Annotated in this window: 84 protein-coding genes and 1 tRNA gene; 46 read left to right on the forward strand and 39 right to left on the reverse strand. The window is 63.6% G+C overall.

The features are described 5' to 3' along the window. Positions 1-2,181 (reverse strand): phosphoenolpyruvate carboxylase (gene ppc / locus AB0305_RS04495; RefSeq protein ID WP_366171786.1); only part of this gene is annotated, 2,181 nt, incomplete at its 3' end. Between the two features lie 108 nt (positions 2,182-2,289). On the opposite strand from ppc, the gene hemC reads away from it, so the two are divergent. Genes hemC through AB0305_RS04510 form a run of 3 tightly spaced genes read left to right on the forward strand, consistent with a single transcriptional unit; the run spans position 2,290 to position 6,638 of the window. Further along, positions 2,290-3,306, forward strand: a complete 1,017-nt coding sequence (gene hemC / locus AB0305_RS04500) for a hydroxymethylbilane synthase (RefSeq protein ID WP_366171788.1) — start codon at positions 2,290-2,292, stop codon at positions 3,304-3,306. A 15-nt stretch (positions 3,307-3,321) separates the two neighbouring features. Further along, the gene (hemDX, locus tag AB0305_RS04505; protein WP_366171790.1) at positions 3,322-5,442 is read left to right on the forward strand and encodes a fused uroporphyrinogen-III synthase HemD/membrane protein HemX; all 2,121 of its coding nucleotides are present in this window, start codon (positions 3,322-3,324) and stop codon (positions 5,440-5,442) included. Positions 5,443-5,444: 2 nt separating this feature from the next. After that, entirely contained in the window at positions 5,445-6,638 is a 1,194-nt protein-coding gene (locus tag AB0305_RS04510; RefSeq protein WP_366171792.1) for a heme biosynthesis protein HemY, read from the forward strand. A 47-nt stretch (positions 6,639-6,685) separates the two neighbouring features. Here AB0305_RS04510 and AB0305_RS04515 read toward each other — a convergent pair whose 3' ends face one another. The 3 genes from AB0305_RS04515 to AB0305_RS04525 all read right to left on the reverse strand — a co-directional run bounded on the left by AB0305_RS04515 (position 6,686) and on the right by AB0305_RS04525 (position 10,528). Next, a complete protein-coding gene (locus AB0305_RS04515) occupies positions 6,686-8,026 on the reverse strand; it encodes an MFS transporter (RefSeq protein ID WP_366171794.1) in 1,341 nt (446 codons plus the stop codon). 123 nt (positions 8,027-8,149) lie between these two features. Then, positions 8,150-8,908 (reverse strand): SDR family oxidoreductase, encoded by a 759-nt coding sequence (locus AB0305_RS04520; RefSeq protein ID WP_366171796.1) that lies wholly within the window; start codon positions 8,906-8,908, stop codon positions 8,150-8,152. 183 nt (positions 8,909-9,091) lie between these two features. After that, entirely contained in the window at positions 9,092-10,528 is a 1,437-nt protein-coding gene (locus AB0305_RS04525; protein WP_366171798.1) for an aldehyde dehydrogenase family protein, read from the reverse strand. Positions 10,529-10,694: 166 nt separating this feature from the next. On the opposite strand from AB0305_RS04525, the gene ppa reads away from it, so the two are divergent. Then, positions 10,695-11,222: an inorganic diphosphatase gene (gene ppa, locus AB0305_RS04530; RefSeq protein ID WP_048934633.1), complete on the forward strand. Its 528-nt coding sequence runs from the start codon at positions 10,695-10,697 to the stop codon at positions 11,220-11,222. Positions 11,223-11,524: 302 nt separating this feature from the next. Beyond that, complete coding sequence (locus AB0305_RS04535; protein WP_366171800.1) at positions 11,525-11,716, forward strand: hypothetical protein; 192 nt, start codon at positions 11,525-11,527, stop codon at positions 11,714-11,716. 64 nt (positions 11,717-11,780) lie between these two features. Here the strand turns inward: AB0305_RS04535 and AB0305_RS04540 are convergent, their stop codons facing one another. Continuing rightward, positions 11,781-13,022, reverse strand: coding sequence for a GNAT family N-acetyltransferase (locus AB0305_RS04540; protein ID WP_366171802.1), 1,242 nt, complete (start codon positions 13,020-13,022; stop codon positions 11,781-11,783). Positions 13,023-13,089: 67 nt separating this feature from the next. On the opposite strand from AB0305_RS04540, the gene AB0305_RS04545 reads away from it, so the two are divergent. Genes AB0305_RS04545 through glnK form a run of 3 tightly spaced genes read left to right on the forward strand, consistent with a single transcriptional unit; the run spans position 13,090 to position 15,716 of the window. Then, complete coding sequence (locus tag AB0305_RS04545; protein WP_366171804.1) at positions 13,090-14,727, forward strand: NAD+ synthase; 1,638 nt, start codon at positions 13,090-13,092, stop codon at positions 14,725-14,727. 9 nt (positions 14,728-14,736) lie between these two features. Beyond that, positions 14,737-15,363, forward strand: coding sequence for a class I SAM-dependent methyltransferase (locus AB0305_RS04550; RefSeq protein WP_366171806.1), 627 nt, complete (start codon positions 14,737-14,739; stop codon positions 15,361-15,363). Between the two features lie 14 nt (positions 15,364-15,377). Further along, positions 15,378-15,716 carry a P-II family nitrogen regulator gene (gene glnK / locus AB0305_RS04555; RefSeq protein ID WP_039597077.1) on the forward strand — a complete coding sequence of 113 codons (339 nt, stop codon included), beginning with the start codon at positions 15,378-15,380 and terminating at the stop codon, positions 15,714-15,716. A 52-nt stretch (positions 15,717-15,768) separates the two neighbouring features. On the opposite strand, the gene AB0305_RS04560 is transcribed toward glnK, so the two are convergent. From AB0305_RS04560 to trxB, 3 genes are all read right to left on the reverse strand, one after another. Continuing rightward, positions 15,769-16,392: a trimeric intracellular cation channel family protein gene (locus AB0305_RS04560; RefSeq protein ID WP_366171809.1), complete on the reverse strand. Its 624-nt coding sequence runs from the start codon at positions 16,390-16,392 to the stop codon at positions 15,769-15,771. A 31-nt stretch (positions 16,393-16,423) separates the two neighbouring features. Then, the gene (locus AB0305_RS04565) at positions 16,424-17,089 is read right to left on the reverse strand and encodes a Smr/MutS family protein (protein WP_366171811.1); all 666 of its coding nucleotides are present in this window, start codon (positions 17,087-17,089) and stop codon (positions 16,424-16,426) included. A 124-nt stretch (positions 17,090-17,213) separates the two neighbouring features. Then, positions 17,214-18,170 carry a thioredoxin-disulfide reductase gene (gene trxB / locus AB0305_RS04570; protein ID WP_366171813.1) on the reverse strand — a complete coding sequence of 319 codons (957 nt, stop codon included), beginning with the start codon at positions 18,168-18,170 and terminating at the stop codon, positions 17,214-17,216. A 213-nt stretch (positions 18,171-18,383) separates the two neighbouring features. On the opposite strand from trxB, the gene AB0305_RS04575 reads away from it, so the two are divergent. From AB0305_RS04575 to AB0305_RS04585, 3 genes are all read left to right on the forward strand, one after another. Further along, positions 18,384-20,729, forward strand: coding sequence for a DNA translocase FtsK 4TM domain-containing protein (locus AB0305_RS04575; protein ID WP_366171815.1), 2,346 nt, complete (start codon positions 18,384-18,386; stop codon positions 20,727-20,729). Positions 20,730-20,829: 100 nt separating this feature from the next. Continuing rightward, a complete protein-coding gene (gene lolA, locus AB0305_RS04580; RefSeq protein WP_366171817.1) occupies positions 20,830-21,471 on the forward strand; it encodes an outer membrane lipoprotein chaperone LolA in 642 nt (213 codons plus the stop codon). A 35-nt stretch (positions 21,472-21,506) separates the two neighbouring features. Beyond that, complete coding sequence (locus AB0305_RS04585; protein ID WP_366171819.1) at positions 21,507-21,932, forward strand: hypothetical protein; 426 nt, start codon at positions 21,507-21,509, stop codon at positions 21,930-21,932. A 21-nt stretch (positions 21,933-21,953) separates the two neighbouring features. Here AB0305_RS04585 and AB0305_RS04590 read toward each other — a convergent pair whose 3' ends face one another. After that, on the reverse strand, positions 21,954-22,850 hold the full coding sequence (locus tag AB0305_RS04590) for a LysR family transcriptional regulator (protein ID WP_366171821.1): 897 nt from the start codon (positions 22,848-22,850) through the stop codon (positions 21,954-21,956). Positions 22,851-22,981: 131 nt separating this feature from the next. Here AB0305_RS04590 and speB point away from each other — a divergent pair, with 131 nt between their 5' ends. The 12 genes from speB to AB0305_RS04650 all read left to right on the forward strand — a co-directional run bounded on the left by speB (position 22,982) and on the right by AB0305_RS04650 (position 37,239). Then, on the forward strand, positions 22,982-23,941 hold the full coding sequence (speB, locus tag AB0305_RS04595; RefSeq protein ID WP_366171823.1) for an agmatinase: 960 nt from the start codon (positions 22,982-22,984) through the stop codon (positions 23,939-23,941). A 197-nt stretch (positions 23,942-24,138) separates the two neighbouring features. Beyond that, positions 24,139-25,647, forward strand: a complete 1,509-nt coding sequence (locus AB0305_RS04600; RefSeq protein WP_366171825.1) for a cytosine permease — start codon at positions 24,139-24,141, stop codon at positions 25,645-25,647. Then, complete coding sequence (locus tag AB0305_RS04605; RefSeq protein WP_366171827.1) at positions 25,644-26,483, forward strand: carbon-nitrogen hydrolase family protein; 840 nt, start codon at positions 25,644-25,646, stop codon at positions 26,481-26,483. The genes AB0305_RS04600 and AB0305_RS04605 overlap by 4 nt, the downstream gene beginning before the upstream one ends. Beyond that, positions 26,480-27,388 (forward strand): carbon-nitrogen hydrolase family protein, encoded by a 909-nt coding sequence (locus AB0305_RS04610; protein ID WP_366171829.1) that lies wholly within the window; start codon positions 26,480-26,482, stop codon positions 27,386-27,388. Before AB0305_RS04605 ends, AB0305_RS04610 begins: the two co-directional genes overlap by 4 nt. A gap of 169 nt (positions 27,389-27,557) precedes the next feature. Beyond that, complete coding sequence (locus AB0305_RS04615) at positions 27,558-29,012, forward strand: biotin carboxylase (RefSeq protein WP_366171831.1); 1,455 nt, start codon at positions 27,558-27,560, stop codon at positions 29,010-29,012. Positions 29,013-29,106: 94 nt separating this feature from the next. Beyond that, positions 29,107-30,186 carry a C45 family peptidase gene (locus tag AB0305_RS04620; RefSeq protein ID WP_366171833.1) on the forward strand — a complete coding sequence of 360 codons (1,080 nt, stop codon included), beginning with the start codon at positions 29,107-29,109 and terminating at the stop codon, positions 30,184-30,186. A 101-nt stretch (positions 30,187-30,287) separates the two neighbouring features. Then, a complete protein-coding gene (locus tag AB0305_RS04625; protein ID WP_366171835.1) occupies positions 30,288-31,433 on the forward strand; it encodes a porin in 1,146 nt (381 codons plus the stop codon). Between the two features lie 241 nt (positions 31,434-31,674). Continuing rightward, positions 31,675-33,582: an NAD(P)/FAD-dependent oxidoreductase gene (locus AB0305_RS04630; RefSeq protein WP_366171837.1), complete on the forward strand. Its 1,908-nt coding sequence runs from the start codon at positions 31,675-31,677 to the stop codon at positions 33,580-33,582. Positions 33,583-33,691: 109 nt separating this feature from the next. Further along, complete coding sequence (locus AB0305_RS04635) at positions 33,692-35,041, forward strand: replication-associated recombination protein A (protein WP_366171839.1); 1,350 nt, start codon at positions 33,692-33,694, stop codon at positions 35,039-35,041. Between the two features lie 67 nt (positions 35,042-35,108). Beyond that, positions 35,109-36,425: a serine--tRNA ligase gene (gene serS, locus AB0305_RS04640; protein ID WP_366171841.1), complete on the forward strand. Its 1,317-nt coding sequence runs from the start codon at positions 35,109-35,111 to the stop codon at positions 36,423-36,425. Between the two features lie 81 nt (positions 36,426-36,506). After that, a tRNA-Ser gene (locus AB0305_RS04645) sits at positions 36,507-36,596 on the forward strand. A 52-nt stretch (positions 36,597-36,648) separates the two neighbouring features. Further along, positions 36,649-37,239: a recombinase family protein gene (locus tag AB0305_RS04650; protein ID WP_366171843.1), complete on the forward strand. Its 591-nt coding sequence runs from the start codon at positions 36,649-36,651 to the stop codon at positions 37,237-37,239. Between the two features lie 251 nt (positions 37,240-37,490). Here AB0305_RS04650 and AB0305_RS04655 read toward each other — a convergent pair whose 3' ends face one another. From AB0305_RS04655 to AB0305_RS04680, 6 genes are all read right to left on the reverse strand, one after another. Beyond that, positions 37,491-38,420 carry a hypothetical protein gene (locus AB0305_RS04655; protein ID WP_366171845.1) on the reverse strand — a complete coding sequence of 310 codons (930 nt, stop codon included), beginning with the start codon at positions 38,418-38,420 and terminating at the stop codon, positions 37,491-37,493. A gap of 479 nt (positions 38,421-38,899) precedes the next feature. After that, on the reverse strand, positions 38,900-39,598 hold the full coding sequence (locus tag AB0305_RS04660; RefSeq protein WP_366171847.1) for a DNA adenine methylase: 699 nt from the start codon (positions 39,596-39,598) through the stop codon (positions 38,900-38,902). A 137-nt stretch (positions 39,599-39,735) separates the two neighbouring features. Then, positions 39,736-40,566 carry a zonular occludens toxin domain-containing protein gene (locus tag AB0305_RS04665; RefSeq protein ID WP_366171849.1) on the reverse strand — a complete coding sequence of 277 codons (831 nt, stop codon included), beginning with the start codon at positions 40,564-40,566 and terminating at the stop codon, positions 39,736-39,738. Position 40,567: 1 nt separating this feature from the next. After that, complete coding sequence (locus AB0305_RS04670; RefSeq protein ID WP_366171851.1) at positions 40,568-40,897, reverse strand: DUF5455 family protein; 330 nt, start codon at positions 40,895-40,897, stop codon at positions 40,568-40,570. A gap of 12 nt (positions 40,898-40,909) precedes the next feature. After that, complete coding sequence (locus AB0305_RS04675; RefSeq protein ID WP_366171853.1) at positions 40,910-42,496, reverse strand: hypothetical protein; 1,587 nt, start codon at positions 42,494-42,496, stop codon at positions 40,910-40,912. Positions 42,497-42,580: 84 nt separating this feature from the next. Further along, positions 42,581-42,832 (reverse strand): hypothetical protein, encoded by a 252-nt coding sequence (locus AB0305_RS04680; protein WP_366171855.1) that lies wholly within the window; start codon positions 42,830-42,832, stop codon positions 42,581-42,583. On the opposite strand from AB0305_RS04680, the gene AB0305_RS04685 reads away from it, so the two are divergent. Beyond that, on the forward strand, positions 42,831-43,028 hold the full coding sequence (locus AB0305_RS04685; protein ID WP_366171857.1) for a hypothetical protein: 198 nt from the start codon (positions 42,831-42,833) through the stop codon (positions 43,026-43,028). The two genes, AB0305_RS04680 and AB0305_RS04685, sit on opposite strands and share 2 nt — an antisense overlap. Positions 43,029-43,326: 298 nt before the next feature. On the opposite strand, the gene AB0305_RS04690 is transcribed toward AB0305_RS04685, so the two are convergent. From AB0305_RS04690 to AB0305_RS04705, 4 genes are all read right to left on the reverse strand, one after another. Beyond that, positions 43,327-43,401 (reverse strand): hypothetical protein, encoded by a 75-nt coding sequence (locus AB0305_RS04690; RefSeq protein WP_366171943.1) that lies wholly within the window; start codon positions 43,399-43,401, stop codon positions 43,327-43,329. A 217-nt stretch (positions 43,402-43,618) separates the two neighbouring features. After that, a complete protein-coding gene (locus AB0305_RS04695; protein WP_366171859.1) occupies positions 43,619-43,765 on the reverse strand; it encodes a hypothetical protein in 147 nt (48 codons plus the stop codon). A gap of 88 nt (positions 43,766-43,853) precedes the next feature. Next, positions 43,854-44,024, reverse strand: a complete 171-nt coding sequence (locus AB0305_RS04700; protein ID WP_366171861.1) for a hypothetical protein — start codon at positions 44,022-44,024, stop codon at positions 43,854-43,856. A 420-nt stretch (positions 44,025-44,444) separates the two neighbouring features. Continuing rightward, entirely contained in the window at positions 44,445-44,774 is a 330-nt protein-coding gene (locus tag AB0305_RS04705; RefSeq protein WP_366171863.1) for a hypothetical protein, read from the reverse strand. 109 nt (positions 44,775-44,883) lie between these two features. Between AB0305_RS04705 and AB0305_RS04710 the strand changes: the two genes are divergently transcribed. Continuing rightward, positions 44,884-45,183 carry a hypothetical protein gene (locus AB0305_RS04710; protein WP_141515473.1) on the forward strand — a complete coding sequence of 100 codons (300 nt, stop codon included), beginning with the start codon at positions 44,884-44,886 and terminating at the stop codon, positions 45,181-45,183. Between the two features lie 291 nt (positions 45,184-45,474). Then, complete coding sequence (locus tag AB0305_RS04715; protein WP_366171865.1) at positions 45,475-46,527, forward strand: AI-2E family transporter; 1,053 nt, start codon at positions 45,475-45,477, stop codon at positions 46,525-46,527. 29 nt (positions 46,528-46,556) lie between these two features. Here the strand turns inward: AB0305_RS04715 and AB0305_RS04720 are convergent, their stop codons facing one another. The 5 genes from AB0305_RS04720 to AB0305_RS04740 form a co-directional block, all read right to left on the reverse strand. After that, positions 46,557-47,639 (reverse strand): VOC family protein, encoded by a 1,083-nt coding sequence (locus AB0305_RS04720; RefSeq protein WP_366171867.1) that lies wholly within the window; start codon positions 47,637-47,639, stop codon positions 46,557-46,559. 100 nt (positions 47,640-47,739) lie between these two features. Next, positions 47,740-48,909 (reverse strand): MFS transporter, encoded by a 1,170-nt coding sequence (locus tag AB0305_RS04725; protein WP_366171869.1) that lies wholly within the window; start codon positions 48,907-48,909, stop codon positions 47,740-47,742. A 24-nt stretch (positions 48,910-48,933) separates the two neighbouring features. Then, positions 48,934-49,767 carry a ThiF family adenylyltransferase gene (locus AB0305_RS04730; RefSeq protein WP_366171871.1) on the reverse strand — a complete coding sequence of 278 codons (834 nt, stop codon included), beginning with the start codon at positions 49,765-49,767 and terminating at the stop codon, positions 48,934-48,936. Positions 49,768-49,786: 19 nt separating this feature from the next. Continuing rightward, entirely contained in the window at positions 49,787-51,169 is a 1,383-nt protein-coding gene (locus tag AB0305_RS04735) for an MFS transporter (protein WP_366171873.1), read from the reverse strand. 247 nt (positions 51,170-51,416) lie between these two features. Further along, a complete protein-coding gene (locus AB0305_RS04740) occupies positions 51,417-52,184 on the reverse strand; it encodes an IclR family transcriptional regulator C-terminal domain-containing protein (RefSeq protein ID WP_366171875.1) in 768 nt (255 codons plus the stop codon). A 139-nt stretch (positions 52,185-52,323) separates the two neighbouring features. Between AB0305_RS04740 and AB0305_RS04745 the strand changes: the two genes are divergently transcribed. Both AB0305_RS04745 and AB0305_RS04750 read left to right on the forward strand, forming a co-directional pair. Then, the gene (locus tag AB0305_RS04745; RefSeq protein WP_366171877.1) at positions 52,324-54,219 is read left to right on the forward strand and encodes a TIM barrel protein; all 1,896 of its coding nucleotides are present in this window, start codon (positions 52,324-52,326) and stop codon (positions 54,217-54,219) included. A 117-nt stretch (positions 54,220-54,336) separates the two neighbouring features. Then, a complete protein-coding gene (locus AB0305_RS04750; RefSeq protein WP_366171879.1) occupies positions 54,337-55,404 on the forward strand; it encodes a porin in 1,068 nt (355 codons plus the stop codon). A 69-nt stretch (positions 55,405-55,473) separates the two neighbouring features. On the opposite strand, the gene AB0305_RS04755 is transcribed toward AB0305_RS04750, so the two are convergent. The 4 genes from AB0305_RS04755 to AB0305_RS04770 all read right to left on the reverse strand — a co-directional run bounded on the left by AB0305_RS04755 (position 55,474) and on the right by AB0305_RS04770 (position 59,597). Beyond that, a complete protein-coding gene (locus AB0305_RS04755) occupies positions 55,474-56,598 on the reverse strand; it encodes a porin (RefSeq protein WP_366171881.1) in 1,125 nt (374 codons plus the stop codon). A 284-nt stretch (positions 56,599-56,882) separates the two neighbouring features. Continuing rightward, on the reverse strand, positions 56,883-57,851 hold the full coding sequence (locus AB0305_RS04760) for an MBL fold metallo-hydrolase (protein WP_366171883.1): 969 nt from the start codon (positions 57,849-57,851) through the stop codon (positions 56,883-56,885). 1 nt (position 57,852) lies between these two features. Next, positions 57,853-58,791, reverse strand: a complete 939-nt coding sequence (locus AB0305_RS04765; protein WP_366171885.1) for a quinoprotein relay system zinc metallohydrolase 1 — start codon at positions 58,789-58,791, stop codon at positions 57,853-57,855. Further along, the gene (locus AB0305_RS04770) at positions 58,788-59,597 is read right to left on the reverse strand and encodes a quinoprotein dehydrogenase-associated SoxYZ-like carrier (RefSeq protein WP_366171887.1); all 810 of its coding nucleotides are present in this window, start codon (positions 59,595-59,597) and stop codon (positions 58,788-58,790) included. The genes AB0305_RS04765 and AB0305_RS04770 overlap by 4 nt, the downstream gene beginning before the upstream one ends. Positions 59,598-59,881: 284 nt before the next feature. Here AB0305_RS04770 and AB0305_RS04775 point away from each other — a divergent pair, with 284 nt between their 5' ends. The 4 genes from AB0305_RS04775 (at position 59,882) to AB0305_RS04790 (ending at position 66,171) form a co-directional block, all read left to right on the forward strand. Further along, positions 59,882-61,402 (forward strand): aldehyde dehydrogenase family protein, encoded by a 1,521-nt coding sequence (locus AB0305_RS04775; RefSeq protein ID WP_366171889.1) that lies wholly within the window; start codon positions 59,882-59,884, stop codon positions 61,400-61,402. Between the two features lie 114 nt (positions 61,403-61,516). Further along, positions 61,517-63,808 (forward strand): TonB-dependent receptor, encoded by a 2,292-nt coding sequence (locus tag AB0305_RS04780; RefSeq protein ID WP_366171891.1) that lies wholly within the window; start codon positions 61,517-61,519, stop codon positions 63,806-63,808. A 207-nt stretch (positions 63,809-64,015) separates the two neighbouring features. After that, a complete protein-coding gene (locus tag AB0305_RS04785) occupies positions 64,016-65,770 on the forward strand; it encodes a PQQ-dependent methanol/ethanol family dehydrogenase (protein ID WP_366171893.1) in 1,755 nt (584 codons plus the stop codon). An 83-nt stretch (positions 65,771-65,853) separates the two neighbouring features. Beyond that, complete coding sequence (locus AB0305_RS04790) at positions 65,854-66,171, forward strand: c-type cytochrome (protein ID WP_366171895.1); 318 nt, start codon at positions 65,854-65,856, stop codon at positions 66,169-66,171. Positions 66,172-66,232: 61 nt separating this feature from the next. Here the strand turns inward: AB0305_RS04790 and pqqE are convergent, their stop codons facing one another. From pqqE to pqqA, 5 genes are all read right to left on the reverse strand, one after another. Continuing rightward, positions 66,233-67,435, reverse strand: a complete 1,203-nt coding sequence (gene pqqE, locus AB0305_RS04795) for a pyrroloquinoline quinone biosynthesis protein PqqE (RefSeq protein ID WP_366171897.1) — start codon at positions 67,433-67,435, stop codon at positions 66,233-66,235. Further along, the gene (pqqD, locus tag AB0305_RS04800; protein ID WP_366171899.1) at positions 67,407-67,679 is read right to left on the reverse strand and encodes a pyrroloquinoline quinone biosynthesis peptide chaperone PqqD; all 273 of its coding nucleotides are present in this window, start codon (positions 67,677-67,679) and stop codon (positions 67,407-67,409) included. Before pqqD ends, pqqE begins: the two co-directional genes overlap by 29 nt. Next, on the reverse strand, positions 67,660-68,370 hold the full coding sequence (pqqC, locus tag AB0305_RS04805; RefSeq protein WP_366171901.1) for a pyrroloquinoline-quinone synthase PqqC: 711 nt from the start codon (positions 68,368-68,370) through the stop codon (positions 67,660-67,662). Before pqqC ends, pqqD begins: the two co-directional genes overlap by 20 nt. Further along, the gene (gene pqqB, locus AB0305_RS04810; RefSeq protein ID WP_366171903.1) at positions 68,367-69,284 is read right to left on the reverse strand and encodes a pyrroloquinoline quinone biosynthesis protein PqqB; all 918 of its coding nucleotides are present in this window, start codon (positions 69,282-69,284) and stop codon (positions 68,367-68,369) included. The genes pqqC and pqqB overlap by 4 nt, the downstream gene beginning before the upstream one ends. A 133-nt stretch (positions 69,285-69,417) precedes the next feature. Further along, a complete protein-coding gene (pqqA, locus tag AB0305_RS04815) occupies positions 69,418-69,492 on the reverse strand; it encodes a pyrroloquinoline quinone precursor peptide PqqA (RefSeq protein ID WP_012355514.1) in 75 nt (24 codons plus the stop codon). Between the two features lie 142 nt (positions 69,493-69,634). Here pqqA and AB0305_RS04820 point away from each other — a divergent pair, with 142 nt between their 5' ends. Beyond that, positions 69,635-70,543 (forward strand): alpha/beta fold hydrolase, encoded by a 909-nt coding sequence (locus tag AB0305_RS04820; protein ID WP_366171946.1) that lies wholly within the window; start codon positions 69,635-69,637, stop codon positions 70,541-70,543. Here AB0305_RS04820 and AB0305_RS04825 read toward each other — a convergent pair. Continuing rightward, on the reverse strand, positions 70,526-72,544 hold the full coding sequence (locus tag AB0305_RS04825; RefSeq protein ID WP_366171905.1) for a sigma-54-dependent Fis family transcriptional regulator: 2,019 nt from the start codon (positions 72,542-72,544) through the stop codon (positions 70,526-70,528). The two genes, AB0305_RS04820 and AB0305_RS04825, sit on opposite strands and share 18 nt — an antisense overlap. Positions 72,545-72,821: 277 nt before the next feature. On the opposite strand from AB0305_RS04825, the gene pedF reads away from it, so the two are divergent. Beyond that, a complete protein-coding gene (gene pedF, locus AB0305_RS04830; protein ID WP_366171907.1) occupies positions 72,822-73,310 on the forward strand; it encodes a cytochrome c-550 PedF in 489 nt (162 codons plus the stop codon). A 68-nt stretch (positions 73,311-73,378) separates the two neighbouring features. Beyond that, positions 73,379-74,278 carry a transporter substrate-binding domain-containing protein gene (locus tag AB0305_RS04835; protein WP_366171909.1) on the forward strand — a complete coding sequence of 300 codons (900 nt, stop codon included), beginning with the start codon at positions 73,379-73,381 and terminating at the stop codon, positions 74,276-74,278. Positions 74,279-74,293: 15 nt separating this feature from the next. Here AB0305_RS04835 and AB0305_RS04840 read toward each other — a convergent pair whose 3' ends face one another. The 4 genes from AB0305_RS04840 to AB0305_RS04855 all read right to left on the reverse strand — a co-directional run bounded on the left by AB0305_RS04840 (position 74,294) and on the right by AB0305_RS04855 (position 76,673). After that, the gene (locus tag AB0305_RS04840; protein ID WP_366171911.1) at positions 74,294-74,863 is read right to left on the reverse strand and encodes a hypothetical protein; all 570 of its coding nucleotides are present in this window, start codon (positions 74,861-74,863) and stop codon (positions 74,294-74,296) included. 241 nt (positions 74,864-75,104) lie between these two features. Beyond that, a complete protein-coding gene (locus AB0305_RS04845) occupies positions 75,105-75,296 on the reverse strand; it encodes a hypothetical protein (RefSeq protein WP_366171913.1) in 192 nt (63 codons plus the stop codon). 72 nt (positions 75,297-75,368) lie between these two features. Continuing rightward, positions 75,369-76,151 (reverse strand): MipA/OmpV family protein, encoded by a 783-nt coding sequence (locus AB0305_RS04850; protein ID WP_366171915.1) that lies wholly within the window; start codon positions 76,149-76,151, stop codon positions 75,369-75,371. A gap of 246 nt (positions 76,152-76,397) precedes the next feature. After that, positions 76,398-76,673: a hypothetical protein gene (locus AB0305_RS04855; RefSeq protein ID WP_366171917.1), complete on the reverse strand. Its 276-nt coding sequence runs from the start codon at positions 76,671-76,673 to the stop codon at positions 76,398-76,400. Between the two features lie 327 nt (positions 76,674-77,000). Between AB0305_RS04855 and AB0305_RS04860 the strand changes: the two genes are divergently transcribed. From AB0305_RS04860 to AB0305_RS04870, 3 genes are all read left to right on the forward strand, one after another. Continuing rightward, positions 77,001-77,219 (forward strand): hypothetical protein, encoded by a 219-nt coding sequence (locus AB0305_RS04860; RefSeq protein WP_366171919.1) that lies wholly within the window; start codon positions 77,001-77,003, stop codon positions 77,217-77,219. 141 nt (positions 77,220-77,360) lie between these two features. After that, positions 77,361-77,888: a MerR family transcriptional regulator gene (locus AB0305_RS04865; protein WP_366171921.1), complete on the forward strand. Its 528-nt coding sequence runs from the start codon at positions 77,361-77,363 to the stop codon at positions 77,886-77,888. Then, positions 77,821-78,306 (forward strand): carboxymuconolactone decarboxylase family protein, encoded by a 486-nt coding sequence (locus AB0305_RS04870; RefSeq protein WP_366171923.1) that lies wholly within the window; start codon positions 77,821-77,823, stop codon positions 78,304-78,306. Before AB0305_RS04865 ends, AB0305_RS04870 begins: the two co-directional genes overlap by 68 nt. Here the strand turns inward: AB0305_RS04870 and AB0305_RS04875 are convergent. Further along, the gene (locus AB0305_RS04875) at positions 78,246-79,562 is read right to left on the reverse strand and encodes a hemolysin family protein (RefSeq protein WP_366171925.1); all 1,317 of its coding nucleotides are present in this window, start codon (positions 79,560-79,562) and stop codon (positions 78,246-78,248) included. The genes AB0305_RS04870 and AB0305_RS04875 overlap by 61 nt on opposite strands. A gap of 495 nt (positions 79,563-80,057) precedes the next feature. Here AB0305_RS04875 and AB0305_RS04880 point away from each other — a divergent pair, with 495 nt between their 5' ends. From AB0305_RS04880 to AB0305_RS04915, 8 genes are all read left to right on the forward strand, one after another. Continuing rightward, positions 80,058-82,877, forward strand: coding sequence for a bifunctional glycoside hydrolase 114/ polysaccharide deacetylase family protein (locus AB0305_RS04880; protein ID WP_366171927.1), 2,820 nt, complete (start codon positions 80,058-80,060; stop codon positions 82,875-82,877). Next, the gene (locus tag AB0305_RS04885) at positions 82,864-86,877 is read left to right on the forward strand and encodes a tetratricopeptide repeat protein (RefSeq protein WP_366171929.1); all 4,014 of its coding nucleotides are present in this window, start codon (positions 82,864-82,866) and stop codon (positions 86,875-86,877) included. Before AB0305_RS04880 ends, AB0305_RS04885 begins: the two co-directional genes overlap by 14 nt. A 68-nt stretch (positions 86,878-86,945) precedes the next feature. Beyond that, complete coding sequence (locus AB0305_RS04890) at positions 86,946-87,542, forward strand: hypothetical protein (protein WP_366171931.1); 597 nt, start codon at positions 86,946-86,948, stop codon at positions 87,540-87,542. Then, on the forward strand, positions 87,542-88,999 hold the full coding sequence (locus AB0305_RS04895) for a PelD GGDEF domain-containing protein (RefSeq protein ID WP_366171933.1): 1,458 nt from the start codon (positions 87,542-87,544) through the stop codon (positions 88,997-88,999). Before AB0305_RS04890 ends, AB0305_RS04895 begins: the two co-directional genes overlap by 1 nt. Positions 89,000-89,019: 20 nt before the next feature. Continuing rightward, positions 89,020-90,006, forward strand: coding sequence for a hypothetical protein (locus AB0305_RS04900; RefSeq protein ID WP_366171935.1), 987 nt, complete (start codon positions 89,020-89,022; stop codon positions 90,004-90,006). A 5-nt stretch (positions 90,007-90,011) separates the two neighbouring features. After that, positions 90,012-91,637, forward strand: coding sequence for a GT4 family glycosyltransferase PelF (gene pelF / locus AB0305_RS04905; RefSeq protein WP_366171937.1), 1,626 nt, complete (start codon positions 90,012-90,014; stop codon positions 91,635-91,637). Beyond that, positions 91,637-93,007 (forward strand): exopolysaccharide Pel transporter PelG, encoded by a 1,371-nt coding sequence (pelG, locus tag AB0305_RS04910; protein WP_366171939.1) that lies wholly within the window; start codon positions 91,637-91,639, stop codon positions 93,005-93,007. The genes pelF and pelG overlap by 1 nt, the downstream gene beginning before the upstream one ends. Before the next feature lie 666 nt (positions 93,008-93,673). After that, the coding region (locus tag AB0305_RS04915; RefSeq protein ID WP_366171941.1) for an FAD-dependent oxidoreductase at positions 93,674-94,575 on the forward strand (902 nt) is incomplete at its 3' end.

Raw genomic sequence — 94,575 nt, forward strand, 5'->3', positions numbered from 1 at the left:
CTCGGGGTTGGCGAACTTGCTGGAGATGATTTCGCCCTGCTCGGTCAGGCGGATCTGCCCGTTCACCGTGCCCGGCGGCTGCGACAGGATGGCCTGGTAGGTCGGGCCGCCGCCGCGCCCCACCGTGCCGCCGCGGCCGTGGAACAGGCGCAGGCGCACGCCCTTGCGCTCGAACAGTTCCACCAGTGCCAACTCGGCCTTGTACAGCTCCCAATTGGAGGTGAGGAAGCCGCCGTCCTTGTTGGAATCCGAATAGCCGAGCATGACTTCCTGCTCATTGCCCTGCGCGGCCAGCACGGCATCAAAGCCAGGCAGCGCGAGCAGGTCGCCCATGATCTGCGAGGCGTTGCGCAAGTCTTCGATGGTCTCGAACAGCGGGATCACCATCACGTCGAGCCCCACACCCGCCCCATTGGCGTTTGCGCGGAACATGCCGGCTTCTTTCTGCAGCAGCATCACTTCGAGCAGGTCAGACAGCGTCTCGGTGTGCGAGATGATGTAGTTGCGCACGATGCGGTTGCCGTAGCGGGCACGCACCTCGCGCGCGGCGCGGAAGATGTCGATCTCTTGCGTGGTCTGCTCGCTGTACGTGTGGAACGGCAGCGTCAGCAGGCGCGGCTGTTGCAGCTCGCGCAGCAGCAGCGTGCGCTTGTCGGCTTCGGACAGCGCCGCGTAGGCGCCTTCCACACCCGACACCTTCAGCAATTCGGCGACGGTCGCTTCATGCACATCCGACACCTGCCGCAAGTCGATCGACGACAAGTGGAAGCCGAACACATCAATCGCGCGCGCCAGCGAGGCCAGGCGTGCATCGGCCAGTGCTTCGCCATGGTGTGCCGCCAGCGAATCGATGACGATCTGGATATCGGCGCGCAACTCTTCCGCGCTCGTGTAAGCCGGAGCAGGGCCGACGGCATGGCGGCCGGCATCTTCGCCAGTCAACTCGCGGCAGGTGGCGGCCAGGCGCGCGTACACGCCGATCAGCGCGCGGCGGTACGGCTCGTCAGCGCGATGCTCGGAGTGGTCAGGCGATTGCTCGGCCAGTGCCAGCAGTTCGGCACTCACATCCACCTGCGAGGTCGACATCGACAGCTCGGCGCCCAGCGCGTGAATCTCTTCCAGATACCACGCGAGGATCACGCTCGCCTGCTTCTGTGCGGCGTCGCGCAGCGTCGTTGCCGTGACGAAGGGGTTGCCGTCGCGGTCGCCGCCGATCCACGAGCCCATCTGGAAGAAGGGCGGCAGCGGTGCCGGCTCGCCGCGTGCGCCGCGGCGCGGGAACACGGCGGCGACGTCCTCTTCCAGCTCGCGGTATAGCGCGGGAATCTCGCGCAGGAAGGTGGTCCGGTAGTACGACAGTGCGTTCTCGATCTCGTCGGCCACCATCAGGCGCGTGGTGCGCAGCATGCGCGTCTGCCACAGCTTGGTCACGTGCGCGCGCAGCAGCGTCGTGTTGCGCTCACGCTCGCGGGTGGTCAGCGGCGTGTCGCGTTCGGCCAGGAGGCGGGCGATTTCTCGCTGTGCATCGAGAATGCTCTTGCGCTGCACCTCGGTCGGGTGGGCCGTGAGCACGGGCACGATCAACGCGGCATCGAAGAAGCGACGCAGCGCCTCACCCGAGACGCCCTCATCGGCCACCGACAGCAGCGCGCGCATCATGCTGCCTGGCTGCGGCGGGGAGCCTGCCAGCGCATGCACGCGGCGGCGGCGGTTGTGATGCTGGTCTTCGGCAATGTTGGCCAGATGCGAGAAGTAGCTGAACGCGCGCACCACGGAGTTGGTCTGCTCGCGCGACAGGGCTTTCAGCAAGCGGTCGAGTTCCTGCTCGGCCTGGCGGTCGCCGTCACGGCGGAAACGCACGGCGGTCTGGCGGATCGTCTCGACGGTTTCGAAGGCGGCGCCGCCTTCCTGTTCACGCAGCACGTCGCCCAGCAAGCGGCCCAGAAAGCGGATGTCCTCCTTCAGCGGCTGATCTTTGGCGGCTGCGCTGCCCGATGAGCGGCGAGCGAGGGTGCCAAATGCGGGGCCAAGTGATGCGCCGTTGGCCTCATCCGCGCCATTCGCTTTGGCAGCCGATTTTGTGGCGGCCTTGGGCGTCTTGCTGGTGTTGGCGGGGGCGGCGGATGCCTTGCGGGCGGGGGTCGCGCGCGAGGAAGCGCGGCGCGCGGCGGGCTGCGTCATGGTGTCTCCTAGGTTGGATCGGTAAGGTGCCTGAAGGGCCCTTCTTTCTGCATCACTTCAACGTGATAGCCCGGCTGTGGCGAAAAAGCTGCGTGCTACCATTGCCGCATGTCTTCTCATGCCCGCCCGACTTCCGTCGAATCCCAGCTTGCAACGACTCCTGCAGCCCAGGCGCCGACCAAGCTGGTCATCGCCTCGCGCGAAAGCCGGCTTGCACTTTGGCAAGCCGAACACGTGCGTGCTGCATTGCAAAAATACTATCCCGCGTGCGACGTGTCCATCCTGGGAATGACCACGCGCGGCGACCAGATTCTCGACCGCTCGCTCGCCAAGGTGGGGGGCAAAGGTTTGTTCGTGAAGGAACTGGAAGTTGCGCTGGCCGAAGGGCGGGCCGATCTGGCCGTCCATTCGCTCAAGGACGTGCCGATGGAGCTGCCCGAAGGTTTCGCGCTGGCAGCCCTGCTGGAGCGCGAGGACCCGCGCGATGCGTTCGTGTCCAACGACTACGCTGATCTGGCGTCGTTGCCGGCGGGCGCGGTGGTCGGTACCTCCAGCCTGCGCCGCGAGGCCTCGCTGCGTGCACGCTTTCCGCATCTGGTCATTCAGCCGTTGCGCGGCAACTTGGATACGCGCCTCGGCAAGCTGGATCGCGGTGACTACGCGGCCATCATCCTCGCTGCTGCGGGGCTCAAGCGCTTGGGGCTGACCCATCGCATCCGCTCGACCATTGCACCGGAAGAGTCGCTGCCGGCAGCCGGGCAGGGCGCGCTGGGTATCGAGATCCGCGCCGACCGTGCTGATGTACAGGCTGCGCTCGCGCCGCTGCATGACACACGGACCGCGCTGGCCGTGACGGCAGAACGCGCTGTCTCGCGCATGTTGGGCGGCTCGTGCCAAGTGCCGCTGGCAGCGTTCGCGCAATGGTCGGATGCGGGTACGTTGCGCCTGCGCGCGTTTGTGGCCTCGCAAGACGGCACGCGCAAGCTGGCTGCAGACGGTGAAGCCGTGCCCACTACGCTGGCCGAAGCCGACGCACTGGGCGCACGCGTCGCCCAACAGATGCTGGACGGCGGCGCGCGAGACATTCTCGCCATGCTCGTCGCCGACACCCCGCCCGCAACCTGATTTCAACGGCACGCCATGGACGATCGCTTGCCACCCTCATCCAGCGCGCCCTCCGCCGCTAAACCAGCCGACCCACCTGTGGTGGTGGTGACGCGCCCGCGCGCGCAGGCACCTATGCTGGTCGCTGCGTTGGAGCGTCACAGGCTGCGGACGCACCAGTTTCCGCTGCTCGACATCGCGCCGACGCCGAATCTCGAGGATCTGCGCGCCGCGCTAAGCGACCCGTCGCGCTATGCGCTGGTCGTGTTTGTCAGCCCCAATGCCGTGCAGCAGGCGTTTGCCGCCATGCCGGAAGGGTTCCGCTGGCCGCAGGAAGTGCCGGTGGCCGTGGTGGGCCCCGCCAGCGCGCAGGCCCTCGCCACCCACGGCGTTGCGCCGCCCGCGCATCGCGTGATTCGGCCCGACACGCATGCCGACGACGCGCGGCAGGATTCCGAAGCGCTGTATGCCCAACTCGACGTGGCATCGCTGCGTGGCCGCGAGGCGCTCATCGTGCGCGGCAACGGCGGTCGCGAATGGCTGGCTGATCAACTGCGCGAGGCCGGTGTCTCGGTGCGCGCGGTGGAGGCCTATCGCCGTAGCGTGCCTGTGCCCGACGCGGCTGCGTGGAACGCGCTGCGGGCCGTACTGGCCGGCCGCCATGCGTGGACGCTGACCAGCTCCGAGGCCGTCCGCAATCTCGATGACCTGGCGCGCGCCAATCTGTCGCCCGCTGATCTTGAAACCCTGCACGGCGCGCCTTGCTTTGCATCGCACGCACGCATCGTTGAGCAAGCCCAGTCGCTGGGCTTTCGCGATGTCACCCTCACGGGCGCCGGTGATGACCGTCTGCTCGCCAGCGTGCTCGCATGGGCGGGGCCGGTGCCGATGCCGTCCGCAGCACCGGCGCCTGTTGAATCGAATCCTCCTCTTTCTTCTTCCACTGTGACGCAGACTCCTGTTCCCTCGTCCGCTCCCGCGCCGACGCCCCAGGCCGCCACGCCGAGCCCGGCACCGACCCCCACGCCTGCATCTGCAGCTGCACCCGCTGCCTTTGCCCCCAGCATGACCGTCAACCACGCGCCGCGTCGTGGCGGCTGGTTGATCTGGACGGTGCTGGTCGTGGTGGTGGCCGCCGTGGCTGCGTTGCAGGTGCGCAATGAACGCCTAGCGCGCGACATCCGCCAGCGCGCGCAGCAGAACGAAGCTCTGGCGCAGGAAATGCGCGTGCTGTCGCGTGCGGACCAGGATGCCGTCGCCCAGTTGCAGCAAAAATTTGGCGCGCTGGAAGCCCGCACCACGGAAACCCGCGATCGTCAGTCCGCGCTCGAACAGGCCAGCCAAGACTTGCTGCGCAATCGCGACGACTGGCAGCGTGCGGAAATCGAACATTCGCTGGAAGTGGCCGCCGACCAGTTGCAGTTGACCGGCAATGTGGCCGGTGCGCTGGCTGCGCTGCAGACCATTGATGCGCGTCTGGCCACCATCGACAAGCCGCAGTTCGTCGCCATCCGTCGTGCTGTGGCGCGCGACATTGCCAAGCTCAAGGCGATGCCGTCGATTGACCTGTCGAGCGCCGCCGGGCGCTTGGATGACGCCATCAGCACGGTCGATACGCTGCCGCTGGTTTCCGCTGCGCAGCCGCTGGAGGCCGAGCAGGCCGCACAGGCGCCGCATGCTGCCTCAGCAAAACCTGCCAAGAATGCCAAGGCCCACGCAGCACCGGCTTCGGCGTCGGCCGCATCGTCAGCGGAGGCTGGCACGGGGTGGTCTGCTGGCGTGCGCGCCTGGTGGGGGCGGCTGTGGGACGACGTACGCGGCGAACTGAGCCAGATCGTGCAGGTGCGCCGCGTTGATCAGACCGAGGCGCTGCTGTTGTCGTCCGATCAGGCGTGGTTCCTGCGCGAGAACCTCAAGCTGCGTCTGATGAATGCGCGCTTGGCACTGCTCTCGCGCAACGATGCGGTGTTCCGCGCAGACCTGGGGCGTGCCGACACGCTGCTTGCGCGCTACTTCGACGTGCAATCGCCGCGCGTGACCACGGTGCAGACGCAACTGGCGCAAGTGCGCTCGGCGGTTGGCACGCTGCAGGTGCCGACGCTGGTCGATAGCCTCGCGGCCGCTCGCGGCCAGCGCGGTTCGGATAGTGGGGAGTGAGCATGCGCTGGGTATTCTGGGTCGCGCTGCTGTTTGCTGCCGCTGTCGGGCTGGCATTGTTTACGGAACTCAACCTGAGCAACGTTGTGTTGTTCTACCCGCCGTACCGGGTGGAGATGTCGCTCAATTTCGTGCTGGCCGTGCTGTTGGCGACGTTCGTGGCGCTGCATCTGGTGATGCGCTTGTTCCACCACGTGGCGGGCATGCCGGCGCGTGCGGCAGCGTATCGGGAGCGTAATCGCATCCTGAAGGCCTCGGCTGCGCTGCGTGAGGCGATGGAGAGTCTGTTCGCGGGCCGCTTCGGCCGCGCCGAGCGCCTCGCGCGCGAAGCGCAGGCGTGGGACGCGCAGCGCGAAACTGCCGCTCTGATCGGCGCCCGCGCTGCGCACCGCATGCAGGAAACCGATCGCCGCGACGCGTGGATGGCCGAGGTCAACTCGCCCGACCGCGAGCAAGCGAAGCTCGTGTCGATGGCAGAATTGCTGGTGGATGCACGCGATGCCGAAGGCGCGCTGGAGAAGATCGCGCAACTGCAATCGCAAGGGGCGCGCCAGATCCAGGCGCAGCGTATTGCCCTGCGCGCGCACCAGCATCTGAAGAACTGGAGCGAGGTGCTGCGCCTGACGCGCGCGCTGGAAAAGCGCAACGCCATTCACGCCGTGCTGGCTGCGCGCCTCAAACAGATGGCCTGCGAGACGCTGCTGACGGAGCGCCGCCACGACGCCGATGCGCTCAACAGCTTCTGGCGCGAGCTGACCACCGAAGAACGCCGCTCGCCGCGTATTGCTTCGCAGGCCGCGCTGTATTTCGCGCAGCTCGGTCGCACGGACGACGCCAAGCGCATCGTCGAAGATGGCCTGAAAGCGCATTGGGACGGCCGCCTGATCCGTCGCTATGCCGATTGCGCCGTGCCCGGCAAGGCGTTGCCGCTCATTCAACAGGCCGAGAAATGGTTGGCGCAGCATCCGGTGGATGCCGACCTGTTCTACACGCTGGGCATGTTGTGCTTCAAGGAGCAACTCTGGGGTAAGGCGCAGTCGAGCCTGGAGTCGGCGTTGAAGTATGCCGACGCCGATCACCACGGCAACCTGCGTGCGCATGCGCATTTGGCGCTGGCGCAGATGTACGAGCAGACCGAACGCCCAGAAGAGGCGCAGCGACATTACCGGCAGAGCGCGTTGCTTGCCGTCAAATGAAACAAGGCCGGGGGAACCCGGCCGTGTTCGTTGGGGGAGCTGGCTGGCTACTTGTTCACCATGCGCGCCGGCACTGACAGTGTCAGAATCGCCCCCAGCACCATCGACGCGGCCAGCATGTACATGCCCGAGTCCGTACTCTTGGTCGCATCCTTGAGCCAGCCCACGGCGTAGGGGCTCAGGAAGCCCGCCAGATTGCCCAGCGAGTTGATGAGCGCAATGCCGGCGGCCGCGCCCGTGCCCGCCAGGAAGGCGGTCGGCAGGCTCCAGAATAGCGGCAGCGTGGTCAGGATGCCCATGGTGCCGAGCGTGAGTGCGGCCATCGCCAGCGTGGTGTTGGTGTGCCACACGGCCGACAGGATCAGCCCGATGGCGCCGGCCACGGCAGGAATGGCGATATGCCAGCGGCGCTCGCGCAGACGGTCGGCACTGCGGGCCACCAGCACCATGGCGACGACCGCCGCACCATACGGAATCGCCGTCAGCAGGCCCACGGCAAACGGATCGGCCACGCCGGTCTGCTTGATCAACGTCGGCAGCCAGAAGCTCACGCCGTACAAGCCCATCACAAAGGTGAAGTAGATCAGGCTCATCAGCCACACGCGCGGGCTCGCCATGACGGTGCGGATGGGCGGATCTTCCTTCTCGGCGTCTTCGGCGGCGATGTTGCGCGTGAGCAAGGCCTTTTCTTCGTCGGTCAGCCACTTGGCGTGGCTGATGCGGTCATCCAGATAGGCCAGCACGACGAGGCCAACGATGACCGACGGAATGCCCTCGATCAGGAACATCCACTGCCAGCCGGCCAAGCCGTAGACACCGGCAAATGCCTTCATCGCCCAGCCCGAGATCGGGCCGCCGATCACGCCCGATAGCGCAATCGCGGTCATGAAGAACGTGGTGGTGCGCCCGCGTCGCGCCGCTGGATACCAATACGTGAGGTACAGGATGATGCCCGGGAAGAAGCCGGCCTCGGCCAACCCCAGCAGGAAGCGCATCACGTAGAACATGGCCGGCGTAGTCACGAACATCATGGCGGCCGAGATGAGGCCCCACGAGATCATGATCCGCGCGATCCAGATGCGCGCCCCCACGCGATGCAGGATCACGTTGCTCGGCACTTCAAAGAGGAAGTAGCCGATGAAGAAGATGCCCGCGCCCAGCCCGTAGATGGTCTCGCTGAACTTCAGATCGTTGAGCATCTGCAGCTTGGCAAAGCCAACGTTCACGCGGTCCAGATACGCAACCACGTAGCACAGCAGCAGGAAGGGAATCAGGCGCCAACTCACCTTACGGTAGGTGGCTTCTTCAAACGCACTGGCGGATTGGGGCAGGGTGCCTGCGCCGCTGGCCGGTGGAGTGGGTGAGGTGGGTGGGGTCGTTGTGGCCATCGGGTCTCCAGCGTTGTTATGAGTTCAGGCCGAGTACGACTCGTTACCTACCTCGGCCCGGAAAACCGCCACCGCATTCTGCGCCTTCTCGCGCAGCCCCGCCAAGCCGCCCAAAGGCAGGGTTTATACGCAGCGTCCGCCGTCGACTTCCAGGCACGTGCCGGTGATGAATTCGGCCTCGTCGGAGGCCAGATACAGGCACGCGTTGGCCACATCCTGCGGCGTGGAGAGCCGCCCCATCGGAATCGTCGCCAGAAAGCGCGCGCGGTTCTCGGGCGTATCGGGCATGCCCATGAACTGCTCGATGAGGCCGGTGGCGCCCATCACGGGGTTCACGCAGTTCACGCGGATCTTGTCTGGGCCGAGCTCCGCCGCCATCGCTTTGCTGGCTGTGATGACGGCGCCCTTGCTGGCGTTGTACCAAACCAGCCCCGGCCGCGGCCGGATGCCCGCGGTGGACGCCACGTTGACGAACACGCCACCACCGCGTGCTCGGAAGTGCGGCACCATGTGGCGCGCCGTCCAGTAGATGCTTTTCACGTTGACCGCTATCACGCGGTCGAACTCGTCTTCGGTGATCTCCAGGATCGGCTTGTTCTTGTGCGTGGTGCCGGCATTGTTCACGACGATGTGCAGGTCGCCATAGCGCTCAAGCGTGGCGCCCAGCAGCGCGGCCACGGAGTCGCCCTTGGACACATCCGCCTGCACACAATGCGCGTCGCCGCCCGTGATGCGGATGGCGTTGGCCACGCGCTCGCCGGCCTCGGCGTTCAGATCATTGACGATGACGCGCGCGCCTTCACGGGCGAAGGTGTGGGCGATGCCCTCGCCGAACCCCGAACCCGCGCCGGTGACGATGGCGATCTTGCCGGCAAGCCGCATGGTGTCTCCCTATCTGATTACCTACTGGTGAGGTAGTTGATGCTGTTGGTGCATCCCTTGTTTTACCCCCTGCCGGGGCTGACTCAGTTTCTTTGTCTTGCCAAAGAAAGTCAGCAAAGAAAGGCGCGCCATCTAGGGCAGGGTACGGCCAAACCGTCTGGGCGCGTGTTGGCGGTGGTGGGTTTATCCGTGGCGGATGGCGATGGTCTTCAAGGTGGTGAAGCCGTACAGCGCTTCAAAACCTTTCTCGCGCCCATGGCCCGAGTGGCCTGTGCCGCCAAACGGCAACTCCACACCGCCGCCCGCCCCGTAGTTGTTGATGAAGACCTGGCCCGCCTTCAGCTTGCGTGCCAAACGCATTTGTCGGGCGCCATCGCGCGTCCAGACACCGGCGACCAGACCGTACGGCGTGCCGTTGGCCAGCGTGAGTGCCTCGGCTTCGGTGTCGAACGGCATGGCGGCCAGCAGGGGGCCGAAGACTTCTTCCTGCGCCAGACGGTGTGTGTGCGGTACGTCGCGCAGCAGCATCGGCGCCTGGTAATAGCCGGTCTCGGGTGCATCCGGTACGACCATGCCCTGCGCCATGACCGGGATATTGGCGTGCTGCGCATCCGAGACGAAATCCCACACGCGCTGCTGTTGCTTGGGGTTGATGAGCGGGCCGCAGTCCAGATCCAGCGACGACGGGCCCACCTTGATGGCCTCGAACACCGTGGCGAGCCGGTCCAGCACGGTTTCATACACGCCGCGCTCGATCAGCACGCGGCTGCCGGCGGAACACGTCTGCCCGGCGTTCTGGATGATGCCGTTGACCACGGCGGGAATCGCCGCTTCGAGGTCCGCATCGGCAAACAGGATCTGCGGCGATTTTCCGCCCAGCTCGAGCGTCACCGGCAGGTGGTTCTCGGCCGCTGCCCGCGCGATGGCCTTGCCGGTTTCGGGCGACCCTGTAAACGACACATGGTTGACGCCCGGATGCGCCGCCAGCGCCGCACCCGCCTCGTGGCCGTAGCCGGTCACCACATTAAGCGCGCCATCGGGCAACCCGGCTTCCGCAGCCAGTTCGGCCACGCGCAGGATCGACAGGCAAGCGTCTTCCGCAGGCTTGACCACGCACGCGTTGCCGGCCGCCAGGGCAGCACCCACGCTGCGCCCGAAGATCTGCATCGGGTAGTTCCACGGGATGATGTGGGCCGTCACGCCATGCGGCTCGCGGAGCGTGAGCACGGTGGTATCCGCCGGATAGGGGATGGTTTGGCCGTGCAGCTTGTCCGCCGCGCCAGCGTAGAACTCGAAGTAGCGGGCAACGGCGCGGGCATCCGCGCGGGCTTGGCGCATGGGTTTGCCGGTGTCGCGGGCTTCGAGGCGGGCCAGTTCTTCTTCGTGATCGGCCAGGCGCAGAGCCACGCGCATGAGCAGCCGGCCGCGCTCGGCGGGGGGCAACTGGCCCCACACCCCGTCAAATGCGCGGCGCGCAGCGTGCACGGCCACGTTGATGTCGGTGGCGTTGCCGCGGGCGATTTCGGCAAAGGGCTGGCCGTCAGACGGGTCGAACACCTTGATGCGCATGCCCGAATCGGGCGACATCAAGCGGTTGGCGATGAAGTGCTGGGCATGCATGGGGGGTTCCTGCAGAAGATCGGCAACGCGTGATTTTCGCACGGGCGGGCCGGGGGTAGGGGGGAGGCTTGGCGCCAGGGGCTATAATGCCCGCCGACGGTTTTTGACCTTTTTTCAACCATTTGCGTCGCGTTTTTACGCACTTCGCGCATTCCGGAGCATTTCCATGAGCTTCAACAACGTCTCGCCGGGCAAGGACATCCCCAACGACTTCAACGTCATCATCGAGATTCCGGCGCAGAGCGATCCGGTCAAGTACGAAGCCGACAAGGAAACGGGCATGCTGCACGTGGACCGCTTCGTGGGCACCGGCATGCGCTACCCGGCCAACTACGGCTTCATCCCGCAGACGCTGTCGGGCGACGGTGACCCGGTGGACGTGCTGGTCGTCACGCCGTTCCCGCTCATTCACGGCTGCGTGGTGCGTTGCCGTGCCCTGGGCATGCTGAAGATGACGGACGAATCCGGCGTGGACGCCAAGCTCGTGGCCGTGCCGGTCAACAAGCTGAGCCCCGCCACCGCCCACATGACCGACCTGTCGGACATCGGCCAGAACCTGCTGGACCAGATCAAGCACTTCTTCGAGCACTACAAGGCGCTGGAAGCCGGCAAGTGGGTCAAGGTCGAAGGCTGGGGCGGCATCGAAGAAGCCCATAAGGAAATCGTCGACGGCGTCGCCAACTATAAGAAGTAAGCCATTTGGCGATTTTGCTGTACGGCGTGTCAGACGGATCCCGGCTTCCGGAAGGAATGCCGGGATTTTTTATTTGCGAGGCGGCCGTCACTGCCGCAGTGTGATGCCTCGCCAACCCGCATGGGATCGCCATCCCCGGCGGATCAGGCGCTAAGTATGCATTTTTTGGTGAATATTGTTATTTACGCATCATTCAACTCTGGTAATCCCGCTGTACAGAGATTTAAGAAACGCTTATTTGCCCGCCGGAAACGACGCCTCTAGACTGCCGGTCAAGTTTGACTCCCAACCTCTGTACTGCGATGTTGAACAAGACCGTTGTCGTTCCCGTGCTTTCCGCCGTGGCCATGGCCGCATTCACCGTTTGGGCGCTGCTGGTGGGCCCGCCGGATGCTGCCCATGCCGGTGAGCGCGCGGTGGCGCCGGCTGCCGTGTCCACCGATGCCAACATGACGCATTGCGTGATCGCCCAGCAAAAGCCCGTCGCGCGCTAAGCTTCGCCCCCGCGTCCGCCGTTGTGCGGACGCAGTTTTTCCCGCCTTCGCCGTTCTTCCGGCGTTAATCGGATTCCGGCCGTTGCCTGAACGGCGAGCGGTCCGTCAGTTCGTCCAGATACGCTTCCATGCCGGCCGTTTCCCTGTCGAGAAAACGCCCCACCGCATCGGCGAAGTCCGGATGCGCGAGCCAGTGCGCGGACAGCGTCGCCACTGGCTCGAAGCCGCGCGCCATCTTGTGCTCGCCCTGGGCGCCGCCTTCGAAGGTGCGGATGCCGTGCTCGATGCAGTACGACAAGGGCTGGTAATACGCCGTCTCGAAGTGCAGGCAGGGGTGGTGTTCGACCGCGCCCCAGTAGCGGCCGTACATGACGGAAGCCTCGGACCTCGCATCCACCACCAGCAGGGCACTGGCGATGTCGTTGCCGTCGCGCGAGGCGATCACCAGCAGCAGGTTCTCCGGCATCGTCTGCCCGATCTGGCGAAAGAACTCCAGATTCAGATACGGTGATGAGTGATGCTCGCGGTAAGTGGTGCGGTAGCAGCGGTGGAAGAAGCGCCAGTCGGCTTCTGTCGCGGCAGCGCCTGGCACGTGCCGGAAGGTGATACCAGCGTCGCGCACGCGGCGGCGCTCGGCGCGGATGTTCTTGCGCTTCTTCTGCTCCAGCGCGCCAAGGAAATCGTCGAAGCTGTCAAAGCCTGGGTTGCACCAGTGGAACTGCACGCCCTGCCGCAGCAGCATGCCGGCCGCACGCATCTGTTCGGCCTCGTCGGCAGTCGGGAAGAGCACGTGCAGCGACGACAATCCGCTCTGCCGCGCCACCGCCAGCAGCGTGCCGAGCAGCGCTGCCCGTGCCGCGGCATCACGTGCCAGTAGCCGTGCCCCTTGCACGGGTGTAAAGGGCACCGCAGACAGCCATTTCGGGTAGTACTCCAGCCCGTGCTGCGAATACGCGTTGGCCCACGCCCAGTCGAAGACGTACTCGCCATACGAGTGGCCCTTCACATACAGCGGCACGGCGGCGGCGAGCACCTCGTCTTCTGGGCCATCCGGGCCGTCCTCCCACAGCGTCAGGTATTGCGGGGACCAGCCGGTGTCGGGCGAGGCGCTGCCGCTCGCATGCAGGGCGTGCAGAAACTCGAGGCGCAGGAATGGCGTCGCCTCGGGCTGCAGGGCGAGCAGGGCATCCCACGCATCGCGGCCGATGTCGCGCAGATCGGTCACAAGTCGCGTGCGATAATCGGCCAATTCGTGTCGCGAAGCAGCGCGCACGTGGGGCTCGGGAACGAGAGGGCGAGAGGTCATGCGCCGATTCTAATTCCAGCCCCGGTTCGTGCGCCGTCATTCAGCGCTTGCAATCCACATTGCCCCCATGACCGTCTCTGTCGCTCTCGCTCAGATCAACTGCACCGTCGGCGATTTCGCCGGCAATGCTGCCCGCATCGCCGCCGCCGCGCGTGAGGCGCACCAGGCTGGTGCGCGCATTCTTGTTACGCCGGAACTGTCGCTCACCGGCTATCCCCCCGAAGATCTGCTGCTGCGCCCCGCGTTCATCGACGCCAGCGCGCGTGCGCTCGATGCGCTCATCGCTGAGTTGGCGGCGTTTTCTGGCCTGCATGTACTGATCGGGCACCCGCAGATCTCGCTGGAAGCGCCGGCGCCCGGCGTGCTGCCCAAGCCGACCAATAGCTGCACCGTGGCTGTCGATGGCCGCGTGGTCGGCCGCTATCACAAGCTTGAGCTGCCCAATAACGAAGTCTTCGACGAGAAGCGCTACTTCCAGCCCGGCACCGAGCCCTTCGTGTTCGAAGTGGAGGGCACGCGCTTCGGCGTCATCATCTGCGAAGACGCCTGGTACCCCACGGCTACGGCATACGCCAGGGCGGCCGGCGCGCAAGTGGTGCTGATTCCCAACGCCTCGCCGTATCACCTCGACAAGGAAGACCTGCGCGAGCAGATCATCGGCGCGCGGGTGAAGGAATCGGGCTTGCCGCATGTGTATGCGAACCTCGTCGGTGGGCAGGATGAGCTGGTGTTTGACGGCGGCTCCTTTGTGCTCGATGCGCACGGCAAGGTCGTCGTGCGGATGGGGCAGTTTGTTGAAGGCGTTGGCACCGTGCAGTTCGACGGCGCCAAGGCAGTGCCCGGCTCGATCGTGCCGGAGGCACCGCTGGAGGCGCAGGTGTACGAGGCGCTCAAGCTGGGCGTGCGCGATTACCTTGGCAAGAACGGTTTCCCCGGCGCGATCATTGGCCTGTCGGGCGGCGTGGATTCTGCGCTGGTGCTGGCGATTGCCGTCGATGCGCTGGGCGCCGATCGCGTGCGCGCCGTGATGATGCCCTCGCGCTACACGGCCGATATCTCGTGGGTGGATGCGCGCGATATGGCCGCCCGCCTGGGCGTGCAGTACGACGAAATCCCTATCGCGCCGATGTTCGACGCGTTCAGGGGCGCGCTGGCCGACGAATTCCGTAATCTGCCTGAAGACGCGACGGAAGAGAACATCCAGGCGCGCATTCGCGGCACGCTGCTGATGGCGCTGTCCAACAAGTCCGGCCGCATCGTGCTGACCACCGGCAACAAGAGCGAGATGGCGGTCGGTTACTGCACGCTGTATGGCGACATGGCGGGCGGTTTTGCCGTCATCAAGGACATCTTCAAGACGCTGGTCTACCGGCTGTGCCGCTACCGCAATACGCTGTCGGAGGTGATTCCGGAGCGCATCCTCACGCGGGCACCGTCGGCCGAGCTGCGCGAAAACCAGACCGACCAGGACAGCCTGCCCGAATACGACGCGCTCGACGCCATCGTGCAGCGCTACATGGAGCAGAACCAGCCGGTGGCCGACATCATCGCCGCCGGGTTTGCCGAGGCTGACGTTCAGAAAATCGTGCGCCTCATCAAGATCAACGAGTACAAGCGCCGCCAGGCGCCCGTGGGCATCCGCGTCACGCAGCGGGCCTTTGGGCGCGATTGGCGGTATCCGATTACGTCGCGGTTCAAGGAGTAAATCGCCGCCATGCTCGACTACTACGCCAAACGCGCCCCCGAATACGAACGCATCTATGCGAAGCCGGAGCGGCAAGGCGATTTGGCGTGGTTGAAGGCGCGGGTGCGTGATCTCACGCGTGGGGCGCGGGTACTGGACTTGGCTTGCGGCACAGGCTTCTGGACCGAAGCGATGACGGATGCGCGTAGCGTTGTCGGCGCGGATTACAACGACACCGTGCTGCGCATTGCAGACGCGAAGGGCATTGCCGGTGCGTCGTTTGTGCGGGCCGATAACAACGCGCTGCCGTTTGCACCCGATACGTTCGATGTGATGACGGCGGGCTGCTGGTGGTCGCATGTACCGCTGCAGCACCTGCGTCAGCATGTTGAAGGGCTGCACCACGTGCTCGGCCCCGGCGTGCGTGTGTTGTGGTTTGATAACCAGTATGTGCCGGGCTCCAGCACGCCGATCGCCTATCGCGACGAACATGGCAACACTTGGCAGCGTCGTCCTTTGCAGGACGGCACCGAGCACGATGTGCTGAAAAATTTTCCCGACGATCAGACCCTGCTGCAGGCGGTGGCCGGCATCGCCCAGGATGTGCGCATTAACCGGCTCCAGTATTATTGGACGCTTGAATACCTCACCAACTAGCTAGCGAGACACCCATGAAACAGATCACCGCCATCATCAAGCCCTTCAAACTGGACGAAGTGCGCGAGTCGCTCGCCGACGTGGGGGTGACCGGCCTGACCGTCACCGAGGTCAAGGGTTTCGGCCGCCAGAAGGGTCATACCGAGCTGTATCGCGGCGCCGAATACGTGGTCGACTTCCTGCCCAAGATCAAGATCGAAGTGGTGGTGGCCGACAACCAGGTTGAGCACGTCATCGACACCATCGTCAAGGCTGCCAAGACAGGCAAGATCGGCGACGGCAAGATCTTCGTGATGCCGGTGGAGCAGGTGATCCGCATCCGCACCGGCGAGAAGGACGAAGCCGCTGTTTAAGCGAGCGTTATGACCGGCGCGCCTGTGCCGGTCAGCGTCGATTCAGCGTCGATCAACGCGGCAGGGTGATGTTCCAGCGCAGCGTCACCAGCCGCCCGATCACGATCGCCAGCGTGGCGATCACCACGGCCACGCTCGGCAGCAGGTCCGTGAACGTCAGCCCGATGTAGAGGAAGCACCCGAGGAACGCGCAGGTCGCGTACGGGCGGTTGTCCCGCAGCAGCATCGGCACTTCATTGCAAACCACATCGCGCAGCAGGCCACCGAAGGCCGCTGTGATCACGCCCATCATCACCGACACGAAGATCGGCACGCCCGCATCGAGCGCCAGTTGCGTGCCCAGCACGCCAAAGAGCCCGAGGCCGATGGCATCCGTCACGATCAGCAGGCGGTCGGATACCAGTTGGCTCACCAGCCGGATCACCCAGTTGGCAAACAGGCTCATTGCGAACAGCGCGATCAGATAGTCCTGGTGCTCCACCCAATAGAACGGCCGGCGATCGAGCAGCAGGTCGCGCAAAGTGCCGCCGCCGAACGCCGTAAGGAACGCGACGATAAAGGCGCCTACGGCATCGAGCCGGCGCCGCTTGGCCTCGGCCAAGCCCGAGATGGCAAACGAGAAGACCGCAAGGATCTCCATCCAGTGCATGACCAATTGCAGGCGACCGACGTGCATGAGGTGTTCTTGTTGTTCGCGTTGGAAAACGTTATGACGTATGCGGCTGGCGCAGGAGGACCAGCACTGCGCCGGCACCACCCGCCGTGTTGCGCGGCTCGACGAAGGCGATCACTTCTTCTTTCTGCACCAGCCACGAGCGCACCTTGCCCTTGAGCACGGGCGTCTTGTCGGGGGAGCCCAGGCCCTTGCCGTGAATGACGCGCACGCAGCGGATACCGCGTTGCACCGCCCGGCGCAGAAAGGCCGCCAGTGCCTCACGTGCTTCTTCGCGGCGCAGGCCGTGCAGGTCGATCTGGTCTTGTGTGGCCCACTCGCCGCGGCGCAGCTTCTTGAGCACGTCGTCGCCGATGCCGGGGCGGCGGTAGGAGAGGGTGTCGTCGGTATCGAGCAGGTTGTCGACGTCGAATTCGTCCGACAGCGAGGCGTCCAGCACGCGCTTGTCTTCCGCGCGCGAATGCACGGGATCAGGCGCGGGCGGATTACGTGGATGCTCGACGCGTTTGTTCTGGCGCAGTGCGCTTACCTCGCCGATGCTGGCGCGGAACACGTTGGCCTCTTCGATGGCCTTGCGCTTGGCTTCTTCGGCGCGCTGGCGTTCGGCCTCACGTGCCTCGGTCTCGACCTTGAGCTGGTCGCGCAACTTGGCCAGATCGGTCAGGCTGAGTTTGGCAGAGGGAGTGGCGGCACGTTTCATGGCGAGAAGCGAATCAGGGTCGAGCGTGCGTGGATTATACGAATGCGCCGCAGGCCGAACGCTCCAACGCAAAACGGCCGATGGTTGCCCATCGGCCGCTGCCGGACCTGGGGATAGATGCGGCTTATTCCAGGCTTTCCAGGTAGCGCTGGGCGTCCAGTGCGGCCATGCAGCCCGTGCCGGCGCTGGTGATGGCCTGGCGGTAGATGTGGTCCTGCACGTCGCCGGCGGCGAACACGCCTGGGATGTTGGTGGCGGTGGCCATGCCGTCCAGGCCGCTCTTCGTGCGGATGTAGCCCGTGTCGTTCATGTCGAGCTGGCCGCGGAAGATGTCGGTGTTCGGCTTGTGGCCGATGGCGATGAACACCCCTGCCACCTTGAGCTCTTCGGTCTTGCCTTCGTTGTCGTGTGTGCCCTTCAGGCGGGCACCGGTTACGCCGGAGTCGTCACCCAGGATCTCGTCGAGCACCATGTTGGTCTTGATCTCGATCTTGCCTTTCTTCTCCTGCTCATGCAGGCGGTCGATCAGGATGGGCTCGGCGCGGAACTTGTCGCGGCGGTGGACCAGCGTGACCTTGCTGGCAATGTTGGCCAGGTACAGCGCTTCTTCCACGGCGGTATTGCCGCCGCCCACCACGGCCACTTCCTGGCCCTTGTAGAAGAAACCGTCGCAGGTGGCGCAGGCGGACACGCCGCGGCCGGCAAACTTCTCTTCCGACGGCAGGCCCAGGTACTGGGCCGAGGCGCCGGTCGAGATGATCAGCGCGTCGCAGGTGTATTCGCCCGAATCGCCCACCAGGCGGATCGGCTTTTCGTTCAGGTGCGTGGTGTGGATATGGTCGAACAGCACCTCGGTCTTGAAGCGCTCGGCGTGCTCCAGGAAGCGCTGCATCAGCTCGGGGCCTTGCAGGTGTTCCTTGTCGGCAGGCCAGTTCTCCACGTCGGTGGTAGTCATGAGCTGGCCGCCCTGGGCCAGGCCGGTGACCAGCACGGGGTTCAGGTTGGCTCGGGCAGCGTAGATGGCGGCCGTGTAACCGGCGGGGCCGGAGCCGAGAATCAGCACTTTTGCGTGTTTTGCCATGATGCGTCCGATATGTGCGCGGCGCGAGGGAGGTCGATCGCCGCCGTGCAGGGTAGGTGAGGGTAATGGGCGCCATTATAAAGTGGCCCCCCCTCGTCCGCCCGGTTGTAAATTCCAATGGCGGTGATAGGGGCGCGTTACAATCGTTGGCATCGCATTGATGCTGTCCCAAGCCGTTTGGCCCACCTGCCAAGCGGCGCACCCGTCTCCCGCATGGCTCGAGCTTCCACCACTCCGACAACCCGTACCGATCCCTCCGCACTGCCGTCCCGCATTGGGCGGCTGCTGGGGGAGGTCCGCTGGTTCCTGTTGCTGGCGGTGACCATCGCCTTCCTGATCATCCTTCTGTCATACAACCGGGCTGATCCCGGTTTCACCCACGCCAGCCAGGTCAACGAGATCCGCAACCTGGGTGGCCGCGTGGGCGCGTGGTTGGCAGATCTGCTGCTGTTCGTCTTCGGTGCCTCCGCCTACTGGTGGGCGGTGCTGCTGGTGCGCCGTGTCTGGCGCGGCTGGCGCGAGCTGATGTCGGACGAGCGCTTGCCTCGCGCTGCCATGCCGCGTGTGGACGCCAGCGTCACCTGGATCGGCTTCGCGCTCGTGCTGGCCTCCAGCATGGGCCTGGAAGCGATTCGCATGTACTCACTGCACATGAAGTTGCCGCGTGCACCCGGCGGCGTGCTGGGCGACGTGATCGGCGGGGCGATGCAGCATTCGCTGGGCTTTACCGGCGGCACGCTGGCGCTGCTGTTCACGTTCCTGGTCGGGCTGTCGCTGTTCTTCCATTTCTCGTGGTTGAACCTGGCCGAACAGATCGGCGCGGGCGTCGAGATGCTTTTCGTCGGCTTCAAGACGCGCCGCGAGAACAAGCAGGACCGCGCCATCGGCGAGGCGGCCAAGGTGGAGCGCGAAGAGGTGGTCGAAATCCGCCGCGTGCGGATCGAAGAATCGCCCCCCGTGCAGATCGTGCGCCCGACCGCCGTGGTCAAGAGCGAGCGCGTGGAGCGCGAGAAGCAGCAGCCGCTGTTCGTCGACATCCACGATTCCGACCTGCCGCCGCTGGCGTTGCTCGACCCGATCCCGCTCGTCGTGGAAACCGTGAGCGCCGAGACGCTGGAATTCACCTCGCGCCTGATCGAGAAGAAGCTCAAGGACTTCGGCGTGGAAGTGCAGGTGGTGGCGGCCTATCCGGGCCCGGTCATCACGCGCTATGAAATCGAACCGGCTACGGGCGTGAAGGGCAGCCAGATCGTCAACCTGGCGAAGGATCTTGCGCGTTCGCTGTCGCTGGTGTCCATCCGCGTGGTGGAAACGATTCCGGGCAAGAATTTCATGGGCCTGGAGCTGCCGAATCCGAAGCGTCAGGCGGTGCGCCTGTCGGAGATTCTCGGCTCGCAGGTCTACAACGAGAGCGCGTCGCAACTCACGATGGCGCTCGGCAAGGACATCGCCGGCAAGCCGGTGGTGGCGGACCTCGCCAAGATGCCGCACTGCATGGTGGCCGGTACCACGGGCTCCGGTAAGTCGGTCGGGATCAACGCGATGATCCTGTCGCTGCTGTACAAGGCCAAGGCCGATGCGGTGCGCCTGATCCTGATCGACCCGAAGATGCTGGAGTTGAGCATCTACGAAGGCATTCCGCACCTGCTGTGCCCGGTGGTGACCGACATGCGCCAGGCCGGCCACGCCCTGAACTGGGCGGTGGGCGAGATGGAGCGCCGCTACAAGCTCATGAGCAAGATGGGCGTGCGCAACCTCGCCGGCTTCAACAAGAAGATCGATGAAGCCGCCGCGCGCGAAGAGAAGATTCCCAACCCGTTCAGCCTCACGCCCGATGCGCCGGAGCCGCTCGACAAGCTGCCGATGATCGTCATCGTGATCGACGAGCTGGCTGACCTGATGATGGTGGTCGGCAAGAAGGTCGAAGAGCTGATCGCGCGGATTGCGCAGAAGGCGCGTGCCGCAGGCATTCACTTGGTGCTGGCGACGCAGCGTCCCTCGGTGGATGTGATCACCGGCTTGATCAAGGCGAACGTGCCGACGCGGATCGCATTCCAGGTCAGCAGCAAGATCGACTCGCGCACGATTCTCGACCAGCAGGGCGCCGAAGCGCTGCTGGGTATGGGTGACATGTTGTATCTGGCGCCCGGCACGGGTTTGCCGGTGCGCGTGCACGGCGCCTTTGTCTCGGATGACGAAGTCCACCGCGTGGTGGACAACCTCAAATCGCAGGGCGAGCCGAACTACATCGATGGCATTCTCGAAGGCGGCGTGGCCGATGGCGAAGGCGGCGGTGATGGCTTTGGCGGCGGCGCGGGCCTTGTCGGTGCTGGCGGCGGTGAGACTGATCCGCTGTACGACCAGGCCGTCGATGTGGTGCTCAAGAACCGACGCGCATCGATCTCGCTGGTGCAGCGTCATCTGCGCATTGGCTACAACCGTGCTGCGCGCCTGCTGGAAGACATGGAAAAGGCGGGGCTGGTGTCCGCCATGTCCGGCAACGGTAACCGCGAAATTCTGGCGCCCAACCGCAACGGCAACGTCGTCGAAGAAGAATGACGCGGTGTGGTGGTTACATCGCGTTACCGCGCGGGTGGAATGTTCCGGCGCGGCCGGCTACTAACAACAAGATCAACTGAAAACCGGGATTCCTATGTTTGTGTTGAAAGCACGTCACCTGATGGTCGCCGGACTGGTGTCGCTGGCGGCGTGGTCGACGGGTGCCTATGCGGGTGCGGTCGAACAGCTCAACGCCTTCGTGAGCAACGTCAGCACCGCACGCGGCGAGTTCGTGCAGCGCCAAGTAAAGGGTGGCACCAACGGCAACCCGCTGCGCGTGGCCGGTACGTCCAGCGGCGATTTCGTCTTCTCGCGCCCGGGGCGCTTCGTCTGGCGCTATGTGAAGCCGTATGAGCAGCAGCTCTCGGCGGACGGCCAGACGCTCTACATCTTCGACAAGGACCTGAACCAGGTGACGGAGCGCAAGCTCGATGCGTCGCTGGGCTCCAGCCCGGCTGCCATTCTGTTCGGCAGCAATGACCTGGCCAAGAACTTCACACTCAAGGAAGGCGGTACCAAGGACGGCATCGATTGGGTCGAACTCACGCCCAAGGCCAAGGACACGCAATTCGAGCGCATTGCCATCGGTTTTCGCGGTGGTGAACTGCAAGGGATGGAGCTGCGTGACGCCTTCGGGAACACGACCCTGCTGACGTTCTCGAACATCCAGAAGAATCCGCAACTGCCGGCCAACGTGTTCCGCTTCGTGCCGCCCAAGGGCGCCGACGTGATGAAGCAGTAACGCGTGCAGGCCGGCGCTCGATCAGGAGACCGACCATGCCTTTGCCGTTCACCCCATCGCTGCAACGTGCAGCCGCTGTTGCCGTTGTCGCGTCGGCGGCGGTCGTGTTTGCGGGATGCGCCTCCACGGGCGCGTCCCGTTTTGATGTCGATTCTTTCCTCACCGCGCCCGACACGGTGCTGGCCGAGGCCTTGGTCAACAAGGATTTCCTGCGTGCGACGGAGTTGTCGAGCGCCGAATGCAGCGCGTTGGTGAAGGGTCACGCAGGGCAGGTAGTGCCGATCCAGGCGCCGGCCGACCCGCGCTTGCCGGAGGTTTCGGCGCGCCAGCCGTTCGTCGTTCAGCCGCCCGCCAGCGAGAGCGTCTGGTTGCTGCTGCGTTCACCCAACGGGTCGCAGTCATGCCACGGGCCACTGCCGTCCAAGGAGTTCATGGGGCTGGTGCAGCGCGCGTCGAGTTGAGCGTGCGGATGCGGACACGCATCATGCGTGTGCCGCTTTCATGTCGGCAATGAAGGCGGTCAGCAAGTCGCTGCGCCTTGCATCGCGGCGCACCACCATGTCAAAGGGCACGTCGTAGCGCATCGCTTCCGGCGCGAGTGGGGCCAGCAGGCCCTGCGCCACATACGGCGCCGCAAAGTGCTCAGGCAGATAGCCGAGGTGCCGGCCCGAGAGCACCAGCATCGCCACCGCTTCCATGTTGTCAGCCACGGCTGTGACGGGCCGCTCGGCCGGAGACCCTGCGGCCTCGGGCAGCGGGTAACTGCGCCACGCCCAGGTATGAGTCAGCGCTTCGTCGGGGGGGATTGCCCCGCTGTGGCTAAACAGTGGGTGCCCCTTGCCTGCGTACGCAAGCTGCGTCTCGTGAAAGATCGTCGTGTAGTCCAGTGCCGGCATGCGGTGCCAGAAATAGCCGATGGCCATGTGGATCTTGCCGTCGAGAAGCAACGTTTCCAACTCGCCCGGCGGCCGGACCGACACATTGAAGTGCACGGATTCATCCCGCTGGCGAAAGCGGTCGATGGCCTGGCTGATGCGCGCATTGGCATTCACAGGCGCATGGCCGATCAGTCCCAGGTTCAACGTGCCGACCAGCGTACGCCCCATCGATCGAGCCTCCGCACTGAAGGTATCGAGTGCGCCCAGCAGCTTGCGGGCCGACTCCATGAATTGTTCGCCCCGTGCGGTGAGCCTGAAGCCACTGCGCCCGCGCTCGCATAGCCGATAGCCCAGGCGCGTTTCCAGCGTCGAAAGCTGCGTGCTGATGGTGGATTGGCCAACGTTCAACGTGGCCTGCGCGGCGGTGATGCCGCCGGCTTCCACTACGGCGAGGAAAACGCGGATCAGCCGCAAATCCAGATTGGAAGACTGCCCCAGCACGATGGTAGATGCATCGATTTATATCGATGTTTAGTTCTGAGATTTTGCATTCTACGGAGAAAAATCATCGGCAAGAATGGGTGGTCCTCACTCATTACATCGTCTTAATACGATGTAACAAACACATTGCCATGAGCCATCCTGCCGAATCCTTCCAGCCGATGTCCGGCAACGCGATGCCCCGCTTTGGCGGCATCACCACCATGATGCGGTTGCCTGCCGCTGAATCTACCGCCGGGCTGGATGCGTGCTTCGTGGGCGTGCCATTCGATCTGGGCACGTCCAACCGCAATGGCGCGCGTATGGGTCCGCGCCAGATCCGCGCGGAATCCGTACTGCTGCGTCCATACAACATGGCGACGCGCGCCGCGCCGTTCGATTCCCTGCGCGTTGCCGACATTGGCGACGTGGCGACCAACCCGTACAACCTGCATGACTCCATCGATCGAATTGAGGCGGCTTACCGTGAAATCATCGCGGGCGGCTGCCGGCCTATCGGCCTGGGCGGTGACCACACTGTCACGCTGCCCATCCTGCGTGCCATGCACGCCAAGTACGGCCGCATCGGCCTGATCCACATCGATGCGCATGCCGACGTCAACGACACCATGTTCGGCGAGAAGATCGCGCATGGCACGCCGTTCCGCCGTGCGGTGGAAGAGGGCCTGCTCGATTGCAACCGCGTGGTGCAGATCGGTTTGCGTGGCACCGGCTATGAGGCCGAAGACTTCGACTGGTGCCGCCAGCAGGGCTTCCGCGTGGTGACGGCTGAAGAATGCTGGCACCAGTCCCTCGTGCCGCTCATGGAAGAAGTGCGCGCGCGCGTGCAAGGCGGGCCGGTCTACGTCAGCTTCGACATCGATGGCATCGACCCGGCTTATGCGCCTGGCACCGGCACGCCCGAGATCGGTGGGTTGACCGTGCCGCAAGCGCTCGAAATCGTGCGCGGTGCGCGTGGGCTCGACATCGTCGGAGCCGACCTCGTTGAGGTGTCGCCGCCGTACGATCCGTTCGGCACCACTGCGCTGCTCGGCGCCAACTTGGCGTATGAGCTGCTGTGCGTGCTACCGGGCGTCGAATACCGCGCCTGACACGTCGAGGAACGTGTTCTCGTTAGGTCTACCTATGTTGTCCTAGGCGTGGCGGCGCAAGGCCGCCACCGTATGCGCGCCAACGCCTTGCCGGGGCTGGGGCGGCGCATACCCAATACAAATTCGCAAACGCGCGGATTTGTCAGCGGCAGACTGTCTTGGTCGCCGTTCCAATAAGCGTTAGAGGAGACACTTCAATGGGTAGCAACCCGCCACTTTCCGACACCGCCCGCGCAAGCGCAGACGGTCCGGCAATCGAAAGTCGTTCAATCGACTATGTGCCCGAGAACGAACGGCATGCCAAGCTCGCAAGCCAAGGCCCGTTCTGGTTTCTCGGCAATTTCCATTTCTTTACGATTTCCATCGGCTTTGTTGGCCCAGGTATGGGGTTGTCCGCGCTCTGGACAACGATTGCCGGGACGCTGGGCATCATGTTTGGCACCATCTTCATGGCATTCCACGGCTCCCAGGGGCCGGAGATGGGGTTGCCGCAGATGATTCAGTCGCGCGCGCAATTTGGGTATCGTGGCGTGATCGTTGCGTTGCTGGCCACGCTGTTCGTGTTTGTCGGCTTTAACGTCGTCAACGTGTCGCTGATGATGGACGGCGTGCATAACGTCTTCGGTCTGGATGGCACGCTCGTTGCGGTTGTGGCGATTGCGGTGGGGGCTGCACTGGCCATCTATGGCCACGATCTGATGCACCGTACGTTCACCTGGGCATTGATGGCGACACTGCCGCTCTATGCCATCGTGACGGTGGCGCTACTGTTCTCGAGCGCGCCCGTAGTGTCGGCGCCGGATGCCGTGCCGCTCGGCTTCAATTGGATTGCCTTTGCGACCCAGTTCGCTATTGGGGCGAGCTACAACATTTCCTATGCGCCGTACGTGTCCGACTACACGCGCTATCTGCCCAAGAACACGGGGCGCGCAAAGCTGATCGCGGTCATCTTCTGCGGTGCATCGTTGTCGGGCACGTGGATGATCGGCCTGGGCGCATGGCTCGCACAGAAGCTCCACGCGTCGGATGCACTGATGGCCATCAACGAGGTGGGGTCTTCCATCTTCCCGGGGCTGGGCCACCTGATCGTGATCGTTTCGCTGATCGGGTTCTTGCCGATCATCGCCCTGAACGCCTACAGCGCCATGCTGACGGTGCTGACCGGGATTGATTCGATCGTGCCGATCCGGCCAACGCGACGTTCCCGCATCTTCGCGATCCTCGTCATCTGCTGCGTGGTGCTGTTCTGCGTGCTGGCGATTCGCGGTAACGGCATCGCGCTGCTGCATACCTTCCTCACGTTGATGCTGTATTGCCTGGTGCCCTGGACGGCTGTGAACCTCGTCGACTACTTCTTTGTCCGGCGCGGCCACTATGCGATTGCGCACTTCTTCACGCCGCACGGCATCTACGGTGCGTGGCAGCTTCGCGGTATCGCGGCTTACGTCATCGGCTTGCTGGCCATGATCCCGTTTGTCTTTATCTACGATTCCGGCGCCAACAAAGAGGTGTTCGTCGGCCCGCTGGCTCGCCAGTTGAATGGCGTTGACGTGGCGTGGCTGGTGGGGCTGATCGCTTCGGGCTTGGCCTATTGGGTGCTGTCGCGCTCGCTCGATCTGCGTCGTGAGGCTCAGGCCATTGCTTCCGCACCGCTGCCTGAAGCCGTATCGCCGGATTCGCATCTGGTTTTGCAGGAGGCGCAATGACAGTACGCATCCGTCTGGTGCAGTCCACATTGCGTGACGGTGACGTCGCGGGAAATCTGGCCAAGGCGCTGGGCATCATTGCCGCCGCACGCGGCCACGCTGATCTAGTCGTGTTTTCCGAAACCTATACGTGCGGGTTTCCAACGCCGGACGATGTGGCCCAACTGGCGGAGCCGATCGACGGCCCCACGGTGACGGCGATCCGCCATGCCGCACGAGAAGCCGGTGTCGCTGTGGTGTTCGGGTTTGCCGAGCGTGATGGCGAGTCAAGCAGCGCTCGCTTCTTCAACACGGCATTGCTGATCGACGAAAACGGCGCCGTACGGATGCGCTATCGCAAGACGCATTTGTACGAGTCCGACTTTGGTGTGTTCGAGCCTGGCGATGCGTATCCGGTTTGCGAGTGGCGCGGCATCAAGGTCGGCCTGCTGATCTGCTTCGATCTGGAGTTTCCGGAAACAGCCCGCGCGCTCGCCCGGGCGGGTGCAGAATTGATCGTGATCCCCGACGGCATGATGAATCCGTACGGGGCCGTCCATGCACGGGCGATTCCCGTACGGGCGCAAGAGAACCAGGTCTACGTTGTGATGGCCAATCGTGTCGGCCCAGGAGACCGCTATACGTTCAGCGGCGGCAGCCTCGCGGCGGCGCCGGATGGCACGTGCATGGCCGTTGCGCCGGATGCGAGCGAGGCGAACCTCGACGTGACACTTGACCTGCAAGCGGTTGCGGAGGCCCGTGCTGCGTTTCGCTATCTCGATCTCGTCAACGCCAGTGCCGTGCGTGCCGCGTTGCCGGCGCAGTCTGATTCCAATCCATCAAAGGACGCTTCATGAAGCGCTTCGCCATTGCCGGCGTGCAAATGCAGGTCTCCGCATTTGGGAGCAACCTCGACAAGATGGGCAACTACATTGCCCACATCAAACAGCGGTTTCCGTGGGTCAGCATGGTGGTGTTTTCGGAGTTGGCGGGTTTAGGCCCGAACCCGATGTACGCAGAGCCGATGCCCAATGACACCGAGGCCAGGTTGTGCGAACTCGCCGCGCAGCACGGGCTTTGGCTGGTGCCCGGCTCGTTCTTCGAGAAGTGCGATGGCCTGGTCTACAACACAGCACCGGTGATCGACCCCACGGGCACCGTCATTGCGCGCTACCGCAAGATGTTCCCGTTCCGGCCCTACGAACAAGGTATCGCGGCGGGTCATGAGTTCGTCGTGTTCGATGTGCCCGACGCTGGCCGCTTTGGCTTGTCGATCTGCTACGACATGTGGTTTCCGGAAACGACCCGTACGCTTGCCGCGATGGGCGCGGAAGTCATCCTGCATCCGACCATGACGGATACGGTGGATCGCGACATCGAGCTTTCGATCGCGCGCGCATCGGCCGCCATGAATCAGGTGTACTTCATCGATGTCAATGGTGCCGGAGACGGCGGTACCGGCCGCTCGATCATCGTCGATCCGTCCGGCTACGTGCTGCATCAGGCGGGGCCCGGATCCGCAGAGATCATGCCGGTCGAGATCGATTTTGCGAAAGTCCGACGCGAGCGCGAAACAGGCTTGCGAGGCTTGGGCCAGCCGCTCAAGAGCTTCCGTGATCGTGAGGTCGACTTTGCGGTCTACCGGCGTGATAGCGGCGCCGATGCCTACCTGTACACGCTAGGCCCGCTCGTGAAACCGGGCGCCGACCCGCTGCTCGACAACCCGCTCAGCGGGCCAGGCGGCGCCGTGCCACTCGGCTAGCGCGTCCACTTTTTCCCCATTCGTTTTGCCCTACCGACCGCGCGCACGGCGCGCGGCGCGGGTGGCGTTCGTGCGCCGTTTTCGCTTGCCGCTCCGCGGTGCGAGCGAAAGCCTGTCACCAGTACCGGCGCACGTCGTCCCTCGAACTTGCCATAAGGAGACGGCATCCATGAAAAAAGTCCGCAACGTATCGGATCTGCGCCTGATGTTTCATCGGAACGAGCGTCCGATCTATTTCGTCAGCGCGACCAACTTCAACTTGCTTGGCCTCGATCAGTGGGTGAGCCGGTTCAAGTACATCAACTACATCGACTGCTTTGATGGTCGGCATCCAAACGTGTTTGTGCCGTCCGAGTTGCCGCACGAGGAGTTCCAGTCCATTGAGGACATCAACAACTACCTGCTGCAACACAAGGAGGTCGTTGACCTGATTGAGACGCGCGGTGGCCAGCCCGTGGCGACGTTCCTGATGTTCGACGAACGCACCGAGGCGATTGCGGAGGAGTTGGGGATCGACGTTTGGTTTCCGCCCGCAAAACTGCGCCAGCGGTGCGACAACAAGATGGAGACGGTGCGCATCGGTAACAAGGCCGGTGTGCCCTCGGTGCCGAACGCGCTGTCCAAGGTGAATAGCTATGCGCACCTGCTTGAGATCGCGGATCGCCATGGCCTCGGGCATGACCTGGTTGTGCAGACTGCCTATGGCGACTCGGGGCACACGACCTTCTTCATTTCGGACGAGGCCTCGTTCGCGCGCCATGCGGACGACATTACGGCGGACGATGAAGTGAAGATCATGAAGCGGATCAACTGCCGCGGCGCGACGCTGGAGGCGTGTGCGACCCAATCCGGCACGCTGGTCGGTCCGCTGTTGACCGAAGTGGTGGGCGCGCGCGAGCTGACGCCGTACAAGGGCGGCTGGTGTGGCAACGAAGTGTTTCCCGGCGCGTTTTCAGAAGCCGTCCGTGTGCGTGCGCGGGAGATGGCGGCCCGGTTCGGCAACCAGTTGCTGGAAGAGGGGTACCGAGGCTATTTCGACCTCGATTTCCTGATCGATGTCGACACCGATGAGGTTTACCTCGGGGAACTGAACCCGCGCATCTGCGGCGCAAGCCCAATGACGAATCATGCCGCGTTTGCGTACGCGGACGCGCCGCTGTTCCTGTTCCACCTGCTGGAGTTTTCCGGCATGCCGTTCGATCTGAACGTCGACGAACTGAACGCGCGCTGGGCCGAGAACGCCTTCATCGACCGCTGGTCGCAGCTCGTGCTCAAGCACACCGATGAGAACGTCGACATCGTCACGCATGCGCCGCCGTCTGGCATCTACCGCATGGCCGACGACGGCTCGGTGGGCTATCACCGCTTCGACTTCAACCGCCGCGAAATCGAAAACGAGCGCGAGGCATTTTTCTTGCGCATTACCGGCCCAGGCGACTACCGGTACGAAGGTGCCGACCTTGGCATCCTCATCACACGCGGCCGCTCGATGGACGATGACTTCCACTTGAACGAACGCGCCCATGCGTGGATTCGCGGCATCAAGCAGTACTACGCCGCCAAGCCTTTGGTTGCCGCCCACGTTGAAAACGCGCCACAACCCGGCGCTTTCAAGATCTTGTGATGGTGCATTCGGCGTGTATGCCAGATCGCACGCCCCGCCGCCCAGCCAAGGTGGATGGGGCGCTCCGAGCGACCATGACAGACCGGTGGATTCCATGACGCATCTTCTTCCTCCCATGCGCTGCACGTTCGAGGCGATTGCCGAAGATCAGCCCGGCGTGCAGTGGCAACGCAAGTTCGCGCAGTTCTGGCCCGGCTATCGGCGCTGGTTCTTGCGCGATGGCAGCCGTGGGCGCCCCGGTTATCTCGCGTGCCGCAAAGCGATGCGTACCCATATGCCTGAGCTCGTTCCAACCTGGGAGTCGCTCGTCGACTTGGCGGGCGGCGGCGATGTGGAGGCGCGGTTCTTGTCGATGTGGTCGCCGCCGCCGTATATCTCGGGCTGCGCGCAGGCGATTTTTCTGCCGCCGGTGGGCGTGCCGGGCACCACGGCTGCGCTGCTGCGTAACTATGATTTCGCCCCCGCGTTGCTTGAGGGCACGTGGCTCGCATCGCGTTGGACGGGGCCACGTGTTGTCGCCATGCTGGACTGCCTATGGGGCGCGCTCGATGGCGTCAACGAGCATGGCCTTGCAGCGTCGTTAGCGTTTGGTGGTCGACATGCCGTTGGTGATGGCTTTGGTATTCCGTTGGTGCTGCGCTACGTGCTCGAATGCGCCAGCAGCGTTGACGAAGCCGTGCAGATCCTGCAGCGGGTGCCCGTGCACATGAGTTACACGATCAGCCTGTTGGATCGCGCATGCCGGTCGGCGACGGTCTTTGTGGCGCCCGACAGGCCTACCGAAATCGTTGCCCGCCGCTCGGTCAGCAATCTGCAACATGGCGTCGAGTGGGTTGCCCATGCAAACGCAACGCGCGCTGAGCTGCGTGCAAATACGCTAGAGACTGCGCTGCGCGCCGCGGTCGATCATCGTGACGTTGTACGCGCGTTGCTCCGCCCGCCGCTCTTCCAGACCTCGTATGCGCGCGGCTATGGCACGTTGTATACGGCTGCCTACCATCCGCACGACGCATCGGTCGAATTGCTGTGGACGGAGTCCGCATGGCGCCAGTCCTGCACGTCGTTCACGCCCGGCGTACGCACCATCGAATTCCGATCGGGAAACGCCGATATGGCGCTGCGGCCAATCGAGCCCATGCAGCGATGGTCGCTGAACGACGTCGGGACGTTCTAACGTCGTCTCGGCCCTTGCGCGCGTTGCAGCGCCTTCGCCCGACGGCGCAATCAAGAAACCTTCCCGCCCATCAGGGCAACATGATCCTCCAGGAGACAAACATGAAGACGCGGTTGTATATCGCGCTGGCTGCGTGCACCTTTGCCGCACCCGCATTCGCACAAAGCTCGGTGACGTTGTATGGCGTGCTCGACGAGGGGCTCGACTACACGAACAACGTTGCAGGTCACGGGCAGGTCGCACTCGCCAGCGGTTTCCCAATCGGCAGCCAGTGGGGGATCAAGGGCGTGGAAGAGCTGGGTGGCGGCGTGAAGACGGTATTCCAGCTCGAGAACGGCTTCGATATCGACAACGGTCATGCCGGTCCGGGCGGACTTCTTTTTGGGCGGCAAGCGTTCGTGGGGGTCTCCAGCGACGCCTGGGGCGAAATCACCCTTGGACGGCAGTACGATTCTGTGGTGGATTTTCTTGCGCCGAACTCAGCGGGTGGCAGTTGGGGCGGATTTCTGTTCGGCCACCCCTACGACAATGACAACCTCGTCAATACGTTCCGGGCAAACAACACGGTGAAGTACACCAGCCCGACACTGGCCGGCGTGAAGTGGGGTGCTGCGTACAGCTTCAGCAACGACGCCAAGTTCGCAAACAACCGGTTGTACAGCGCGGGGGCGCAGTACAGCGTTGGCGGGTTGCTGCTGTCGGCCGCTTACCTGCACGCCAACAACCCGTCCGTCACCTCCTACGGCGCGATCAACAACAGCGGAGACCAGAACTTGCTGGGCAGCCGATTGCGGATCATGGGCGGCGGTGCGACGTACACCTTCGACAAGACCACCTTGGGCTTCGTCTATTCCAACGTAGCGGTGGAAGGCGCGCAAAGCTCTGCCTATGTTGGCGAGATCGCGCCGCCCGTCGGCAGGCTGTCTTCGCTGCGTTTCCAGAACTTCGAGATCAACGCCAAGTACCAGTTGGGGGCCTCCTACTGGTTGGGTGCGATGTACACCTATACCCGCGCTACCGCCGGCACACCCACTGGAACGCAGCATCCCACCTACCATTCGATTGGGCTGATGGCCGATTACGAGTTGTCGAAGCGCACAGACATCTACGTGCAGGGCGGGTATCAACGCGCGGGCGGCAGTACCACCGTCTCCGGCCTGGATATGGCGTACGTGGTGGGGGCTCAAAGCGCTTCGTCCAACCGGAGTCAGTTGTTGGTTCGCACGGGGATTCGGCACGTCTTTTAATGCCTGAGACTGGAATCCACCGGATAAAGGGGAGGGCTCTGGTGCGGGGCTCGCATACCTCGCCTAATGTCTTCGCAAGCCCCGCACGTGATGCGCGCTTGCGGTTGGCTTCCGTGTTGAATACGCTCAATCAGCGCGATTGGCCATTGCGTGTTAATACCTCGCATGAACGTTCTTGCATTCAGATCCGATTTTGTCACGCAAGTGATAGGTCATCCTTCTGTTTCCAGGAGAGTTGCGTATGCCGCATATTCCGTCACATAACATCAATACGCCAAAATCGCGGGCCCAGGATCTTGCTGCCTTGATTCCAGATTTTCCGTTTCACTATGGTGCCTTTCTGAACAAGGCAAAATCGCTCGGGGAGCCATTGTTCGACCTGCCTTCCGACGCCAAATCAAAGCGTGTGCTGGTGATCGGCGCGGGGGCGTCTGGCACCGTCGCCGCGTACGAGCTCCTGCGCATGGGGCTTCAACCCGTGCTGATCGAAGCCTCTGACCGCATTGGCGGGCGGCTTAATGCGCATGTCTGTGCCGAGGGCTCGAAAAATGCTGTCATTGCCGAGCTTGGTGCAATGCGTTTTCCGGTTTCCGGCAAGGCAGGGTTGCATTATTTTGAAAAGACCGGAATGCGTGATAATTCAGCGCCTTTTCCCAACCCCGGCAGCGAAGCGGCGGTGAGTACCGTCGTCGATTTTCAGGGGGAACCACCCGTTTACTACGAAGTGACATCACCTGGTAATGAGATTTATCCAAAACCAGAAAAATATGATGATCTTGAGAGGGAGATGTTCGGTGAGGATGGTTTTCTGAACCAGGCGCCGATGCACTATTACACTGTTCAGGATGCAATGGAGAGTAGTGGGCCGAATCTCGCAAAAATCAAGGAGATTTGGAACGATTTGCTGCTCAACCACGGCTGGGACAACATCAGCTTCCGGCATGCGCTGGTGGACGTCGCAAAATGGAGCCCCGAGAAGATCGAGCTGTTCGGCCAAATTGGTTTCGGAACGGGTGGGTGGAATACCGACTTTCCGAACGGCTTTCTTGAAGTGATGCGGGTGCTTTACACCGGGCTCGATGTTGATCACCAATTGATGTACGACGGCACGAGCACGTTGCCGCGCAAGCTTCTGGAGCTAAGTCCGGCTCAGCTTGGCGACGTATCCGACCCCAATACGCACAACTTGAGCGTGTTGGAAACGACGAGGCTAGGATTGGAGGGGGATTTTCCCAGCAACGCCAACCCTTTCAACAAGGAAGCCCGGCACTTCCAGCGGCTCGACAACGGCAAGGTGGCCGTGTGGATCTGGGACTCAGTCAGAAAAAAAGAAGTCGAGATGGAATTCGACGCCGTCATCTACACCCCGCACGTGCGCATTCTCGACAAGTTCCGGCACTACGGCGAGCGCGAGCAATACCAAACAACGACTGCGCTGTTTGACTCGCCGACTTGGGAAGCCATTCAGTACACCCACTACATGCAGTCGGCCAAAATTTTCATGGCGGCAACCGAGCCGTTCTGGAAAGAGCGGGAGGGCGGCCAACTGGGCAAGCACAAGATGAGCATCACGTTGTCGGACCGTCTGCCGCGCGGCACGTATCTGGTCGACTATAGCGAGAGCAAAGGATCCACCAAGGGTTGCGGCATCTTCCTGTCATACACATGGAATGATGATTCGCTCAAGTTCCTCGGTGATCCCAATGTGCCCGCTGAAGCGGCAACGCACGCGGACATGTGTCGTCAGGTGCTGCATTCGATCTACCCCGATCTCAACTTGGAGGACTATCTCGTGCACGAAGATGGCTCTCAGGTGGAAATCCATTGGGAGAACGAACCGTACTACCTTGGCGCGTTCAAGATGAACCTTCCTGGGGACTATGAGCGGCAGCGCCGCCTGTTCTCTCAGTTCATGAACGGCGTGGACACACCTAACGCGGATCGGTTCATTCTTGCGGGCGACGACGTGTCGTGGGTTGCAGGCTGGGTCGAAGGCGCTATCTCAACGGCGATCAATGCGGTGAACAAGGTCGCTGTCGCATTCGGCGGCGGCGACGTCGACGGCAATCCCGGCCCGATTTCCTCCTGGGAGACGTTGAAGCCGGTTGAACTGCCGACTCTCGCACCACGATTCGTCCCGCATCGATAGTGCATGGCGCCGCGCCTCGGCAACAGGTGAGGCGCGGTGCCACAGCGCGCCGTTGCGGGGGCGTGTGTTCGGGCGGGGCTCCAGCCCGGTTTCTGCGACAATCCCCCGCATGAACGCTTCCGCATCTCTCTTTCCCGACGTGCCGGCCCACATGCCGTTGGCCGAGCGTCTGCGCCCGCATTCCGTTGACGAAGTGATCGGTCAGCAGCATCTGCTGGGGCCGGGAAAGCCGCTGCGCGTGGCGTTTGCTTCCGGCGAGCCGCATTCGATGATCCTCTGGGGGCCGCCCGGCGTGGGCAAGACCACGCTGGCGCGGCTGATGGCGAATGCGTTTGACGCCGAGTTCATCGCGCTGTCCGCCGTGCTCTCGGGCGTGAAAGACATCCGCGAGGCGGTCGAGCGTGCCGAGCAGTTTCGTGCCAACGGCCGTCGCACGCTCGTGTTCGTTGACGAAGTCCACCGCTTCAACAAGAGCCAGCAAGATGCCTTCCTGCCGCACGTGGAAAGCGGTCTTTTTACCTTCATCGGCGCGACCACCGAGAACCCGTCGTTCGAGGTGAACGGCGCATTGCTCTCGCGTGCCGCCGTCTATGTTCTCAAGAGCCTGTCGGACGACGAACTCAAACAACTAGCCGAGCGCGCGCGCCAGGAGCTAGGCGGGCTGGAATGGACGCCCGCCGCACTCGACGCCATTGTCGCCTCGGCCGATGGCGATGGGCGCAAGCTGCTCAACAACGTCGAGATCGTCACCCGCGCCGCGCGCTCGCAGGCCGAAGGCGACACCGTCCCGGTGATCGACGAGGCGCTGCTTGCTTCTGCGCTGTCAGAAAACCTGCGCCGCTTCGACAAGGGCGGCGACGCGTTTTACGACCAGATCAGCGCGCTGCATAAATCGGTGCGCGGCTCCGACCCGGATGCCGCGTTGTACTGGTTCTGCCGCATGCTCGACGGTGGCGCCGACCCGCGCTACCTTGCGCGTCGTATCGTCCGCATGGCGTGGGAAGACATCGGCCTAGCCGACCCACGCGCCGGGCGTATAACGTTGGATGCCGCCGAGACGTATGAGCGCCTCGGCTCGCCGGAAGGGGAGCTGGCGCTGGCCCAGGCGCTGATCTACCTGGCCATCGCACCCAAGTCCAACGCCGGCTACAACGCCTACAACGCCGCACGCGCGTTCGTGAGCCAGGACAAGTCGCGCACCGTGCCCGTGCACCTGCGCAACGCGCCGACCAAGCTGATGAAGGAGCTCGGTTACGGCCACGCCTACCGCTACGCCCACGACGAGCCCGAGGCCTACGCCGCCGGCGAAACCTATTTCCCAGACGACTTGCCCGCGCAGAACTGGTACGTGCCGACGCCGCGCGGCCTGGAAGGCAAGATTGGCGACAAGCTGCGCCACCTGCGCGAGCTCGATGCGCAGTGGCACGCGGAGCAGGGCAAGCCATCCCGCAACAAGTAAGACCCACGGGCCGGTGCGATAAAATCGGTCCTTTCGATCGTTCGCAATCCTCGGTTCTCTCCCCACCATGCTTGATATCCAACTGCTGCGCAAAGACATCGACGCCGTTGCCGCGCGCCTCAAAGACCGCGGCTACGTGCTCGACGTGGCCGGCTTTGCCGCGCTCGAGGCCGAGCGCAAGGCCATCCAGACCCGCACCGAAGAGCTGCAAGCCCGCCGCAACAGCCTGTCCAAGCAGATCGGCATGCTCAAAGGCAAGGGCGAGGATGCGTCGGCTGTGATGGCCGAGGTATCGGGCATTGGCGACGAGTTGAAGGCTTCGGCCGCGCAGCTCGACGTGGTGCAGGCCAAGTTGCAGGACTTGATGCTGTCGATCCCGAACGTGCCGCACGAAAGCGTGCCGACCGGTCGCGACGAAACGCAGAACGTGGAAGTGCGCCGCGAAGGCACGCCGCGCGCGTTCGACTTCCCCGTCAAGGATCATGTGGACCTGGGTGCCGCGCTGGGCCTGGATTTCGATGCCGGCGCCAAGCTGTCGGGTGCGCGCTTCACGGTGCTCAAGGGCCAGGTGGCACGCCTGCATCGCGCGCTCGCGCAATTCATGCTCGACACGCACACCCTGGAGCACGGCTACACCGAAGCGTACGTGCCGTACATCGTCAACGCTGCGTCGATGCGTGGCACGGGCCAGTTGCCTAAGTTCGAGGAAGACCTGTTCCGCGTGCCGCGCAAGATGGGGCAGGGCGCTGAAGACGAGGCCGGCGAGCACGTCGAAAACTTCTACCTGATCCCGACCGCCGAGGTGCCGCTCACGAACCTCGTGCGCGACGAGATCGTCGCTGCTGATGCCTTGCCGATGATGTTTGCCGCGCATTCGCCGTGCTTCCGCTCCGAGGCCGGCTCGTACGGCAAGGACACGCGGGGCATGATCCGCCAGCACCAGTTCGACAAGGTTGAGATGGTGCAGATCGTGCAGCCCGAAACATCGTTCGCCGCGCTGGATGCCATGACGAACTGCGCGGAAAACATCCTGCGCAAGCTGGAACTGCCGTTCCGCACCGTCGTGCTGTGCACGGGCGACATGGGCTTTGGCAGCACCAAGACGTACGACATCGAGGTGTGGATTCCGGCGCAGAACACGTACCGCGAAATCAGCTCGTGCTCGAACATGGGCGATTTCCAGGCGCGCCGCATGCAGGCTCGCTTCCGCAATGCGCAGGGCAAGCCGGAGTTGGTGCATACGCTCAACGGCTCGGGCCTCGCCGTGGGTCGTACGCTGGTGGCCGTGCTCGAGAACTACCAGAACGCGGATGGCTCGGTCACGGTGCCGACCGCGCTGCGTCCTTACTTGGGCGGCCAGGAAGTGCTGAAGCCGGCAGTTTGATGCGTTGTTCCGTCTCCCTCTTGATCTCGGCGGAAAAAGTCTGTTATAGTCGCGGTTTCGCGATTCAGCGACCCAGTTACCGGAGAGGTGGCAGAGTGGTCGAATGTACCTGACTCGAAATCAGGCGTACCGGCGACGGTACCGTGGGTTCGAATCCCACCCTCTCCGCCATACCGCTAGGGCAGTCGTACAATCCCTGAAAAGAACAACTTTCAGGGGGTCTATGTTGTACGGATATGCCCGAGTCTCAACGCAGGAACAAGAGACTCATGCACAAACCGACGCTCTAGCGAAAGCTGGCGTCGGTTTTATTTTTTCCGAAAAGAGAAGTGGCGGAACAACCGCAGGTAGGCCACAGCTTGAAAAGCTTCTACGCATGCTCAAGCCGGGCGATCAGGTCATCGTCTACAAGCTGGACCGCATTGCACGGTCGCTAAAAGACCTGCTGCGCATCATCGAACGAATAGAAGAGAAGGGTGCACAGTTTCGCTCACTCACTGAGTCGCTAGACACCACCACGCCAGCGGGACGCATGCTGTTCCACATGGTGGGCGCGTTCGCAGAATTCGAGCGAGAGCTAATACGTGAGCGCACCAGAGCAGGAATGGAAGCCGCTGTAAAACGCGGCGTGAAGCTCGGCCGACACTACGCAATGAGCCCAGAAGACGAGGCAGAAGCTATACGCCTATGGCGTCAAGGCAAAATGACACGCTCGGCAATTGCACGCATGTTCGGCATTCACCTCAGCAGCCTAAAACGTGCAATTAAGCGCCACGAAACAACCGTACAACCGAGCTTATTAGACGCAGCCTAACCGCCGAGGGAATTATGGGAGTTCAAGACCGAGACTGGTGGCGACACGCTCAGAACGAGCACAACGGCGAAAACCCATCACCTACACAGCCCAGCAACCTTGAATACGTGCTGCTACGCCGAGAGCTAGAGCGACAACGAAAAATCAGCCGTTACACCGCTTACGGACAATTCATCGTAACCGCGCTCATCTGCCTGTACCTCTACAAAAGCGGCAGCAATGTTATGTCGTGCATATTCCAAAGCGTCGGCCTATAACTCGACCGGCCTAGACGCACTGGCAAAATAACTCGACCCATCCAGGGCCACGAAGCATCTGATGTCGGCGATATCGAACTCAGCGGCGAGCGTGGCCAACACATCCTTCAGCGCTTCAGAACAGTCCGCACGGCCAGTTTCCACCGCATAGACCACGGCCTCAGGCACGTTGATGCCACGGCTGGTGTAGTACTTCTTTTTGTTGAAACGCGTCTCAGCGATGTCTTTGCCGATGTACTTAGCGATATAGCTCGCAAGCGCATCCAGCTTCCATTGCTTGCCAAAGTGAGCGCCCTGCGGGTTGCGGATATGGCAATAGCCCTTGCCACGGCCGCCCACCACCTTCAGCCACGCACGACGCGCAAGATTGAGCGCTGCCCGGCCTGAGACGGCCACGTGCATGTGCCATGCACCGCGTTTCTGAGGCTCAGGAACGGCGATGTAGTGAAACTCACGGTGTCGGGCCATGATGCGCCGGAACGCGTCCCAGAGCTTCAAGAAAAGCTCCAGATCGGTAATGCATTCACGCGTGGTCAACGTGACCATGTGGGTAACACGCGCTGTCTTACAACGCAGGCGCACGTTTTGTTTGGCACGCTTGGCCGCTGACTTGACGCTAGCAACACGGGCGTCTTTATCGTCTTCGGTTACCGGCTTCGCACCGCGTGCGCGGCGGGGCAGGCTACGCAGATCGCCCAGGCGCTGAACAACCGTGCGGCGGTAGCCGCTGAACTCGACACTGCCATCATCGAACGCTCGCACCTTGGCGATCATGTCGTGACGCGCGGGGCCATCCGCCCACAACTCCGCATCCGACTCTTCGCGCTCGATCCTACGAACCTCTACGCTCGCACGATGTGCATCACTCCCCCAAATGGCCGCTTGGCCGTCTTCATAGTTTTCTGCTATCGTAGTTTCACGCATGGTAGGGTGTCCAACCGTTAGAGCTACCGTGTCGGCCCCGGAGCGTTGGCGCGCTTGCGGGGCTTTTTCTTTGGCCGGCCAGCCTGCGAACCCTTGGCGCGCTTGGCTTTCCGTCCTCTCTTTCCGTTAAGTGTTATTACTACAAGTAGGGCGGGCCTTCGGCCCGCCCTTGCCGGGGCGCTGCGCACCCAACGGCAAGGGCTCCGCCCCAACACACCCGCCCATCCTTTCCGGATCAGTCCACAAGTCACGAAAAGCAAGCTTGCAAGGGGGCGGGGCACCCCGGCATCGCCTTGCGCTCTACGACCTCGCGAAGACCCGCTACTCGGTCTCGCTGGCCGCACTAGCCGTGCGACAACCTCTCCCTTGCTGCTACCGCACCACCATCGCCGCCAAGGCAAAAGCGAGACACTCCTGACGCTAGAGGACGCTAGTACTGCACCGTCGCCCATGACGATGCGGTACCGGATCTCGCATCGTCAAATCTGACCGTGATCAAGCACAGCCAAGTCAGACGACGATACGCAGGCCTGCATCGCCATATCTGACGATGGAGAGAGGTCACGCAGCGCTTCCATAATCACCGCACGCTCTGCAGCGTCCATCCTCGAGAGCCGGGCATACCACCGATCACGCTTGCGCTTAATACGCTCACGCTCACGAAAATCACGACCGACATAACGAAGATCGAATGGCACAGCCGGGGGATCGAAATTCAGCCACAGCGACTCAGTACGAACGCCGCGGCGCGTCATCGCACGGAACTCAATACGACGCCACCCGCGCAGCATGTGCTGATAGATCGCATTCTGATAGCCAGACAGCATGCACGGCACGGGCAACGCCTGCAGCACCGACAACAGCGCAACATGCTCTTCGTCGCTCATTTCATACTGATAGAGACTGCGCACAACACGCGTCGAATGGACATAGGGCGGATCACAATAGACCAACTCGCGCCCAGTCCACTCCCGCTCACGAAGCCACTGAACGGCATCGCCATGAACAACGGTTGCTTCAGACATGACACTCCGCCAATGCGCACACACATCTTCATCGCGATCAATGACGATGCTCGATGCAGCAGGCCGCTTACGCTCAAGGACATTGCCACCGCCAACAAACGCTTCCACATAAACATCGTGCTGCGGCATCAGATTGATGATGGTCTGGTACACGCCAGCACCACCTTTACCACCCGGGTATTGCATGTAGATCTCCCACCGTCATTTTTGACGATGCCGGCCAGAACCAGGCGACATCGCTATTTACGACGATGCTGCAGCATCGTCATTCCTACCGGTACTCGATAGCGTCACCACGACGGACAACGCGAAATGAAATTCGACCACTCGCGCCACTGCTCTTGCGTGATGATCCCGGCTTCACGCAACTTCAAAATCTTGCGACGTTCGTTGAGCTTGGCCTCTATGCCGCGCACCTTTTGCGGCTGCAAGCGGCCATGTGTGTACCAGCCGGGAAGGTAGCTAAACGGCGCCTGCGACGCGTCTTCCTTAAACACCTGCCGGGTGTCATAGGCACCGTACAAATCCTCGCCCTTGTACCACCAGCGATCAGCCACCATCGCGTTGAACTCGGTCCCGTAAAGCACCTTTGCGACGTGTAGCTTCGGCAGCTTGAGCTTGACCTTGCCAAACGTGAACGTATCGATGACGCTCGACAGAAAGGGGATTTTGAGGCGATCAAAGCGGCGACACTCCACCAGATACTCAACGAGTGCGTCGCGCACCTGACGGTCCACCTGACTGATGTGCTGGCAAATGAAATACACATCCCAGCCTTTTTTTCGACTATGCACGAGCCAGTCGATCACGTCCTGTTGACGCTTGTCCTGCCAGTTACGCGCATTGAGTAGCTGCGACACCTCATCGAGAAAGATGCCGCCATTCTTCGTTTCATCGTAGCTGTCGTTCCCACGACCGAGGCTTTCCAGATGCGCCACCGTCGGCTTGTCCGGTAGCCGCACGACACGCGGTGTTTTCGCCTTCGAGCCGCACAGCTTTTCCAGATCGAGATCGAGGTTTGTGGCCACCGCACGACCTTCGGCCAACAGATCGCGAATGCGGCCCACCGTCGCAAGACTTTTTCCAGAGCCGAGCCGGCCTGTAATGATGTAGATCGGCATATCACGCGCTCGCAACCATCTTGATATTGCCCACACCCCAGCGGTACAGAAAGATCGCTGCATCAGCAGCAAACGCCGCATCCAGCGCAACGTTCAAGCTATCTGCGCCGAGCAACCACATCGCGGTATCCAGGGCCGTACCGAGCCCCGTAGGAAACGACTGCAGCAAAGCCTGCATCGCAATCCCAGACGCCGCAATCATGCCCGTGGTGAGGGTCGCAAACGCCGCCACCGCGGCCAACGCAAACGCGACCTTCTCAGCGAAAAATTTTGCAAAGAAGCCTGCGAGCGAACCAAACAGGCCAACCATCAAACTAGCGAGCAAAGGCATAACGACCTCCGATCATTGCGCGCCAGCATTAGCGCTGGCAGTACGGTTCCAGATGTAGATCGCTGCGAGCGTGTACCAGAGCCACGACAGCAACGTGCGGACATACGCCATCGAGTCGCACGGGTCCCAACTGCCACGCCACGAGCCCCACGAAAACCACTCCACCGGCTGGCATGTCCCACCCGGCAACAAGTGGGGCATATGCAAATCGAACGCACGACCCGCATTCACACTGGTGAAGTTCGTTTGAGCATCCTGACGAGCCTGCGTCAAATCCGACTGTGCAGCGGCAACAGCAGCTTTGCCATCGGCAACCGTCGGCGTGCCGCTCTCATCAATCTTGCAAGGCCCGGTATCAGCCAGACCGCAGGTCTTCAACTCTACCTTGGGAGCAGCACCACCGCCGCCAGTCACACCGCTAGCCGGACCACCACCGGTTTTCGTGCCGGTATCACCACTGTCCTGGCCGTTCGTCGTTGTGGTAGTGCCAGAGGACGGACAACTACGCGTGGTTGTTGTAGTGCCTTGATAGTTGAGCGGCGAATCGCCAGCCGTCGCACTGGTGTTAGGCCGAGCCTGCACACGAACGCCCGTCGTCGTCGTACATGTCTCGCTCGTGCCATCGGGCTTAGTCTGCGTGTCCGTACTGGTCTTCGCAGCCGGATCACTCACGGTATCGGTGCCGTTAATCTGAGGCGTCTGATTCTGCGCGTTCGACGCAGCTTGCGCCTGCTCATCGGGCGTCATGGCGTGCCAATAATCGGGCAGTCCCGTAGGGTTGGCGGCCATCTGACGATTCCAGGCAGCAGCAACATCGGGATATGCCACAGGCACCGGATCAACCTTGACGCTCGGATCAGGAACGCACTTTCCACCAGACTGCACATAACCAGAAACACATGCAGCATCCGAACTGATAACAGCACCAGAGTAACTAATCCCATCAGGCCACACCAATGGACAGTAATACGACCCATCAGCACGCGGCGTCACAGCGCCAGCAGTAAAGCCCGTCGATTTCCAGTACGAAGAAAACGCATCGACAACAGCCTGACAAGCAGATTGCGGACTATCTCCCGTAGCACGCGGCGGACCTCCAGAAAGCTGACCAGACCATCCCTGGCCGTTGAACCCAGCGTCACCCTGACTCTTATTGACCTGCCCCGGCTTACACCACCCCGACTGACTCTGCATACAACGCTGCAAACCTTCCACTGCAAGCGTACCAACCATCAACGCAATCATTGCCGGGTTGACGGAGCGCGCAGCAACAGCAGCAATATCACCGAGCCCAATAGCGGCAGTTTCCGTCATCGCAATCTGCCCGATGCGCTTGCCTGCATAGCCGATGCGCACAACGCCGTTCGCATCCATCGCGATACCAGCCGGAGAGTTCAGCGCACGAATGGTCTGATTCATCATCCGTTCGTAGTCCCACGAGATCGCGCCCATGCGACCACCACCCGTGACCGTGGCGGACGACGACAACGACCAGCCGCAAAGAAAAACGGCCAGTGCAAATAGCACCAGCCGGAGGCGTTCAACCCTTGCGCCAAACACAAAAATGATCCGCTTTCTGACAGACATAGATGCGCTCATATTGAGGGTCCAACGGCGTGCCACACGCGCTCAAAAACAAAAGGCCCGCGAGAGCCAGGGGAGCTAGCTTCGCGGGCCGGAACATCACGCCACCTTGTTGACCAGCTTGCGGCCAATGCGGAAGCCGATGTAGATGCCCCACACGATGACCGCAGCAGCGATGGCCTTCGTACCGAGCGCCGTGGCGTTCGACGTGGTGCTGTCGAAAACCGGTTGCATCGCGGTCGGAAAATCGAACGTGGTATCAGCGCGCGCAGCAGCAGCGCCGACCATGCCCGCCACCGCAACCGACGCGAGCAGCAGCTTGTGTTTCACACCTTCCAGATTCACCTTCATGATTCACCTCCAAAATGGGCCGGTTGGAAAAATGACCCGGCTTGGCCCGACAACCGGTCAAAACAAATCGAGCAGCTTGCGACCGAGGCGAAACAGCGACCCGATCAACCAGCCCGAGAAAAAGAACAACATGCAGAAGCCTGCATACGTCGCAAGGTCGGAAGCGCTGTACGTCATCGAGTATTCCCCGCAATGAATCCGAGGCAGAAGCAGACCGCAACGAAGCCCACCGCCAGCACCATGAAACCGTCATAGCTCATACGCTTCCCCTTAAAGCCCAGCCGCCTCTATCGCTTGGTCGTACTGCTCGCCATACCGCCTAACCTGTTCCTCTAGCTCATTGCCCCGCGCTATCGCCATCCACGCCTTGCGCTCCCACTCCCTCGCGTCAGCCTCTGCCTGTTCGCGCTGCTCTTCAAACCGTTGCGACAGCATTTCCAGACCATGCGAAATGCTCGCTAACTCTTCGGCCTCGTCATCCCAGTTCGCCAGCTTCATCCCCGGGTCCATCCCGCCGTTTTTGTCCGCCGCCCACAACCGGTCAGTGACGACAACGAGGCGATCAGCAACGAGCGACATCTTTAGCGTTGCGGCGTACTCACGATCCATGGCCTCTGTGTGTCGCTCCGACGCACGATCAGCCTCACGATTCGCCGCATCCAACTTCCGCTGAGCACGCTCACGCTTGCCCTGCATCTCGTCAGCGGCAAGCAGGTATTCCTCTCGGTCTGACACACCGTCATCGAACAAGCCGGATAACCAATCGGAGATACCCACGTCCGCCCCTTATCGATACGAAACCTGCGCCGTTGCACGATCCAACTCATCGCGCGTGTCAACGTCATGCAGCCAGTGCCAAGAAGCCGCATACGCCCAGCCCGCACCGAGCACGATGCCCGCCACCAACCATGCAATGCGCTTCCATTCATCCATCACATCACCCCGATAAAGCACAACACCGCGTACAGCGCGACAGCAAGAACAACGAAACCAACAACATCACTGAGCGCCAAATCGTCCATCACAGACCTCGCTTGACCGAACGCATGAAGACGCCAAACAGCAGCAGCGCACCGACGATCAAGAAACCGGTCCACAAGACCGCCTCTTCCGGAGAAACCGGCGTAGCAGGCACAGACGATTGCGAAGAAGCGGAACCAACGATGTAGCCAAGCAGAAAATTCAGCATCACGAACCCCACCTGTTGAGGAAGTACCAAACGACGGCGCGGAAATAGTCGGATGCCATCCACGCACTAATGCCCACACCGAAGCCGCAGACAAACGTGAAACCACTCAGCACCAATCCCGCGACCGCAACCCGCTTGCTTTGCGCACTCATCACCATTGCGAGGCGAGACCTCCAAGGCAACACAACCACCACGCCGCAGAATCTGCGTACATGTCCGACACCCACTCATCACCGTAAGGACGACGACGGCGCATTTGAGCCACAGCGTTCAGAAACATCCAACGCGAAAACCGCAACTCACTCACAACCTCAGGCAGAGGCAACGTCCTCTTGTCATGCGGATCAACCATCACGACCCCCGTTAACTGAAAAAGCCCACGAAGGGTCATCCCCTCCGCAGGCTTAGCGTTATGCAGAATGATCACGATGCAGCGGCTTGCGCTTTCGGTGCGTTGGCAGCGGGGCGCATGTTCAGCGCCTTCAAGCCGACGATGCGTGCAACCAACTCACCATCACGCGAGACGAACAGCTTGAAGTCGGCCACGTAGTCGCCGGGCGTGGTGTCCTTGAGCTCGTCGGCGACGTTCACACGGCCAACCTTCAACTGCTCGGAAACGACGCCGTTCGCGTCGGGGACACCTTCGGTCAAGATGCACTGCGCTTCGTGCATGGAGTACGGTCGGCCGGTCTTGGCAGAGACGCCGTTGCGGCTGTTGATAGCGATGATGGTCAGCTTTTGAGTGTTCGACATGGTGGCTCCGACGAATGAGCAAATTGGTGTATGGTTAACGAACCGATAGTTATCGGATCGACGTGCATGTCATGGTGATATGTACGTGTCAGCATGATAGGTATGCGCCATGAAAAGCACAATTGAAATTCTTGATCGAGCGAAGGGAGCTAATAGCGACTACTGGGTTGCCAAACAGCTTGGCTTGTCGCAATCGAGCGTTGTGACAACGTGGCGGAAGCGAGGCCACGTCGGACCTGACGCCATCGTCAAACTCTGCGAAATGGCAAAGGTTCCAGTCACCAAAGGGCTAGCCCTTTGCGCGTGGGAAACGATCACGGACAAGGAACTCCGCGACCGCCTGGAACACGCAGTGTCTTTTAAGAATCCGCTCAGGGCCTTGAATAAGGTGTTCAGCCCGGCCCGCTGAACACTGCCCTAGCGGGATGCTAGGGAGGGTTCGAAAAGGACCCTCTCCGCCAGCAGTAGCCAAAAACCCCGTAGGTCTCCGACTTACGGGGTTTTTGTTTTTCTGGCCCGTCAATCGTCAATCGGTCTCATCTACCCGTCATTAAGCGCATGCACGCTTGCCACGGGCCGCAGCGCCTTCGCGCACACTGATTGCGGCACCTATGACAACCCCCGCTTTGCGGGCACACTCCGGTTTCGACCGCCCGGTGTCGTGCCGGGCCATCAGACTCACCTTCACGCGACGGCCATCATGGATAGCAGAACTGACCGCCAAAAATTCTTCTACCTCCTGCTCGGCGCCGTCACCATCGGCCTCGGCTGGATTCTGTCGCCGTTTGTGGGCGCGGTGTTCTGGGGGGCGATTTTGGCGATTCTGTTCCAGCCCGTGCAGCGCTGGCTGGCGGCGCGCTTCGGCAAGCGGCGCAATCTTGCCGCGCTGGTCACGCTGACCCTGATCGTGGTGATCGTGATTTTGCCGCTGGTGTTCGTGGCGGCAACCATCGTGCAGGAAATCACGATGGCCTATCAGGAAATCCAGAGCGCAAAGCTGAATTACGCCGCGTACTTCCAGCAGGGCATGCAGGCGTTGCCCACGTCGATTCAGAACCTGCTGGCCAAATCGGGCCTGGCCGACATTGCCGGTCTGCAGAAAAAACTCACCGACGGCGCTGCGCAGATCAGCCAGTTTGCCGCCGCCAAGGCGCTCAGCATTGGGCAGAACACGTTCCAGTTTGTGGTCGGTTTTGGGGTGATGCTGTACATGGTGTTCTTTCTGCTGCGCGATGGCGGCGAGATCGGCAACCGTGTGCGGCGGGCGTTGCCGCTGGATGAAGAGCACAAGCAACTGCTGCTGAGCAAGTTCACGACGGTGGTGCGTGCCACCGTCAAGGGCAACATTGTCGTGGCGCTGGTACAGGGGGCGCTGGGCGGCCTGATTTTCTGGGCGCTGGGGATCAGCGGCGTGGTGCTGTGGGGCGCCCTGATGGCGTTTCTGTCGCTGCTGCCCGCGATTGGCGCGAGCCTGGTGTGGGTGCCGGTGGCGATCTACTTTCTGATGATCGGTTCGGTGTGGAAGTGCGTGATCCTGGTCGCCTTCTGCGGCGGCGTGATCGGGCTGGTGGATAACCTGCTGCGTCCGCTGCTTGTCGGCAAGGACACCAAGATGCCCGACTGGGTTGTGCTGGTGTCCACGCTGGGCGGGATGGAGCTGTTCGGCATCACGGGCTTCGTCATCGGGCCGCTGGTCGCTGCGCTGTTCATGGCCACCTGGGACATCTTCGCGCGCACCGGGCAGACCGAATGACGTCGCTGTCGTAACGGTCGCCTAGCTGCTTACGGCGCGCCCATGGCGGCCGTCAGCACGGCGAGGTTGCCCTCACCGAACCCGTGGTGGCCACGCCGCTGCACGATCTCGAAAAAGATCTCGCCGGGGTGGCGCCTGACGAACGTCTGCAGGAACAACTTGGGTACGCCATCGACGACCTCCCCGTCGATCAGGATGCCGTAGCGACGCAGCGTTGCGATGTCGAGCCCATGGCCGGGCAGGCGAGCATCGATGGTGTCGTAGTAGTGTGCCGGCGGTTCGACAAAGGTGATGCCGTTGGCGGCCAGTGCGGCCGCGGTACGCACGATGTCGTCGGTGGCTAGCGCGATGTGCTGCACGCCTTCGCCAGGGTGATCGGGCAGGTAGGCGTGCATCAGGTGGGCGCGGTGCGTGCCCTCTTCATACAGCGGAATGCGGATCGTGCCGCACGACGACACCATCACGCGCGAATCCGGCGCCACGTGCCAGTTGGCGTGCAATTCGTGGATCTCGCGAAAGCCGAGCTGGTTGCGGTAGAAATCGATCCAGTCCTGCAGGCGGCCGGCGCCCACCGTCTGCGTGAGGTGGTCGACGCGCGCCAGCCCGACGCCGCCGTGGTGCCAGTCCTCATGGGCGGTGGCCGGGTCCAGCGGGCGGAAATCGATGTCGTAGATGGAGATGTCGCCCAGGCCGCCCTTGGCGCCGTGCTTGCCGCGCCAGCGGTCGACAAAGTACAGGTGCGTATCGCCCACACCCTGGATGGCGGGGATCACCAGCTCCGCCGGGCCAATGGGCTCGCCTTCCGCTGGCCATGCGCCCAGCTCGACAGCGCGGTCGTAGGCGTGCTGCGCGTCATTCACGCGGATGCCAATGGCGCAGATGCCGACGCCGTATTCCTCGGCCCAGCGGTGCGCGAAGGAATCGGGCTCAGCGTTGACGAGGAAATTCATGTCGCCCTGGCGGTACAGCGTGACGTTCTTGCTGACGTGCCGCGCGATGGCCTTGAAGCCGAGCGACGCGAACATGCTGCCGAGCGAGGCCGGCTCTTGCGTGGCGAACTCGATGAACTCCAGACCGGCGGTCTTGAAGGGCAGGTCGGCATCGCGGGCCATGGTTGAACTCCTGTGGCGAAACAATGAATGGAACACCGTGTCTTGTACCACGGGCGCGGGGGCGCAGGCGAGGCCCGCGCCTCCGGGCGCAGCGGCCTTGCTACGCCGCAGTCCGCAGTTTCGGCAGTCTGAAGAAGGCGATATAAGTCAGCGCGGTGCCGGCGATCATCATGGGCACGACCATCGGCCAGGCGCCGAGGCTGTGCGATGCATCGTCGAAGGCTGCCGCCGTCTGCCCCAAGCAGAACGCCGCCAGCATCATGATGAAGCCTGACCATGACACGGCGCGTCCGGCCAGGTGTGGCAGATCGCTGACGGCGCCCGCTTGCCCGCAAGGCTGGTGAATGCCGTGTCCCATGCAATAGAAGCCATGCCCGAGCAGCAGTGGCCATGCCTCGCCGGGCAGGAGCCAGCACCCCAGCCCTTGGATACCGGCGCCGCACAGGCTGAGCGTGGCGCCTTGCTGCACGGTGCGCACGAGGCTCTGGCGCCGCAAGAGGCGTCGGCAAATGGTGGTGCTGACGATGTAGACGAGCGAACCGCCGGCCGGTATCCACCCGTACAACGCGGGGGAGAGTCCCAGATAGCCGATATAGACCATCGGCGAGAGCAGCAGAAAGCAGAAGATGCCGGCGTAGGTGGTGGCGGCCAGCAGCGCCCAGCGGCGGAATTCCGCGCTGGCAAAAATCTCGCGTACGCCACCGGCCTGCTGCGGGTGCGCCTGCTTGGTTTCGGCAAAGCCACGCCAGCACATGACCCACAGCACGAGGGCGTACAGGCTCATGCACGCGAGCACCCAGCGCCAGCCGGCATGTTGCGCGACAAAGGCACCGAGTATCGGTGCCACCAACGCCACGAAGCCCAACCCCGTGAGGCCGCGTGCCATGACGTGTGGGCCGTCGCGGGCGGGGTGTAGATCGCGCACCGCCGCACGTGCGCACACCAGGATGGCCGCCATGGAAAAGCCTTGCAGGGCGCGTGCGGCGGTCAGCATGGCGGCGCTCACCGCCAATGCGCCGGCCAGCGCGGCGACGGCGTAGCAGGCCAACCCCACCAGCAGCACGTGCCGGCGCCCGAAGCGGTCGGCCAGGCTGCCCATCGGCAATTGCCCAATACCAAAGGCGAGTGCGAACACCGTCAGGCTGGTGCTGGCCGAGCCCAATGCCTGTGCAATGGCGGGCAGGGCGGGAAGATAGCTGTCGGTCGCCACCGGCTGTGCCGAGAGCAGCAACGGCAGCAGCAGGGCAAAGCTCAGCGGGCGGCGAATCATCGGTGTTCAGGCAACGCCAAGTGCTCAGTATGCAATGGCGGCAGTGTGCCTGAGTTCCTCTGCGGTGGCGGTGCCGAAGCCGAAGAATTCGAGATAGGCGGGAATCATTTCGAACAGCATGTCGGTGCCGACCTGCACTTCGCAACCCTTGTCGCGGACGGCACGCAGCAGCGGCGTGTATTCCGCCTTCATGACCACCTCGCCGACGAAGCAGCTGGGTGCGATGCGCGACACGTCAAAGGGCAGCGGGTCGTCTTCCTTCATGCCGACCGGTGTGGCGTTGACGACTACGTCGAAGCCATCCGGGTCGTTCGAACCCGTGCGCACGACCAACGCGGGGTAGTACGTGCGCAGGCGTTGCGCCAACGATTCCGCAGACGCGGCACGCGTGTCATACAAGGCCAGTTCGCCCACGCCCGCCGCCGCCAGCGAGGCCGCGATAGCCGAACCAACACCACCCGCGCCGGAGAGCAACACGCGTGCCCCCGCAAGCTGCCGCCCCTTGCGCAACACGCCGCGTACGAAGCCGGCGCCATCAAACTGGTCGCCCAGCAGCGTGCCGTCTTCGCGCTTGAGCACCGCGTTGCATGCGCCGGCAATGCGCACGGCGGGCGTGACCTCATCCACCAGGTCCACCGTGGTCACCTTGTGCGGCATGGTGACCAGCGCGCCGCGCAGATTGGTGAAGCGGCAGATGGCGGCAAAGCTCTGCGCGTAGTCCTCAGCCTTGACCCCCATGGGCATGACAACGGCGTCGATGCACTTTGTCTCGAACCAGGGGTTGTAGATCATCGGCGACTTGAAGGTCTCCGTCGGATAGCCGATGTGAGCGATGAGGGTGGTTTTTCCAGAGATCATGGTTCTGCGCTTACGTGTTTCAGGCGGCCAGGGCTCCGGCCCGTTGGCGGGCATATTCGGCCTTGTCGACGGGCTGAGCGCTCGGCTGGCCCAGGTCGTCCATGTGGATGCGATAGGTTTCGCGGGCGCTCAGCGCGGCCACAGCTGCGACCACCGTCACACCAAAGGCAATGGCACCCACGGTCAGCCAGATGTTGGCAGACCCGGGGGGTGCCACGGCCGTGAAGATGGCCGGCAGCATGGCCGTGATGGCGGTGCCGACGTTCTGCGAAATCGCCATCGCCGACACACGGGTGCGGGTCGGGAACAGCTCGGGGTAGAAGCTCGGGAACACCGCGTTGTAGCCCTGATAGACCACGCCCCACATCAGGATCGACATGCCAAAGGCCAGCGGTACGTTCTTGATGCTGATGGCGTACAGATACGCAAACGCGAGCAGGCCGGCGAGCAGCGAGCCGATGATGATGGGCGGCTTGCGGCCGATGCGGTCGGACAGATCGCCCACGTACGGAATCACCAGCACGGCAACGATATTGCCCACCACGGGGATCCACAGATAGATGTCCTTGGCGAAGCCGATGCCGTACGCCGGTTGCACAGCATAGGCCGCACCGAAGATGGTCGCCACCACCGGAATGACGTTCATCAGCGCCATGCAGACCACGCGCAGCATGTCGGGCGAGCTGTATTTGAAGGCGTCGAGAACCGGGGAACGGGGGCGGCCTTGTTGCTTTTGCTCGGCGGTAAAGGCCGGCGTTTCGTGCACCTCACGGCGAATGACATAGCCCGCGATGATGACCACGAAGCTCAGCAGGAACGGAATGCGCCAGCCCCAGCTGTTGAACTGTTCGACGGGCATGTAGTGCGCCAGCGGCAGGAAGACGGCGGCCGCCAGAATCTGCCCCGCCTGCACGCCTTGCAGCGTAAAGCTGGCAAAGAACCCGCGTCGGCCAAACGGTGCGTGCTCCAGGATCATCGAGCTGGCACCGGAGATTTCACCGGCGACGGCAAAACCCTGGATCAAGCGCATGACGACCAGCAGCGTCGGCGCCAGCAGCCCGACTTGATCGTAGGTCGGCAGCAGGCCCACGCCGATTGTCGAGATGCCCATCAGGAACATGCACCACAGCAGCACGTTCTTGCGTCCGTGCGTGTCGCCCAGATGCCCCAGCACGAACGCGCCGATCGGCCGCGCCACATAGCCCACGCCGTACGTGGCCAGCGAAGCGATGATGGCTGTCTTCGGATCGCCCTTGGGAAAGAAGATCTGCGGGAAGATCAGCGCCGCTGCGGTGGCGTAGATAAAGAAGTCGTAGTACTCGAGCGCCGAGCCGATCCAGCCGCTGGCGGCGGCTTTCTTCGACTGATGCTTGCCCTGGGGCTCGTGGGCGGCTGCCGTCATGGTGGTCTCCAAGTGGTATCTGTGCGGCCTATCGGTGTTGAAGGGCCGTCTGTGTCTCTGTGTCTGTTACACGCACCGCAGCGTAGTCCGGCACCCTAGGAGGGCACAAGCGAATGGCGGCGGGCGGTGATCGATGATCGCACAACGCTGTGCGAATAACGTACGACTCAAGGGTTTTTCCGAGTCTTCCGAGGTCGGGGCTGTGAAAAAGAGGAGGCGGCGTGGCGGGGGTGGGGTGCGCAGTCGATTACAAGACCCGCATGATCGAAAGCGCCGTGTCTTGGAGCACCCGTAGCACACGCTGTACGGCCTGCTCGCTGGTTTCTTCGCCGATCTGCATGTTCACGCTCAAGGCCGCCACGACGTTGCCATGGCGGTCACGCAGCGGTACGGCCACGCCGCGCACGCCGATCTGCAATTGCTGCTCAACCACGGCGTAGTCCTGGCGGCCTGCCTTGCGGATCTCGTCGAGCAGGCGTTCGCGCTGCAGGATGGTGTACGGCGTATAGGGCGTCAGCACACAGGTTTCCAGCCAGGTCTTGACGTCTTCTTCGGGTTGCGCGGCTAGCATCAACACGCCAGCCGAAGCCAGCGGTGCCGGCACGCGCGCGCCCAGCACGAAGCCTGTGCTCATGACGCGGCTCGTGCTGGTGCGGGAGATGAAGACCAGTTCCCAATCGTCGAGCACGCTGAGGTAGGCCACTTCGCCGACGGCGGCAGTGACCTGCTGCAGGAACGGCTGCACCGTGCGCGGCAGCCGGGCGGAATCGAAATACGACCAGCCCACCTTCAGCACGCGCGGCGTCAGGCTGAACAGCGTGCCTTCGCTGGTGAGATAGCCGAGGTGTTCCAGGGTCAGCAGGTAGCGGCGTGCGGCAGTGCGGGTGAGGCCGGTCAGCTCGGCGGCCTGGGTGGGGGTCAGCCGGGGGTGTTCGTGGTCGAACGCCTCCAGAATGGCGAGCCCTTTTTCCAAGCCGGCAATCCAGTCGCGCCGATCCAACGGTTCCTTCTTCATGGCGATAACCCTAGAAACGAACGATATGTGCGCGTGATTGTACGATCATCGCACGTTGTTGCGCGAATGACGCTTGTGAGTGGATGGGGTGCCCACCTACGCTGCGGGCATCGATTGAACGCCGCGTCACTGCATCGCCATGAATTCGCTCCTGAGTTCGCCCACCCTGGGAACCCGTCCTAAATGCATCGCCACCGTGTGCCTGTCCGGCACGCTGCCCGAGAAGCTGGAAGCCGCCGCCGCGGCCGGGTTTGACGGCGTCGAGATCTTCGAGAACGACCTGCTGAATTTCGACGGCTCGCCGGCCAGCGTGCGCCAGATGGCATCCGACCTGGGGTTGGCGATCATGCTGTACCAGCCGTTTCGCGATTTCGAGGCGATGCCGCGCGAGCAGCTTGCCCGCAACCTGGCGCGCGCCGAGCGCAAGTTTGATGTCATGGCGCAACTGGGCGTGCAGGACATCCTCGTCTGCAGCAATGTGCAGGACATCTCCGTGGACGACCCCGCGCGCGCGGCAGACGATCTGCGCCAGATGGCCGAGCTTGCCGCCCCGCGTGGCGTGCGCGTGGGCTATGAAGCGCTGGCCTGGGGCCGCCACACGCGGACGTGGCGCCAGGCGTGGCAGATCGTGAAGCAGGCAGACCATCCAGCGCTGGGGCTGATTCTCGACAGCTTCCACACGCTGTCGCTGGGCGACACGCTGGATGGGTTGCACGACGTGCCGGCGGACAAGCTCTTCTTCGTGCAGCTTGCTGATGCGCCCAAGCTGTCGATGGACGTGCTGTCGTGGAGCCGCCATCACCGCAACTTCCCGGGCCAGGGTGATCTGCCGGTGACGGAGTTTGCGCGCACCTTGCTTGACGCGGGCTACACCGGCCCGCTGTCGCTCGAAGTGTTCAACGATGAGTTCCGCTCCGCGCCCGCACGGCCGACGGCGCAGGACGGTATGCGCTCGCTCGTGTGGTTGGAATCGGAAGCGGGTGCGGCAACGCTGCCTGCAGCGGCGCGCTTTGACGGCGTGGACTTCCTTGAATTTGCGGTCGATGCCACCGCCGGACGCGAGCTTGAGGCGCGGCTGCGTGCGCTCGGGTTTGCCTTCGCGGGGCACCACCGTTCCAAGGCGGTGGACCTGTATCGGCAGGGCCGCGTCAACGTGATCCTGAACATGGAGCAGGACAGCGCGGCGTCAGAGCATTTCGAGCTGCATGGCCCGTCCGTCTGCGCGATCGGCCTGAAGGTGGACGACGCCGAGCGCGCAATGGAACGCGCGCGGGCGCTGTGCTGCCAGGAGTGGCGCGGGCCGGTGGGGCCGAGCGAGCGCAGTATCCCTGCGCTGCGCGCGCCCGACGGCACGCTGCTCTATCTGATCGACGATCGCAATGCAGACCGCAGCATCTACGAGAGCGATTTCGTTTTGCAGCCCGCCGCGCAGGCGGATGCGACTGGCCTCATTTCCATTGACCATGTAGCGCAGGCGCTGCCGGCACACCGGCTCGACAGCTTTGTGCTGTTCTACCGCGCCATCTTCGGCATGCAGGCCGAGGCGGTGCAAGAGATTGCCGATCCGTATGGCCTGGTGAAGAGCCGCGCCATGGTGAGCGCAGACCGCAACGTGCGGATTCCGCTCAACGTGTCGGAGAGCGGCCGCACGGCAACCGGGCGGTTCATTGCCGCGTACGCCGGTTCGGGGGTGCATCACGTTGCCTTCCGCACGGAGCGGCTGTTCGAAACCATCGAAGCCATCGATCGTGCCGCAGCCCGCCTGCAGCATGTGCCCGGGAACTATTACGACGATGTTGCCGCCCGCCTTGGGCTGGACGACGCGCTGCTCACACGCCTGCACGACGACGGCCTGCTCTACGACCGCGACGCGCACGGCGATTTTCTGCACACCTACACCGAACCCTTTCGCGAGCGCTTCTTCTTTGAACTCGTTCAGCGCAACGGTTACCTCGGCTACGGCGCAGCCAACGCCGCCGTACGCATGGCCGTGCAAGCGCAGCTGAGCCGCAGCGCCGCACCGGCAGACCAATAACCCCGATCACGGGCGACCACGGCCGGTGCAGCCGTGGGCCGCTTCAACCCAATCCGGCTGCGCGGGCAGCCGGCGCACACGCAACTCCATGACATCAAAAGAGGAGACGGAGGAATCATGAACAAAACAACACTGGCCGCACTGGTGCTCGGCGCCACGAGCCTGCCGGCAGCGGCACAAGCCACAAGTGGCGTCACGCTCTACGGGCTGATCGACACCACGATCCGCTACAGCACGCACGAAAACGCGGCAGGCAATCACAACCTGCAGATGACCGATGGCGTGCTCACCGGCAGCCGCTGGGGCTTGCGCGGTACCGAAGACCTGGGGGGCGGTACCAAGGCCATGTTCATTCTGGAATCGGGTTTTGCGCCCGATACCGGCAGCAGCCAGCAAGGCGGGCGCCTGTTTGGCCGCACGGCGGTGGTCGGACTGGAGAGCAACGACTACGGCAAGCTGTACCTCGGCCGCCAATACACGTTGGCGCACGAGGTGTTGTCGTCGTACGAGGCGATGGCGTTTGCCAACAACTCCATCGTCGGCTACCAGGGCGGCAACTACACCGGCCTGCGCTATGACAACACGGTCAAGTACATCAAGTCGTTCGGCGGGCTGCAACTGGCCGGCGCGTGGACGTTTGGCGAGGCGGCGGGCAGCTTCAGTAAGAGCTCGGCCGGCGCAGGCTCCATCGTCTACAGCATGGGGCCGGCAGAAGTGGGCGCGGTGTACCAGGTCACACGGGATGTGTCTTCGGCGTTCTTCGGTGCGGTGCCGGCAGCATTGGCCAGCAAGCAGACGGTGTGGGGCTTCGGGGGCAAGCTGGATACGTCCATTGCCACGTGGTACCTGGGGTATACCAACAACCGACTCGACGTGGCGGACTACAAGAACCAGGCCGCTTACGTTGGCGCAAAGGTGCCGCTGACCGGCGCATTGAGCTTCATCGGTACGGTGCAATACGACTGGATGAAGCACCTCGGCGACAGCGGCAAGCGCGTGACCAGTGCCGGTATGCTCGACTACGCGTTCAGCAAGCGCACGGATGTGTATGCCGAAATCGACTACACCCACCTGCAGGGCGCGTGGGTGGCGTTGAACAGCGCGGCTGCGTTCAACAACTCGGGCAACACGTACGGCAACAACTCGCGATTGGGCGTGATGCTGGGCGTGCGCCACAAGTTCTGATCGGCAGTACGCATAACGCCCCTCGGTTTCATCGCCGAGGGGCTTTTGCTTTTTGTGTTCGTCAGTGCATCAGAACGAATGCTTCAGCCCAACGCCGGCCAGCAACGTCTTCATGCCTGGCGCCGTTCCGCCCGCCACGATGGAGGTCTTGAGGTTTTCCAACGGATCCGCCGCGCCGACCGTACCCGCATCCACGTACACCAGTTGCGCATACAGCGTGGTGCGCTTGGAGAACGCGTAGTCGTTGCTCAGCACGATCGATTTGGTCGAGCTGTTGTGCGCGCTGCTTTCGTACTTGCTGTAGTAGCCCGCGAGTGTGGCGGTATTGCTTGCGCTCCATGTGTAGTCGAGCCCCGCGCCGATCGACTTGACGTCGGAGACACGCGCACCGCTCGGCGCATTGTTGGTGACGCCGATGAAGTTGAGCTTGCCTGTGAAGGCGCTGAACGGCACGGCCAGGCCCGCGCTCCACAACCGGCTGAGCGTCTCGCCCGTGTTGCTGTCCGCCATCGACTGATACCCGAGGCCCACCACCACAGGCCCGGTGTACGTGGCCCCCAGCGAAACCTCGTTGCCCTTCTTGAAGCTGCCAGCAGCCTCGCCCAGCGAGTACGCCACGCCCAGCCACACCGGTCCGACGTTGTTCGAGTACTGCACTGTGTTGCCCGTGAACACGCCGATGTCATTACCGGCGTTGGTGCCGGCACCCAAGGCGTTGGCGGGTGCGGCTAGCTGGTTGTAGGCCCAGCCGAACAGGTTGGAGAACTGCTCCTTGAAGCCGCGCGCTTCGGTGCCGATGGTGCCGATGAGCGCCGGGCTGTATTGGCGGCCCAGTGTGACGGTGCCCCAGTTGCCGCTCAGGCCTACGTTCGCCTGCCGGCGGAAGAGTTGCGCGCTGAAGCCGGGGCCGGTAGTGAGCGTGCCCGTGTCGCTGCTGTAGTGCCCTTCGAGGTTGAAGGTGGCCTTCAACCCGCCGCCCAGGTCTTCCACACCCTTGAGCCCCCAGATGCTTGGGCTGATGCCGCCGGAGCGCATCTCCGTCAGGCTGCCGGTGTTGTCGGCGCTGTGGTTGCGGTATTGCAGCCCGGCATCGATGGTGCCGTAGATCGTGACTGAGGACTGCGCCAGGGCGCCGCTTGCCGCGCAGCCCAGGCTCGCCACCAGGAACGCGCCGCGAAGGTGTTTGCTCTGCATGTCGTCTCCGTATTGCCTTTGTGGTTTTCGTGTAGTCAGCCCGGCAGGTGTGGCGCGGGCTTGTTTGGGGTCGGCGCCGTTGCACGAGCCGTGCTTGACGCCGGGCGGGGCATCGCAATATGCATACCATCGCGTTCGCAACCGATTGCTTTGCGTTCGCAGGTGTTGCAGTGTTTTGAATAACGTTTGCGCGCTGCTCGCGGGATGCTGTGGTGTGGTGAGACGAAACACTCGGTGCAACAGGTGTCTCGATGGCTGTTCAGCCATGGAACAGCGCGCTGCGCCTACCTCAGCGGCGCGTTCTCCATCCAGCGGTTTTCCAGCTCGCGCCAGGCGTGCGCCACGTTCAGTGCATGCCGGGGGTGGAAGTTGTGCCAGTCGCGGTACGCAAGGCCCGGTGCGTAATCGAGCGCGTGGGCGCCGTCTCCACCCGCCGCAATGGCGTCGGCAATCGACGCGTTGAGCGCATCGAGATACGACAGCGTCGGCTGCAGCATTTGCGCAGGCGAGCCGATGGCCGTGCCGATAACGATGTCAGTCGGCAACTGCGCGAGGGCCCGCAGCGCAAGCCGCCAGCCAAGCAGCGAACCTTCCTGTAGATCGGGCACGCGCTGCTGATATGCCAGTCCACCCGCACACAACACGCGCCGCTGCGGCGCATACAGCGTCGTATCGGAAGCACTATGCGCCGCCGGGTGAATGTGCACCTGCCACGCTGTCTTGCCGGTGTGCAACCAGTCGCCGTCGCGCAGCGCGGGTTCGGGAATGACGATCTGTGTGCCACGCATCGCGCGTTCGCCGAGCATGCGGGTGAGCCTGGCGAGGCACGTGTCGCAACGTTGCCGCATGAGGGTAGCCGTCGCCTCCGACGCCAGAAACGCCGGGCGCGGTCGCAACTGCGCAAACGCAGCGTTGGCCAGCACGTGCTCAGGGTGAGCGTGGGTGTTGACCACCCAGCGGATCGGCTCGGCGGTGAGGTGGCGGATGGCGGCAATCAACCGGTTGCCCCAATGAAGGTGCGGGCCCGGGTCAACCACCAGCACGCCGTTGCCGGTGATGTGCACGAGCGTCGGCACGACTTCGCCGGCGTTGATGCGGGTGGCTTCGGCATTGTTGGCGCGCGCCGCGTACAGGCCCGTTTGCAACGGCACCAGCGACACGCGCGCCGGTGCCGCCAGTGTGCTTAGCGCTGGGTTGACTGTGAGTGCAAACATCAACCGCATCCACTGGCGACGTGCGCGCGCCTCGGCCATGTCAGTGCGCCAGCACCGCGCTTTCATAGCGCGGGTAGAAGCGCGTGACATTGCGCACGTACTCGGCGGGCATGCCTCCCCAGCGGGCGTACTCGGGTGCTACCGGCATCGCGAGTACCTCGGCCAGATCGCGTCCTTCTTCCGCCGCACGACGCAGCCGTGTGTCCAGCCACAGCAGATATTGGCGCGTCTGCGCAACGGCATCGGCGTGGCCGAGCGCGGGGCCGTGGCTAGGGACCAGCACCCGAGCACCGCTCCGCGCAACGATGCTCTGGAGTGCGTCCAGGCTTGCGAGCCAGCGGGCGAGGTCCGCATGTGGCGTCGTCGGAATCCGATCGCGAAAGGCGAGGCCGCCCGCAAACACCACGCCGCTGGTGCGGTCCACCAGCACAAGGTCATCGCCCGTATGGCCATCGAGGCGGATGAGATCGATGCGGTGGCGGCCGAAGGTGTGCTGCCCAGGCGTCAACGGCTGCGTGGGCGGCGTGGGCACGGTGTCGTGCATCCAGTTGCCGCACAGGCGGTAGAGGTTGTCGGCATACGCTGCGCCTTCCTGTTGCGTCCCGGTGATGGTGCCCGGCAGCGCCTGCGCGCCAACATCCGCATAGGCCTGGTTACCGAAAAAGTAATCCGGATGCAGATTCAGGTTGAGCACCCAGCGCACCGGCGCCGAGGTGACCCGGCCGATGGCGCGGCGCTGCTGCGCGCCGTACAGCGCGGACGGCCCCGTGTTGATGACGAGCACGCCGTCGCCGGTATCAATGAACCCGGTGTTGATGATGTTGCAGCCGTTGCCGGGTGCGAAATCGGCATTGGCGCCTTCGAAGACCCAGACATCTGGCGCCACCTGCCGTGGCACGAGGTGGTAATCCAGGCTTTCGGCCCGCACGCCGACGGGCAGCATGAAGAGGTATAGCAACAGAACAAGCCTGCGGCTCATGGCGTCACCTGCGCGCGGATGCGGTTGCCGTTGTTGTCGACGCCCACCACCGAGACACCCCGTTCGGCGGGGCCGTCAAAGTCGAACGAGAAGATGGGGTTCTCCGCCACGGGTTCGTGCAGCGCCAGCCGAAGCAGGGGCTGACGGTTCGCATCCAGCAGTTCCAGCCGTTCGATATGGAACGACGGAATGCTGGCGACGAGGCCCGTATCCATCGGGTGCATCACGCGCAGCCGGATGCGCGCGCCTGCACCGTTGAAGCCGGGAAACACGCGCGATTCGACCCGGTTCAGCGTGGTGCTCCAGGTGGCGTTCTGGCGCGTGGCACCGGGCAGTGTGCAGCCGCCGCCGGTGGCATCCACCATCAACGTGCCGACATGCCAGACGCCATCTGGCGTGCGCGCCGCCACGCGCACCGCCGATGCCTCCTGCAGCTTGAACCGGAACGACAGCGCAGGCCGTGCCCGCATCGGCTCGAACGCCAGCACCTGGCGGATCGGGTTGCGGTCCACTGCCACAACGATGCGTTCCACCTTGCCAAGCGCCGAAGCATCAAAAGCAATCGGCACCTGCATAGCGTCTTCGGCAAACGCTGGGCCAGTCACGCGGACATGGTTGTCGAACATGGCCGGCGCATTGCCCAGAAGTTCCTGATGGATGGCCTGCCATAGCGGCGAGCCTGCTGGGTCAGCGTTGGGCCTGGCGTTGGGCTCGGCCCATGTGGGCCATGGCAGCCAAGCAAGGGCCAATGCGGCAATGGCACAGCCACGCGCGAAGGCTGTGGCTTGGGGATACGCCGGTCTCATTGTGTTCTTGTCGGGTTCAGGGCAACCGGTGGCACTGCGAAAGTCATGCCACGCGGCGCGTGCTCCAGAGCCTGCGCACAAGCGGTTTGAGCGTTGCGCTTTGGAACAGTGAGTGTTGCATTCTGGAGCACCCTCACGAACGCGCAAGGCAGAACGGCGATTGCCCGGCGCTCAGCACACCCACATCCGGGGATGGCCCGCCTTTTGCAGAGTCAGCACGGACACAGCGAATACCGCGCATACCGCAGCGCTGACGTCGTCACTCACACATCAGGAGACACCCCATGCGTTACGCACATCCCGGCACGCCCGGCGCCATCGTTTCGTTCAAGCCGCGCTACGGCAACTTCATCGGCGGCGAGTTCGTTGCGCCGGTCAAGGGCCAGTACTTCACCAACACCACGCCGGTGACGGGCGAGGTGATTGCCGAGTTCCCGCGTTCGACCGCTGAAGACATCGAACGCGCGCTCGACGCCGCTCACGCCGCCGCCGATGCATGGGGCCGGACTTCGGTGCAAGACCGCTCGCTGATCCTGCTCAAGATTGCCGACCGCATCGAGCAGAATCTCGAACTGCTGGCCGTGACCGAAACGTGGGACAACGGCAAGCCTGTGCGCGAAACGCTGGCCGCCGACATCCCGCTGGCGGCCGACCACTTCCGCTACTTTGCCGGATGCATCCGCGCACAAGAGGGCTCGGCGGCCGAGATCAACGAGCACACCGTGGCGTACCACATCCACGAGCCGCTGGGCGTGGTTGGCCAGATCATCCCGTGGAACTTCCCGCTGCTGATGGCCGCGTGGAAGCTGGCGCCCGCACTGGCCGCCGGCAACTGCATCGTGCTCAAGCCGGCCGAGCAAACGCCGCTGGGCATCAACGTGCTGATGGAGTTGATTGGCGATCTGCTGCCGGCAGGCGTGCTGAACGTCGTGCACGGCTACGGCAAGGAAGCTGGCGAGGCACTGGCCACCAGCAAGCGCATCGCCAAGATCGCGTTCACGGGTTCGACGCCGGTGGGCTCGCACATCCTGAAGTGCGCGGCCGAAAACATCATCCCGTCGACAGTGGAGCTGGGTGGCAAGTCGCCCAACATCTACTTTGAAGACATCATGCAGGCCGAGTCGAGCTTCATCGAAAAGGCGGCCGAAGGCCTCGTGCTGGGCTTCTTCAACCAGGGCGAGGTCTGCACGTGCCCGTCGCGCGCACTGGTGCAGGAATCCATCTACAGCCGCTTCATGGATGCGGTGATGACCAAGGTGGCCGCCATCAAGCGCGGTGATCCGCTGGACACGGAAACGATGGTTGGCGCGCAAGCCTCGGAGCAGCAGTTCTACAAGATCCGCAGCTACCTGGAGCTCGCGCAGGAAGAAGGCGCCGAATGCCTGGTCGGCGGCGACGTGGAAGTGCTGCCTGGCAATCTGGCCAAGGGCTACTACATCAAGCCGACGCTGCTCAAGGGCAACAACAGCATGCGCGTGTTCCAGGAAGAGATCTTCGGCCCGGTGATTGCCGTGACGACCTTCAAGGACGAGGCGCAGGCCATCCACATTGCCAACGACACCGAGTACGGCCTGGGCGCCGGCGTGTGGACGCGCGACATCAACCGCGCCTACCGCGTGGGCCGTGCCATCAAGGCGGGCCGTGTGTGGACGAACTGCTACCACCTGTACCCCGCGCACGCGGCATTCGGCGGCTACAAGAAGTCGGGCGTGGGCCGCGAGACCCACAAGATGATGCTCGACCACTACCAGCAGACCAAGAACCTGCTGGTGAGCTACGACGTCAACCCGCTGGGCTTCTTCTGATGGTGTAGCAGTCTGCAGCAAAGGCAGCAGGCGCGTGGTCGTGGACTATCGCGCGCCTGCCAGCGCACCCACAGGTCAAAGAACCTAGGTCAAAAATCATTCGGAGACACGGCTATGAGCCGCCCCAACGTGCCGCAGCATCGGCCACGCCGTGCCGTGCTGCGCCTGTGTTACGCAAGCGCCGTGGCCTGTGGCCCAGGCCTCGCGCTGGCGCAGACACCCCCGCCTGCCACAGACGCAACGCTCACGCTCGCCACCACCACGGTGATCGGCACCACGCCGCTGCTGGGGATCGGCACGCCGCTGTCGCAGGTGTCGGCCAACGTGCAGACCCTGCGCGGCAGCGATCTGCGCGCGCAACACCGCACCGTGCTCACCGACGATTTCGAAAAAAACCTGCCCAGCGTCGACATCAACGAAGTGCAGGGCAACCCGTATCAGACGGATCTCCACTATCGCGGCTTTACCGCATCGCCGGTGCTGGGCACGCCGCAAGGCTTGTCGGTGTTCGTGGATGGCGTGCGCGCCAACGAGCCTTTCGGCGACGTGGTGAACTGGGACCTGATCCCCCGCATGGCGATCGACACCATCCAATTGATCCCAGGCTCGAACCCGACCTACGGGCTCAACACGCTGGGCGGTGCCATCACCATCGCCACCAAGAACGGCAAGCAGAATCCGGGCGGTTCCGCAGAAGTCTCCGGCGGTTCGTGGGGGCGCAAGTCCGCGCAGGCCGAGCAGGGCGGCACGATTGGCGCCAACCTTGATTACTACGTTAGCGCCAGTGCCCTGAACGACAACGGCTGGGCCGACCACAACGCCAGCCGCGTGCGCCAGGCGTTCGGCAAGCTGCGCTACACCAGCGCCGACACCACGCTGTCGCTGTCGATGGGCGGCGCCGACAACACGCTGCAGGGTAGTCAAACGCTTCCGCGCGCGTTCCTGAGCAACCCGGCGCAGGCGTATACGTTTCCCGACACGAACAAGAACAGCACGGTCTACATCACGCTGTCGGGCGACCACTTCCTGAACGACGATCTGCAACTGAGCGCGAATGTCTACTACCGGCATTTCCGCAACGCCAACCTCAGCAGCAACGTCAATGAGGACTTCGGCAGTGTGGATGCGAATGGCGATGTCGATACGGTGCAGTCGCACAACGCGCAGTCCGTCATCTCCACCGACAGCTACGGCGCCAGCGTGCAACTGACACGCATGAGCACCCTCGCTGGCATGGAAAACCAGCTCGTGGTGGGGGCGGCGGCGGACTTTGCCAACTCGGGTTTTACGCAGGGCTCGCAGGACGCCTTCTTTACGGATGCGCGCGCGTCGGTCGGCATCGGTGACGTTAACCAGACCACCAATGCGAAGACGCGCAACGGCAACCTCGGCGTGTATTTCAACGACACGCTCTCGCTCAGCAAGCAGTGGACGCTCACGCTGGCGGGCCGCTACAACTGGGCGCGCGCCGTCATCCGCGATGCCAGCGGCGCGCAACCGCTGCTCGATGGCGACCACACGTTCTCGCGCTTCAATCCTGCCATCGGGCTGAACTGGAACCCGACGCCCAAGCTGACCGTGTACGCGACGTACAACGAAGGCATGCGTGCACCCACCGCCATCGAATTGGCGTGTGCAGACCCCGCCGCGCCGTGTTCGTTGCCGAACAACTTCATTGCCGATCCGGCGCTCAAGCCGGTCATCTCCAAGACATTCGAAGTCGGCATGCGCGGCCGCGCGGGCGAGGCCACGACGTGGAGCGCCGCCGCCTACAGCACCACGCTCGACGACGACATCCAGTTTGTCAGTGCCGGCGCGGCCAGCACGCTGGGCTTCTTCCAGAACGTCGGCCGCACGCGCCGGCAGGGTTTTGAGCTGGCCGCTCACACGCAAGTGGGGCCGCTGGGCATCAGCGCGAGCTACAGCTACGTCAATGCGACCTATCGCTCCGACTGGACCGAGCACAGCCCCAGCAATTCCAGCGCGGACGCCAACGGCAATATCCACATCAAAGCCGGAGACCGCATCCCCGGCATTCCTGAGAGCACCATCAAGCTCCGGTTCGATTACGCCGCCACGCCCCAGTGGAAGATCGGCACCAACCTGATCTGGCGCGGCAGCATCTACGCGCGTGGTGACGAGAACAACGCCGATGCCAACGGCAAGCTCTCCGGCTATTTCCTCGCCGATCTGGATACGACCTACCAGGTGACCAAGCAATTGCAGGTGTTCGCCACGGTGTCGAACCTGTTCAACCGCCGCTACCAGAGCTTTGGTGTGCTGGGCGCGAATGCCTTCACGGGGCCGAACAACACCTTCAACGGTGCGAACCCGGCCAACGTGCAGTTTGTTGCGCCGGGTGCGCCGCGCAGCGTGTGGGTTGGGGTGCGATATGCATGGCAATAGGGCATTGGAGCGGCGCGACCTGGCTGCTCCATTTTTTCGCAACAGAACAGGGATGTGTTGCGGCGTGAAGCACAACACCGCTCGCAAACGCGCGCGATGCCGCGGTGCCTCTGCGTTTGCCAGATGGCATGGGACTTGCCAAGGAGCCGTGCGGTGCGACTGTCGCATCAGCGGACTTTGACAACAACAGAGAGGTAGGAGACAACGATGAGGACACTACGCGTGATCACGCTGGCGGCGGCGAGCCTGACGGCAACGCTCACCGCCGCCGCAGCAACGCCCCCTGTGACAGACGCCATGATCCAGAACGACGCCAAGTCTTCTGGCGACGTGCTGACCTGGGGCATGGGGACGCAAGGCCAGCGGTTTTCGGGGCTCACCAAGATCAACACGAAGAACGTCAGCCAGCTCGTGCCGGCGTGGTCGTTTTCGTTTGGCGGCGAGAAACAACGCGGGCAGGAGGCGCAGCCGCTCGTCTACAACGGCAAGATGTTCGTCACCGCGTCGTACTCGCGCATCTATGCGATTGACCTGAAAACCGGCCAGAAGCTCTGGAAGTACGAGCAGCGCCTGCCCGACGCCATCATGCCGTGCTGCGATGTGGTGAACCGCGGCGCGGCGCTGTACGACAACCTCGTCATCTTCGGCACGTTGGACGCGCAGTTGGTGGCGCTCAACCAAGACACCGGCAAGGTGGTCTGGAAAGAGAAGATCGATGACTACGCCGCCGGCTACTCGTACACCGCTGCGCCGCTGATCGTGAAAGGCATGGTGTTGACCGGTGTGTCAGGCGGCGAATTCGGTGTGGTGGGCCGCGTGGAAGCCCGCGACGCCAAGACCGGCGAGCTGATCTGGACCCGCCCGACCGTCGAAGGCCACATGGGCTACAAGTACGACAAGGATGGCAACAAGACCGAGAACGGCATGACTGGCACGCTCAACGCGAGCTGGCCGGGCGAGACGTGGAAGACCGGCGGCGCATCGACCTGGCTGGGCGGCACGTATGACCCGCAAACCGGCCTCGTCTACTTCGGCACCGGCAACCCGGGCCCGTGGAACAGCCACATCCGCAAGGGCGACAACCTCTATTCGTCATCCACACTCGCCATCGACCCGGATACCGGCAAGATCGTCTGGCACTACCAGAACACCCCGAACGACGGCTGGGATTTCGACGGCGTGAACGAGTTCGTCACGTTCGACATGGACGGCAAGCGCGTAGGCGCCAAGGCGGACCGCAATGGCTTCTTCTACGTGAACGACGCCAAGACGGGCCAGTTGCTCAACGCCTTCCCGTTCGTGAAGGTCAACTGGGCGACCAGCATCGACCTGAAGACGGGCCGTCCGAACTATTCGCCAGACCACCGCCCGGGCGATCCGGCCGCCGCGACCGGCGACGACAAGAAGGGCCAGTCGGTGTTTGCGGCGCCGGGTTTCCTCGGTGGCAAGAACCAGATGCCGATGGCGTACAGCCCGCAGACTGGACTGTTCTACGTGCCTTCCAACGAGTGGGGCATGGACATCTGGAACGAGCCGATCAGCTACAAGAAGGGCGCGGCTTACCTGGGTGCCGGCTTCACCATCAAACCGCTCAATGAGGACTACATCGGCTCGCTGCGCGCGATCAACCCCAAGACCGGCAAGATGGAATGGGAGATCAAGAACAGCGCGCCGCTGTGGGGTGGCGTGATGACGACCGCCGGCGGGCTGGTGTTCTGGGGCACGCCCGAGGGCTACCTGAAGGCGGCGGACGCCAAGACCGGCAAGGAGCTGTGGAAATTCCAGACCGGCAGCGGCATCGTCGCGCCGCCCGTGACATGGGAAGACAACGGCGAGCAGTTCGTTGCCGTCGTCTCCGGTTGGGGCGGCGCAGTGCCCCTGTGGGGCGGTGAAGTGGCCAAGCGCGTGAACTTCCTGGAGCAGGGTGGTTCGGTCTGGGTGTTCAAGTTGCACAAGAACTGAGTTGCACCGTGCCGGGTAGTGCCCCCAACGGCGCGGCGCCCGGCACGGCCTATGACAGCATCACGAAGTGTTGGAAGGACATCATGCGTAAAGGAATGGTTTCGCTGTTGACGCTGGCGTCGACGGCCATCAGCGCGGCGGCATATGCCGCCCCAGACATGCAAGCCTTGGCGGACAAGAGCGGCTGCTTTTCGTGCCACAGCGTGCAGAACAAAATCGTTGGCCCTGCGTTTGCCGACGTGGCGGCCAAGTACAAGGGCGATGCAGAAGCGCCGGCGCGGCTCGTACAAAAGGTGCGCGAGGGCGGCAAGGGGGTATGGGGCCGTATTCCCATGCCACCGCATCCGAACCTCAAGGAAGAAGAGGCGCAGCAACTCGTGGCATGGGTGTTGAGCCGCTGATTCGGAGTCCTGCGTGGCCGCGCAGAAGAAGAGGGCCGGCAATATCCGGCCCTTTTTTGCGTTATGACGAAGCCAATCGTCGAGCGTTGGCATCCGTGCGGAACACGATCGACATGGCATCAGCGCGGTGATCCCGCATCTGGCCGAAGCGGTCCATCGCCGCCAAGCGTCCCTGCAGCACGACGGTTTGCAGTGTGCCGTGGTCAGGCGATTTTCCGCAGACGGGATCGGCGCGTTCGGCATCGCCCGTCAGCAGATACGACTGGCAGCGACAGCCGCCGTAATCGGCTTCGCGCGAGTCGCATGACTGGCACGGGTCGGGCATCCACTGCGTGCCGCGATAGCGCTGAAACGCCGCGCTTGATTGCCAGATGGTCTTCAGCGGCATGTCCAGCACGTTAGGCAAGTCCAACCCCGGCAGCATGCGCGCTGAATGGCATGGCAGCGCCACGCCATCGGGCGCGACACCCAGAAAGGTCGTGCCCCAGCCGTTCATGCATTTCTTCGGGCGCTGCTCGAAGTAGTCGGGCACCACATAGAGCAACTGGCAGCGGTTGCCGATGCGCGTGCGGTAGTCGTTCACCACGGCTTCGGCTTCGCGCAGTTGCTCGATGGTGGGCATGAGCGCCAGACGGTTTTCCCAGGCCCAACCGTAGTACTGCGTGTTGGCCAGTTCCAGATATTCTGCACCGATCTCCAAGGCCATGTCGATGATGGCGCTCACGTGCGGCAGGTTGTGGCGGTGCATCACGCAATTCATCACCATCGGATACCCGTGCGCCTTGATGAGGTCTGCCACGCGGCGCTTCAGCTCAAAGGTGCGCGTGCTCGACAGAAAATCATTGAGCTCGCGCGTGGAATCCTGGAACGACAGTTGAATGTGATCGAGCCCCGCCGCACGCAATGCGCCGAGCCGCGCGTCGGTCAGCCCGACGCCCGAGGTGACCAGGTTTACGTAGAACCCGAGTTTGTGCGCGTGCGCGACCAACGCTTCCAGATCTTTGCGCAGCAGCGGTTCGCCGCCGGATAGGCCCAGTTGCACCGCGCCCAGTGCCCGCGCCTGCGTGAAGACCTCGCACCATTGCGCGGTGGTGAGCTCCCGGTCGTGCCGGGTGTAGTCCACCGGGTTGGAGCAGAACGGGCAATGCAGCGGGCAGCGGTACGTCAGTTCCGCCAGCAGCCACAGCGGTGGGCCCGGAACAGGCGGCTCTGCCGGTGCGAGCAATGACTCGGCGTTAAATGAGCCAGCCACGTTCGAGTGCATGTTTGACAAAGGCGTGGACCTCCGGCGCGATGCCCTGCACGCCAAAAGCGGATTGCAGATCGTCGATCAGCATGTCGAGGGTGTGGGCGCCATCGCAGCGCTGCAGGATCGCGGCAGCACTGTCGTTGAGCGTCACCATGCCCTCGGGGTACAGCAGCACCCAACTTTGCTGCACGTCTTCCCACTGCAGGCGGAAGGTCCGGTGCAGCGTGGGGCGGCTTGGATCAGGCAAGGACGGGGTCATGAGCGTGGGCCTGTTGAATGGCATCAAGGATCGACCAGAGGATGTCGAGCTTGAACTGCAGGATGTCCAGCGCGCGCTGCTGCTGCTCCGGCGTGCGGAAGTAGTCGAGCGTCACGCGCAGGCCATGTTCGACATCGCGCGAGGCCAGCGGAATACGCGAGCGGAAATACGCCAGCCCCTCCGGCTGCACCCACGGATACTGCTCGGGCCAGCCCGCCAGCCGCTCCTTGTGGATGTCCGGCGCGAACATCTCCGTCAGCGACGAGCACACCGCCTCTTGCCACGGCGCGCGGCGGGCAAAGTTGACATACGCATCCACCGCAAAACGTACGCCCGGCAACAAATGCTGGTGTGACCAGAGCTCGCCGCGCTTCAGGCCTACCGCTTCGCCCAGGCGTACCCAGCTTTCGATGCCGCCGGGGCGCGTGTCATCGCCGTCGTGGTCGTGGATGCGGACGATCCACTCGCGGCGCGTGTCGCGGTCGGGGCAGTTGGAGAGGATGGCCGCATCCTTGAGTGGGATGTTGACCTGGTAGTAGAAGCGGTTGGCGACCCACGTGCGGATCTCCTCCGGCGTGCATTCCCCCGCGCGCATGCGCAGGTTGAAGGGGTGGTGGATGTGATAGCCCGCCTGCTTGGCGCGCAGTCGGGCTTCAAACTCTTGGGCGGTCCAGGCAACAGGGTGTGTCATAGCGCGATTTCCATGCCGTCATAAGCCACCTCGATGCCGTGCGCCTCCAGCTCGTGGCGTTGCGGCGAGTCTTCATCGAGGATCGGGTTGGTGTTGTTGATGTGGATGAGCACCTTGCGCGCGGCCGGCAGCCGGTCGAGCGTTTCGATCATGCCGCCGGGGCCGGACTGTGCGAGGTGGCCCATGTCGGCGGCGGTCTTGGTGGAAAAGCCGAGGGCGAGCATCTCGTCGTTGGTCCAGCAGGTGCCGTCGACCAGCACCACGTCGGCGACGCTCAGCTCTTCGAACACGTGCGACTCGATACGCGCGAGTCCCGGTGCGTAGAAGGCGCGTCGCCCGCTCTGGCGATCGACGATGCGCAGGCCGATGTTGTCGCCGATGCGGTGTGCGTTGCGGCTTGGCGAATAGGGGGGCGCCTTGCTTTCCAGCGGCACCGCAGTGAGTTCCACGGCATCGAGTTGTGGCACCGCAAATGCGGAGCCATCCAGCGCCAGAACGCGCGTATCGAGCCCGCAGTAGTGCGACAGCATGCGGGTGAGTGGAAACGCCGTGGACAAATCACTGAGCACGGCTGCCGAGGCATACACGGGCAATGGCCGCCGGTGCTCACGCAGCATCAGCAAGCCGGTGACGTGGTCGATCTGCGCATCGATCAGGATCACGCCGACGATGCTCGTATCGCGCGGTGCACGCGCCGGTTGCAGCGCCGGCGACGCGCGCAATTGCGCCAGGATGTCGGGCGATGCGTTGACGATGATCCAGTTCTGGTAGCCATCGCCCAGCGCGATGGAAGACTGCGTACGCGGTGTGGCGCGCAAGGTGCCGCGTCGCACGCCATCGCAGTTGCGGCAGTTGCAGTTCCACTGCGGGAAGCCACCACCGGCCGCCGAGCCAAGTACCCTGAGTATCGTCATGATGCGAGCCCAACGTGTTGGCCGGATTGAGCAAGAAGCCGGCCAGGTTCTGGGTCAAACGGAGAGCGGAAAAAAGAAGCCCGCCATGAACTGCAGGCGGGCCCAGGAGAACGGTGCGTTGGGTTGCGCGATGTCAGCGGTTAGCGATGTACATCGTGATCTCGAAGCCCAGGCGCAGTTCGGTGTAGGCGGGCGTGGTCCAGGTCATGTCTCCTCCTTGAGGGGTTGGCATAGTTAGTGAGTGTGGTGCGTCATTGCGCGGCTGGCGCCGGTGTGCTGCCGAACGCAGCCGCACGCTAACAAAGGCAACATCCATGCCCACCTCCGCTTGGCCAGACACGTCGATTTGCATGCCTCTGTGCACGCCGGATGGCCATCGTTTGCATGTGCGACTGTGCGGGCCGGACACCGGCGAACCGTGGGTGGTACTGCACGGCGGCCCGGGGAGCGGCTGCAATTCTTCAATGGCTGCGTGGTTCGATCCGCTGTTGCATCGCGTGGTGTTGCCGGACCAACGCGGCGCGGGCCAATCGCGCCCGGCTGGGTCTCGGCGTCGCAATACGGTTGCGGCGTTGCTGGCGGATCTGGAGCAGTTGCGCACCACGCTCGGCATTGCGCGCTGGGGCGTGGTCGGCGGGTCGTGGGGCGCAGCGCTGGCGCTCGCATATGCCGATCGCTTTCCTGATGCGGTGGCGGCCTTGGTGTTGCGTGGCACCTTCCTGACCGGCTTTGACGACGTGCAGGCCCTCTTCAATGCGCGTGGCGCCGGGCGAGATCTGCTGCGTGGCGTGGGGCGGTGTGGCGAGGGTCTCCCCGGGGCGCGTGGGCGGCTGCTTGTTGCAACAGACATGTTGCAGGCTGGTACACCTGTTCAGAAATTGAACATCGCCACCCAGTGGCAGCAGGCAGAGCGTCGGTTGCTGGGTCTGCCAGCCGGCAACCGCCAGACGTGGCGACAGCAGATGGCCCTGCTGCGCAAATACCAGCTTCAGGCGCATTACCTCGTTCGCCGTGCGGGGCTGGGGAAAGCGGCGTTGCTTGGGGCGGCGGCGCGTATTGGCAGGCGCGGGTTGCCGGTGACGCTGCTGCATGGTCGGCAAGACAACGTTTGCCGGCTGGATAACGCGCTGCGTTTGCATGCGGTGATGCCGCAAGCGCGGCTGGTGTGGGTGCAGGGCGGGCACCTGGCGACGGGCGAAATGGCGCGGGCGCTGCGCGATGCGATTCGCGCAGCAGCGTGGTCAGTCGGCGCGGGGTAGGCCGCCGGCTTCGTCGATCTTGCGGTACACGGTATTGCGTGAAATCCCTAGCGCCTTGGCGGCCGCCGAGATGTTGCCGTTGTGCGCCTTCACCGCCGCCAGGATGGTCATGGCTTCCACGTCGGCAAGCCGCTTGGGTGCCGAGTCCGTTGCCACCGGAGCGCGTGGGGCCTGCGCGGCGTTCGCACTGTCCGCAGCCGGCTGGATGCTATGGCGCGCGTGCCAGTCTTCGAGAAAATCATCGGGCAGGTGGTCTTCGGTGATTTCCGGTGCGTCTTCGGCCATCAGCCGTGCCGTGCGCAGCAGGTTGCCGAGCTGGCGGATGTTGCCGGGCCAGTGGTAGCTGCGGAACATCTGCGCCACCGGTTCGCTGATGGGCGGGGCGTCGGCCTGTTCCTGACGCAGCAGCCGGTTGGCTACGGCATCCAGATCACTGCGCTCGCGCAAGGCCGGCAGGCGCACCACGAGGCCGTTCAGGCGGTAGTACAGGTCTTCGCGGAACTGGCCGCTGGCCACCATCTCGCGCATGTTGCGGTGGGTCGCGCACACGACGGCCACATCCACCTGGATCAGCTTGTTGCTGCCCAGCGGCGACACCGCGCGCTCCTGCAGCGCGCGCAGCAGGCGGGCCTGCAGGTGCAGCGGCATGTCGCCAATTTCATCCAGGAAGAGCGTGCCGCCATTGGCCAGCACCATCTTGCCGATGCCGCCTTTCTTGCGGGCGCCGGTAAAGGCGCCTTCCTCGTAGCCGAACAGCTCCGATTCGATCAGCGCCTCCGGAATCGACGCGCAGTTCACGGCCACGAACGGGCCGGCGTGGCGTGGGCTGTCTGCATGAATCGCGCGGGCGAGCAGTTCCTTGCCGGTGCCGGTTTCGCCCAACACCATCACGGTGATGTCCTTGCCGATGACCTTGCGCACCTTGCCGATGACGGTCTTGATCTGCGCATCACCCGTGTCCAGCGCATCCAGGCTGGCGGCTTGCCGGGGCGGGGCGATATAGGCGCGGCTGGACGGTGCCGCGTAGGACTCGCCAGCCGGCTCGCTGCCGATGGCGCTGCGTGCGATCGCGCCCTGCCGCTTCCATTCCACGCGGGCGAAGACCTTCACACCGCTGGGCAACTGCAACTGCACGATGCCCGCGGGGGCGCCGCGCTCCGTGTCGATCAGCTGCGACATCGACAAGCTGAACAGCGACGGAAAAGTGTGCGCCTGCAGCGCCCGGCTCGACAGCCCGAGCTGGAATTCCCCGCTGCGGTTGGCCGACAGAAAGCGCCCGGCCGGCGTGAACGCCGCAATGCCCTCCACCAGCGTGCCGATGAACTCGGGCCGCGAGTGAAAGTGAATGCAGACCACATCCTGGAACGTATTGGCGAACAACTGGTTCTCGATCATCTGCGCCGACATGCGGACCAGCGCCATGGTGTGCTTGTGAAAGCCACGATGATCCCCCGTCACATCCAGCGCGCCGACCGTCTTGCCGTACGGGTCGAAAATGGGCGCGCACGAGCAGGTGAGGAACCGGTTGGCTTCCAGATAGTGTTCAGAGGCGTGAACGAGCGTGGGTCTGGCCTCGGCCAACGCCGTGCCGATGGCGTTGGTGCCCCGGCTTTCTTCCGACCACGACGCGCCCGGCTGCAGGGCCACCTTGCTGGCCTTGGCCAGAAAATCGTCGTCCCCCAGCGAGTGCAGGATCAGGCCGGAGGTATCCGTCAGGATCACCATGCTCTGCGTGTTGACGATCTGGCTGTAGAGCGTCTCCATCACGGGCAGCGCATGCGCGAACAGCGATTGGCTGCGCTCGATCTGTGTTTTCAGCTCGCTTTGCTGCACAGGGCAGAAGTCGGGCGATTCGTAGGGGCGCAGGCCATACGATTTTGAGCGCTCGTGCGATTGGGCAATCAGCTCCGGCTGATCGTTGTCCGAGGCATCGCCGGACGCAGAGGACGAGGCGCGGGCACTCTCGGAAGCGCCCACGGCGGCTGCCGCGTGGGGAATCATGGTTGTCTCCTTGAAGTCGCCCGCGATCTATGCGCGGGTCGCCCGGCTCGCTGTTCGCTGTTGCTGCGTTGCGCACCGGAAGTGTTGCGCCATGAAGCAAGACGCTTGCCAGGGTGTTGCATTCCTGAGCACCGCCCCGACCCTTTTCTAGGTCTTGGCGCACCACCATGTCAACAGACGCTGGGGATGCCGTTTTGATCTGGCGCAGGTTCCGCTCTTGGTATGGCTCTTGCAGAAATGCCCTCAAAAGACATTTCAACGACACAGGAGACAACTCGTGAAACTGCCCCATCAACTCGTTGCGCTGCTTTCCGTCTGTACGCTCATGGCCGGCGGACTTCCCGCAACCGCAAGCGCCCACGGCGATGTCACCCCACAGGCCGTGGACACGCACACCTTACCGCAACTCGGCAGCGAGTGGCGTCAGGACAATCCATACCGCGCGCCGGGCAAGGACCATGACGAGGCGCTGCGCATCGGCACGTCGGCATTCAACCAGAACTGCGCGCGCTGCCACGGGTTGGAGGCGATTTCCGGCGGGATTGCCCCCGACCTGCGCAAGCTCGATACCGATTGCATGACGATGCCGGCCGGCAAGAAACAGGACGCCTGCTTTGCCGAGGTCTCGCAGTACATGACCACTACCGTCCGCAAGGGCCGCACGCGCGATGGCCGTGTCTACATGCCGCCGTTCGAGGGCGTGCTGAGCCAGGAAGCCATCTGGTCGATCAAGACGTATCTGGAATCCCGCCGCGTGCAGGAGTAACGCGCGGGTTGTCGTTCAGTCCATCACGTCTATCAGGCCGATCGCGCCTATCCATCAGGAGCGTTTCCATGACCGCCCATCCTTGGCCGTATCGTTGGCCATATCTGGCCCGCATTGGCCGCTGCCTTGCCGCCTTTCTGCTCGCTGCGGCAGTGGCGCTGTTTGGCGCCACACCCATGCCCGCGCATGCCGACATGGCAAAGATCCGCCAGACCGGCAGCCTGAAGATTGCGCTGTACAAGGGGCTGCCGCCGTTTTCCGACAGTGTGGGCGGTCAGTTCGCTGGTATCGACGTGGCACTGGCCAATGCGCTGAGCAAGCAGATGGGCCTGTCGCCAGCGTTGCTACCGTTCGATGCCGATGACGACAGCGTATCGGATGACTTGCGCAACATGGTCTGGCGCGGGCACTACCTCGGCTATGGCCCCGCCGACGTCATGCTGCACGTGCCAGTCGACCCGGCCTTCATCCGCCAGAACCACGAGGTGCTGATCTTCGCGCCCTACCACCGCGAAACCTTCGTGCTGGTCTATGACCAGGAGCGCATTCACCAGGTCAGTCGCTTTGAAGACCTCAGCGGCCAGGTGACCGGCGCCGAGGGCGGCACGGCCGGCGCCAACGCATTGCTCTCCAGCGCACAAGGGGTGTTGCGTGACAAGGTGAAGATCTATCCGCACGCCGACTATGCCCTGCGCGCACTGTTTGCCGGTGATGTCGCGGCGGTGATGGTGATGCGTTCGGAATACGAAAGCGCGCTGAAGGTGAAGGGCGTGTCAGCGACGCGTTTTGTGGCAACGGAGCTTCAATCGCCGCTGCTGCCGGCGCATGGCTGGGCCGTCGGCATGGCGGTCAAGGCAGACCAGGACGAGCTGGCACATGCGCTGGAAAACGCGCTTAATGCGCTGCGCGCCAGTGGCGAACTGCAGCGCATCTTTGCGCGTTATGGTGTATCGATGGTTGCGCCGTAGAGCAGGCTTTGGGGGCTAGAGCTTTTCCGGCGCCACGTGCTTCGCCTGCGGCAGCGGGTTGACGTTGCCCTCAAAGTGCGAGCCTGCGGGCATCTCGGAAAGATGGAGCTTGGGCTCGCGATGCCCGTCCGCCGCAGCGTCGTGCTGTTCCATGAACGACATCGCCGTGCGCCGCCGCAGCAACTGCGCATCACGCGATGGCGTTTGCAGATGGGATTGGGATTCCCGCCACAGCTCGGCGGTGAACTTGAGCCCCGCGCGGAGCGCGTGCGTGCTTTCCTGCTTGCCTCTGCGCTGATCGGAGACGCGTTCGACGCCCTTGCGGATGACGTCTTCCAGGAAGGTGATACGCGCGCGGTAGTAGTCCGCATGCATCTGCGCGTCGAGCACGCGCTGTTCGGCCTGATACAGCTCCATGCGCAACTCCCCCAGTGCGCGCTCGGCCTGCTTTTCGGGAGAGGGAGCTTGGTTCAATGCCCAGTTTGCAATCCACCGCAACATGGTAAGGCCCTCCTGTTTGCCCTGCGCGTGCGCCACGGGTTTGCCGCAGACATCACGCGTTGAGCGCGCTTCGATCAGAACCAATCTTTGCTTGCCAAACAGACTAGCAAAAAAACTAGACCGCTTGCGCACGCGTGCCGCAGGCGCTGTTGCGAAAAAGGAGCATGCTCCGTTTGGGTGAGATGCACACCGCCAGAAGTTCTGGTTTGATGACTGTTTGCTCCGTGCGCAAGTGCCTGCCAAGGCAAATCGGACTCGCGCAGGCCGCAACCGATTGCGCGCCGTGCCTACGCGCCAAGCTGGTGCGCGAACGGTTCCAGGCTCGTCACGTTGCAGTCAAAAGTCCGATCCGGCGTGGTATCGATCGACGCTCCTGCACCAAATTCCAGCGGCCGCGCGATGAAGCCGTTCGGAACGCCAGCGCCCAGGTTGCCACCAGAGCGTACTTGTGCGATGCCACCATCATGATTTCGTCGGGTGCTACCCCCAGCGAACGGATGGCGAGCGCATCGACCATTGGGTCGGGCCTGAACGGCTGCGCCAGTTCACCGGTCAGGATGGCGTCGAAGCACAGACCGATGCCGTGGCCTTAGCGGAAGCGGTACGTGAGCGACGCCATGGCGGTAGTCTGCTGGCGGCGCTGCGTGATCGGGCTGTCAGCCGCATCGTCGCGCAGGCGTGCGACGGTGACGGAGCCGTTGGCCGTCCAGCGGTCATCCAGCTTGCACGTGACGATGGCGTTGACGTGGATGTCGCGCAGACCGGCATGCGTGGCGAACACCGGCAGACCCGAGCGCGCGCTTTGTCCATCGTCCACGCCAAAGAACGTGCGCATGTACTGGCCATTCGTCCACGACACACCGGTGCCCAGGCTGAACAGCCAGCGGCCGAGTGGTGCGCTGGCATAGGCATCAGCATTGACGATCAGCCCTTGGCGATTGCCGAGGATGTCCTGTTCCGCATCGGTGGACAGCGTCAGGAACGACACCGTGTATTGCGCGAACGCCTTGGCACGCACCGTGGCGTTGACGTTACCCAGACCATTGAGGCGCGCATCATCGTGTGCGTGGCGCCAGGTCGGGTCGAACTGGAAATTGCCGCCCACCTGCCAGGTGTCGTCATTGGCGAGGTACACACCTGCGAAGTCCATGCCCTTGGAGAAGACGCGGTGCTTGTATTCGATCTCCTGATCAATCCACGGGAACACGAAGCTCGATTTCGCGCCAGGGTACTTCGGTGCCACGTAGATGGATGGGCCGACGGCGATGCTCCAGTCGCTGGTCTCGCTCGCCTCGTTGGCGGCGGCACAAGTGGCCACGATGGACAGCAGGCAGGCAAGCACGAGGCGGGGCAAGGCGCGCGAAACGGACATGGACGTGTGTGGGTGAGGGCCGGGAATGCGGCAAGCACGCCATTCTATGGGAACAGGCCGACGGGGCGCAGTGCGGGAAACCGTGGCTCCTGACGGCGGCCGATGATCGTGACCCGGATGTCGTCGGTATTGCGCAAGCGGTGCCGATTGAAAGGACGAAACGTCTACCGCATCTGCATTGACGCGGTGCGAGGCGGCATAAAAAAACGCCGGGAAACTCCCGGCGTTCTTCATGGCGCGACTGCCTTATTGCTTGGCAGGCTCAGCGGCCTTGGCAGCCGGAGCAGCGTCGGTCTTGGCTTCCGACTTGGCAGCGGCCTTGTGGGCCTTCTTCTGCGCGTGCTTCTTCTCGTGCTTGGCTTCAGCCTTCGGGGCGGAAGCGGCATCGGTGGTCGCCATCGTCGCGGCAGCAGCGGCCGGAGCCGGTGCAGCAGCCGGTGCGGAGGCGGTGCCAGCGGCGAACACGGGGGCTGCGAAAGCACCAGCAACGATCAGAGCGGCCAGGGATTGAGCGACTTTCATGTGAGACTCCTTCATCAGATTCAAGCGGGATATTGGGACTCCAGATACATGGATCTCGTCCCATATTGCGATCCATGCCTCCTAAAACGCCCCACATCGCAAGCGCGTGCACCGCTGTTTGTAAGCGTTCTGCTGACGATGTAAGCGCGCGTAACAATGGGCTGGGTTGAGACAGGTCAAGGTGCCGGCCTACCGCACGCGTATCGTGAGGACGAGATTGGACAACGGCAGGGACCTGAATCAGACTGCTTGGTGATGGGGGGGTCATGCCGATGCGGTGCTCGCGCATGACGCCATCCCGTCTCTTCTCTTCATAAGGACAACACGATGAACAAACTCTTGGCCACCCTTGTGGCCGCACTTTTCAGCGCCGGCGCATTCGCGCAGGCTTCCGCACCGGCCGCATCGGCAGCTCCCGCCGCAGCGCCCGCGCCGGCTGCCTCGGCTCCGGCCGCCGGCGAGAAGGCGCCGCATAGCAAGAAGAAAAAGAGGCACGACCACCGTCCCAAGCTGCAAGACAAGAGCGCATATGGCGTAGGCAACTGACTACCCGCCAGTCCGCCAATTTTTCTGCACACCACGGCGCCGGCTCCTCACAAGGGGCCGGCGTTTTGTTTTTTCCAGGGTGGAAAGAATCACGCTAAAGTCGCTTGACTTAGAGTGCGCTCTAACTTCTAAGCTCCGTTCATGACCACTTTCCTGACCATCGCCCAAGTTGCAGAGGCCACCGGCCTGTCGACGCACACCCTGCGCTATTACGAGCGCATCGGCCTGCTCGACACCGTGCAGCGGCGCGACAACGGCCATCGCGTCTTCCGTGCCGAAGACATGACGTGGCTGGCCTTCCTGCTGCGCCTGCGCGATACCGGCATGCCGATCGCGCAGATGCAGCAGTACGCGGCGCTGCGGCGCGAGGGCGACAGTCTGGAAAGTGTGTTGGCGCGCCAACGCATACTGGAATTGCATGCCGCGGCGCTGGAAGCGGAGCTGCGCGCCCGGGCCGAAACGCTGGCCACGCTGCGCGTGAAGCTCGTCGTCTACGACGGCATCCGGGCGCAGATCGAGGCCGCGGAAAACGCACAAGGCTCCGCTTCCTCATCTCCGAAATCGAAACGCCCGCCAAAACGCCAACCGAACGAGGATGCCCATGACGCTGATCGCACAAGCCGCACCCCAAACCGCAAACCACGCCAACCTGCAAAACGACCCGAATAGTGACCGTTATGCACGGGGGTGGCAAAAGCTGAAGGAGGTCGATGATGTGGCGGGCGAGCGCGTGGTCGAGGCCCTGGCCGACATCTCGCCCGACCTCGGTCGCTACGTCGTCGAATTTGGTTTTGGCGACGTCTACAGTCGCCCGGGGCTGACGCTGCGCGAGCGCGAGATTGCCACCATTGCCGCGCTCACCGCGCTGGGCAATGCGGCGCCGCAACTGAAGGTGCACATTGCAGCGGGGCTCAACGTTGGCCTCTCGCGCAAGGAGATTACGGAGACGATCCTGCAGATGGCGCTATATGCAGGCTTTCCGGCGGCGCTTAACGGCATGTTCGCCGCCAAGGAAGTGTTTGCCGCTCACGACGCTGAGGGCGATGTGCCGGCCGGCGGGTCGATGCGCCGCGACACCAGCAACTGATCGATGCGGTGGTTGTCGATGTCGAGCACTTCAATATGCAACGGCCCGATATCGACGCTTTCGCTCTTCTTGGGAATGCGCTTGAGCGCGTAGATGACCAGTCCGGCGATGGTTTCAACGTGGTGTTCGCCGGGCAGGTCGTCCAGGTCGAAGGCGCGCTTGACGTCGCCCAGCGGCGTGACGCCGTCGATCAGGCATGAACCATCATCGCGGCGCACGATCTGCTCGTCTTCGCCCAGGTACAGGATGTCGCCCATCACCGCGCCAACGAGGTCGTCGAGCGTGACCACGCCCACCACCAGCCCATATTCGTTGACCACGGCACCAAAGCGCTCGTGCATCTCGCGAAACCGCGCGAGCGCCTGGGACAGGTTGAGCGTGTCGGGCAGGATCAGCAGGTTCTTGTCGTAGTACTTGCCGAGGTTGCGGATCACGGCGGAGGACTCTTCTGACAGGATCTGCTGCAGGATGTCCTTCGAGGCGATGAAGCCGAGCACCGAGTCGATGTCGTCGCGGCAGACGAGGTATTCGGCATGCGGTTGCGCGATGATCTTCAGCTTGATGGATTCCAGCGGCTCGTCGACGGTGAAGTAGACCACCTCGTCGCGCACGGTCATGACCGAGGTGACGGTGCGCGATTCCAGCTCGAACACGTTCTCGATCATGGCCAGCTCGTGCTTGCGCAGCACGCCAGCCTCCGCTCCCGCGCCCACCATGGCGGCAATGTCTTCGGTGGTGATCTGGTCGACGCGATGCGTGGGCACGCCAAAGAGCTTCAGGAACATGTCCGCCGCCCCATTGAACAGCCACACCACCGGCCGCAGCACGCGCAGGCAGGTCTGCATCGGGCCGATGACGGCCAAGGCGCTACGCTCGGGGTAGAGCACGGCGAGGCGCTTGGGCAGCAGATCGGCAAACAGGATGAACAACCCCGTCACGATGACGAAGCCGGCGATGTTGCCGATGCGCTCGGCGCGGGCGGCGGGCAGCCAATCGCCCAGCCAGGCAGCCAACGGCCCTGAGATTTGGCTGTCCCCGATGATGCCGGCCAGGATGGCCACGGCATTTACGCCGATCTGCACGACGGTAAAGAAGTTGCCCGGCATGTCCTTGAGTTGCAGCACGCGCAGGGCACGGGTGTCGCCGTCGTCCGCCAACGTTTGAAGGCGCGTGCGGCGCGAGGCCGTCAGCGCGATCTCGGAAGCGGAAAAGAAGGCGCTGATCAGGACGAGCGCGAGAAGGATCAGGGCGGACATGATGGCGGTGCGGTGTGTGCCGTTGCGCTGCGGCAACTGCCGGGCCGCGTGGAAAGTGGCTTCGGACGATCATGGTGCAGCGCCGATCGCTTTGTCAAACCACCGTGTGCGGGAGTGATCTCAAACAATTGTTTAAGCCCTACCGTGGGGGGAGGGAACCGAAAAGTGGTTTGCCGTGTACCCGTGCCATGGGCGATACTTGCGGCTTCGGACAGACTGCCCCGATCGCCTTGCGGGGCCTGCGTTTGCAGGTTGGCGATTGAGAGAAAATGCAGCTGTTCCGGTCTAGCGCAGGTTCATGCGCCCATCTTCAGCGCCGACGCAGAGCGGCCTTATCGTGCACCAAGTTGCACAGCGGAGTGGCAGGTCATGTGGGTTCTCAGCCGTTTACAGCGGCGCACCGGGGGGAAACGGGGGAATATGGCAGGGGCGGTGGGACCGCTTGTGACACGACTGGCGGCGCTTTTTGCAGCGGCCATCGTGTCGATGCCTTGTATGACGCTTGCCCAGCAAGCGCCTGCTACCACCGGCTCCGGTGCGTCTGAAGTTACATCTTTGGTCTCGGCCAGCGCGCCGAATATCGCGTGGTACTACGGCGACAAACCGCCCGTGGGCCAGTTGCGCGCGTTTGATGCCGTGGTGGTGGAACCTGACCATGATTTCAATCCCGCGCAATTCAAGACGCCCAGCACGCAGTGGCTCGCCTATGTGAGCGTAGGCGAGGTCACGCCCGAGCGCCGCTGGTACAAGGAACTGCCCAAGGCCTGGCTCTCCGGCAGCAATGACGCATGGGCTTCACGCGTGGTGGACCAAGCGCAGCCCGAGTGGCCGACGTTCTATGTCGACCACGTCATCAAGCCGCTGTGGGATCGTGGCTACCGGGGGTTCTTCCTCGATACGCTCGATTCGTACCAGCTCATCGCCAAGAATGACGCGACGCGCGCAGCGCAGGAAGCGGGCATGGTGCGCGTGATCCGGGCGATCAAGGCGCGCTACCCGGACGCCAAGCTCGTCTTCAACCGCGGCTTCGAGATCCTGCCGCAGGTGCATGATCTGGCGTACGCCGTGGCGTTTGAATCGCTGTATCGCGGCTGGGACCAGGGCGCGAAGCAATATAGGGTGGTGAGCGATGCTGACCGCGACTGGCTGATGGGCCAGGCGCGCAAGATCCGCGATGAATACCACCTGCCCGTGATCGCCATCGACTATTGCCCGCCGGCCGACCGCGCCTGCGCGCGCGACACGGCCAAGCGAATCAAGGCGCAGGGCTTGATTCCGTACGTGACCGACCCGGCGCTGTCGACCATTGGCGTAGGCCGCATCGAGGTGCTGCCGCGCAAGGTGCTGATCCTGCAGGAGCGCGACCTGCGCTACGCCATCGAGACCAGCGAGGGCGTGCGCTTCGTGGCCATGCCGCTGAACTTTCTCGGCTACGACGTGGAATACGCCGATATCAACAAGCCGCTGCCTGCCGACGTGCCGCCCGATCGCTATGCCGGCGTGGTGGTCTGGGTCAATTCGGGTTCGGTCAGCCACGTGGCGGCGCTCACATCGTGGGTGAAGCAGCGCATGCACGATGGCGTGCGCATTGCCTTCATGAACCAATTCGGGCTGCCGGCGGATGCCAGCATGGCCAACCTGCTCAAGCTCAAGTTTGTGCAAGGGCGTGTTACGGCGCCGCTGGAAGTCGTCTCGCAAGACAAGATCATGGGTTTCGAGATGGCCCCTCGGCCAGATCGCTATGAAGTCCAGCCGGTCCAGGTCGGCGCGAATGGGCAATCGCTGCTGCGCTTGAAGTCGGGCAACTTCCAGTTCGATGCCGCCGCCATCACCGATTGGGGCGGCTACGTGCTGAATCCGTATGCGGTGTTTGCGATGGACAAGATCGACCAGGCGCGCTGGGTGGTGCAGCCGATGGAGTTTCTGCGCCGCGCGCTGGCACTGCCCGACATGCCCACTCCCGACTTGACCAGCGAGAATGGCCGCCGCCTGATGCTCGTGCATGTGGATGGCGATGGCTTTGCCTCGCGCGCTGAATTCCCCGGCGCCGAATATCCGGGCGAGGTGCTGCAGCAAGAGGTGTGGGAGAAGTACCGCATTCCGACCACGCTTTCCGTGATTGAAGGGGAGGTGGGGGCTGCAGGGCTGTATCCGAAACTCTCGCCGCGGCTCGAGGGCATTGCCCGCAAGATGTTTGCACTGCCATACGTCGAGATGGGCACGCATACCTACTCGCACCCGTTCGACTGGAGCCGCACGGTGCAGAGTCCGACAGGCCCGGGCAAGGACGCAGGCGGCGGGGACACGGCTTTCACACTGACCATTCCCGGCTACAAGTTCAATCTTGACCGTGAGATCGCCGGCTCCATCCACTACATCAACGAGCGGCTGGCGCCGCCCGGCAAGCGCGTGAAGATCCTGCAATGGTCGGGTGACTGCCAGCCGCCTGAGCTGGCCGTCCGCATGGCATGGCAAGCCGGCGTGGTCAACATCAACGGTGGCGATACCACCATCACGCGCAGCTCGCCGTCGTGGACGAGCATCGCTTCCATTGGCATCGACAAGGGCCCCGGGGCTTACCAGGTGTTTGCGCCCAATCAGAACGAAAACGTCTATACCAATGACTGGACGGGGCCGTACTACGGTTTCGAGCGCCTGATCGAAACGCTGCAGATGACCGATACGCCGTACCGTTTCAAGCCCATCAATATCTACTACCACATGTATTCCGGCACCAAGCTTGCGGCGCTCAAGGCCTTGAAGAAGGTCTACGACTACGCGCTGTCGCAGCCGGTGATGCCGATCTATTCCACCGAATACGTGGCCAAGGTGCTGGATTTCCGCGACATGGCTGTCGCTCGCGATGTCGACGATCCCAACGCGTGGGTGGTGCGCGGCAACGGCGATCTGCGCGAACTGCGCTGGATGGCGTCCGGCACGCCGCGCCTGGCCGATGCGCAAGGCGTGGTCGGCTACGGGAAAACGAGCGCGGCGGCCGGCGGCATCTACATTCACCTGGACGACGGCGCGGCCCGCTTTGGCATCACGCCCGCGCCAGAGGCAGCCAAGCCGGCCTACATTGCCGAAGCTGCGGCGTTTGTGCGTAGCTTTGCGCGTAGCGGCAATGGCATGTCGTTCGAGGCAGGCGGGTATTACAAGCCGTTCGTGCGCCTGGCCAATGCGGGGGCCTGCCGCGTGCAGGTCAACGGCAGCCCGGCGCGAACCGCCCGCGCCCAAGACAACAGCGTGCGCGTCGACCTGAACGGGGCCGCCGCCCAAACCGTGACCTACCAACGTATCGATGTGGTCTGCTGACCTGACCCCGCGCGAACGGCTGCTGTCGCCCTGGTTGATCGGCACGCTTGGCGCGCTGGTCGGGCTGGCGCTCGCCCTGATGTTTCCGCGTGAGCGTCTGGAAGCGCGCCTGCTGGAAGGCGGCAAGGTCGATGCGCTTTCGGTGGCGTATCTGGAAGCGTGGCTGCGCGTGCGCCCGAATGACGGCGAATTCCTGAGCGTGCTGGCGGCCCAGTACGTGCGTACCGGCCGGTTGGAAGAAGCGGAAGCCATGGTCGCCCGCATGCGCGCGTTGCACGACGCAGTGCTGGAGCGGGAGGCGCTGCTGCTCGACATCGCCATCCGCGAACAGCGCGCCTACGCGCTGCAGCCAAAAGACCCGAAACGCGCGGCACTGCTGGATGACCTGCGCGGCCTGCTCAAACAGGCGCTCGGGTTCAAATGGACGGCGGCCGAACTGGAAATTCTGGCCAACAAGGCACGCGGGCTGGATCTGGGTGCGATTGCCGTGCAGTTCTACCAACGCCTGGCCAAGCAGGACGTCGCCCACGCTGCCCACTGGCAGGCACGCACGGCGGAAATTGCACTGGGCGTGGGCGAATACCGTGCCGCGGCAGCGGCCAACTTTGCCGCGCAGGCGGCTGCGACATCGCTCGACGAGCAGCGTCGCTACTTCATTGCCGGGCTACAGGCGCTGCAGGGCGGCAACCTGTTCGACGAGGCCATGACCGAGGCCCAGCGCCGTGTCGGCCCGCTGATCGACGACACCGAAACGCTGCGTTTTCTCACGCGTCTGGCCATGGCGTGCAACCGGCCCGACCTAGCGGACCAGTACGCGCGCCGCCTGTTGCATCTGACGTGGCGTCAGGCAGGCGATGGCGTCGCCCTGGCTAGCGGCACGGTCCGCCATGATTGGGCGTTTGCCGGCCGGCCGGAGCCGCTGCCGTCCCCCGCCGACACGATGTTCATGGACGGCCCCGAAGGGCTCGCCCGCCGCCAGCGCTACGCTGCGCGCATCCGCCACGTGGCTGACAAGGGCGGCGAGGCCGGTGGCGCGCAGCCCAGCACGCGCGGCATTGCGCCGTTCAATGCGGATGACTACGACCTCGCGTATCGCGTGTTCATGGGCAGCGGCAACTTGAACGACGCCCTGCGCGTGGCCGAGGCCGCCGTGCGCCAACGCCCCGACCTGAAGATCTGGACCGAGCGGGCCGCCCAGGTGGCCGAATGGAACCATCAGCCGATGGCGGCGCTGAACTATTGGCTGGCGTACGCGCAGTCCACCGGCGACGACGCGGCCTGGCAGAACGTGCTGCGCCTGGCGCCCGCCCTGAACGAAGACCACGCCTATCTGGCCGCCCTGCGTTACCAGGCCAGCCGCCAGCCCGGCGACATGAAGCTGCTCGATCAGGTCATCGCGGCGTATGAGCGGCTGGGCGAGCCGGTGGAAGGGCTTGCCTATCTGAACAGCATTGCGCGCGGGCCGCACCGCCAGCCGATCCTTGAGCGCTACGCCATCCTGGCCGAACGCGCCGGCAAGGACGACCAGGCCTACGACACCTATGTGCGCCTGCAACAGGAATTCGGCCCCAACCCGCGCTATGCGCTCAAGCTGGCCAACATGCTGTACGTGCGCGGCCAGTTCGAACAGGCGCTGACCGCCATGCAGGTTGCCAGCAAGGTCGCCTCGCCGACCGACGATCTGTACTGGCGTACCTTCGCGCAGCTGGCACGGCTGAATCAGCGGGATGACCTGTCGCGCGAGGCGTATCGGCAGTTGCTGATCGGCGGCAACGCCGAACCCGACGACCTGGCGTCGATGATCGAGTTCTACGATGCCAGCCCGATCGATGCCGGGCGCCTGGCTGAGCTGGCCTTCCGCAAGGACGGCGCGATGGTCCACCTGCAGCAGGCGCTCTCTTACTACACGCGTGCGCGCGCGTTCCGCCGTATCGAAGGGCTGCTCGCTTCGCTCACGCCCGAGCAGCGCCGTGCGGCGGAGCAATCCCCAGGCGTGCTGGGTGCCCGCGCCGAGTACTACCGCCAGAGCGGCCAATGGGCTGCCGCCATGCGCGACCTGCGCCGCGCCGTTTCGCTGCCCGATGCCGGCAGCGAGGTAAAGGCCGCCTACCTGTGGGGCTTGCTCGACTCCGGCAAGAACGACGACCTCAAACGCGCCCTGGCGCTGTGGCGCGGCGAGGCCGAGAACGACTCCGCCTACTGGGGCGCCTATGCCGCGGCAGGCCTGCAGTTGTTCGATGCCAATCTCGCGTTGCGCTTCCTCGGCCGTCAGGGCAAGTCGATGCAGAACGACCCGCTGTGGCTGCTCGCCTATGCCGACGCACGCGACATGGCCGGCCAGGCCGATGCTGCCTGGCGCCTGCGCCGCGAAGCCTGGTGGCTGCTCTGGCGCGCCGACGGTCAGAACGCAAAGGGCGAGAAAGGCCAGAAGAACGCTCCCGACAACCGCCGCGTAGGTACCCGCGTGACGATTGGCGATGACGATGCCGTGCCAACGGACGATGATGCTCGCGCCGAATTGCGCGCCCGGCGCGTGTCGCTGGCGCAGACCTTTGGATCGGGGGATCTCGCCCAGCGCCTGCTGATCGAGCTGTTGCGCGACGATCGACGCGCCACGAAGCAGGCGCGCGAAGGCGGCCGGGCTTCCGTGGCGGCCTCGGAACTGGGCGACCTCGACGTCCTGCCGCCCGAGCCGCCAGAGACCCCGGCCGACAAGCGCAAGCAAGCACGCGTGAGCGACCAGCTCGTTTCCGCCGTCGCCAAGGAGGCCGCGCTCGGCTGGGCCCTGTCGCGCGAAGCAAACGACCTTGCGCGCGCATGGCTGCTGCAGCAATACACACGGCGCATGACACGCCCCGCCTACGCCGAAATCTCCATCGCCCTGGCCGAGCGTGATCTGCAAACGCTCAACCGCCTGCTGGACGACACCGCAGACCGCCTCCCGCTCTACAACCGCATCGACGCCAACGTGGTGACGGACCGGCTGGGCGAGGCGCAACGCCTGTCGTTCGAGGGCCTGACCACCGCGCCCGATGACGAGCAGCTTCATGAGCGTGTGCAAGAGACGCTGTTGACCAATGCGCAGGCGCTGGAACCGCGCGAAACGTGGTTCAAGCAGGCGCCGCTCACGTACTTCGAGAGCAGCGCCGCCGCCGGCATCCGCCTGACTGACCACACCAGCATGCTGGTGCGCGCGACGCAGCGTAACCAACGCTCGACCGACGACACGCAACTCACCGGCGTGCCCGCGCAAGACCGCAGTGTCGATTGGATTTCGCAATACCAGACGCAGAACACGCAATGGAAGGGCACGGTCGGCTGGCGCGAGGGGCTGGCGTCGTTCACGGCCTTCCGGCTCGACGGCCTGCTGGGTCAAACGGGACCACTGGCGACCGAAGTCTCAGTCGGCCGCAACCAGCCTGCCAATGAAACACCGCAACTGCGCGTGGGCGGGATGAAAGATCTGGTGTCGATTGGCGGCAACTGGCGCCTGACGCAGCGCCAGTACATCCGCGCTCGGGTAGAGGGTGATCGTTTCTACGGGCAGGACCGCTCGTTCCTGGGCAGCGGTATGGTGTTTGATGGCGAGATCGGCCACCGCTTCCGCGTGGAGTATCCGGACTACACGATCCGCCTGGTGGGCACTTACGCGCGCTACAACGCGTCGGGCAGCCCGAGCGCCTTGCTTGGCCGCCTGGTGCCGGGCGACGCGGCGCCGAACATCAACCAGTTCATGCCCGGCTCGTTTGCGCAGTTCGGGGTGCTGTTCGGGTTTGGTATGGATTATCTGGATCGCTATACGCGGGCGTGGCGTCCGTTCATGGACGTCGGCCTGCTGCACGACAATCGCGAAGGGATGGGCACGCAGGTTCAGTTGGGTGTGGCTGGCAGCGTGTTCGGCAACGACCATCTGGCACTGTATCTTGAGCACGCCTCCATCACGCGCGCTGGCACGTCGCCGATGACCGAAATCGGCCTGCGCTACCGCTGGCTGTACTGACATACCCGCCGCAGGGCAAGAGCAGGCCAGGAGCAGGACAAGAACACCGCACGGGGTAAGGACACGATATGAAGCACACAACGAAAGAAGCTACGGAGAACACGATGGCACCCTCGCTCAACACGATGAAGGCTGGTCGGCGACGCTGGCTGGCGGCTGCCGCCGGTGTCGGCATGGCGCTGGCCCTGTCTGCCTGTGCGGTGGTCGACAGCGGCCGCGCGCCGGCCACCAGCGCATCGGATGCGTGGGTGGTGCTGCCCATCGTCAACTACACCGAAACGCCGCAGGCTGGCCTGCGCGCGGAGGCCATCGCGTCGAGCATCCTCAAGGCGCGCGGTTTTACCAACCTCAAGCAATATCCGGCCAGCCTGAACGGCGAATCGCTGTTCGAGCCAGCCGAGCGTGAAGCCGTGGCCCGCGCACTCGACTGGGCGCGCGGCGAGAAAGCGCGCTACGCCCTGACCGGCGCAGTGGAGGAATGGCGCTACAAGGTCGGCGTGGATGGCGAACCCGCCGTCGGCATCACGCTGCAGGTGATCGACGTGCAGAGCGGCAACGTGATCTGGAGCGCTGCCGGCAGCCGCACGGGCTGGAGCCGCGATGCTGTGTCGGCAGTGGCGCAGAAACTGCTGCGCCAGTTGCTCTCGCCGCTGGGTCGGGATTGATGAAGGCCGACGCTGCACAGCCAGAGCGCTCGGCGGCGGCCGAGCCGCGCGGCCAGGATCGACGCACTGAGCGCCGGCGCAACGCGCAAGGGATTGGCGCGTCGACCTGGTATGGGCGTTTGCTGGCGCCGGCCCTATCGGCAGGTCAGAGCCCGACGGCCGTGCTGGAAACGCTGGGCGCGACGGTGATGGCCATCGGCATTCTCTGGCTGTTTTCGCCTGCCAATCCATTGCTGCTGGGCTATGGGTTTCCGTGGGTTTGGCTGGTGCCGCTCATTCTGGCGTTGCGCTATGGCACGCTGCTGGGCGCATTGGCCGCGCTGGTGGTGCTGGCCGCGTGGTGGTTGTTCTACGGCCAGGCTGCAGGGGGATTCCCTCGCATGTACTTCCTTGGCGGTCTGATGTTTGTGCTGGTGGGCGGGCAGTTTGGCGACATCTGGGGTGCGCGGCTCTCACGCGCGCGCACCGTCAATGGCTATCTGAACGACCGGCTGGCGGCACTGACCAAAAACCACTTTCTGCTGCGTCTGTCGCACGAGCGCCTGGAAAACGACCTGCTGGCCAAGCCGACCACGCTGCGCGACACGCTCACCCAGCTGCGCAACATTGCGCTGGCCGCGCGCGAGCATGGGTCGGGTGACAACCAGCCCGACGTGGCGCAACTGCCGGGCGCCGTGCAGTTCCTGCAATGGACTGCGCAGGCCTGCCAACTGGAAGTGGCCGCCATGGTGCGCGTAACGGGTAACCGCGTCGACACTGAATCGGTGGCCCATGTGGGCGCGCCGTTCGAGATCGTTGCCGATGACCCGTTGATCCGCCATTGCATCGATACCCACACGCTGGGCCACCCGCAAGCGCCGGAGTTGCGCCATGAAGATGGCTCGCGCTATGTGGCGTGCGCGCCGGTGCTGTCGGGGGCGGATGAGCTGATCGGCATCCTGGTCGTGCAGCAGATGCCGTTCCTCTCGCTGTCGTACGAGAACCTGCAGTTCCTGCTGGTGCTGCTCGGCTACTACGCCGATGGCGTGCGTCACCTCACGGTCAGCTCCGAGATTCTCGACCTCGTGCCCGATGCGCCGTACGAATTCGCGCTCGACCTCGGCCGCCTGGCGCGTTTGCACCGCGATACGGGCATCGATTCATCGGTGGTGGCGCTCATCTTTAATCAAGACGAAGCCAGCGATGCGCTGTTCGAGAGCGTGGTGCGCAGCCGTCGCGCGCTGGACGTGGTCTGGCAGGCGCGTGGCAAGGCACGCCGCGCCATCGTCACGTTGATGCCGCTGTCGGGTGCGGGTGCCGTGTCGGCCTACCTCGTGCGCATTGAAGACAGCTTGCGCGCGCAGTTCGGTGTGGATTTCGAGCAGGCGCACATCAGCATGCAGACGCTGCACGTGACCGGTGAGCACCCGGGCGAGGCGCTGGTGCGCTTCCTGGCGCGCTGCCATCTGGACGGCTGACGGCGGAGGAACACGGGACCATGTTCAAGCTCACGCTCGGCGGTATCTCGGCGCAGATTGCGGCGGTGGTGATGGTGCTGCATGCCGGCAACAGCTTGGCGCTGCTGCTGTCGTGCCTGCTGCTGCAGGGCACCGCCGCCGCGCTGATCGGCTTGGCCGCGTGGCGCCTGCTGCCGCGCCGCTACCGCGTGCCGTTTGTCTGGACGTATGGCTACCTGGTCGCTCTGTGCTTCTTCGTGCCGGTTGCAGGTGGTGTGCTGGTGCTGGGCGGTCTGCTGTTGTCGAAGCTGTTCCCCAAGCCCGAAGACGACAAGGACATCGCCGATGTGGGTTTGCCAGTGTTCGTGGCGCATTTGATTTCGCGCGTGACGCATGGTGGCGGCGCACGACTGCGTGCGCAGCTCAGCAATGAGCGTGCGCCAGTGCAAAGCCGCATGACCGCGCTGGTGGCCATGCAATCCATGCCCACGCGCACGGCCAGCCCCGTGCTGCGCGACCTGTTGGCTGATCCAGTGGACGACATCCGCCTGCTGGCCTACGGCATGCTCGACAACGCTGAGAAGGTGTTGATGCAGAAGATCCTGGCCGAACTGCCGCGCCTGGAGGAAGCCGTTACGCACGAGGCCCGCTACGACATCAACAAGCGCCTGGCCGACCTGTACTGGGAGTTGATCTATCAGAACCTCGTGCAGGGCGACGTGTACCGCTATACCGCCGAACAGGTCGAGCGCTACGCCAGTGCCGCGCTGGACATCCAACCCGACAACGCTGCGCTGTGGTACATGCGCGGCCGGCTGGCGCTGTCACGCCGTGAGCCCGACGTGGCCGAGGCGCACCTGCGCGAGGCGGAGCGATTCGGCTTTCCGCGTGACCGCCTGCTGCCACCATTGGCCGAAGCCTGCTTCCTGCGCCAGGACTATGCCGGCGCACGTGCGGCGCTGGCGCAGTTTTCCAGCCGATCGCCGCTGCCGCTGCTGCGTCCGCTGCTGCGCTACTGGACATCCTAAGTGTCATGAGCGACCACTTTCCACGCGCTGAATCTGCGGACGTCGCGCTGCTGCTCGAAGGGACGTTCCCTTACGTGAGCGGCGGGGTATCGAGCTGGGTCAACCAGATGATCCGGGCGTTTCCGGATATCCGCTTTGCCATCGTCTTCATCGGCAGCCGCCGTGAGGATTACGGCAAGCCTGTCTACGCCCTCCCCGACAACGTGGTGCACTTGGAGTGCCACTACCTGTACGACTTTCCGCCGCCCCCGCTGGTGCAGGCCAGCGGTGGGGATGCCGCCGCCTTCGAGCGTTCGCGCAAGCTGCACGATGCACTGCGCAACCCGGCCCACAAGGAAGACACCGCCGACCTCATCCGCGCGTCGATTGCCGACCTACGCGACGGTGGGCCGCTGGCCGAGGAACAGTTCCTCTACAGCCACCGCGCGTGGGACATGATGACGGACTACTACCGGCGCTACTGCACCGACCCGTCGTTCACGGACTACTTCTGGACCGTGCGCATCATGCACAAGCCGCTGTGGCAGCTCGTGCGCATTGCTGAAAACCTGATCCCGGTGAAGGTGTTTCACACCATCTCGACCGGCTACGCGGGCTTTCTGGGCGCGCTGCTGCGCTACAAGCGCGGGCGGCCACTGCTGGTGTCGGAGCACGGCATTTACACCAAGGAACGCAAGATCGACTTGTTCCAGAGCCAGTGGATCCGCGACAACCGCAGCATCTTCGAGAAGGACATCGCGCAGATCAGCTACTTCCGCGACCTGTGGGTGCGCTTTTTTGAAACCATCGGCCGCGTCTGCTATGACGCCGCCGAAGACATCATCGCGCTGTACGAGGGCAACCGGCGGCGTCAGGTGATCGACGGCGCGCCGGAGGAGAAGACCCGCAATATCCCCAACGGCATCAACCTGCCGCGTCTGGCTGCACTGCGCGACAAGCGCCCGGCCAGCGTGCCGCGCGTGATGTGCCTGATCGGCCGCGTCGTGCCGATCAAGGATGTGAAGACCTTCATCCGCGCCATGCTGACCATCACGCGCGAGATGCCCGACGCCGAAGGCTGGATCGCCGGCCCCGAAGACGAAGACCCGGAATACGCGCAGGAGTGCCATAGCCTGGCCGAAAGCCTAGGCCTGGGTGATCGGATCAAGTTCCTCGGTTTCCAGAAGATCGACGACATCCTCCCGAAGGTGGGCGTGCTGGTGCTGAGCTCCATCAGCGAGGCGCTGCCGCTGGTGGTGCTGGAAGGGTTCGCGGCAGGTGTGCCGTCGGTCACCACCGATGTGGGTTCGTGCCGGCAACTCCTGTTCGGCCTGGACGGCGACGACGCCGCGTTGGGCGCAGCCGGCGCCGTGGTCCGCATTGCCGACCCGGCCGCGCTGGCGGCTGAAGTGCTCACGCTGCTGCGCGACGAAACGCGCTGGCACGAAGCCCAAGCCGCCGGCATCGCCCGCGTGGAGCGCTACTACACGCAGGAGATGATGGTCGGCAGCTACCGCGAGCTGTACACGCGTTTGCAGAACATGCCTGACCTCAGTACCGAGCACGGCGCCAAGGCTGCCGCTGCAGCCTGCCCGCACCATGCGCAGCAGAATCAGCCCAGTCCACCCAGTCCGCAACAGGGAGCCCGCTGATGGCCGGCATTGGTTTTGAACTGCGCAAGATGCTCAAGCGCGACAGCCTGCTCGGGCTGCTGCGTGCCTATACCTACGCCGGCATCATCAGCTCGGGGCCGTGGATTCTGTCCATCGTCGGGATTCTGCTGATCGGTATCCTGAGCCTGCCGTTCGTGATTCCGGGTTCGCTCATCACGCAGTTCCAGGTGTCTGTCACCTACCTGATTGCGATCAGTCTGATCCTGACGGGGCCGCTGCAACTCGCTTTCACCCGCTTCACGTCTGATCGTCTGTTTGAGAAGCGCGATGATCTTGTCCTGCCGAACTACCACGCAGTGTCGTTTGTGATGACGCTGATTGCAGGCGGGCTGGGGCTGGTGATTGTGCTGTTTGCCTTTCCACAGCAATCGGCCATCTACCGGGTGCTGATGCTGGCGGGCTTCGTGGTCATGGCCAACATCTGGATCGCGGTGATCTTTCTGTCGGGCATGAAGCAATACAAGGCCATCGTCTGGCTGTTTCTGATCGGCTACACGCTCACGGTGCTGCTGGCGCTGCTGTTCAATCGCGTGGGGCTGGAAGGGCTGTTGCTGGGCTTCGTGCTGGGGCAGTTGTGCCTGCTGATCGGCATGGCGGGGCTCATCTACCGCAACTTCAGCGGGCGGCGTTTCCTCTCGTTCGAGGTGTTCGACAAGCGGTTTGCCTATCCGTCGCTCATGATGATCGGGCTGCTGTACAACCTCGGCATCTGGCTCGACAAGTTCATGTTCTGGTATGCGCCGGGCACAGGGCAGCAAGTGATTGGCCCGCTGAACGCGTCAGTCATCTATGACATCCCCGTGTTCTTGGCCTACCTCGGCATCATCCCGGGCATGGCCGTGTTCCTCGTGCGCATCGAGACCGACTTCGTTGAGTACTACGACGCTTTCTACGATGCTGTGCGGGGTGGGGCATCGCTGGAGCACATCGAAGACATGCGCAATACGATGGTGCAGACCATCCGCGCGGGCCTGTACGAGATCGTGAAGATTCAGGCCATGGCAGCGCTTGTGCTCTTTGCCGTCGGCGCTTCGGTGCTGCGGGTGTTGCAGATTTCGGAGCTCTATCTGCCGCTACTGTATGTGGACACCATTGCTGCGAGCTTGCAGGTGGTGTTCCTTGGCGTCGTGAACATCTTCTTCTACCTCGACCGGCGGCGCGTGGTGCTGGCGCTCACCGCGGCGTTTGTTGTGCTGAACGGTGTGCTGACGTGGATCACCCTGCAGCTTGGGCCGGCTTGGTATGGGTATGGGTTTGCCGTGTCTCTACTGCTCGTTGTGATGGCGAGCCTGGTGATTCTGGATCGGAAATTGGATCGGTTGGAGTACGAGACGTTTATGTTGCAGTAGCGGTTGTTGCTGGGATTGATTTTTTGCTTGTGGTGCATCCCCGGTATCGTCCCCTGCCGGGGCCGACTCACTTTTCTTTGTCTTGCCAAAGAAAAGTAAGCAAAAGAAAGGCGCGCCCGAGATGGCGAAAGACTCCTTGAATTTCCGTAACCGGGCGGAGATGGGGAAAACTCGCTTCGCTCAAACAGTTCCCCATCTTTTTTCCGCCCGCTTACAAAAATTCAAGGCGCCATCAAGGGCAGAACGTCAAAAGACAAAGGCCAACCCATCGCGAGGTTGGCCTTGTCGTTTGGGCTAGCGCCCAGAGGGTTTGGCCTTTGACTTTCCTGCCCTATGCGGCGCCTTGAATTTCTGTTGCAAGGAGGAAAAAGGAAGGGAAACTGTCTGAGCGCAGCGAGTTTTTCCCTTCCCCTCCTTGCGACAGAAATTCAAGGAGGTTGTCGCCGCATCGGGCGCGCCTTTCTTTGCTTACTTTCTTTGGCAAGACAAAGAAAGTGAGTCGCCCCCGGCAGGGGGTGAAACAGGGGATGGCCCACCAAGGCCAAACAAACAAGCAAACAACAACCCATAGCCCCACAACATCCCCCCCTACCAACTCCGCATTTGCGCAACAGCGCTCCTCATCCGTAAGCTGCCCACAACTCAGACCCACCTCGCAGCTTATTCATGCAAATCGCAGTAGTCGGCGCCGGCATCATCGGCATCAGCACGGCCCATGCGCTGGCTCAGGAAGGCCACCAGGTCACCTTGGTTGAACGCCATCCGGGCCCGGGTGAGGGCACCAGCTACGCCAACGGCGGTCAGTTGAGCTACAGCTATGTGGCGCCGCTGGCCGGCCCCGGCGTGCTCTCGCATGTGCCGGGCTGGCTGCTGCGCCGAGATTCGCCGCTGCGGCTCAAGCCCTCGCTGGACCCGGCGCTGCTGCGTTGGGGGCTGCGCTTTATCGCAGCATGCAACCGTGAACGCGCCGACCGCACCACGCGCGAGCTGCTCGCCCTGTCGTTCTACAGCCGCATGCGCATGGAAGCGCTGCGCGAGGCATTGCCGGATCTGGCGTTCAGCTTTGCCCGCCGCGGCAAGCTGGTCGTGCATCGCGATGCGGCGGCGCTCGAATCCGCTCGCGCGCAGGTGGGTTATCAAGCCACGCTCGGCTGCGAACAACATGCGCTGTCGGCGGACGAAACCATCGCCCATGAGCCCGCGCTGGCCGGCGTGCGCGACCAGATTGTCGGCGCCATCTACACGCCAGACGAAGACGTGGCCGATTGCCACCAGCTCTGCATCGGCCTGTTCGACCGGCTGCGTGAGATGTCGAACGTGACGCTGCGCTTCAACACGGGTGTCGATGCGCTGTGGACGCAGGGACGTCGTGTGCGCGGCCTCAAACTGACCGACGGCGAGCAGCTTGCCGCCGACGCGGTGGTGATGGCGGCGGGTGTGACGAGTGCAAAACTGCTCAGCCCGCTCGGCATTGATGCCGGCCTGTATCCGCTCAAGGGTTACAGCATCAGCCTGCCGCTGGGCGAGGGTGACACTGCACCGGTGATCAGCGTGACGGATGCGGCGCG

The sequence above is a fragment of the Arthrobacter sp. NPDC080086 genome (assembly GCF_040702285.1).

Excerpts from the sequence above, each read along its gene's own strand:
- hemC (WP_366171788.1), top strand. The coding sequence starts at position 2,290 with ATGTCTTCTCATGCCCGCCCGACTTCCGTCGAATCCCAGCTTGCAACG.
- hemDX (WP_366171790.1), top strand. The coding sequence starts at position 3,322 with ATGGACGATCGCTTGCCACCCTCATCCAGCGCGCCCTCCGCCGCTAAA.
- AB0305_RS04510 (WP_366171792.1), top strand. The coding sequence starts at position 5,445 with ATGCGCTGGGTATTCTGGGTCGCGCTGCTGTTTGCTGCCGCTGTCGGG.
- AB0305_RS04515 (WP_366171794.1), bottom strand. The coding sequence starts at position 8,026 with ATGGCCACAACGACCCCACCCACCTCACCCACTCCACCGGCCAGCGGC.
- AB0305_RS04520 (WP_366171796.1), bottom strand. The coding sequence starts at position 8,908 with ATGCGGCTTGCCGGCAAGATCGCCATCGTCACCGGCGCGGGTTCGGGG.
- AB0305_RS04525 (WP_366171798.1), bottom strand. The coding sequence starts at position 10,528 with ATGCATGCCCAGCACTTCATCGCCAACCGCTTGATGTCGCCCGATTCG.
- ppa (WP_048934633.1), top strand. The coding sequence starts at position 10,695 with ATGAGCTTCAACAACGTCTCGCCGGGCAAGGACATCCCCAACGACTTC.
- AB0305_RS04535 (WP_366171800.1), top strand. The coding sequence starts at position 11,525 with ATGTTGAACAAGACCGTTGTCGTTCCCGTGCTTTCCGCCGTGGCCATG.
- AB0305_RS04540 (WP_366171802.1), bottom strand. The coding sequence starts at position 13,022 with ATGACCTCTCGCCCTCTCGTTCCCGAGCCCCACGTGCGCGCTGCTTCG.
- AB0305_RS04545 (WP_366171804.1), top strand. The coding sequence starts at position 13,090 with ATGACCGTCTCTGTCGCTCTCGCTCAGATCAACTGCACCGTCGGCGAT.
- AB0305_RS04550 (WP_366171806.1), top strand. The coding sequence starts at position 14,737 with ATGCTCGACTACTACGCCAAACGCGCCCCCGAATACGAACGCATCTAT.
- glnK (WP_039597077.1), top strand. The coding sequence starts at position 15,378 with ATGAAACAGATCACCGCCATCATCAAGCCCTTCAAACTGGACGAAGTG.
- AB0305_RS04560 (WP_366171809.1), bottom strand. The coding sequence starts at position 16,392 with ATGCACGTCGGTCGCCTGCAATTGGTCATGCACTGGATGGAGATCCTT.
- AB0305_RS04565 (WP_366171811.1), bottom strand. The coding sequence starts at position 17,089 with ATGAAACGTGCCGCCACTCCCTCTGCCAAACTCAGCCTGACCGATCTG.
- trxB (WP_366171813.1), bottom strand. The coding sequence starts at position 18,170 with ATGGCAAAACACGCAAAAGTGCTGATTCTCGGCTCCGGCCCCGCCGGT.
- AB0305_RS04575 (WP_366171815.1), top strand. The coding sequence starts at position 18,384 with ATGGCTCGAGCTTCCACCACTCCGACAACCCGTACCGATCCCTCCGCA.
- AB0305_RS04585 (WP_366171819.1), top strand. The coding sequence starts at position 21,507 with ATGCCTTTGCCGTTCACCCCATCGCTGCAACGTGCAGCCGCTGTTGCC.
- speB (WP_366171823.1), top strand. The coding sequence starts at position 22,982 with ATGAGCCATCCTGCCGAATCCTTCCAGCCGATGTCCGGCAACGCGATG.
- AB0305_RS04600 (WP_366171825.1), top strand. The coding sequence starts at position 24,139 with ATGGGTAGCAACCCGCCACTTTCCGACACCGCCCGCGCAAGCGCAGAC.
- AB0305_RS04605 (WP_366171827.1), top strand. The coding sequence starts at position 25,644 with ATGACAGTACGCATCCGTCTGGTGCAGTCCACATTGCGTGACGGTGAC.
- AB0305_RS04610 (WP_366171829.1), top strand. The coding sequence starts at position 26,480 with ATGAAGCGCTTCGCCATTGCCGGCGTGCAAATGCAGGTCTCCGCATTT.
- AB0305_RS04615 (WP_366171831.1), top strand. The coding sequence starts at position 27,558 with ATGAAAAAAGTCCGCAACGTATCGGATCTGCGCCTGATGTTTCATCGG.
- AB0305_RS04620 (WP_366171833.1), top strand. The coding sequence starts at position 29,107 with ATGACGCATCTTCTTCCTCCCATGCGCTGCACGTTCGAGGCGATTGCC.
- AB0305_RS04625 (WP_366171835.1), top strand. The coding sequence starts at position 30,288 with ATGAAGACGCGGTTGTATATCGCGCTGGCTGCGTGCACCTTTGCCGCA.
- AB0305_RS04630 (WP_366171837.1), top strand. The coding sequence starts at position 31,675 with ATGCCGCATATTCCGTCACATAACATCAATACGCCAAAATCGCGGGCC.
- AB0305_RS04635 (WP_366171839.1), top strand. The coding sequence starts at position 33,692 with ATGAACGCTTCCGCATCTCTCTTTCCCGACGTGCCGGCCCACATGCCG.
- serS (WP_366171841.1), top strand. The coding sequence starts at position 35,109 with ATGCTTGATATCCAACTGCTGCGCAAAGACATCGACGCCGTTGCCGCG.
- AB0305_RS04650 (WP_366171843.1), top strand. The coding sequence starts at position 36,649 with ATGTTGTACGGATATGCCCGAGTCTCAACGCAGGAACAAGAGACTCAT.
- AB0305_RS04655 (WP_366171845.1), bottom strand. The coding sequence starts at position 38,420 with ATGCGTGAAACTACGATAGCAGAAAACTATGAAGACGGCCAAGCGGCC.
- AB0305_RS04665 (WP_366171849.1), bottom strand. The coding sequence starts at position 40,566 with ATGCCGATCTACATCATTACAGGCCGGCTCGGCTCTGGAAAAAGTCTT.
- AB0305_RS04670 (WP_366171851.1), bottom strand. The coding sequence starts at position 40,897 with ATGCCTTTGCTCGCTAGTTTGATGGTTGGCCTGTTTGGTTCGCTCGCA.
- AB0305_RS04675 (WP_366171853.1), bottom strand. The coding sequence starts at position 42,496 with ATGAGCGCATCTATGTCTGTCAGAAAGCGGATCATTTTTGTGTTTGGC.
- AB0305_RS04685 (WP_366171857.1), top strand. The coding sequence starts at position 42,831 with ATGATTCACCTCCAAAATGGGCCGGTTGGAAAAATGACCCGGCTTGGC.
- AB0305_RS04680 (WP_366171855.1), bottom strand. The coding sequence starts at position 42,832 with ATGAAGGTGAATCTGGAAGGTGTGAAACACAAGCTGCTGCTCGCGTCG.
- AB0305_RS04695 (WP_366171859.1), bottom strand. The coding sequence starts at position 43,765 with ATGGATGAATGGAAGCGCATTGCATGGTTGGTGGCGGGCATCGTGCTC.
- AB0305_RS04705 (WP_366171863.1), bottom strand. The coding sequence starts at position 44,774 with ATGTCGAACACTCAAAAGCTGACCATCATCGCTATCAACAGCCGCAAC.
- AB0305_RS04710 (WP_141515473.1), top strand. The coding sequence starts at position 44,884 with ATGAAAAGCACAATTGAAATTCTTGATCGAGCGAAGGGAGCTAATAGC.
- AB0305_RS04715 (WP_366171865.1), top strand. The coding sequence starts at position 45,475 with ATGGATAGCAGAACTGACCGCCAAAAATTCTTCTACCTCCTGCTCGGC.
- AB0305_RS04720 (WP_366171867.1), bottom strand. The coding sequence starts at position 47,639 with ATGGCCCGCGATGCCGACCTGCCCTTCAAGACCGCCGGTCTGGAGTTC.
- AB0305_RS04725 (WP_366171869.1), bottom strand. The coding sequence starts at position 48,909 with ATGATTCGCCGCCCGCTGAGCTTTGCCCTGCTGCTGCCGTTGCTGCTC.
- AB0305_RS04730 (WP_366171871.1), bottom strand. The coding sequence starts at position 49,767 with ATGATCTCTGGAAAAACCACCCTCATCGCTCACATCGGCTATCCGACG.
- AB0305_RS04735 (WP_366171873.1), bottom strand. The coding sequence starts at position 51,169 with ATGACGGCAGCCGCCCACGAGCCCCAGGGCAAGCATCAGTCGAAGAAA.
- AB0305_RS04740 (WP_366171875.1), bottom strand. The coding sequence starts at position 52,184 with ATGAAGAAGGAACCGTTGGATCGGCGCGACTGGATTGCCGGCTTGGAA.
- AB0305_RS04745 (WP_366171877.1), top strand. The coding sequence starts at position 52,324 with ATGAATTCGCTCCTGAGTTCGCCCACCCTGGGAACCCGTCCTAAATGC.
- AB0305_RS04750 (WP_366171879.1), top strand. The coding sequence starts at position 54,337 with ATGAACAAAACAACACTGGCCGCACTGGTGCTCGGCGCCACGAGCCTG.
- AB0305_RS04755 (WP_366171881.1), bottom strand. The coding sequence starts at position 56,598 with ATGCAGAGCAAACACCTTCGCGGCGCGTTCCTGGTGGCGAGCCTGGGC.
- AB0305_RS04760 (WP_366171883.1), bottom strand. The coding sequence starts at position 57,851 with ATGGCCGAGGCGCGCGCACGTCGCCAGTGGATGCGGTTGATGTTTGCA.
- AB0305_RS04765 (WP_366171885.1), bottom strand. The coding sequence starts at position 58,791 with ATGAGCCGCAGGCTTGTTCTGTTGCTATACCTCTTCATGCTGCCCGTC.
- AB0305_RS04770 (WP_366171887.1), bottom strand. The coding sequence starts at position 59,597 with ATGAGACCGGCGTATCCCCAAGCCACAGCCTTCGCGCGTGGCTGTGCC.
- AB0305_RS04775 (WP_366171889.1), top strand. The coding sequence starts at position 59,882 with ATGCGTTACGCACATCCCGGCACGCCCGGCGCCATCGTTTCGTTCAAG.
- AB0305_RS04780 (WP_366171891.1), top strand. The coding sequence starts at position 61,517 with ATGAGCCGCCCCAACGTGCCGCAGCATCGGCCACGCCGTGCCGTGCTG.
- AB0305_RS04785 (WP_366171893.1), top strand. The coding sequence starts at position 64,016 with ATGAGGACACTACGCGTGATCACGCTGGCGGCGGCGAGCCTGACGGCA.
- AB0305_RS04790 (WP_366171895.1), top strand. The coding sequence starts at position 65,854 with ATGCGTAAAGGAATGGTTTCGCTGTTGACGCTGGCGTCGACGGCCATC.
- pqqE (WP_366171897.1), bottom strand. The coding sequence starts at position 67,435 with ATGCACTCGAACGTGGCTGGCTCATTTAACGCCGAGTCATTGCTCGCA.
- pqqD (WP_366171899.1), bottom strand. The coding sequence starts at position 67,679 with ATGACCCCGTCCTTGCCTGATCCAAGCCGCCCCACGCTGCACCGGACC.
- pqqC (WP_366171901.1), bottom strand. The coding sequence starts at position 68,370 with ATGACACACCCTGTTGCCTGGACCGCCCAAGAGTTTGAAGCCCGACTG.
- pqqB (WP_366171903.1), bottom strand. The coding sequence starts at position 69,284 with ATGACGATACTCAGGGTACTTGGCTCGGCGGCCGGTGGTGGCTTCCCG.
- AB0305_RS04820 (WP_366171946.1), top strand. The coding sequence starts at position 69,635 with ATGCCTCTGTGCACGCCGGATGGCCATCGTTTGCATGTGCGACTGTGC.
- AB0305_RS04825 (WP_366171905.1), bottom strand. The coding sequence starts at position 72,544 with ATGATTCCCCACGCGGCAGCCGCCGTGGGCGCTTCCGAGAGTGCCCGC.
- AB0305_RS04835 (WP_366171909.1), top strand. The coding sequence starts at position 73,379 with ATGACCGCCCATCCTTGGCCGTATCGTTGGCCATATCTGGCCCGCATT.
- AB0305_RS04845 (WP_366171913.1), bottom strand. The coding sequence starts at position 75,296 with ATGGTCGATGCGCTCGCCATCCGTTCGCTGGGGGTAGCACCCGACGAA.
- AB0305_RS04850 (WP_366171915.1), bottom strand. The coding sequence starts at position 76,151 with ATGTCCGTTTCGCGCGCCTTGCCCCGCCTCGTGCTTGCCTGCCTGCTG.
- AB0305_RS04855 (WP_366171917.1), bottom strand. The coding sequence starts at position 76,673 with ATGAAAGTCGCTCAATCCCTGGCCGCTCTGATCGTTGCTGGTGCTTTC.
- AB0305_RS04860 (WP_366171919.1), top strand. The coding sequence starts at position 77,001 with ATGAACAAACTCTTGGCCACCCTTGTGGCCGCACTTTTCAGCGCCGGC.
- AB0305_RS04865 (WP_366171921.1), top strand. The coding sequence starts at position 77,361 with ATGACCACTTTCCTGACCATCGCCCAAGTTGCAGAGGCCACCGGCCTG.
- AB0305_RS04870 (WP_366171923.1), top strand. The coding sequence starts at position 77,821 with ATGACGCTGATCGCACAAGCCGCACCCCAAACCGCAAACCACGCCAAC.
- AB0305_RS04875 (WP_366171925.1), bottom strand. The coding sequence starts at position 79,562 with ATGTCCGCCCTGATCCTTCTCGCGCTCGTCCTGATCAGCGCCTTCTTT.
- AB0305_RS04880 (WP_366171927.1), top strand. The coding sequence starts at position 80,058 with ATGACGCTTGCCCAGCAAGCGCCTGCTACCACCGGCTCCGGTGCGTCT.
- AB0305_RS04885 (WP_366171929.1), top strand. The coding sequence starts at position 82,864 with ATGTGGTCTGCTGACCTGACCCCGCGCGAACGGCTGCTGTCGCCCTGG.
- AB0305_RS04890 (WP_366171931.1), top strand. The coding sequence starts at position 86,946 with ATGAAGCACACAACGAAAGAAGCTACGGAGAACACGATGGCACCCTCG.
- AB0305_RS04895 (WP_366171933.1), top strand. The coding sequence starts at position 87,542 with ATGAAGGCCGACGCTGCACAGCCAGAGCGCTCGGCGGCGGCCGAGCCG.
- AB0305_RS04900 (WP_366171935.1), top strand. The coding sequence starts at position 89,020 with ATGTTCAAGCTCACGCTCGGCGGTATCTCGGCGCAGATTGCGGCGGTG.
- pelF (WP_366171937.1), top strand. The coding sequence starts at position 90,012 with ATGAGCGACCACTTTCCACGCGCTGAATCTGCGGACGTCGCGCTGCTG.
- pelG (WP_366171939.1), top strand. The coding sequence starts at position 91,637 with ATGGCCGGCATTGGTTTTGAACTGCGCAAGATGCTCAAGCGCGACAGC.